Origin of the sequence: Rhizobium anhuiense bv. trifolii, from assembly GCF_024346605.1 — a bacterium.
GTDB lineage: Bacteria > Pseudomonadota > Alphaproteobacteria > Rhizobiales > Rhizobiaceae > Rhizobium > Rhizobium anhuiense.
In genome coordinates, this window is sequence record NZ_CP098803.1 from 4,260,057 (window position 1) to 4,375,399 (window position 115,343).

At 60.4% G+C, this 115,343-nt stretch carries 94 protein-coding genes, 1 tRNA gene and 3 pseudogenes (2 of these 98 cut by a window edge); 54 read left to right on the forward strand and 44 right to left on the reverse strand.

The annotated features are described in order from the left end of the window. On the reverse strand, positions 1 to 4,718 hold the 5' portion of the coding sequence (gltB, locus tag NE851_RS29625) for a glutamate synthase large subunit (protein WP_174824463.1). Its footprint begins 7 nt before the window's first position; 4,718 of the gene's 4,725 nt are visible here — the first part of the coding sequence; the start codon lies at positions 4,716 to 4,718; its stop codon lies beyond the left edge, outside the window. 539 nt (positions 4,719 to 5,257) lie between these two features. Here gltB and NE851_RS29630 point away from each other — a divergent pair. Next, positions 5,258 to 6,310, forward strand: coding sequence for a threonine aldolase family protein (locus NE851_RS29630; RefSeq protein WP_028755888.1), 1,053 nt, complete (start codon positions 5,258 to 5,260; stop codon positions 6,308 to 6,310). 20 nt (positions 6,311 to 6,330) lie between these two features. Here the strand turns inward: NE851_RS29630 and NE851_RS29635 are convergent, their stop codons facing one another. Beyond that, positions 6,331 to 7,185 (reverse strand): LysR substrate-binding domain-containing protein, encoded by an 855-nt coding sequence (locus NE851_RS29635; protein WP_028755889.1) that lies wholly within the window; start codon positions 7,183 to 7,185, stop codon positions 6,331 to 6,333. Between the two features lie 91 nt (positions 7,186 to 7,276). On the opposite strand from NE851_RS29635, the gene NE851_RS29640 reads away from it, so the two are divergent. Further along, positions 7,277 to 8,281 (forward strand): bile acid:sodium symporter family protein, encoded by a 1,005-nt coding sequence (locus NE851_RS29640; protein WP_127430748.1) that lies wholly within the window; start codon positions 7,277 to 7,279, stop codon positions 8,279 to 8,281. Between the two features lie 129 nt (positions 8,282 to 8,410). On the opposite strand, the gene NE851_RS29645 is transcribed toward NE851_RS29640, so the two are convergent. Then, entirely contained in the window at positions 8,411 to 8,881 is a 471-nt protein-coding gene (locus NE851_RS29645) for an Hsp20 family protein (RefSeq protein WP_028755891.1), read from the reverse strand. Positions 8,882 to 9,301: 420 nt separating this feature from the next. On the opposite strand from NE851_RS29645, the gene NE851_RS29650 reads away from it, so the two are divergent. After that, the gene (locus NE851_RS29650) at positions 9,302 to 10,276 is read left to right on the forward strand and encodes an alpha/beta fold hydrolase (RefSeq protein ID WP_127430747.1); all 975 of its coding nucleotides are present in this window, start codon (positions 9,302 to 9,304) and stop codon (positions 10,274 to 10,276) included. A gap of 65 nt (positions 10,277 to 10,341) precedes the next feature. Here the strand turns inward: NE851_RS29650 and hisN are convergent, their stop codons facing one another. Further along, entirely contained in the window at positions 10,342 to 11,115 is a 774-nt protein-coding gene (gene hisN, locus NE851_RS29655) for a histidinol-phosphatase (protein ID WP_127430746.1), read from the reverse strand. 277 nt (positions 11,116 to 11,392) lie between these two features. After that, a complete protein-coding gene (locus NE851_RS29660) occupies positions 11,393 to 12,274 on the reverse strand; it encodes an N-formylglutamate amidohydrolase (RefSeq protein ID WP_025570459.1) in 882 nt (293 codons plus the stop codon). Positions 12,275 to 12,461: 187 nt separating this feature from the next. Here NE851_RS29660 and cpdR1 point away from each other — a divergent pair, with 187 nt between their 5' ends. Then, entirely contained in the window at positions 12,462 to 12,824 is a 363-nt protein-coding gene (gene cpdR1 / locus NE851_RS29665; RefSeq protein ID WP_003542883.1) for a response regulator CpdR1, read from the forward strand. Between the two features lie 84 nt (positions 12,825 to 12,908). Continuing rightward, positions 12,909 to 12,983, forward strand: a tRNA-Val gene (locus NE851_RS29670). Between the two features lie 206 nt (positions 12,984 to 13,189). Here NE851_RS29670 and NE851_RS29675 read toward each other — a convergent pair. After that, the gene (locus NE851_RS29675) at positions 13,190 to 14,386 is read right to left on the reverse strand and encodes a tyrosine-type recombinase/integrase (protein ID WP_254959538.1); all 1,197 of its coding nucleotides are present in this window, start codon (positions 14,384 to 14,386) and stop codon (positions 13,190 to 13,192) included. A 626-nt stretch (positions 14,387 to 15,012) separates the two neighbouring features. Here NE851_RS29675 and NE851_RS29680 point away from each other — a divergent pair. The 4 genes and pseudogenes from NE851_RS29680 to NE851_RS29695 all read left to right on the forward strand — a co-directional run. Then, positions 15,013 to 16,413, forward strand: a complete 1,401-nt coding sequence (locus NE851_RS29680) for a hypothetical protein (RefSeq protein WP_254959539.1) — start codon at positions 15,013 to 15,015, stop codon at positions 16,411 to 16,413. 615 nt (positions 16,414 to 17,028) lie between these two features. Further along, positions 17,029 to 17,808 carry a lysozyme gene (locus NE851_RS29685; RefSeq protein ID WP_303632605.1) on the forward strand — a complete coding sequence of 260 codons (780 nt, stop codon included), beginning with the start codon at positions 17,029 to 17,031 and terminating at the stop codon, positions 17,806 to 17,808. After that, positions 17,805 to 19,154 (forward strand): M48 family metalloprotease, encoded by a 1,350-nt coding sequence (locus tag NE851_RS29690; RefSeq protein ID WP_254959540.1) that lies wholly within the window; start codon positions 17,805 to 17,807, stop codon positions 19,152 to 19,154. The genes NE851_RS29685 and NE851_RS29690 overlap by 4 nt, the downstream gene beginning before the upstream one ends. 48 nt (positions 19,155 to 19,202) lie before the next feature. Then, positions 19,203 to 19,345 (forward strand): annotated as a pseudogene (locus tag NE851_RS29695) (non-homologous end-joining DNA ligase); the annotation flags it as partial. On the opposite strand, the gene NE851_RS29700 reads toward NE851_RS29695, so the two are convergent. Then, complete coding sequence (locus tag NE851_RS29700; RefSeq protein ID WP_254959541.1) at positions 19,304 to 19,756, reverse strand: hypothetical protein; 453 nt, start codon at positions 19,754 to 19,756, stop codon at positions 19,304 to 19,306. The pseudogene NE851_RS29695 and the gene NE851_RS29700 sit on opposite strands and share 42 nt — an antisense overlap. 174 nt (positions 19,757 to 19,930) lie before the next feature. Further along, positions 19,931 to 20,602 carry a hypothetical protein gene (locus NE851_RS29705; protein ID WP_254959542.1) on the reverse strand — a complete coding sequence of 224 codons (672 nt, stop codon included), beginning with the start codon at positions 20,600 to 20,602 and terminating at the stop codon, positions 19,931 to 19,933. Positions 20,603 to 20,943: 341 nt separating this feature from the next. Here NE851_RS29705 and NE851_RS29710 point away from each other — a divergent pair, with 341 nt between their 5' ends. Next, the gene (locus NE851_RS29710; RefSeq protein ID WP_166480814.1) at positions 20,944 to 22,305 is read left to right on the forward strand and encodes a KAP family P-loop NTPase fold protein; all 1,362 of its coding nucleotides are present in this window, start codon (positions 20,944 to 20,946) and stop codon (positions 22,303 to 22,305) included. Positions 22,306 to 22,356: 51 nt separating this feature from the next. On the opposite strand, the gene NE851_RS29715 is transcribed toward NE851_RS29710, so the two are convergent. Beyond that, positions 22,357 to 25,989 (reverse strand): class I SAM-dependent DNA methyltransferase, encoded by a 3,633-nt coding sequence (locus tag NE851_RS29715; RefSeq protein ID WP_254959543.1) that lies wholly within the window; start codon positions 25,987 to 25,989, stop codon positions 22,357 to 22,359. A gap of 206 nt (positions 25,990 to 26,195) precedes the next feature. Here NE851_RS29715 and NE851_RS29720 point away from each other — a divergent pair, with 206 nt between their 5' ends. Both NE851_RS29720 and NE851_RS29725 read left to right on the forward strand, forming a co-directional pair. Beyond that, positions 26,196 to 27,857, forward strand: a complete 1,662-nt coding sequence (locus NE851_RS29720) for an RNA-directed DNA polymerase (RefSeq protein WP_254959544.1) — start codon at positions 26,196 to 26,198, stop codon at positions 27,855 to 27,857. After that, on the forward strand, positions 27,850 to 29,442 hold the full coding sequence (locus NE851_RS29725; RefSeq protein WP_254959545.1) for a DNA polymerase: 1,593 nt from the start codon (positions 27,850 to 27,852) through the stop codon (positions 29,440 to 29,442). Before NE851_RS29720 ends, NE851_RS29725 begins: the two co-directional genes overlap by 8 nt. A 137-nt stretch (positions 29,443 to 29,579) precedes the next feature. On the opposite strand, the pseudogene NE851_RS29730 reads toward NE851_RS29725, so the two are convergent. Continuing rightward, a pseudogene (locus NE851_RS29730) lies at positions 29,580 to 29,975 on the reverse strand (recombinase family protein); the annotation flags it as partial. A gap of 79 nt (positions 29,976 to 30,054) precedes the next feature. On the opposite strand from NE851_RS29730, the gene tnpA reads away from it, so the two are divergent. From tnpA to tnpC, 3 genes are read left to right on the forward strand one after another with little or no spacing between them, the layout of a single operon-like run. Further along, positions 30,055 to 30,465 carry an IS66-like element accessory protein TnpA gene (gene tnpA / locus NE851_RS29735; protein WP_018241647.1) on the forward strand — a complete coding sequence of 137 codons (411 nt, stop codon included), beginning with the start codon at positions 30,055 to 30,057 and terminating at the stop codon, positions 30,463 to 30,465. 50 nt (positions 30,466 to 30,515) lie between these two features. Then, complete coding sequence (gene tnpB, locus NE851_RS29740; RefSeq protein WP_085744740.1) at positions 30,516 to 30,809, forward strand: IS66 family insertion sequence element accessory protein TnpB; 294 nt, start codon at positions 30,516 to 30,518, stop codon at positions 30,807 to 30,809. Positions 30,810 to 30,854: 45 nt separating this feature from the next. Then, positions 30,855 to 32,510 (forward strand): IS66 family transposase, encoded by a 1,656-nt coding sequence (gene tnpC, locus NE851_RS29745; RefSeq protein ID WP_018241645.1) that lies wholly within the window; start codon positions 30,855 to 30,857, stop codon positions 32,508 to 32,510. Positions 32,511 to 32,536: 26 nt separating this feature from the next. Here tnpC and NE851_RS29750 read toward each other — a convergent pair. After that, positions 32,537 to 32,770 (reverse strand): annotated as a pseudogene (locus NE851_RS29750) (recombinase family protein); the annotation flags it as partial. Between the two features lie 208 nt (positions 32,771 to 32,978). On the opposite strand from NE851_RS29750, the gene NE851_RS29755 reads away from it, so the two are divergent. The 4 genes from NE851_RS29755 (at position 32,979) to NE851_RS29765 (ending at position 36,709) form a co-directional block, all read left to right on the forward strand. Then, the gene (locus NE851_RS29755) at positions 32,979 to 33,224 is read left to right on the forward strand and encodes a hypothetical protein (protein ID WP_130800454.1); all 246 of its coding nucleotides are present in this window, start codon (positions 32,979 to 32,981) and stop codon (positions 33,222 to 33,224) included. A 261-nt stretch (positions 33,225 to 33,485) separates the two neighbouring features. Further along, positions 33,486 to 35,402: a DUF262 domain-containing protein gene (locus tag NE851_RS29760; protein ID WP_254959546.1), complete on the forward strand. Its 1,917-nt coding sequence runs from the start codon at positions 33,486 to 33,488 to the stop codon at positions 35,400 to 35,402. Positions 35,403 to 35,900: 498 nt separating this feature from the next. Next, positions 35,901 to 36,095 (forward strand): hypothetical protein, encoded by a 195-nt coding sequence (locus tag NE851_RS35395; protein ID WP_127430745.1) that lies wholly within the window; start codon positions 35,901 to 35,903, stop codon positions 36,093 to 36,095. A gap of 122 nt (positions 36,096 to 36,217) precedes the next feature. Next, a complete protein-coding gene (locus tag NE851_RS29765; protein ID WP_244604806.1) occupies positions 36,218 to 36,709 on the forward strand; it encodes a hypothetical protein in 492 nt (163 codons plus the stop codon). Between the two features lie 129 nt (positions 36,710 to 36,838). Here the strand turns inward: NE851_RS29765 and NE851_RS29770 are convergent, their stop codons facing one another. Then, positions 36,839 to 37,564 (reverse strand): hypothetical protein, encoded by a 726-nt coding sequence (locus tag NE851_RS29770; protein ID WP_127430743.1) that lies wholly within the window; start codon positions 37,562 to 37,564, stop codon positions 36,839 to 36,841. Positions 37,565 to 37,795: 231 nt separating this feature from the next. Between NE851_RS29770 and NE851_RS29775 the strand changes: the two genes are divergently transcribed. Further along, the gene (locus NE851_RS29775) at positions 37,796 to 38,308 is read left to right on the forward strand and encodes an MgtC/SapB family protein (RefSeq protein WP_025570447.1); all 513 of its coding nucleotides are present in this window, start codon (positions 37,796 to 37,798) and stop codon (positions 38,306 to 38,308) included. 53 nt (positions 38,309 to 38,361) lie between these two features. On the opposite strand, the gene NE851_RS29780 is transcribed toward NE851_RS29775, so the two are convergent. Together NE851_RS29780 and NE851_RS29785 are read right to left on the reverse strand one after the other, a co-directional pair. Beyond that, on the reverse strand, positions 38,362 to 38,541 hold the full coding sequence (locus tag NE851_RS29780) for a hypothetical protein (protein WP_029868306.1): 180 nt from the start codon (positions 38,539 to 38,541) through the stop codon (positions 38,362 to 38,364). Positions 38,542 to 38,599: 58 nt separating this feature from the next. After that, positions 38,600 to 38,830: a hypothetical protein gene (locus tag NE851_RS29785; RefSeq protein WP_025570441.1), complete on the reverse strand. Its 231-nt coding sequence runs from the start codon at positions 38,828 to 38,830 to the stop codon at positions 38,600 to 38,602. A 353-nt stretch (positions 38,831 to 39,183) separates the two neighbouring features. On the opposite strand from NE851_RS29785, the gene NE851_RS29790 reads away from it, so the two are divergent. Next, a complete protein-coding gene (locus NE851_RS29790) occupies positions 39,184 to 40,275 on the forward strand; it encodes a DUF475 domain-containing protein (RefSeq protein WP_254959547.1) in 1,092 nt (363 codons plus the stop codon). Positions 40,276 to 40,373: 98 nt separating this feature from the next. Here the strand turns inward: NE851_RS29790 and NE851_RS29795 are convergent, their stop codons facing one another. The 6 genes from NE851_RS29795 to NE851_RS29820 form a co-directional block, all read right to left on the reverse strand. Further along, positions 40,374 to 40,544, reverse strand: coding sequence for a hypothetical protein (locus NE851_RS29795; protein WP_088930351.1), 171 nt, complete (start codon positions 40,542 to 40,544; stop codon positions 40,374 to 40,376). A gap of 258 nt (positions 40,545 to 40,802) precedes the next feature. Further along, positions 40,803 to 42,320: a tripartite tricarboxylate transporter permease gene (locus NE851_RS29800; protein ID WP_025570437.1), complete on the reverse strand. Its 1,518-nt coding sequence runs from the start codon at positions 42,318 to 42,320 to the stop codon at positions 40,803 to 40,805. Positions 42,321 to 42,407: 87 nt separating this feature from the next. Further along, positions 42,408 to 42,899, reverse strand: a complete 492-nt coding sequence (locus NE851_RS29805) for a tripartite tricarboxylate transporter TctB family protein (protein WP_025570435.1) — start codon at positions 42,897 to 42,899, stop codon at positions 42,408 to 42,410. Then, complete coding sequence (locus NE851_RS29810) at positions 42,896 to 43,840, reverse strand: Bug family tripartite tricarboxylate transporter substrate binding protein (protein ID WP_127430741.1); 945 nt, start codon at positions 43,838 to 43,840, stop codon at positions 42,896 to 42,898. Before NE851_RS29810 ends, NE851_RS29805 begins: the two co-directional genes overlap by 4 nt. Positions 43,841 to 44,126: 286 nt before the next feature. Further along, positions 44,127 to 45,173 carry an ABC transporter substrate-binding protein gene (locus tag NE851_RS29815; RefSeq protein WP_127430740.1) on the reverse strand — a complete coding sequence of 349 codons (1,047 nt, stop codon included), beginning with the start codon at positions 45,171 to 45,173 and terminating at the stop codon, positions 44,127 to 44,129. 62 nt (positions 45,174 to 45,235) lie between these two features. Next, positions 45,236 to 46,105 (reverse strand): ornithine carbamoyltransferase, encoded by an 870-nt coding sequence (locus NE851_RS29820; protein WP_254959548.1) that lies wholly within the window; start codon positions 46,103 to 46,105, stop codon positions 45,236 to 45,238. 427 nt (positions 46,106 to 46,532) lie between these two features. Between NE851_RS29820 and NE851_RS29825 the strand changes: the two genes are divergently transcribed. The 14 genes from NE851_RS29825 (at position 46,533) to NE851_RS29890 (ending at position 70,643) form a co-directional block, all read left to right on the forward strand. Next, positions 46,533 to 48,401 (forward strand): adenylate/guanylate cyclase domain-containing protein, encoded by a 1,869-nt coding sequence (locus tag NE851_RS29825; protein WP_127430739.1) that lies wholly within the window; start codon positions 46,533 to 46,535, stop codon positions 48,399 to 48,401. A 193-nt stretch (positions 48,402 to 48,594) separates the two neighbouring features. Then, positions 48,595 to 49,272 carry a response regulator gene (locus tag NE851_RS29830; protein WP_025570656.1) on the forward strand — a complete coding sequence of 226 codons (678 nt, stop codon included), beginning with the start codon at positions 48,595 to 48,597 and terminating at the stop codon, positions 49,270 to 49,272. Beyond that, positions 49,269 to 50,651, forward strand: a complete 1,383-nt coding sequence (locus NE851_RS29835; RefSeq protein ID WP_063475324.1) for a sensor histidine kinase — start codon at positions 49,269 to 49,271, stop codon at positions 50,649 to 50,651. The genes NE851_RS29830 and NE851_RS29835 overlap by 4 nt, the downstream gene beginning before the upstream one ends. A 112-nt stretch (positions 50,652 to 50,763) precedes the next feature. Further along, positions 50,764 to 54,090 carry a transglutaminase family protein gene (locus tag NE851_RS29840; RefSeq protein WP_127430738.1) on the forward strand — a complete coding sequence of 1,109 codons (3,327 nt, stop codon included), beginning with the start codon at positions 50,764 to 50,766 and terminating at the stop codon, positions 54,088 to 54,090. Between the two features lie 39 nt (positions 54,091 to 54,129). Continuing rightward, entirely contained in the window at positions 54,130 to 56,544 is a 2,415-nt protein-coding gene (locus NE851_RS29845) for a circularly permuted type 2 ATP-grasp protein (RefSeq protein WP_047616384.1), read from the forward strand. Between the two features lie 5 nt (positions 56,545 to 56,549). Further along, on the forward strand, positions 56,550 to 57,428 hold the full coding sequence (locus NE851_RS29850; protein WP_047616613.1) for a transglutaminase family protein: 879 nt from the start codon (positions 56,550 to 56,552) through the stop codon (positions 57,426 to 57,428). A gap of 115 nt (positions 57,429 to 57,543) precedes the next feature. After that, positions 57,544 to 58,764, forward strand: a complete 1,221-nt coding sequence (locus NE851_RS29855; protein WP_127430737.1) for a TadE/TadG family type IV pilus assembly protein — start codon at positions 57,544 to 57,546, stop codon at positions 58,762 to 58,764. Between the two features lie 275 nt (positions 58,765 to 59,039). After that, positions 59,040 to 61,502 carry a glycogen/starch/alpha-glucan phosphorylase gene (locus NE851_RS29860; protein WP_063475320.1) on the forward strand — a complete coding sequence of 821 codons (2,463 nt, stop codon included), beginning with the start codon at positions 59,040 to 59,042 and terminating at the stop codon, positions 61,500 to 61,502. Beyond that, complete coding sequence (glgB, locus tag NE851_RS29865) at positions 61,499 to 63,706, forward strand: 1,4-alpha-glucan branching protein GlgB (protein WP_127430736.1); 2,208 nt, start codon at positions 61,499 to 61,501, stop codon at positions 63,704 to 63,706. Before NE851_RS29860 ends, glgB begins: the two co-directional genes overlap by 4 nt. Before the next feature lie 19 nt (positions 63,707 to 63,725). Continuing rightward, a complete protein-coding gene (glgC, locus tag NE851_RS29870; RefSeq protein ID WP_028756864.1) occupies positions 63,726 to 64,988 on the forward strand; it encodes a glucose-1-phosphate adenylyltransferase in 1,263 nt (420 codons plus the stop codon). A gap of 3 nt (positions 64,989 to 64,991) precedes the next feature. Continuing rightward, on the forward strand, positions 64,992 to 66,434 hold the full coding sequence (gene glgA / locus NE851_RS29875; protein ID WP_127430735.1) for a glycogen synthase GlgA: 1,443 nt from the start codon (positions 64,992 to 64,994) through the stop codon (positions 66,432 to 66,434). A gap of 6 nt (positions 66,435 to 66,440) precedes the next feature. Next, the gene (locus tag NE851_RS29880) at positions 66,441 to 68,072 is read left to right on the forward strand and encodes an alpha-D-glucose phosphate-specific phosphoglucomutase (protein ID WP_028756866.1); all 1,632 of its coding nucleotides are present in this window, start codon (positions 66,441 to 66,443) and stop codon (positions 68,070 to 68,072) included. 12 nt (positions 68,073 to 68,084) lie between these two features. Then, positions 68,085 to 70,064: a glycogen debranching protein GlgX gene (gene glgX / locus NE851_RS29885; RefSeq protein WP_127430734.1), complete on the forward strand. Its 1,980-nt coding sequence runs from the start codon at positions 68,085 to 68,087 to the stop codon at positions 70,062 to 70,064. Positions 70,065 to 70,154: 90 nt separating this feature from the next. Beyond that, complete coding sequence (locus NE851_RS29890; protein WP_127430733.1) at positions 70,155 to 70,643, forward strand: MaoC family dehydratase; 489 nt, start codon at positions 70,155 to 70,157, stop codon at positions 70,641 to 70,643. A gap of 15 nt (positions 70,644 to 70,658) precedes the next feature. Here the strand turns inward: NE851_RS29890 and NE851_RS29895 are convergent, their stop codons facing one another. The 5 genes from NE851_RS29895 to NE851_RS29915 form a co-directional block, all read right to left on the reverse strand. After that, positions 70,659 to 71,057 (reverse strand): VOC family protein, encoded by a 399-nt coding sequence (locus NE851_RS29895; RefSeq protein WP_097543084.1) that lies wholly within the window; start codon positions 71,055 to 71,057, stop codon positions 70,659 to 70,661. Between the two features lie 48 nt (positions 71,058 to 71,105). Then, a complete protein-coding gene (gene soxG, locus NE851_RS29900; protein WP_097543083.1) occupies positions 71,106 to 71,654 on the reverse strand; it encodes a sarcosine oxidase subunit gamma family protein in 549 nt (182 codons plus the stop codon). Further along, complete coding sequence (locus tag NE851_RS29905) at positions 71,647 to 74,640, reverse strand: sarcosine oxidase subunit alpha (RefSeq protein WP_254959549.1); 2,994 nt, start codon at positions 74,638 to 74,640, stop codon at positions 71,647 to 71,649. Before NE851_RS29905 ends, soxG begins: the two co-directional genes overlap by 8 nt. Continuing rightward, positions 74,637 to 74,978 (reverse strand): sarcosine oxidase subunit delta, encoded by a 342-nt coding sequence (locus tag NE851_RS29910; protein WP_028756872.1) that lies wholly within the window; start codon positions 74,976 to 74,978, stop codon positions 74,637 to 74,639. The genes NE851_RS29905 and NE851_RS29910 overlap by 4 nt, the downstream gene beginning before the upstream one ends. A 115-nt stretch (positions 74,979 to 75,093) precedes the next feature. Then, entirely contained in the window at positions 75,094 to 76,347 is a 1,254-nt protein-coding gene (locus tag NE851_RS29915; RefSeq protein ID WP_028756873.1) for a sarcosine oxidase subunit beta family protein, read from the reverse strand. A 247-nt stretch (positions 76,348 to 76,594) separates the two neighbouring features. Here NE851_RS29915 and NE851_RS29920 point away from each other — a divergent pair, with 247 nt between their 5' ends. Beyond that, on the forward strand, positions 76,595 to 77,614 hold the full coding sequence (locus tag NE851_RS29920) for a FecR family protein (protein WP_127430731.1): 1,020 nt from the start codon (positions 76,595 to 76,597) through the stop codon (positions 77,612 to 77,614). 5 nt (positions 77,615 to 77,619) lie between these two features. On the opposite strand, the gene NE851_RS29925 is transcribed toward NE851_RS29920, so the two are convergent. Continuing rightward, positions 77,620 to 79,791 (reverse strand): CHASE2 domain-containing protein, encoded by a 2,172-nt coding sequence (locus NE851_RS29925; protein WP_047616792.1) that lies wholly within the window; start codon positions 79,789 to 79,791, stop codon positions 77,620 to 77,622. A gap of 288 nt (positions 79,792 to 80,079) precedes the next feature. Here NE851_RS29925 and NE851_RS29930 point away from each other — a divergent pair, with 288 nt between their 5' ends. The 5 genes from NE851_RS29930 to NE851_RS29950 all read left to right on the forward strand — a co-directional run bounded on the left by NE851_RS29930 (position 80,080) and on the right by NE851_RS29950 (position 85,841). Continuing rightward, on the forward strand, positions 80,080 to 81,681 hold the full coding sequence (locus tag NE851_RS29930) for an adenylate/guanylate cyclase domain-containing protein (protein ID WP_127430774.1): 1,602 nt from the start codon (positions 80,080 to 80,082) through the stop codon (positions 81,679 to 81,681). A 177-nt stretch (positions 81,682 to 81,858) separates the two neighbouring features. Beyond that, a complete protein-coding gene (rpsU, locus tag NE851_RS29935) occupies positions 81,859 to 82,071 on the forward strand; it encodes a 30S ribosomal protein S21 (protein WP_003585885.1) in 213 nt (70 codons plus the stop codon). Between the two features lie 134 nt (positions 82,072 to 82,205). Further along, a complete protein-coding gene (locus tag NE851_RS29940) occupies positions 82,206 to 83,075 on the forward strand; it encodes a tetratricopeptide repeat protein (RefSeq protein WP_047616361.1) in 870 nt (289 codons plus the stop codon). 528 nt (positions 83,076 to 83,603) lie between these two features. After that, a complete protein-coding gene (locus tag NE851_RS29945) occupies positions 83,604 to 85,256 on the forward strand; it encodes a sensor histidine kinase (RefSeq protein ID WP_097543080.1) in 1,653 nt (550 codons plus the stop codon). A 102-nt stretch (positions 85,257 to 85,358) separates the two neighbouring features. Then, positions 85,359 to 85,841 carry a DUF992 domain-containing protein gene (locus NE851_RS29950; RefSeq protein ID WP_254959550.1) on the forward strand — a complete coding sequence of 161 codons (483 nt, stop codon included), beginning with the start codon at positions 85,359 to 85,361 and terminating at the stop codon, positions 85,839 to 85,841. Positions 85,842 to 85,904: 63 nt separating this feature from the next. On the opposite strand, the gene NE851_RS29955 is transcribed toward NE851_RS29950, so the two are convergent. The 6 genes from NE851_RS29955 to NE851_RS29980 form a co-directional block, all read right to left on the reverse strand. Next, positions 85,905 to 87,299: an NAD(P)(+) transhydrogenase (Re/Si-specific) subunit beta gene (locus tag NE851_RS29955; protein WP_127430730.1), complete on the reverse strand. Its 1,395-nt coding sequence runs from the start codon at positions 87,297 to 87,299 to the stop codon at positions 85,905 to 85,907. 7 nt (positions 87,300 to 87,306) lie between these two features. Further along, positions 87,307 to 87,705, reverse strand: a complete 399-nt coding sequence (locus NE851_RS29960; RefSeq protein WP_003542949.1) for a proton-translocating transhydrogenase family protein — start codon at positions 87,703 to 87,705, stop codon at positions 87,307 to 87,309. Beyond that, positions 87,705 to 88,853 (reverse strand): Re/Si-specific NAD(P)(+) transhydrogenase subunit alpha, encoded by a 1,149-nt coding sequence (locus NE851_RS29965; protein ID WP_047616352.1) that lies wholly within the window; start codon positions 88,851 to 88,853, stop codon positions 87,705 to 87,707. The genes NE851_RS29960 and NE851_RS29965 overlap by 1 nt, the downstream gene beginning before the upstream one ends. A gap of 154 nt (positions 88,854 to 89,007) precedes the next feature. Continuing rightward, positions 89,008 to 89,232, reverse strand: coding sequence for an aa3-type cytochrome c oxidase subunit IV (locus NE851_RS29970; RefSeq protein ID WP_047616350.1), 225 nt, complete (start codon positions 89,230 to 89,232; stop codon positions 89,008 to 89,010). Positions 89,233 to 89,475: 243 nt separating this feature from the next. Then, positions 89,476 to 90,228, reverse strand: coding sequence for an N-acyl amino acid synthase FeeM domain-containing protein (locus NE851_RS29975; protein WP_047616349.1), 753 nt, complete (start codon positions 90,226 to 90,228; stop codon positions 89,476 to 89,478). 144 nt (positions 90,229 to 90,372) lie between these two features. Further along, complete coding sequence (locus NE851_RS29980) at positions 90,373 to 92,676, reverse strand: putative bifunctional diguanylate cyclase/phosphodiesterase (RefSeq protein ID WP_047616347.1); 2,304 nt, start codon at positions 92,674 to 92,676, stop codon at positions 90,373 to 90,375. Between the two features lie 326 nt (positions 92,677 to 93,002). On the opposite strand from NE851_RS29980, the gene NE851_RS29985 reads away from it, so the two are divergent. Both NE851_RS29985 and NE851_RS29990 read left to right on the forward strand, forming a co-directional pair. After that, positions 93,003 to 93,542, forward strand: coding sequence for a TRAP transporter small permease subunit (locus tag NE851_RS29985; RefSeq protein ID WP_047616344.1), 540 nt, complete (start codon positions 93,003 to 93,005; stop codon positions 93,540 to 93,542). A 21-nt stretch (positions 93,543 to 93,563) separates the two neighbouring features. Further along, complete coding sequence (locus NE851_RS29990) at positions 93,564 to 95,054, forward strand: TRAP transporter large permease (RefSeq protein ID WP_047616343.1); 1,491 nt, start codon at positions 93,564 to 93,566, stop codon at positions 95,052 to 95,054. Between the two features lie 84 nt (positions 95,055 to 95,138). On the opposite strand, the gene NE851_RS29995 is transcribed toward NE851_RS29990, so the two are convergent. Then, complete coding sequence (locus NE851_RS29995) at positions 95,139 to 96,245, reverse strand: TRAP transporter substrate-binding protein (RefSeq protein ID WP_018243590.1); 1,107 nt, start codon at positions 96,243 to 96,245, stop codon at positions 95,139 to 95,141. Positions 96,246 to 96,537: 292 nt separating this feature from the next. On the opposite strand from NE851_RS29995, the gene NE851_RS30000 reads away from it, so the two are divergent. After that, on the forward strand, positions 96,538 to 97,317 hold the full coding sequence (locus NE851_RS30000; RefSeq protein ID WP_047616342.1) for a gamma-glutamyl-gamma-aminobutyrate hydrolase family protein: 780 nt from the start codon (positions 96,538 to 96,540) through the stop codon (positions 97,315 to 97,317). 69 nt (positions 97,318 to 97,386) lie between these two features. Here NE851_RS30000 and NE851_RS30005 read toward each other — a convergent pair whose 3' ends face one another. The 3 genes from NE851_RS30005 to NE851_RS30015 all read right to left on the reverse strand — a co-directional run bounded on the left by NE851_RS30005 (position 97,387) and on the right by NE851_RS30015 (position 100,026). After that, the gene (locus tag NE851_RS30005) at positions 97,387 to 98,343 is read right to left on the reverse strand and encodes a 2-hydroxyacid dehydrogenase (protein WP_097595176.1); all 957 of its coding nucleotides are present in this window, start codon (positions 98,341 to 98,343) and stop codon (positions 97,387 to 97,389) included. Positions 98,344 to 98,372: 29 nt separating this feature from the next. Further along, positions 98,373 to 99,395: a LacI family DNA-binding transcriptional regulator gene (locus tag NE851_RS30010; protein WP_003590238.1), complete on the reverse strand. Its 1,023-nt coding sequence runs from the start codon at positions 99,393 to 99,395 to the stop codon at positions 98,373 to 98,375. Between the two features lie 118 nt (positions 99,396 to 99,513). Next, positions 99,514 to 100,026, reverse strand: coding sequence for a MarR family winged helix-turn-helix transcriptional regulator (locus tag NE851_RS30015; protein ID WP_047616336.1), 513 nt, complete (start codon positions 100,024 to 100,026; stop codon positions 99,514 to 99,516). Positions 100,027 to 100,111: 85 nt separating this feature from the next. Here NE851_RS30015 and NE851_RS30020 point away from each other — a divergent pair, with 85 nt between their 5' ends. The 5 genes from NE851_RS30020 to cysE all read left to right on the forward strand — a co-directional run bounded on the left by NE851_RS30020 (position 100,112) and on the right by cysE (position 104,555). After that, positions 100,112 to 100,900, forward strand: a complete 789-nt coding sequence (locus tag NE851_RS30020; RefSeq protein ID WP_047616333.1) for a creatininase family protein — start codon at positions 100,112 to 100,114, stop codon at positions 100,898 to 100,900. A gap of 147 nt (positions 100,901 to 101,047) precedes the next feature. Next, a complete protein-coding gene (locus NE851_RS30025; protein WP_047616331.1) occupies positions 101,048 to 102,142 on the forward strand; it encodes a CobW family GTP-binding protein in 1,095 nt (364 codons plus the stop codon). Further along, on the forward strand, positions 102,142 to 103,131 hold the full coding sequence (locus NE851_RS30030; protein WP_127430729.1) for a WD40 repeat domain-containing protein: 990 nt from the start codon (positions 102,142 to 102,144) through the stop codon (positions 103,129 to 103,131). The genes NE851_RS30025 and NE851_RS30030 overlap by 1 nt, the downstream gene beginning before the upstream one ends. 17 nt (positions 103,132 to 103,148) lie before the next feature. Next, a complete protein-coding gene (locus NE851_RS30035; protein WP_127430728.1) occupies positions 103,149 to 103,646 on the forward strand; it encodes a GNAT family N-acetyltransferase in 498 nt (165 codons plus the stop codon). Between the two features lie 90 nt (positions 103,647 to 103,736). Further along, positions 103,737 to 104,555, forward strand: coding sequence for a serine O-acetyltransferase (gene cysE / locus NE851_RS30040; protein WP_047616324.1), 819 nt, complete (start codon positions 103,737 to 103,739; stop codon positions 104,553 to 104,555). Positions 104,556 to 104,586: 31 nt separating this feature from the next. Here the strand turns inward: cysE and NE851_RS30045 are convergent, their stop codons facing one another. From NE851_RS30045 to odc2, 4 genes are all read right to left on the reverse strand, one after another. Next, positions 104,587 to 105,744 carry a GGDEF domain-containing protein gene (locus tag NE851_RS30045; protein WP_097543075.1) on the reverse strand — a complete coding sequence of 386 codons (1,158 nt, stop codon included), beginning with the start codon at positions 105,742 to 105,744 and terminating at the stop codon, positions 104,587 to 104,589. Between the two features lie 123 nt (positions 105,745 to 105,867). Next, a complete protein-coding gene (locus NE851_RS30050) occupies positions 105,868 to 106,896 on the reverse strand; it encodes a serine hydrolase domain-containing protein (RefSeq protein WP_164735941.1) in 1,029 nt (342 codons plus the stop codon). Between the two features lie 228 nt (positions 106,897 to 107,124). Further along, complete coding sequence (locus NE851_RS30055; RefSeq protein ID WP_028757641.1) at positions 107,125 to 107,715, reverse strand: GNAT family N-acetyltransferase; 591 nt, start codon at positions 107,713 to 107,715, stop codon at positions 107,125 to 107,127. A gap of 94 nt (positions 107,716 to 107,809) precedes the next feature. Then, on the reverse strand, positions 107,810 to 108,943 hold the full coding sequence (gene odc2 / locus NE851_RS30060) for an ornithine/lysine decarboxylase (protein WP_016737287.1): 1,134 nt from the start codon (positions 108,941 to 108,943) through the stop codon (positions 107,810 to 107,812). Positions 108,944 to 109,472: 529 nt separating this feature from the next. On the opposite strand from odc2, the gene NE851_RS30065 reads away from it, so the two are divergent. The 3 genes from NE851_RS30065 to NE851_RS30075 all read left to right on the forward strand — a co-directional run bounded on the left by NE851_RS30065 (position 109,473) and on the right by NE851_RS30075 (position 112,185). Continuing rightward, positions 109,473 to 110,366, forward strand: coding sequence for a LysR family transcriptional regulator (locus tag NE851_RS30065; protein ID WP_047616318.1), 894 nt, complete (start codon positions 109,473 to 109,475; stop codon positions 110,364 to 110,366). Between the two features lie 107 nt (positions 110,367 to 110,473). Next, positions 110,474 to 111,115, forward strand: a complete 642-nt coding sequence (locus NE851_RS30070; RefSeq protein WP_047616317.1) for a DUF1007 family protein — start codon at positions 110,474 to 110,476, stop codon at positions 111,113 to 111,115. Beyond that, a complete protein-coding gene (locus tag NE851_RS30075) occupies positions 111,109 to 112,185 on the forward strand; it encodes a nickel/cobalt transporter (RefSeq protein WP_063475298.1) in 1,077 nt (358 codons plus the stop codon). Before NE851_RS30070 ends, NE851_RS30075 begins: the two co-directional genes overlap by 7 nt. A gap of 10 nt (positions 112,186 to 112,195) precedes the next feature. On the opposite strand, the gene NE851_RS30080 is transcribed toward NE851_RS30075, so the two are convergent. The 4 genes from NE851_RS30080 to NE851_RS30095 all read right to left on the reverse strand — a co-directional run bounded on the left by NE851_RS30080 (position 112,196) and on the right by NE851_RS30095 (position 114,628). Then, on the reverse strand, positions 112,196 to 112,402 hold the full coding sequence (locus tag NE851_RS30080) for a hypothetical protein (protein WP_047616314.1): 207 nt from the start codon (positions 112,400 to 112,402) through the stop codon (positions 112,196 to 112,198). Beyond that, on the reverse strand, positions 112,399 to 113,094 hold the full coding sequence (locus tag NE851_RS30085) for a GNAT family N-acetyltransferase (protein ID WP_063475297.1): 696 nt from the start codon (positions 113,092 to 113,094) through the stop codon (positions 112,399 to 112,401). The genes NE851_RS30080 and NE851_RS30085 overlap by 4 nt, the downstream gene beginning before the upstream one ends. Before the next feature lie 63 nt (positions 113,095 to 113,157). After that, on the reverse strand, positions 113,158 to 113,877 hold the full coding sequence (locus tag NE851_RS30090) for a tellurite resistance TerB family protein (protein ID WP_047616310.1): 720 nt from the start codon (positions 113,875 to 113,877) through the stop codon (positions 113,158 to 113,160). A gap of 112 nt (positions 113,878 to 113,989) precedes the next feature. After that, positions 113,990 to 114,628 (reverse strand): 2-dehydro-3-deoxy-phosphogluconate aldolase, encoded by a 639-nt coding sequence (locus tag NE851_RS30095; RefSeq protein WP_127430727.1) that lies wholly within the window; start codon positions 114,626 to 114,628, stop codon positions 113,990 to 113,992. 154 nt (positions 114,629 to 114,782) lie between these two features. Between NE851_RS30095 and NE851_RS30100 the strand changes: the two genes are divergently transcribed. Both NE851_RS30100 and NE851_RS30105 read left to right on the forward strand, forming a co-directional pair. Next, on the forward strand, positions 114,783 to 115,271 hold the full coding sequence (locus NE851_RS30100) for a CYTH domain-containing protein (RefSeq protein ID WP_254959551.1): 489 nt from the start codon (positions 114,783 to 114,785) through the stop codon (positions 115,269 to 115,271). Next, positions 115,249 to 115,343, forward strand: the 5' end (the start) of a protein-coding gene (locus tag NE851_RS30105; protein WP_183906207.1) for a CHAD domain-containing protein. The gene runs 817 nt beyond the window's last position; 95 of the gene's 912 nt are visible here — the first part of the coding sequence; the start codon lies at positions 115,249 to 115,251; its stop codon lies off the right edge, out of view. The genes NE851_RS30100 and NE851_RS30105 overlap by 23 nt, the downstream gene beginning before the upstream one ends.

Below are 115,343 nucleotides of genomic sequence, written 5' to 3' on the forward strand. Positions count from 1 at the left end.
GCGGCGATGCCCATCCGGCTGCGCTCCATTTCCTCGAGCGCACGGCGGTATTCGACCGGCATGACCTTGCGGAACTTCGGACGGTAGTCGGCCCAGCTGTCGAGGATCTGCTTGGCGCGGGTTGAACCCGTATAGTGCAGATGGTTGGAGATCAGCTGGTAGAGGCGCTCCTCGTCGTGGCGCGTCATGTCGCCGGAAACGTCGACACGTCCCTTGTGCATGAGATCGCCGCCGTGATGATGCAGCTTCTCCAGCATGTCGTCCTCCTCGGGCACCGGCTCGAGTTCGACCATCGCCATGTTGCAGCGGCTGGCGAAATCGCCGGTTTCATCGAGCACATAGGCAACACCGCCGGACATGCCGGCCGCGAAGTTACGGCCCGTGGCGCCAAGCACGACGACGACGCCGCCGGTCATATATTCGCAGCCATGGTCGCCGACACCCTCAACGATGGCGATCGCACCCGAATTGCGCACGGCGAAACGTTCGCCCGCCACACCCCGGAAGTAGCATTCGCCCTCGGTCGCACCGTAAAGCACGGTGTTGCCGACGATGATCGAGTTCTCGGCCACGATCCGCGAATTCTCCGGCGGCCGGATGATGATCTTGCCGCCCGAAAGCCCCTTGCCGACATAGTCGTTGCCGTCACCGATCAGGTTGAAGGTGACGCCACGCGCCAGGAAGGCGCCGAAGCTCTGCCCCGCCGTACCGCGAAGTGTGACATTGATCGTGTCTTCCTTCAGCCCGCGGTGGCGGAAGCGCTTGGCGACCTCGCCGGAGAGCATCGCGCCCGCCGAACGGTCGACGTTCTTGATCCCGACCTCGAAGGCAACGGGTGTCTTGGCGGTCAGCGCCGGCTGTGCCTGCTCGATCAGCACGCGGTCGAGAATATCGTCGATCGGGTGCTGCTGCCGGCTCGTCCAGAAGGTCTCTTCCTTGGCGGCATCGACCTTATGGAAGATGCGGCTGAAGTCGAGGCCGTTGGCCTTCCAGTGCGCCAGCATCTCGTCCTTCTCCAACAGCTCCGAAGCGCCGATGATCTCGTCGAGCCGGGTAAAGCCGAGCGAGGCGAGAATTTCGCGCACTTCGTTGGCGACGAAGAAGAAGTAGTTGATGACGTGCTCCGGCGTGCCCTTGAAGCGCTTGCGCAGCACCGGATCCTGGGTTGCCACGCCCACCGGACAGGTGTTGAGATGGCACTTGCGCATCATGATGCAGCCAGCAGCAATCAGCGGCGCGGTGGCGAAGCCGAATTCGTCAGCGCCGAGCAGCGCCCCGATGATGACGTCGCGGCCGGTCTTCAACCCGCCGTCCACCTGCAATGCGACACGCGAGCGCAAGCCGTTCAGCACCAACGTCTGCTGGGTCTCGGCAAGGCCGATTTCCCAGGGGCTGCCGGCATGCTTGAGCGAAGTCAGCGGCGATGCACCTGTGCCGCCATCGAAGCCGGCGACCGTGATATGGTCGGCGCGCGCTTTGGCGACGCCGGCGGCGACCGTGCCGACGCCGACTTCGGAGACGAGCTTGACCGAGACATCCGAGGTAGGGTTGACGTTCTTTAGATCGTAGATCAGCTGCGCCAGATCTTCGATGGAATAGATGTCGTGGTGAGGCGGCGGCGAAATCAGGCCGACACCCGGCGTCGAGTGGCGGGTCTTGGCAACCGTCGCGTCAACCTTGTGACCCGGCAGCTGGCCGCCTTCGCCAGGCTTGGCGCCTTGCGCCACCTTGATCTGCAGCACGTCGGCATTGACGAGATATTCGGTGGTGACGCCGAAGCGGCCCGAGGCAATCTGCTTGATCGCCGAACGTTCCGGGTTCATCGAACCGTCGGCCAGCGGCATGTAGCGGTCGGATTCCTCGCCGCCCTCGCCGGTGTTCGACTTGCCGCCGATCCGGTTCATGGCGATCGCCAACGTCGTATGCGCCTCCCTGGAGATCGAGCCGAAGGACATCGCTCCCGTCGAGAAACGCCTGACGATATCGGCCGCCGGCTCGACCTCGTCGATCGAAACCGGCGTGCGGCCGAGCGCCTCGGCGCTCTTCATCCTGAAGAGGCCGCGGATCGTGTTCATGCGCAGCGCTGAATTGTTCACCATCTCGGCGAATTCGCGGTAGCGATCCTCGGCATTGCCGCGCACCGCATGCTGAAGGGCAGCGACTGCATCCGGCGTCCAGGCGTGGCTTTCGCCGCGCATGCGGTAGGCATATTCGCCGCCGATGTCGAGCGTCGTCGCAAGAAGCGGATCCTTGCCGAAGGCCGCGTTATGGCGGGCGACGGTTTCGGCGGCAATCGCCTCGAGGCCGACACCTTCGATCATCGTCGCGGTCCCGAAGAAATATTTGTCGATGAGTTCCGACTGTAGGCCGATCGCATCGAAGATCTGCGCCCCGCAATAGGATTGATAGGTCGAGATACCCATCTTCGACATGACCTTGAGGATGCCTTTGCCGACCGCCTTGATGTAGCGGTAGACGATTTCGGAAGCATCCACTTCCTTCGGGAATTCGCCCTTGGCATGCATGTCGAGCAGCGTGTCGAAGGCGAGATAGGGGTTGATCGCCTCGGCGCCGTAGCCGGCGAGCAGGCAGAAATGATGCACTTCGCGCGGTTCGCCGGTCTCGACGACGAGACCGACCGAGGTGCGGAGCCCCTTGCGGATCAGGTGATGGTGTACGGCCGCCGTCGCCAGCAGCGCCGGAATGGCGATCCGGTCCGGGCCAATCTGGCGGTCGGAGAGCACGATGATGTTGTAGCCGCCCTTGACGGCCGCTTCCGCGCGCTCGCAGAGTCGGTCGAGCATCTCCGGCATGCCTTCGGCGCCACGCTCGATATCATAGGTGAAATCAAGCGTCTTAGTGTCGAAACGATCTTCCGTATGGCCGATCGAGCGGATCTTCTCGAGATCGCCGTTGGTCAGGATCGGCTGACGCACTTCAAGCCGCTTGGCGTTCGCCGCGCCCTCGTGGTCGAGAATGTTCGGCCGCGGCCCGATGAAGGACACCAGGCTCATGACCAGTTCCTCGCGGATCGGGTCGATCGGCGGGTTGGTCACCTGCGCGAAGTTCTGCTTGAAATAAGTGTAGAGCAGCTTCGGCTTTTCCGACATCGCCGAGATCGGCGTATCCGTGCCCATCGAGCCGATCGCCTCCTGGCCCGTCGTCGCCATCGGCGACATCAGGATGCGAGTATCCTCGAGCGTGTAGCCGAAGGCCTGCTGGCGATCGAGCAACGACACGTCGCGGCGCAGCGCCCGTGGCTCCACCGGCTTCAGATCTTCGAGGATGAGCTGGGTGCGGTTCAGCCAGCTGCGATAGGGATGCGCCGTCGCCAGCTGCGACTTCACCTCGTCGTCGGAGATGATGCGGCCTTCCTCCATGTCAATCAGCAGCATCTTGCCCGGCTGCAGGCGCCACTTCTGGATGATCTTCTCTTCCGGAACCGGCAGCACGCCGGCTTCGGACGCCATGATGACGCGGTCGTCATCGGTGACGAGGTAGCGCGCCGGCCGCAGGCCGTTGCGGTCGAGCGTAGCACCGATCTGCTTGCCATCGGTGAAGGCCACGGCAGCCGGACCGTCCCAGGGCTCCATCAGAGCGGCATGATATTCGTAGAACGCCTTGCGGTCGGCCGCCATCGATTGGTTGCCGGCCCAGGCTTCCGGGATCAGCATCATCACCGCATGTGCCATCGAATAACCGCCGCGCACCAGGAATTCGAGCGCGTTGTCGAAACAGGCCGTATCCGACTGACCCTCATAGGAAATCGGCCAGAGCTTGGAAATGTCCTCACCGAACAGCGGCGAGGAGACCGACGCCTGGCGCGCCGCCATCCAGTTGACGTTGCCGCGCAGCGTGTTGATCTCGCCGTTATGGGCGACCATGCGGTAGGGATGCGCGAGCTTCCACGACGGGAAGGTGTTGGTCGAGAAACGCTGGTGCACCAGGGCGACCGCGCTTTCGAAGCGCGGATCCGACAGGTCCTTGTAATAGACGCCGACCTGATAGGCCAGGAACATGCCCTTGTAGACCACCGTCGCCGACGACAGCGACACCGGATAGAAATTGCTCTCCTCGCCGTCGAACTCATCATAGATACGGTTGGAGATCACCTTGCGCAGCGTGAACAGCCGGCGCTCGAACTCGTCGTTGTTTTCGGCATCCTCGCCGGCGCCGATGAAGACCTGCACATGATGCGGCTCGGTTGCGGCAATCGCCGGCGCCTTGGAGAGCGAGGAATTGTCGACCGGCACGTCGCGAAAGCCGATGAAGACCTGGCCTTCCTCGGTGATGACGTCTTGGATCACCTTCTTGAAGTGCTCGATCTGCTTTTCATCGCGCGGCATGAAGATATGGCCGACGCCATATTCGCCGATCGGCGGCAGGGTGATGCCCTGCTCGGCCATCTCCTCGCGGAAGAAACGGTCGGGGATCTGCACCAGGATGCCGGCGCCGTCACCCATCAGCGGATCGGCGCCGACGGCGCCGCGATGCGTCAGGTTCTCGAGGATGAACAGGCCGTCCTTGACGATCTGGTGCGACTTCTGGCCCTTCATATGCGCGACGAAGCCGACGCCGCAGGCATCGTGTTCGTTGCGCGGATCGTAGAGGCCCTGTTTCTTCGGCAGGCCGGAGGCGGATGTGGAGATATTGGCCGTCGCGCGCACCTCGGCAGCAGCAAACCGGTCAAATTCCATGGATGGCGTCTTCGTCATCATCTTTCCTCCTGTCGAAGCCCGCGGGGCCGCGGGCGGCTTTTCGTCATGCGCCGCAACCCGAAGATAGGTTCGGCGCGTGACAGCGCTGTTGCAGTGTGAAGATCGGCCGCAGACATCTGCTTCAAAGGAAAGCAAACCGTCGCGTTCCGCGCCTGCCATTCGCCTCCGCGCGCCGCCGGCAAGGCTTTGACGCTCGGAAGAACTATAGCGTGAAAGCCGGTCTGTTCCAGGGCTTTCGGCGCCTCTTCGGCCACAAAGGCCAAAATAGGACAGCAACACTGTCCTAATTCATCAGTTCTATGCCAGAAAGCATTCGGCTCCGCAAGAGCGCTCTGTCAAAAAACATCAATTTGCGACTGAAGATTGCCGGATCAGTCGGCATGGCGAAATAAAATTACGCAAAGCCACGCTATTTTGTTTATTGATTGCGTAGTTCAATTTCTGTGATGTGTCACGGGCGACAACCTTGATCCTGTGAAGCTTTGGCGTAATGTCCGCTGCGGACTTGCCAACCTTATCCTTCCCCAACGGTTTCCCCCATGTTCTTTGCTTCCGATAACTGGGCCGGCGCCCATCAATCCATTGCCGAACGTCTGCTGACGGAATCGGCCGGTTTTGCCGCCGCCTATGGCGCCGGCGACCTCGACAGGAAGGTCGAAGCCCGCTTTTCCGAGATTTTCGAACGCGAGGTTTCGGTCTTTTTCGTCGCCACCGGCACGGCCGCCAACTCGCTGTCGCTGGCAAGCGTCCAGCGCCCCGGCGGCATCACCTTCTGCCATTCGGAAGCCCATGTGATCGAGGATGAATGCGGCGCGCCGGAATTCTTCTCCGGCTCCGCCCGCCTCGTTGCCGTCGACGGCGAAGCCGGCAAGATCGATCCGGCCGGGCTCTCGGCAAAGATCGCGCATTATCCCGAAGACGCCCTCCGTCATGGCCGCGCCAGCGCGGTGACGATCACCCAGGCAACCGAGATCGGCACCGTCTATTCGCTGCCGGAGATCGGCGAGATCGCCGCCATATCAAAAAAACGCAATCTGCCGCTCCATATGGATGGCGCCCGCTTCGCCAATGCGCTGATCGCGCTCGGCGCCACCCCGGCCGAAATGACCTGGAAGCGCGGCGTCGACATGCTCTCCTTCGGCGGCACCAAGAATGGTTGCTGGTGTGCGGAAGCGATCGTCTTCTTCAATCCGGATCAGGCCCGGGAAATGCCCTTCATCCGCAAGCGCGCCGCCCAACTCTTTTCCAAGTCGCGCTTCATCGCCGCCCAGTTCGATGCCTATTTCGAAAACGGTCTCTGGCTCGATCTCGCCCGCCATTCGAACGGCATGGCCGACGGGCTGCGCGCCGGCATCAGAGACAGCAACGCCGCCCGCCTCGCCTGGCCGACCGCCTCCAACGAAGTCTTTGCCGTTATCAGCAAAAGCGCTGCAAAAACCGCGGAGGAAAAGGGCGCGAAATTCTACGAATGGCCGGTTCCGGCGGCAACGCCCGAGCTCGTTTCCGAAAGCGAAATCCTGATCCGTCTCGTCACCAGCTTCGCGACGACGGAAGCGGATGTGGATGGTTTCCTGAAGTGCCTGGTTGCCTGATTGCCCCGATTGGCAATGCTTCACGCCGATTTCAGTCCCCTCACCTTTTGCAGAATATCGTCGGAAAGTGCTGAGACCAGCGCCTGATCCGCTCCCTTGCGCGGCACCAGCACGAATTCGACGTCCTCTAGCGCCGGAAGTTTTCCCGCAGCAATCTCCTTCAGGCCTGATGGTGCCATGCTGCGCGGCTGCACCAGCACGCCCATCCCGGCCCGCGCCGCCGCCGTCAACCCACTCAGGCTGCCGCAGGTGCAGACGATCCGCCACGGCACGCCGTTTCGCCCGAGCGCTTCCAGGGCAATCACCCGTGTGACGCTCGGCGGCGGAAAGGCGATCAGAGGCAGAGGGCCGGAGGCGAGCACACGCTCGGGATCGCGCGCCAGCCAGACGAGCGGCTCGCGATAGACGAGTTTTCCGCGTGCATCGCCGAGCCGGCGCTTGGCGAGCACCAAATCGATCTCACCATTATCCTGCATCTCGTAGAGAACGCCTGATAGCGCCACCGTCAGTTCCAGATCGACGGAGGGATGCGAACGAACGAAATCTTCCAGCACCGCCGGCAACTGGCTGGTGACAAAGTCCTCCGACACGCCGAGCCGCAGGCTGCCGCGCAGGCTGTGGCTCTTAAACAATGACTGCACCTGCCCCTCGATCGAAAGCATGGCGCGCGCATGCGAGAGCAACGCCTCGCCATCGCCGGTCAGCATCACCTTATGCGTGTCGCGCGCCAGCAGCTTGCGCCCCAGGGCCGTCTCCAGCCGCTGGATATGCTGGCTGACCGTCGATTGCCCCAGGCCAAGCCTCTCCGCAGCAAGGGTGAAACTGCCCATCTGTTCGACGGCGACGAAACTGCGCAATTGCGAAAGGTCCAGCATGATCCAGATTCTCGATAACTGTTATTTCTTGCATCCTGGATCATAATGGACGACAGAACAACGACTGTTTTTATCACGCCGCGAGACCGCCATGCGCCGCTTTCTGCCCGATACATTCACCATCCTGCTCGTCTGCACCGTCATCCTCGCCTCCTTGTTTCCGGCGAGCGGCACATTCGCGGATTATTTCGGCATCGCCACCGATCTTGCCATCGCCCTGCTGTTCTTCCTGCATGGCGCCCGCCTCTCGCGCGACGTCGTCATAGCAGGCCTGCTGCACTGGCGGCTGCATCTCGTCATCCTGCTGACGACCTTCGGCATCTTCCCGCTGCTCGGGATGGCGCTCGGACTGATCCCGGACACGATCCTGCCGCAGCCGCTTTATCTCGGCATTCTCTTCCTCTGCGTGCTGCCATCGACGGTGCAGTCGTCGATCGCCTTCACCTCGATGGCCGGCGGCAATGTGCCTGCCGCCATCTGCTCGGCCTCGGCGTCCAACATCTTCGGCATGTTCCTGACACCGCTGCTCGTCGGCTTGCTGTTTTCCGTCGGCGGCCATGGCGGCTTCTCTTTCGACGCCTTGGAGCAGATCCTGCTGCAGCTGCTTGCCCCCTTCATCGTCGGCCAGATCCTGCAGCCCTGGATCGGCGACTGGATCCGCGCCAAGAAGAAGATCCTGATGCCTGTCGACCGCGGCTCGATCCTGATGGTCGTCTATCTCGCCTTCAGCACGGCGGTGGTCGAAGGCCTGTGGCACACTTTCTCGATCGCCGATATCGCCGTCGTCATCGCAGCCGACATCGTGCTGTTGGCACTTGTTCTTGTTTTGACGATGTTCGGCAGCCGCTGGCTCGGTTTCAACAAGCCCGACCAGATTACCATCACCTTCTGCGGCTCGAAGAAGAGCCTTGCCAGCGGCGTGCCGATGGCAAATGTCATCTTCGCCGGCCAGTCGATCGGCGTGATCGTGCTGCCGCTGATGCTCTTCCACCAGATCCAGCTGATGGTCTGCGCCGTCATCGCCCAGAAATACGCCGCCGCCGCGGCCCGCCGCGCAACGGAAAAGGAAATGGACGAGGCAGCCAGCCCGGCATAGAGCAGGTCGCGCAAAAATAAGGAGCTAAAGCGCGAGGAGCGAATCTGAAGGATCGCGGCGCGCTTTGGGCGACAAATAAAAAACGGCGCCCCGATGGGAGCGCCGTCCGTTTTACCCGTAAGGGATCGATCAGCCGTTGATGATCTGCGCTTCGATGGCCCTCGGAGCCTCAACCGGTTCTGCGGCAATCGCGATCTTGCGGGGCTTCATGGCCTCGGGAATATTGCGCAGAAGGTCGATGTGCAGCAGGCCGTTCTTCAGCGAAGCGGCAGTCACCTCGACATGGTCGGCAAGCTGGAAGCGGCGCTCGAAGGCGCGCTTGGCAATGCCGCGATAGAGGAATTCGCCACCTTCGGCAGGTTCCTCGTTCTTTTCGCCCTTCACGGACAGAACATGGGCATGGGCTTCGATCGAAAGTTCGGTCTCGTCGAAACCGGCGACCGCCATGGTGATGCGATAGGTGTTTTCACCGGTGCGCTCGATATTATAGGGCGGATAGGTCTGCGCCTGCTCCGGCTGGGCAAGGCTGTCGAGCATGGTGAAGAGCCGGTCGAAACCGACGGTCGAACGATAAAGGGGAGAGAAGTCTACGTGACGCATGATGTCCTCCTGTGGAAGCGACGTGTTGCGATGAAATGCCCCTGAAACCCCATCTTTGGCGGCCTCGGGACGGTTGCGCGGGCCCTTTCCGGCGCCCGCAGGAAGGAGATGGTGATGGGATTTGACGAGTTCAAGACCTTTTGGGAATCGCCTTGATCGGCCAGTGAACCCCGCATGAACGACCGGTTCGGCACGCGTTCAGGCGCATTCGCTTAGGAATTTCAGCGTCGGGTGAATCTGGTCCCGATGGCTGAAGTGCATCGTCCCTTCTTCTTCAGTCTCAACTTCGGCCGGCCGCGAGCACCCTCATGCTCCTGCCGGCCCTTTTCCCGCGCCTTGCGGGCGCACCGCTTTCCAAGGCGGATACCATGCGCTATCCCTGATAGGCGAAGCAGTCAGCAGCGGCGCATTGGCAAGGTCATGGATCAGGTTCTCTATTCGACGCCCGACAATCCCGCCCCGGAAAACCGCACCGAGGGGTTCTTCGAAACCCATGACGGCCACCGGCTGCGTTACGCCGTCTTCCGCTCGAGCGCCCAGATGGCCAGGGGCACGGTCGTCATCCTTCATGGCCGCAACGAATATATCGAGAAATATTTCGAGACGATCCGCGACCTGACGGCCAAAGGCCTCTGGGTGGCGACTTTCGACATGCGCGGCCAGGGCGGTTCGTCAAGGCTGCTGAAGCACCGCAACCACGGCCACATCCGCCGCTTTGCCGATTACGAGCGTGATCTCGACATCTTCCTTGAAAAGGTGGTGCTGCCGGATACCCGCCTGCCCTTCTACCTGCTCGCCCATTCCACAGGCGGGCTGATCGCGCTCTCGGCCGCGCCCTATCTCACCACCCGTATCGACCGGATGGTGCTGTCGGCGCCCTTCATCGGCCTGACCGGCCAAGCGGCTTCGCCCCGTGTCATCCGCGCTGTGGCCGGCACGCTGAACGCCATCGGCCTGGGCTTTCTGCCGCTGACCTCGAAACTGAAGGAGCCGGATTTCCGCGACAATCCGCTGACCTCCGACGAACTCCGCTTCGAGCGCAACGTCGCGATGATGAAGGACCATCCGGAACTGACGCTCGGGCCGCCGACAGCCCGCTGGCTGATCGAGGCTTTTCGCACGATGGACCGGGTCACCTCGCCCGACCATCTCTTCTCGATCACCATCCCGACCATCGTCATCGCCCCGACGCGGGACGGTGTCGTGCCCTACACGGCGCAGGAGCGGCTCTCGCGTTATTTCCGCGCCGGCCAGTTGGTGCCAATCAACGGCGCCCGTCACGAGATCTTCCAGGAACGGGATACCTACCGCGCCGCCGCTCTTGCCGCCTTCCACGCCTTCATTCCCGGCAGCGACGCCGAAGAAAACCAGGACGTCGCCGCCCTCGGCACGTGACCCGACCGCTGTTGCTGACCGGGCGATTAGCAAGGCTGATCAAGGATCAGCAGGGCTGATCCGGATTAGCGCTGCAGGATGGCGATCGCCTGCTCGTAGACCGCCCGGCTGCCGGCGGCGATGATCGAGCCGCCATTTTCCGGCCGTCCGCCGTCCCAGGTGGTGATGATGCCGCCCGCCCCTTCGATGACGGGAATGATGCCGCCGACGTCATAGGGCTTCAGGCTGTTTTCGACGACGAGATCGATATGGCCGGCGGCAAGCAGCGCATAGGCGTAGCAGTCGCAGCCGTAGCGGAAGAGCCGTACTTGGCTCTCGATCTCGCGGTATTTTTCCATCTCCTCGCCGGCAAAGAGATGCGGCGAGGTTGTGAACAGGATGGCGTTCGACAGCGCGTCGCACTGGCGCGTCATCAGCCGCCGTTCGCCCTCCGGTCCTGTATAGATCGAGCCGTTCTGGTCGGCGAAATAACGCTCACCGGTAAAGGGCTGTTCGATCATGCCCATGATCGCCCGGCCCTCTCTCTGCAGACCGATCAGCGTTCCCCACACCGGCACGCCGGAGATGAAGGCGCGCGTACCGTCGATCGGATCGATCACCCAGACATATTCGCGGTCGAGCCCGACATTGCCGTGTTCCTCGCCGAGAATGCCGTGGCCGGGAAAACTCTCCTCGATCAGCGCCCGGATGGCGAGTTCGGCCGCCTGGTCGCCCTCCGTCACCGGATCGAAACCGGAGGAGAGCTTGTTGGTGACATCGAGACCGGAGCGGAATCGCGGCAGCGTCTCGGCTCGGGCGGCTTCCGCCAGGCGGTTGAAGAACGAACGGTCAGGAAGCATGATTTATCCGTTTGGCTGGCGGGAGTGGCGCTTTTCATAGCGAAAAGCAACGGGAATGCAAACGTAGCAGGCAATTTCAATCTAACTGCCCAAAGATGTCGCAGCGCAATATATTGCTTGACATTTGTGCAATGCAATAGTAGCTTCTTCCGTACAGTCTTCTGACTGTAAATACCCTCCTTGGGTGTTTCCTCCCTAGACTTAGCCGCGCTCACAAGCGCGGTTTTTTTTGGCCAGGGAGGACTAGGCCTGACAGCAGCGAAATCGAAAAAGAGATTTATTCGGCGGCCAGCGCCCGATCGCCGGCGAATTTCTCGACGTAATCCGCCATCTGCCGCATGAAGGCGGTGACGGCATCGGCAACTGCGGCGAAATCCTCGCGTTTCTCCAGCGTCACTTCATCGACATAGATCGCCCGGTTCACCTCGATCTGCAGTGCATGCAGGCCCCGCGACGGCCGGCCGTAATGTTCGGTGATGAAGCCGCCGGCATAGGGTTTGTTGCGGATTGCCGCAAAGCCCATTTCCTCGAGAATGGCGATGGCCGCCCGCGAAAGCTCGGCCGAAGCACTGGTGCCGTAACGATCGCCGATGATGAAATCAGGCCGCCCAACGTTGCCGGCGACGCGCACATTGCCGGGCATCGAGTGGCAGTCGATCAGCACGCCGAAGCCGAACTGCACATGCGTCCGCGCGATCAGCCGGCGCAGCGCCGCATGATAGGGTTTATAGACCGCTTCGACCCGGTCGAGCCCCTCCTGCACAGGAAGACGACGTGCATAGATTTCCATATTTTCGGCGACGATGCGCGGAATGGTGCCGAGCCCGCCGGCGACGCGCAGCGAATTGACATTGGCATAGGGCGGCAACAGCCCGTCGAACATCCGCGGATCGAGCTCGTAGGGCTCGCGATTGACGTCGAGATAGGCGCGGGGGAAGTTGGCTGCGAGCAGCGGCGCGCCGAGTGCGACGGCAGAGCCGAAGAGCTCGTCGACATAGTGATCCTCGGAACGGCGGATGGCGATGCCCTCGAGCCGCGACTGGGCAATAAATTCCGGTGGATAAATGCGGCCGCTATGGGGGGAGTTGTAGACGAAGGGAATGGTCTGCGACACGGGCTCATGAACCTCAAAAAGCTCGTATTCGCGTATTTCCGGCACTTTCGGCCCTCTTTACCATGTCATGAACTGGCTGCTGCGCCCATGTTGCCAGTTGCCCGGCCTCAAGTCCATACTATGTAGAAGGGATGGCAATCACGCACAGGCAATTCACCGGTTGTTTACCGGCTCAAGACTAGTGTAAACGGCTGGCAGCCCACCAAAACTTATTGATCAGCGGTCTGGATTAATGACTCAGAAGATACTTCTCGCAGAAGACGACAATGACATGCGCCGCTTCCTGGTGAAAGCGCTCGAAAAGGCCGGCTACAAGGTCCTTTCCTATGACAACGGCGCCAGCGCCTATGACCGGCTGCGCGAGGAGCCGTTTTCCCTGCTGCTGACCGATATCGTCATGCCCGAAATGGACGGTATCGAACTGGCGCGCCGCGCTACCGAGCTCGACCCCGACCTGAAGGTGATGTTCATCACCGGTTTTGCCGCCGTGGCGCTGAACCCCGATTCGAAGGCGCCGAAGGATGCCAAGGTCCTTTCCAAGCCCTTCCACCTGCGCGACCTCGTCGACGAGGTCAACAAAATGCTTGCCGCGTAAGGCTTGCCGGGCGGCGCGTCACAAAACTGAAAAAAGCCTATTGACGGCTCCAAAGGTTTTGTGATCTATGCGCCGCCATCGGATGGGCGTGTAGCTCAGCGGGAGAGCACTACGTTGACATCGTAGGGGTCACAGGTTCAATCCCTGTCACGCCCACCATCCTTTTCAAGGCCTTAGCGGTAACCCGCTGAGGCCTTCGTCATTTCGGGTGCCAAATGGTGCCAACTTCGGTCCCTGAGACGAAGCCAACCGGCGCGCGATTGGTGTAAATTCACCCCCACCAAACTTTTGCCGACCCCTTTCATTGGGACGGGCATTTTGCTGCCGCTGTCAGCGCGCCACGTTTGAGCACCCGCATTCGGTGACTAAGCGGTCTTCACCGGCCCTCCAACACTCAAGCGAGAATGGCGCTCCTCTTCAAGGTCGATCACTGAGGCACGCATGTCATCGGTGGTGACCTGCACATAGACTGACTTGGTAACTCTGCTTCCCGGCGCATGGCCGAGACGCGGCTGGAGAAGAGCGTCAGGCACCCCGCGCACGTGAAGCCATGTCGCCATCGCCTTGCGTAGAATATGCGGTGTGAGCTTTAGTGGCTGCCCAAGCCGCTTCACCCCAGCCTTCTTAACGGCAGTCGTTAACGCTCGCCGAACGTTTACAAGCTTTCCACCAAATCGGCCCGGAAATACCAGGACGGGCGGCGTTACCCCTGCCTTCAGGGCCTCTATCCGTCTCACCTTTTTTGCTGCCGATAGAGCCTGCGCGAGAGAAGCGCTAATTGGAATATCTCTGTCGGAATGACGCGTTTTCGGCGTGAACCCATCTTTGCGCCGGATGGAGACCAACTGATTGGTAACGTCGACGTCAGCCCATTCAAGCGTATAGGCCTCGTTTTTGCGGACACCAGTCTCAGCGAGAAAGCGTACCAGCAGCGCCCTTTCCTCGCCAAGAGCATCAAGGATAAGAGACATCTCTTCGGGTGTGGGAACGTCCACTCGCTTCACGGGCACCGGAATGCGTTCAACCTTCGGAAGTTTCTCCACGAACCCTTTTTCCTGTGCCCAGCGGAGAAGCTGAAGAAAGAGCGATGTCTCCCCGTTTATGGTTGCAGCTACGCATCCGGCTTCAACGCGATGCTTCTGGTAGTCTGCTATCTCTTTGCTACCGATGCTGGAAACGTCTGCTTCAGAGAATTTACCAAGAATTGCTTTGAGTTTGAACGCGTCGGCTTCCAGAGACGTTTGTCGCTTCTTTCCAGTAAACACGCGGTCGGCCTGCTCCGCCAGCCAGCGTTTCGAAACCTCGGTGACGGTGACGCCGCTTATTTTCTTTGCAAAGCCGCGTCCTGATAGCGCCCCATCTAGTTGAAGCTCTCTGAGCAGTCGCTTTGCATCTGTCAGCGCATCGGTCTTTGTCAAAAACGTGGGACGGGTGCGCTTTCCGCTTGGTGACAGGTGCGGCGGGACATCAACAATCCACATGCCAGTGTGAGAGCCATTGCGAATACGTGGAGCAACTCGAAATGGTCCGATTTTCTCTACAACCACCTTTGGCTTTGTCATTTGTCGACCTTTTGCGTACTCAAGCTGCGCGCGTAGGCCACAGGATCGAGGGGCTCCTTCAACTTTCCAGCAACTGGTTGAATTTGATGACCCGAAGTAACCCCACGGCCCTTTCGAGCAGAAACAATACGGGGCTCAAACCCGATATCACGGCGAGACCGTATGAAAGCCTCTACGTCTGACCGCTGGTAAACCACACGAGCGCCAACCTTCGAGGCAGGTAACTCGCTTCGAGGTATTCGACGCACAAGATCTATGTTGCATCCAAGCAAGTGCGCGACATTTTCAGCGAAAAGAAAGTGTGGGCCAGCACCATCTGGACTGCTTATAAAGCGATATGGGTGACGAACGCGATCATGCGCTTCCCATGCCACTATACTTTTACAGAGCGACGCTAATACCCCCACTCGTTTCTCGTTCTCTTGACGCTTCATTTGCCACCTCCGACACAGGCAGCATCGTACCAAATGATCGATGAAAAAGCAATAAAAACATATACTTGACGGCAATTTAACGGCTAATTTGCGCCCGCAATCAACCGCTACCTCCGAAGGAAACGGCCTGTTCATCTACATAGAAGATATTGGCCAACACCATTTCGGAAATCCTGTCTGCGAGAAGAGATCATGGGGTTCATAGACGAGCTGCTCTCAGGTGTTCAGGTAAGCATTGAAACAGCGAAACAGGACCGAATACAGTTCTCTGCTCGAAGATGGACTTTCGTTGGAACACTTGCGGAGTTTCGAACCTTCAGTGAGCGGTTGAGCGACATGTTCGTCGTAGCAGGAGAACCCCGCAAGGTATTCAACGTCCAAAGTGGCACCGAGGAGTACGCACCGCGTTGGCTAATAGCCAAAGGCCGCGGCGGTGCTGGGTACATCACGCCGGTAGGATATCCGCTCTTTTCGGGAACACTTAAGGGATGGCAGTCGCGGGAGCGTTGGGGCAACGACGACGAATATAGCTGGACATTCCAAGCCGACCTTTCGTTGAACCCGACACGCGCCATGCTCCACCAGCCGATTGTTGAAGGCGCGCCGGACGATCATGATGCAGCGGAAAACGACTTTAATCTCTTCGCCATCAGCCCAACCCCGACTATCGGGACCATACCAATCGTGCGGGGCAACAACCTCTTGCCGTGGACAGCTTATGACGACCCGAATGTAGGTATCAACGAAGTTCATGTTCCGTTTCTGCCCGGTCAATGGAGTGAGAACGTCCAGCGCTACATCGACCGCACGCTAACCTTCATTGACGAGTGTATCGGCGCAGCTGCATTCGCTGCCTTGGGCTATGAAGCCGATGTCGTTCGACGAGAGCAGCGTTATGTCTTGCAAGCATTGGAAACGTACTGGGAGTTTCAGGACCACAATCCCGTTGCAACAATTGCACGGATCGAACAGGCGATGCGCTCTCTCGCAGGGAAATCGACGGTTGCTTGGGAGCATATAGACGAACAAGCTCGCACGATCTTCCGGCACCGCAACGTTGAACTGGGTACGGAAGACAACTCCCCTATCGTGAAGATCTATCCGGCGAAGGGCGTCATGATCAAAGCTTATGCCAAAGCCACCGACCGTGTCCGGTTCGAAGTCGAACAGTCCAAGGCATCCTCGGATTTCCATGGGTTTGGAATAAGCAGCGATCAGGACAATGGCATACTTCGGTGGATCGACGCCGCGAGATTAGGAAGCGCACTTCGCCTAAACAGGATCTTGTGGGGCTTGCGACAGATCATGCAGCCATGGCCGGGGAGCAACTGGGAAGCCGCCTACCTAGTGAATACGATCAAATCCAAGGTGCACGACGAGGCGATAGCGATCACGTTGGCTCAAAGCCTCCTCCAACAGGGCAGCATTGAAAAGCAACATCGTTCACCCTTTGCAGATGCTATCGATGCCCTTGAAAGAGCGCAGGTAATCTATCGGGTGACGGGCGCTGGTCGAAGCGGCATCTATCACGTTACCGGGGTCTACCGGGATGCCCTAAGATTGCTTTCGAAGGTGTTGCGAGGCAACGAATAAGCTCGTCAGTTTGTAGAAATTGCAACAAGTTGCACGGACATCTCCACTTGCTCTGAGGAGCATTGTTGGCAACCAACCACAACCACACCCACTGAGTAGCCACACGAATGGCGCTTGCGCCGTTCGTGCACGGGCGGACGTAAGGACGCCCGTGTGAGCTTCTCCGCACTCTCCACAGAGGGGCGGCGCTTGCGTCGCCCCGTGATGTTTGGGGCGGGAGGGTGCCACATACTCCTCCCCGGCCGTCCGGCCGAGGTATGATCGGATGCTAACAGTTTAGCGTTGCTGGAAAACTAGTCGCTTCCCGCCAGGCCGCAGCTGTGAAAGCAGGAAGAACAGATGAAGCGGCTGCAAATATGGATCAAACTTCTTAGCAATGATGAATAGCTGAGGCTGTGAACTAAGTATGCGTCCATATCATTGAGCCGAGCCGAACAGACAGAATAGTAGATCGTTGGCCCGCGGCGCGGATCGTGATGATCCATGAAAACACACGCCTGTTTCTTTCATAATAAACTTACGGTATAGTATTCTTGGGGACGGACGCGGGTAATAATCCACGCTAGAAGCATTAATGAGTTTCACAAACATCGCCGTTCTCCGTTGAGGGAGGAAATGATGAAAGCGTTTCAACTGGCTTTCACCGTGCTCTTGTTTCTCTTGAGCCAAGAGTTCGTCGCGATCGCCCAAGAGGCAGCAGAACCCGATTTTAGAAAAGCTATAATACCCGAAGGCTGGTTTCCAGCGGGCATTCAAGTTGAGGCACAACGAGGTACCTTGCCAGCGGCTGCGGCCGATAATGGAAGGGTCCCTCGCAGAATACTCTTCGTTTCGCTGGGTCTCATTAAGAGATTTGAGGGTTGGTTCCCGGACTTTTACGATGATCCCGTGGGCTACTGCACCATAGGTTGGGGTCACCTCATCGAGAAGCGAGAGTGCGCCAGCGTTTCTGGCGTGAAGCGAAACAAATTCTCGCCACGACCTCTCGATGTCAGTGCAGGGCAAGAGCTTCTAATCAAAGATATCATTCCTTCGAGGCGAGCGGTCGACCGACTGGTCGTTGTGCGACTGACCGACCGCCAGTTTGGTGCGTTGACCTCATTCGTCTACAACGTCGGGGCCGATAATTTTAGAAAATCGACACTGCTTAAAATGATCAATGCCGGAGATATCGAGGGGGCGAAAGGACAATTTGCCCGATGGAACAGAGCAAACGGGGTTCCCTTGAACGGGCTTAAAAAGCGACGCGCTTGCGAGCTGGCACTATTCAATGGCTACGGGAGAAATTTGCAAAATGGCTTGTTCGATGTCAGTTTTTGCGCACTCCTTCCCGGCGTGGCCGCAGAAGACCCGGCAAATTCAGTTGATATAATTGCGGGGGAGGTCGGCCAATGAGCAGATTTTCACCGAAATTGAAATGTCAAATGCTCGCGGTCGTAATCTTGTTCTGTGCGACTGATGCGAAAGCGGACTTTAGCAGAGTAGATGCCGTAAACTGCGTCAAGACTTTCTATAAGATCGTAGATATTGCTCAGCAAGAAGGCGACGCCTTTGTGCCGGGATTTTCACAAGATAAGGCTGATCAAATTGTCAATGATATTGCCCTGACGTCTATGTATTTAACTAAGGTGCGCGTTATCACATGCGATTTGGATAATCTAAACGCTGCAGCGTTTTATTCAAAGAAAGAAGATCAGTTGCCTGCAGATTTTACTAATCAAAATTACATTCTTTACAATAAAACCTGGGTAAATAATCACGCAAACTCAGAGGAGTTTTACTTCGTACTCGGACACGAATTTGCGCACATCATCAACAATCATGATAGCTTAAGAGGATACAGTACAGCAGATCCGGAAAGGCGTCGCGCCATGGAGTTGGAAGCGGACTATGCGGGCGGTTGTTTCGTGGCAAAAAAACAGGGTAGTCAGAATGCAATGGAAATCTTTATAAAGGATGCTCGTTCCATCCCGAACGAAAATTATCCACCCGTTGAAAAAAGTTTAGAGAAGGCAACAGCTGGCTTCGCCAGATGTAGACAAGGTACAGTCCCTTCTCCTCTGGCAGGTATTGACGTCGTCTATTTCAAAAAAGACGGCGATGGAGGTAAAGTAGAGAACACGCTTGGACGCAACAATATTGAATTCGACCCCCGAGAGGGTGAATACGGAGAGGTCAGCGACTACATAACGTGCACCTCTGATGTTGAGGCTAAGGATATCAAGCTTCTAGCGCTGCTTCTCTATGATGCTGGGATACCGTTGAAGGGAATCTCCCGTCACTCGAATACCAACTTATCCCACAGATTGCAGATCGAGTCCGGGTGGGACGCCGAACAGGCAAAAGACTATCGACCGCTAACAAAGCAAGAAATTGAAGGCCTGACTGATTGCCCGGAGATCCTTAAAAGGCGCAATGCTCGGGAAATAACCTTCAGAAACGAATGCAGTGTAGCAGATCCCTTTGTCGTGGTTCGATTTTTCGACTCCGATGCTCAGGAGTGGAGGATGAGGAGGTTGCCACCTATTCATTATGACAGGGAAAGAACAGTGACCAATAATGATGGAGAGAAGTACAAGACCGATCGCTCTTTTTATTTCTATGCCGAGGCCGAACCTTTGAAATGGCCGAATGCAGAAGGGGTCGACGCGGAATTCGAGCTTAGCGACGGGAGCATGAAGGGGTTTGCTTTGGTAAGTCACTCCAGGACACGCAATCTACGCTGTACACAATACGAATAGAATATCCCAGGCGGACCTTCCGGCGCGTTGAGCTTCACCCTCCTCTAACGGGATCGGAACAGCACCTATCGCGGCGGCCGCCTTGGCGACTGGCCGAAGATCAAATGCATCCAGAGCGACGGCTGCCTGTCGGCTACGAGATGTCCAAATCAGCATTTGGGGGCATCCGGAGGCTTTTGCTCGCGGCGCGTGATGTCCGCCGGGATGCCTGCGCGGGCGAAAATGTCAGCGATCTCAGGTCCGTTTTGGGCCCGTAGCTCGCCGGCAAGGTCAACCGGGACCAGAGACAGCCGGGCAAACCATTCCTCGCCTGTGACGGCATATTTCCCGACAATGCGCTGCCACCCATCCGGCTCTTTGAAACGTTTGTGTAGGGCCATATGACAGGCGTGGGTGAGCGTATATGGCCGCCAGTCGTAGTAATTTTCGCTGTGGAGACGCAGCTGCTCGGTCTGACCAGAGATGCAACAGGTTGCACCGCGCTCGGCCCAGCCATTGTCGATCAAGAAATGAATTAACTGCCAGCCCCGCACACGCTCTTCGAAAACGAAGCCATTGTAGGATGGCGTGACGCCCCATCGCCATGTCCTAAGACCTTTCATCGCGGAATGCCTCCCCTTGCCTCGACGTTGGCCGCTGGCGCGGACCGACAGGAGATAGCGGAAACACAACGCAGGCAAACGGTGCCTGAGTTGCTACGACGATTTCCGGCGCGACGGCCAACGGCAACAGTGCCCGGCACAGACTATCCAGGACCATCGTTGAGCATGTTTCGCTCATTGCGACGGAGCCGTCTTCTTGTCGGCCTCGGCCTTTAGCTTGGCCTGATGTTCTACCCATTTGATGTCACGTACATACCAGTCGCATTCAGGCGAGTTCGCCATCAGTGCAGCCTTCAGACCTCGGGTATCGAACACAGCAGTCAGCGGATTTTGCTGATAAGGCTCGACACGAAGGACAAGCTTCTCAGCGTCCCGGACATTCATGATGAACTCTGGCGCATGGTCGATCCGTGATGTCGTACGGTCACTTAGAACGGGCCATTCTTCTATTCTCGGCTGGCCGTCTCCGATACGGTACGTGACTGGCTTAAGTTCGAGGTCTGCAGATTTCGTACCGCCGAGAAATTCACTCCAACGGACGACGGCCCATGCATTCCGCTTGCTGCAATAGAGACTGAGTGTCACGCCACGCGTGCTTTGCGCCTGATCCGAGGCGAGTTCAATGGCGACAATCTTCTCATCTGTTAGCGGATCGGTCTTTGTGTAAATGCTCCACTCGCCGAAGTCTGGCGTGGCAACGTCGGAAGCGGCCATGGTTTCACTGGTAGGCTGATCGCTAACCGGATCGCAAGCTGCCAGCCCAATTGTCAGAGCTACGGTCAAGAGCGTCTGGCCGAACGGATGACGATGGCCCTCATTCTTATCTGCTAATATTTTCGAAAACATTTCTGCGCCCCCTTGGGGCGGTCATCGCGGGTACGTCCCCCGCGAAAGTGCCCCTTCGATCTCTGGTGATCGGGGAGTTGGAAAACCGTGTACACACGATCCCTACGGCCTTTAGTTCGGAGAACCTGTTGCATACGCCGCAGGCTCCCCGACCATAGGTCGAAGAGTGGTACCGTTCAGGTCGGCGCCCTTACCTGTGTACAAGGGGTTTCCACGCCCCGAAGCGGCACGTACCGCTCTGCATTCTTATTCGCGTGGATAGGCCAGTTTGTCAAAGGAGAAACTATTGCGGCCTTCACCTTTAGGTGGCAGCCTAGGGAGGATAGCATCAGGAGATTGATATGAGGGTCTACCCAAAGCCTCTGGAAATTGGTGACGAAGAAGGCTTCTCCACTGGCAAAGACCTCTTCGGTAAGTCGGAGCTTGCGAAGGGCATGTCTAATCTTGTCGCAATGGTCGAGGACCCATTGGTAATTGCATTCGATGGTCAATGGGGCTCCGGGAAAACCACGTTTCTGAAGATGTGGGCCGGTGAATTGCGCAAAAGCGGACATCCGGTCATCTTCTTTGACGCTTTCGAAAACGACTACGTTGAAGATGCCTTCGCTGCGCTGGCGCGTGAAATCGTAGAATTGGCCGAAAACCAAGCGCCGGCAAAGAGCCAAGTCGCTCAAACCATAAAAGAGAAAGCAACTCATCTGGGCGCGCTCTTGTTTAGAGGCACAGCCAAGGTGGGAATGAAAGTTGCCGTCCGCGCCGCCACTGCTGGCTTAGCCAGTTCCGACGATTTTAAGGACATCGGAGAAGACATTGGCAAAGAGGTGGAAGACGCTGCGCAGGCATACATGGAGCAATTGCTCGATCAACCTCGAAAGCAAAAGGAGATAGCTGAGAGCTTCCGCACCGCTTTGGAAAATCTTCCGAGTTTGTTGGCCCCACCCGCCGAAGGAGAAAAACAGAAACCCCTTATATTCATCATAGACGAGCTTGATCGCTGCAAACCGCATTTTGCGTTGGCACTCCTGGAGCGCATCAAACATTTTATGGCGGTGCCAAATGTCCATTTTGTGCTCGGTGTCCACCTCACCCACCTTCAAAGTTCAGTCCGATATGCCTATGGCAACGATATTAATGCAGCGGCGTATCTGCAAAAGTTCATCAGCCTTACAATTCTCAACATAGAAGGGGCTGAAGAACGAAGGCAGACCGATCTTCACAAATATGCTGATCATCTGGCGAGGACCCTCGCATTCAGCAACAATCGCGAAAGGCAACTAGAAGCGTCTGTAGAGACGATCATACGTCTGATACAATGCGAGCAGATGAGCTATCGGACTTTGGAGCGCGCCTTTACTGTGCTTGCACTGGCGATCGGCATGACCTCGGAGAACCGGCTTCAACTCGGCGCGATCATGGGAGGCCTGGTCATGATGAAACTGTTGCGTCCCGATCTGTTCAAGAAAGCGAAACAAGGCTCGCTGAAGCTGGAAGAAGTACGGGAATTTCTCCATTTTTCTCCCGATGAAGACCGGGGAGGCGGAATGGGATGGGAGGAACAATGGTGGACTTATCTCCTAGCAGACCCTCTCCCGGAAGAGCTTCGGGAATTTGGCAAATCACTTGTCTCCTATAGCTTTCGCAGCAGACCAGATGTCGTTAAGCACACAGCGAACTATGTAATCGACCGCCTTTCACCTGCTTAAAGGACTTGCGAGACAGGGCGTCATGGTCGCGTGAGATAACCGACAAAGTGCCTATCTTGGCAAGAAATAGCGTCGCTGGCCGTCAACTTCGCCAGTGCGTGCCAAACCTGTTGCTACCAATGTTTCCAACACTTCGGTAACGCGGTCTCGGCGTTTGTGTGTGTTCCTGCCGTCGAACACGCTAGCAATCGCATCGGGCGGCGTAGGTGCCGGCGCTTTCGCAAGAAGGTCTCGCACAAATTTTATCTGTTCCAGGCCGTCAGAGGGCCATTTGGGTCGTTCAGCCAGATCAGGAAGCTCAATGTCGAGAGCGCCGATGTGCTCACCATCTTGCTTTGGCGCTTTCATGCCTAGCTTTGCTATCTGATAGTCAGGACGTAGCCAACGGACTGTCCCACTCTTTTCCTCCGCTGCTCGCTCCCGGTTCAATGCGACTAGACGGGCGAGCAACTCTTCCTCCGCCTGTTCTTGTTCCGTCGATTTGAACGTCGAAGGTATGGTCGCGCCGGGCTTCCCCATCAGCGGTTGGATTACGTCTTCCCAGCCGTAGGCCGCTAGCACGGCACGGTCGATATTGTCGTGGATGTCTTTTAGCACTGAGATTAACCCGGCCTGATGTACGTCGCGTTCGGCATCCGTCAAGGGCAGTACGTCACAGCCACTTTCCAATTCTCGTAGGCGCTCCAGTGCATTGTAGAGACTAGTCATATTAAGAAAGGGATGCTCGGCCAACCGTTTCTTGCGGAAGTCGTCAAGCTGGTTCCCGAGTTCACGCAATCGCTCTCGTTGAGCATAGAGCGGATCACCAGGCATGGCCCCCCTCTGAACAACTGCGAGTGGGAAAGGGAAGGGATCGAAGGTCTCACTTTTGGCATAAACAGGGTCGTTGCCTACTCCCATCCATCCCCCTTTTGCGATGGACCATATGACATGAAGGCGAGACGAGAGCACGGCTAAATGTTCGCCCGTGCTGAGACCAATGGCAACGATCTTGTTGTCGGGCCGGATGCTTGCGTCGAGAAATTGAAAAAAACGATGTCTTGTGGTTTCCACAGTAGCAATGAAGCGCTGCATGCCACCTAAAAATTCGCGCAGTTCGGGTCTCGTGCGACCGAACTGCCACCAGCGTTCCCGAATGACAACGTCTCGATTTTGATCGCGCTCAGGCTTCACACGCTCAAGCACATGCTGAAACAGCACAGGAAAATCTCGTTTGATAACTTCGATATCGTGGGGGTATAAATCGATCACCATCAAGTCACGTGACCTTCCCGCCATGTCCCGTCCGTTTAGATAAGGCCTTAACAGTTCTTCCATACCGGCAACCTGCCCTAGACCGAGCCTCGCTGCCTCGGCTTTCGAAACGATAAAACCTCCGCCGAACAGCATCACACCACGGCTTGACAAGTCCGCCGTTGAAAGGAGTGACTTAGTCAACGCCAGATCAGCGCCAAAGGTAAGGCGTGCGCTAATCTTCCCCTCACCCTTATACAAACCAATTTGAGGTGTATCAGTGTTTAGCTCAGCTTCAGAAGTAACCTCAGCCAAGACACCGATGTGATTACCTTTTTCGGCTACGGTCATAGCGATGCGCACCGCAGCTTTGTCCGAAGCCTTCATCCACGGGTGGTTCGGTATGGCAAAGACGAGCGACAACGGTTCCTTGACGGCCATATGGCGCTCGATAACACGCCGGGAAAAGGTCTGTACGATTGAATTAGTTGTGATGAAGCCAAAGCGCCGCAGCGGGTTCGGCTGATCCATTATCGACTTCCGCAGCAAACGTTCCGCCGCCTCGTCCCAGAAGTGCATAACAAAGTCAGCACCACCCGGCATATTCGGTCGGGCAGCCCAACAAGCCTCCGTATAACCATCGCCCAGCTCGGCACGCATGTCCTTGCCACCTATGAAAGGTGGATTTCCAACAATAAACTCGACTTCTGGCCAAGGCGCTCGTCTTGGGTTCACGTATCTGTAAAGCGGAAGCTGTGCGTCTGGGTCGGGTATCTCCTCACCCGTTATCGGGTGAAGCTTTTTCGTTAGACCATCCCAGCGCGACACCGGTTTGCCGCTCGCATCCTGCACCAATGTCTGCCTGTCATATGCAATGACTGCGTCTTGCTGTTTGATCGTACCATAAGCGTGCAGGATAGGTTCGGTGATCGACGCAAGCCCGGCAGTTTTAAGCTGCCATTTGAGGTAGCCAATCCAAAGTACAAGGTCGGCAATGGGCACTGCTCGCGGGTTCAGCTCCAAGCCATAGAACTGGCGCGGGCTCACTGTTTCACCCTCCATCGCAAAGCGACCCTGATCTTCCCCGAGGTCTTCCAGTGCCTCTAACACCTCTCCTTCTAGCCGCTTCATCAATTCAAGGCTGACATATAGAAAGTTTCCGGTTCCGCAGGCGGGGTCGAGTACCCGTGTCGTGCAAAGCTTGTGGTGATATGCCTTTACGGCTGCCAACGCTCCAACGTCATCGCCCTTGTCACGCAGTTCCTTTACCTGTCCTTGAACGAGGTCCCAATCGGCGCGTAGTGGCTCGATAATCGTAGGCACAATAAGCCGCTCGACATAGGTGCGAGGCGTGTAATGTGCACCGAGTTTCGACCGTTCACGCACGTCAAGCGCGCGCTCCAGCAACGTCCCAAAGATTGCAGGCTCGACATTCGACCAGTCCTTGCCAGCTGCGATCCAGAGCTCGTTGATGTCGTCCTGGTCGAGCGGCAACGCGGCGCGCTTCCTGAACAACCCTCCATTGAACTTTCTCATTACGGCGTTCAAGCTCGGCGCATATTCGCCGACGTCCATCGCCGCCCACAGGCTTTCGAGTGCACGAACGAAATGCTCCGGCGTGTCCTTCATCTGTCCGAGCAACTTGTGAAAGCCCTTTTCGGGAATGAGCTTCACATCCTCTGCGAACATCGTAAACAAGCAGCGCATCAAGAACTCGGCCACGTCCTTCGCATCATGCTTTCCTTCCAACCGTTTGGCGATCCTTGCCAATCGCTCTGCGATGTCTCGCGTGACCTCCGCCGATATACGGGTTGGATCAAGTGAGAGCGGATCGGTCCAGATCGCCCTGAGCCGCGCCTGAACCTCTACGTTACGAAGATCGTCCATGCCGATGCGGTAGGATTGCCGGTCCGGGAAGTGGGCGTAGTTCTTTCCTTGCCCGGAGAAATCGGCATAGACCTCGATTACATGGCCGACGTCAACCACCAGGAGAAAGGGCGGATAGCCGTGCTCGATGGGGAGTGCGCGAGCGTAGTCCTCGGCCTGCTTGCGAGCAGCGAGCATCACCTGATCCCAACCACGGGTTCCACGTTTTGCTTGGCCCATTTTTCGTTGAATAGCATCCTCAGAGAGTAAAGGCACCTGATGGAGATCAGCCCTGACAGATAAGCGTTTCCCCGACTGTTTGGCTTCAAGGATGAAACAACCCCGTCGGTAACAATCTATCCTACCCGCCGTCCGCGAACCGTCGGGATGCTTGAAATCAACGCGACGCTCGAACACGTAGTCGTTAAGGGAGTTAAGCTCCTGCGCCATGTGAGGACGCGCGAGCTCAAGAGCTTCACAAAGCCCAACTACAAATAGCTGATAGTTGGCGAGTTCCGACCCCCCAGAAGACGTGCTGTTTGAAATAAGCTCTTCCAGCCTCTGGGTATCGACTTTGCTAATCATCAATAATGCTGCCCAACCGCAAAACACGATTTTTCAGCGTATTGTCAACGCAAGAAGCTCACATCACGTTAACGATGCGTCATGTTGCGGTGCATTAGCAGTGAGTGAATAAGTCAGTGGGTAATCGAGTAAAGGCGAGTGAGGGCGCTTGACCGCTCGCGAAAGTAGGCCAACAATATTGAAACTGATTTGGGCGCGATACAACTATGACCATACAATGTGGGAACTTTGTCTTAGACGCCGCGTCTATCGCAAGGCAGCTAAAACAAGACTTCCGAGACGATTGGTTCCCTGATCCCGTTGGCTATTCCGATCTCTTCGAAAGCGAACTCCTGGGGAAGGTGATTTCAACAAATTTTGAAGAAAACCACGGCGAGTATCGGCCATCAAAAGCCCAACTACTGAATGTTCCAAAATCTAATTTTACGTTGCGGTACGCGCTTGAAACAAGTCTCGCAGATCGAGCTGTCTATCAAGCTTTGTCCAACGAGTTGCTCCCGTTCTTTGACCCTCTGATCGCATGGCAGGTATTTAGCCATCGCCTACCGACCTCGGACCAGAAAGGGGAGCGCGCCGGAACAAAGTACATGTTTCGTAACGGCATAGCTGCGTGGGCTGATTTTCTTGGGTGCGTAGAAGCTCATATTACGGATAGCTCGGTGCTTCTCTCAACCGATTTGGCAAACTACTTCGAGAACATCAGCATTCCCAAGCTGCGATCACGCTTCCTTGAGTTCGTTCCTGAGATCAGGGCTAGTGGTGAAGAGAAGGCGTCCATACGGGGAAAAATAGATCAGCTTTTTAAATACATGACGGAATGGTGCTTTCAAGAAGATCGGGGACTACCACAGAACCGAGACGCGTCCTCATTTTTAGCAAACATCTACATGAGCGAAGTTGATACGAAAATGATCAGCGAAGGATATGTGTATTTTCGCTACATGGACGACATAAAGATTGTCTGTGAAAGTCGAGCAGCAGCCCACAAAGCATTGAAAGAGTTGGTGCTTGCTCTCCGTCCCATTGGTCAGTTTGTAAACTCCGGTAAGACCAAAATTGTCAGCGGATCGGATCATGAGCAAATTAGAGGGTGTTTGGCTGCCGGCTCTGTGGAAATGAAGCGTATCGCGACTGCCTGGAACACAAAGTCGCTAAAGCCGATTTCTCGTACTTTCATTCCGCTAAGAAATCTAATGCTCAAAACACTGGACGTTGATGCGTTCGATAGTCGCGAATTCCGCTTCTGCATTGGCAGGTTGGAGACGCTCGCTAGATGCAAGGAATTCAAGGTACCTGCTGATTATTTCAGACCCATAACAAAGCGCATCATCAATGGCTTAGACATTGCCCCGGTCGCAACTGATCAGATGACGCGCTATCTACGGAGCGTGCCTCTTGAGGCCGATGATTTCACCGCACTTGAGCGGCACGTTGAAGACCCGGAGAGGACAATCTACAATTGGAAAAATTATCGGATTTGGCTCTTGCTTGCCCAACGGGCTTATTGCACTGACAACCTACGTTCGGCAGCCCGCGACCTCCTCGAAAGGAAGAGCGATAATCCGACAAGAGCAGGAGCAACCCTCTACCTTGGTGCTCTTGGAAACAAGGCCGATAGAGAACTGATTGCCTCGCGCTTTTCCGAACTCGGCTCGTTCCTTGGTCAACGCACTGCAATTCTTGCTGTTCAGGAACTTCATTTCGGCTCTAAAAGCGGCGGGATCAGCATTAAAGACTGCGTTGCGCCTTTCATACGTTCTGATCTTCGCGGCACCTATCAGAACCTGAAGAGGGCGGGCCGCTATGTCGCGGATTTAGAGCCAATTTCTGTGTCCAATTACTTAGACATGGAACGCGATTATGCCTGAGAACATGCTCTTGTATGCGCCCGACCCCTATGGCGTTGGCGCGTCGCGTTTCGCTGTTGTTGAGGGCGGTTCGACCCAGGAAATCAGTATCCAGCATCTCGGCGAGTTAGAAGGAACATGGATAACGTATGATGTGGCGACGTTGATCGATGAGCTCCGCCGGTGCGGTGTTCGTCCACCACGCGGGCTGATAGACATTTCGGAAGCCATTAGACTGGTAACCGGAAGATCGCGAGCAGAAGGCGGGGAACGTCAATGGGATTTCTGGCGTCGATTGAAATCGCATTTCGACGATGAAACAAAGTGGCGTCTGGCTCGTGAGCTGCATGAAGGACGAGGTCCCTCTTGGCAGGAGATTGACGCATCAAATTACTTTGCGTCGTTAGCAGGAGCACTCACAACTTTGTGGGCCGCGACGACGAAGAGCTTAGAGGAAAGTGGAGAGTTACAACGTTTTTTTGAAATCGAGGTCCCAACCGCCGCTATCTACCATAGTCGTCAATGGGAAGGTATCGGAGTGGCTACTGACAAAGTTAGAGCTGCCTTGGAAACCGCAGCTCACAGGAAGTACCTCGCATATCAGCATGTAGCCAGTATTATCAACGCTAGTCCGACTGGCCTAAATTACTGGAATGTGAGGCCATACCTCGCAGGCACTGACATAGGTGACGCGCTGTCATCCTTTGACGGCTATACGCTGCGAGATCAGCTAAGGCTCGCACGATCGGCGTCTAAATTCGCGGCAAGTTTCACTGAATATATGGACGCTAGCCGCGACGTCGAAATTTTAAATCGCCTAAACGACAGCGGAGGTCGCGTTTATCCAACTTTCCACCCGATAGGAACAATATCGTCACGAACCCTCGTCTCTGATCCTTATTTGCAGGAGCTTCGCAGGGCTTTTCGTCATGTCGTGAGCCCAGACGAAGGTAAGAGATTAGTATACTTCGACTATTCTCAATTCGAGCCCGGCGTGATGGCATCGTTGTCAGGCGACGAGGAACTAATAAGTCTCTACAACAACGGCGATGTCTACAAGGCCCTGAGCGCCGAACTGTTTGGCAGCTCCGAGCAACGCGATCTCTGCAAGCGTATCTTCTTGGCATTTAGCTACGGAATGTCGGTCGACGGCATCACGCGACTACTTTCGAACGACGAGGCAGAGCGCGAGAGCATGGGCTCACGGGTTAGAGATTTCTTTAATCGCTTTCCGCGCCTGCACGAATTTAGGATGGGAGCAGAACGTGAACTGTGGAAACTCGGGCGAGTTCGCACGTTGCTCGGCAATAGAAGGGTGCGATCCGGCCAAGGGGTGCTCACGGCAAAAGAGCGTCGTTGGTCTACTAGCCAAATCATTCAAGGAAACGCGTCGCTCATCTTTAAGCATGCTCTTGTAAGGATCGCTGATAAGTTCGATTTGCCTTCAATCCTTCTTCCAGTGCATGACGCTGTCTTGATGCAGTGTTTTGAACATGACTATGAAGACCTCGCCGCCGATGTCAGTGAAATTATGCGCTCTTCGTTCGCATTCTGGTGTCCCGGCATTGAGGCCCGTGTCACGGTGGGCCAGTTTGGCACCCACTGATCTTGCTCGGTAGCATTGATCAGACTGCGCCACGTCAAAGTCAGGACGATAGATTTCGCTCGTCGAGATGCGACCAGACGTGCGCGGCCCGGCACGGCTGTGCAACGCTTTCATGGTGTTAAGTGCAGGCGTAGCCGTCACGCGGGCGTTAGAATGACAGCGCGTTTCGCAATTTTTGCAACAGTTGCACGGGACGCTCCGGTAGCGTGCTGGATTTGAGACCATGACATTCCTGCCTTCAGCATTGATGCAATCCCCGCATTTCGCTTCACATCTTCGGCACGACCGCGGTAACGTCCTTCAGCTTTTGCTTTGGCCTGACCTTGTGCCTGTCGGCGGCGGCGGTCCTCGTAGTCCTTCCGGGCAACGGCGGCGAGCACATCCAGCATCATCGAATTGACCGCGCTAAACATCCTAGCGGTGAAATCATCGGTGGACGAAGCGAGCATCCAAGATGTTGGCAAATCAAGGGCTACGACCCGTATCTGCCGGGCATCAAGTTCGCTTCTCAATTTCTGCCAGTCACCAGCAGTCGTAAGCCCACGGTGAAAGCCGTCTTGCGATGACGGGCTACTGACTGGCAGTCCTAGTGGTAACGCTAGGAGTAGTCATATGACGAAGCATCCAATTGAGGTGATCACGTCCGTAGAGCGCCGTCGGCGCTGGTCACGCGAGGACAAAGAGCGCCTCGTCGCTGCCTGCTTTGAGCCGGACGCGGTTATCTCTGAGATTGCTCGCGCGGCCGGTATCCATGTCAGCCAGTTGTTCCGTTGGCGCAAGGAGCTGTGCCGGATCGAGGAGCTGAAGACCGAGACGGCAACCACGTTGGTGCCGGTGATCGTGTCCGAGACCGCGCCGGCAGTCTCTCCCGTTCAAACGGAACCGCCCACCACATCCCATCCTCGTCGCAAACGCAGCGATGTAACGATTGAGCTGGGTCGGGGCAGACGCGTACGCGTGGATAGCGATATCGACACGGAAGCGCTTGGGCGCATTCTCGATTGCGTGCTGGGTCGTCGATGATCCCGGTCCCTACTGGTGTAAAGGTCTGGCTGGCGACAGGCCATACGGACATGCGAAAGGGCTTTCCGGGTCTATCGTTGATGGTGCAGGAGGCGCTGAAGCGTGACCCGATGTGTGGGCACCTGTTCGTATTCCGCGGCCGCGGTGGCGGTCTGATCAAGGTGATCTGGCATGACGGCCAGGGAGCCTGTCTGTTTACAAAGAAGTTAGAACGGGGACGCTTCATCTGGCCCTCGGCAGCCGATGGCACGGTGGTGATCACGCCCGCGCAGCTCGGTTATTTACTGGAAGGCATCGACTGGCGGATGCCGCAAAAGACCTGGCGGCCGACGTCGGCCGGATAAGCAAAAACACTGGAATGACAGGGTCGAATATGATTCCATCCTGTCATGAGCAATGCGACCGAAGAGCTTCCGGACGACCTTACCAGTGCGCTTGCACTGCTGGCCAAGGAACGTGCTCGGCGTGTTGCAGCCGAGGCTGAAGCAGCAACTGCCAAGGCAGAAGCCGCCAGTGCAAAGGCACTCGTATCACATTCCGAGGCGCTGATCGCGCGGCTGAAGCTGGAGATCGACAAGGTTCGCCGCGAACTCTACGGCAGCCGGTCCGAGCGTAAGGCGCGGCTCCTTGAGCAGATGGAGCTGCAGCTCGAGGAGCTAGAAGCAAATGCCGGTGAAGATGAACTGGTCGCGGAGATCGCAGCCAAAGCTTCAGCCGTCAAAGCCTTTGAGCGCAAGCGTCCTTCACGCAAACCCTTTCCAGAACACCTGCCGCGCGAGCGCATCGTCATCGCTGCTCCCACGAATTGCGCCTGCTGCGGGTCGACCAAACTGTCGAAACTCGGTGAGGATATCACCGAGACCCTGGAGGTCGTCCCGCGCCAGTGGAAGGTTATCCAGACGGTGCGGGAGAAGTTTACCTGCCGCGAGTGTGAGAAGATCACCCAGACACCAGCACCCTTCCATGTGACGCCCCGCGGTTTTGCCGGGCCGAACCTGCTGGCGATGATCCTGTTTGAGAAGTTCGCCCAGCACCAGCCGCTCAATCGCCAAAGCGAACGCTATGCCCGCGAGGGCATCGACCTCAGCTTATCGACATTGGCCGACCAGGTCGGAGCATGCGCCGCGGCTTTGAAGCCTATCCATTCACTGATCGAAGCGCACGTTCTGGCCGCCGGGCGGCTTCATGGCGACGACACGACAGTGCCGATCTTGGCGAGGGGAAAGACCGATACCGGTCGCATATGGACCTATGTCCGGGATGACCGACCATTCGGCGGGCTCTCACCGCCGGCCGCGCTGTATTATGCATCGCGGGACCGGCGACAGGAGCATCCGGAACGCCATCTGAAGACCTTCACCGGCATTCTGCAGGCGGATGCCTATGGCGGCTATAATCCGCTGTTCAAGGTTGATCGCGATCCAAATCCGCTAAGGCAGGCGTTTTGCTGGTCACATTCGAGACGTAAGTTCTTCGTGCTCGCCGACATCGCGGCGAATGCCAAGCGTGGAAAGAACGCTGCGCCGATCTCGCCCATGGCGCTGGAAGCCGTCAAACGGATCGACGCCCTGTTCGATATCGAGCGGGATATAAACGGGCTTGCCGCCGGTCAACGCCTGGACCGACGCCGCAGAGACAGCCTGCCGCTCGTCGACGATCTCCAGGCTTGGCTTCAAACCGAGCGTGCAAAACTGTCGCGCAGTTCTCCGGTCGCAGAGGCGATCGACTACATGCTCAAGCGTTGGGATGGCTTCACGTCATTCCTGGACGACGGCAGGATTTGCCTGACCAACAATGCCGCCGAGCGCGCGCTCAGAGGCTTCGCACTTGGCAGGAAATCATGGCTATTCGCCGGATCGGATCGTGGCGCTGACCGTGCCGCCTTCATGGCTACGCTGATCATGACGGCAAAGCTCAACGACATTGATCCGCAGGCGTGGCTTGCCGACATCCTCGCCCGCATAGCCGACACTCCGATCACCAGGTTGGAGCAACTGCTTCCATGGAACTGGACACCGCCGACCATCGACGCTCAAGCGGCGTGACCAGCGGCCTTCACCGTATGCTTACCAGCAGTCAGACGTGAAAGCCGATCAACCTGCTCGATCAAAAGAATATCACCGGGCCGAGCATCGGCGAGCAGGCGGAACAATTCCGGTCGGGCCAGCTTCGCGCCGCTTTCGTTCTCCACGTAAGTCCCCGCTACTATCAGACCTCGTTCTTCGGCGAAGGCTTCAAGCTGCACACGGGCACGGCTGGCATCTTGCTCATTTGTGGAGGCGCGAAGGTAAGCACGTACAAGCATAGTTTGGCCCATTGGTTCACTTTACATGGTCTACACAATGGCGGTTTATTTTGAATAGTCAAACGATCATAATGAACCAGCGCTGCGGCGGTTCAGTTGCGGCACACCTCAAGTAAACCATTGAATGTCTGCCGATTTTACGGTTGTCAAAGGCAGCCATGAAAGGCAAATAGTCGATATGTAATGCAAGCGAAAAGGTCGCCACGAAATGAAAATCTATTGCCACCACGGAGAAGTCAGAGAAGCGCTCAAGGTCGATAAATCAGGCTATCGATGCTATTCTCCTGAAGATGCCGAAGTAAGTGACGTGAAGAAATTCCGTACCATCGAAGCTGCCGCAGTATTTTTGATCCGTAACCCTGATTGGGGTATCCTTGTCGAGGCTGGCAGTACGTTCGCTGAATTTGAAAAGCCTGTGGTGGCTTATCACTCGCTCGGCATTGATCTGAAATAGCCTGAGGTCGTTGCACTGCCTTACATCAGTGTTGCATCATCAGATTACCGTTTCGAGCCGTATTTCCGAGCCGCGAGAGCGTTTACCAATACAACATTTGAGATAAGCCTCGTTTAACGCTGGGAAAGTTGCAGCGGGTCGGCGCCCGTGGTGCCGGAGCGGCCTGTAGACAACTTCCAAGGGCGTGTGGATATGCGTGAATTCCACCTTGCCTTGCTCAAAAAATGCGGGCACGACGAGGCTCTATTCGGGGAGGAACACATGCAGGCAGATGATTATTCCATAGAGACCATCCTTAAAGAAGGACGGCGCTTTCTAGTCCCTCTCTATCAGCGGAAATACCAATGGGGAGATAATCGTTTGGTGCCATTTTGGCAGGATGTGGAGGCCAAGGCGGCTGAGGTTCTGGAGGGATCTAACAAATTCCAGCACTACATGGGGGCACTAATTTTGGCTCCCCTCAGCGAAGCTACTCAAATTGGTATCACGCCGCGCGTACAGGTCGTGGATGGCCAGCAACGTCTCACGACTTTTCAGTTGTTTCTCGCCGCACTTCGAGAAGTTGCACGGCATCATGACGCGGGACATCTCGTGCAGCATATCGAGGGCTATCTATATAATCAGCCTCGTTCAAAGGATACGGACCCTTTGACGAAATTCAAACTAACTCCCACGCCATCCGACCGCGATATCTTCCACCGCATTATCGAAGGCCAATATACAGAGGTTCGATGGGGGCTCTCAAAATACTTCTACGGGGACAAGGTCCCCAAGAACACTGCCTTCCCCGCTCTTCGAGCCTATTACCTATTCAGACAGTGGATGCTCGACTTCGTCGCGAATGGCCCGAGTGATTGGGAGCCAGAAACTGAAGATGCTAGCGGCGACGACCTTTCCGATGAAGCCGCCGCGCGTGAAATTATGGAAGGCCGTATAGAGGCTTTACTTCGAGCTGCCCTTGAGCAGATGAAGCTCGTTGTTATCACCCTTGACGAAGGGGATGATGCGCAGGTGATTTTCGAGACGCTCAACTCGAAGGGCGAGCCGCTTCTTGCGATGGACCTTGTTCGAAACAACATTTTTCAGCGAGCGGAACGACAGTCTCTTGGAACGGAGCAACTATATAACGAGTTATGGGCATCGTTTGATGCGCCGTGGTGGAAAAATGACGCGCCATTCGCTCGACCAAAAAGGCCCCGTATTGATCATTTCCTAGCCCATGTCCTGGCTGCGGAGACCGGTGCGAGCATCGCAATGCGAGAACTGTATGCCGAGTACCGTGACTTTGCAGTTCCGAAAGGGAAGCCTCGTTTCCCTAACGTAAGAGATGAACTTAATTTGCTTCAAAAATATGCTCCAATCTATCGAGCGCTCGAAGGGGAAAACGATGAGAACGCCACGATGCATTGGTTTGGCCGAAAGCTCGCCGCTTGGCAGGTTACAACCGTCTACCCAATCGCTCTTCAAATTGCGGCATCGGGGCTGACGCAGGATGAACAGAATAGCGTTGCGACCTTACTCTACTCGTACCTGGTCCGACGTGCAGTAAGTGGTCTTACCGGCAAAAATTTGAACAAACTATTCAACGCGATCGCTCAACACTTCCACGAGAAGGGTCCGTCCTATGACAACCTTGTCGCATTCTTTTTAACCCGTTCCGGTGAAAGTTCGCGGTTTCCATCGAACAAGGAGTTTCATCAAGCGATCCTTTCAAAACCTGTATATGTTCTCGCTCCCGGCGAGCGCACAAAGGACATTCTATGGGAACTCGAACTCGCTAGTCGGTCAAAGTTCAGCGAAAACATTGAGCGTCCTGACGGCCTGTGGACAGAGCACGTTCTGCCTGTCTCGTGGAATGAAAATTGGCCCTTCTCCGAAGAACCGTTTGTAGCCCGCTACTCCGGGGACCATCGGGCCATCGCCCGTAATACGCTTTTGCATACCGTGGGAAATCTGACACTTATGACTGGAGGGCTGAACATCTCTTCGGGAAACAGCAGCTTCGCGGACAAGCGAAATAAATATGACGCGCACACCACCCTGTTCATGAATAAGTGGTTCTCGAAAAAGACTAAGTGGGATGAGACCGATATTGGTGAGCGGGGAGAATATCTGGCAAAATTGGCGCTTCAGCGATGGGGTGGCCTTCCTAACGACCCACCTGACACGGCGTCTTAATACTTGTTTTGCGCTCCACCTGAGTAGCAAACACCTCGACTAGTGGGGAGATTTAACGCAGGCTTGCAACACGTTGCAAAATCGTGGTTGCCGCCTGAACGCTCTGATGGTGCCAATTGGTGCCAAATCACATCACAAGTCTGATACAAACCATCCCCAAACCGGATACAACGAGACGATTTGACCAACGCCGTTAGAAAACTGAATTCTACCCAATGTCTTGAATTAAATGTCTTTTTTCATTCTCGAATAAGATGGCTTGGACTAAATCTCTAAATTGACATCGTAGGGGTCACAGGTTCAATCCCTGTCACGCCCACCATCCGATCCCCCTGACATCGTTGACAAATCCCCGCTTCGGGGATTTTTCGTTCTTCGCTGGCATGCGCTCCCAATCCGACACTTTACGGGCGCAAGGGCTTTTTAACTCGGATTATGTCCGGGCGGATTTCAGTCGGCTGTGCGGTCACCCGCACACGTGGGAAATTGGGGGGATGTATGGCGCAAAGAACGCGGACACGGAAAGCGATATCGATAATACTCGGCCTCGCCCTGGTTGGGATTGGCCTCTTCGGTTTCGGTTACATGCAGTTTCATGTCGTCGAACCGATCAGCATCACGTTTTGGCTGATTCCGACCACGATATTCGCGGCTGGGGTGGCGATCCTCTGGGATGATTTCAAAAATCCCTAACGCCCCGTTCGACGCCGAGCAGCGCCGGACAAGACCAAAATAAGTCACAGAACGGTGCCAATGCCTGATTATCCAACGCATGGCCGATTCGCCGTCGCAGACAGATGGGGTTGAGACAGAGAATGAGATTTTTCGCACCGGCAGCCGCCGCCATTTTTTCCGCCGCCTTCACCTTGCCGGTCTCTGCAGCACCAGCTGCTCCCGAGACGTTTCCGGGCGCACCCGGCGTCATTACCCTTTCCGGCAAATGCGCCAAGCTTGTTGTCGCCAAATTCGACGCCACCAAAGGCTGCAAGAACGAGCTTGCCAGCGTCACGCTGGCCAATGGCCTGGTGACCTTCATCTTCACCTCTGACGGCAAGGCGCTCGGCTTCCAGGGCGACGGCGCCGGCATCAAACCCGCATCCAACGGCAATGCCCGCCTGCCGCTCAGCCTTGTCACCACGGGTGTCGGCAACAAGATGACCGGGGAGGTCAAGGTCGCTGGCTTCTGCACCTTCGGCAATCCCTATTCCGGCAAGCCGATCGCAATCGAATGCACCGCCGAAAGCAAGGATTCCTCCTTTACCGGCAGCTTCCGCACCGGCGGCAAGCTGGTGAAGAAGGGCAAATAGTCCCCGTCAGAGCAGTTCCAGGAAAAGTGCGAAGCGGTTTTCCAAGGCAAAGCGCGAAGCGCTTTTGCCGGGAATGCGAAAAACAAAAGGATCGCGCGGTTCGGCGCTTCCGTTAAAAGCTGAACCGGTCTAGGCGCACCAGGCGGCGCCGGCAGCCCCCGGCTTGCGTGCCAGCCCCTCATTGATCAGCTGTGCGCCGAAAGAGCGCCCGTCGCGCGAGACGACGCGCGGCGCCCCTGAAGGCTCGGCTTTGCCCGCGGCATTCATCGTGAACGGTCCGGCGTTCAGAAGCGCCAGCAGCCGCGACTTGGCGGCAAAGGCCACCCGGCGTTCGCCGTCGCAACGCGCCTGGTCGACGACAGGGCTTGCCATGTCGGCTATCACGATCTTCTCGCCCTTGTACCAGAAGACACCGCCATCGCCGACGCAATTGATATGGGCGCCCTGCCCGCAATAGCCGAAGGCCACCGTCCCAGTTTCCGACACGGCCGGGTAGGCAGGCGACGGCACCGCCTTTATCGGCTGGATCGCCGGCGTCGGGATCGCGGCTGGCGGTAACGGTTGCGACTGTTGCACCGGCGGTGCAGCTTTCGGCGTCGGTGTGGCCAGCGCCACCTGCTTCGCCGGCACGTCCTTCCTGACTGAAGGTTTCAGCTCCGCCGTTTCCCGCGTGACCGGCGTTGCCTGCCTTGCAAGCATCGGCTGGATGCTCTTCCAATTGTCGTGGGCGACGATGCCGCCGATCGCGGCAATGCCGATCACCGCCCAGGGCAGCAATCCGCCACCGCTGCTGCGTGCTCTGCTCTTTCCTCTCGCCGGCGCCTTGCGGCGGCCGCGTGTCGCTGTCTTGGCCATCTGTCCGATTCCTGTGAGGCCGCAATTATCGCCGCCCAATCCTTTCTGAAAGGTTGGCGCGGCGGCAGGATGATGCTTGATCCGCCGATCTTTCCCTCGAATGGCATGCAAGCGTCGGCGCCTATCGGAGAGGCCAGCGTGGCGGCCGAAACGCGTGAGGGGAAAAAGCTGAACAAATCCCGCGCTCATACGTTAGCCAGCGAAAAATTCCGTATGTTCTGGGGAAAATCCATGGATCTCATCATCGCCGACATGATACCGGCGTCACGCATCCACTATCCTGTCATCTTCGCCCGCCTGATCGGCGCCATCCTCTTCGGCGGACTGATCGGTTTCGAACGCGAGGCCCGCGACCGCCCGGCAGGCTTCCGCACCCATATCCTGATCAGTCTTGCCGCTGCCCTCTTCGCCATCATCTCGATCGAGGCCGTGCACATGCCGGGTTTCGCCGATGATGAGCAGGTGCGCATCGATCCGCTGCGCGTCATCGAAGCGGTGACCGCCGGCGTCGCCTTCCTTGCCGCCGGCATGATCGTCTTTGCAAGAGGCCGGGTGCACGGGCTGACTACCGGCGCCGGCATGTGGCTCTCCGGCGCGATCGGCCTCGCCATGGGCTTCGGCTATTGGCCGATCGCCTTCTTCACGACGATTGCCGCCATCTGCGTGCTCTTCGCCTTCGGCAAACTCGAACAACGCTTCGGCTATAATTCCGGACAGCGGGTCGACCGGGATGAACATCGATAGAAAAAACGCCCGGCATCATGCCGGGCGTTTGTGTCAGCGTGACTGTCTGTCGGTTATTCGGAGCATGCGGCCGAAAGATCGTTTTTCTCAACCGGCGTCGCGTCGCCGATGGACGAGGCAAGCGGCTTCTGCCGTTTGCCGATCTGGATGCGCTCGTCCGCCGCCTCGCGTATGGCCTGCCATTCTTTTTCGTGCCGGATGAAGATCTCGCGGGGCACAAAGTTGATCGTCATATGTTTTTCACCCTGTTTCAAATCGACCGTCAGCGCGCCAAAGAGGCGGGAATGCTGGTTATTTCTTGGTCTCTGCATTGCTCTTGATGTCCGGGCCACCCTTGGAAAGATCCGCACCGGTAACATGGGCCGGCACATGAATGTCGTGATAGACACCGGGCGTCAGCGTCAGGTCGACATGATGCGGCGGCAGCACCTGCGCCTTCTGCATGCGGTTCGGCTTCGCCCGCTTCATGCGGTCGGATGCCTCCGTGCGTTTGTCGGGAATATGGGTCGAAGTGTGCATCATCGGCCTCCTTTTTTAAGCTCAACCAGAGCCTAACGGGCGGGCATCGGGATGGTTCCAAAAAAATTGCCTGATCTCCGGTGTGCCCGGAGCCTTGACTGGCCGGGGAAGTTCATTAACTAGAGCCTATCCCGCAGCCTTCCAGACATCGGCTGACGGGGAACTTTGGTGCCGGGCCCCTCTGGCGAGAGTTTTTACGGCGCTCTCGTGATGTCGGTACCGCCTGCAGCTTAGCCGGCGGATTTTTCATCGATGAACAAACTCACCATGCCTGACCCGCATGCCCGTTGTGGCGTGCCGCGTCTTTCCAATATATCCACCCTCTTCAACACGATTTGCGGCCACGAGGTGCGGCCATGAATCAGCCCGTAGTCCCTCAATCCTCGCTCGGCTATTTCCGCTGGGCTTTAATCGTCACTGCCCTCGGCCTCGTTCTCGGCGCCGTGCTCGGCTGGCAGACGACCGGCACGATCGGCGGCATGGCAACAGTCTTCTTCATCTGCACGGTGCTTGCCGTGCTGGAGATCTCGCTCTCCTTCGACAATGCCATCGTCAATGCCAACAAGCTGAAGGAGATGACGCCCGTCTGGCAGAAGCGCTTCCTCACCTGGGGCATCATCATCGCCGTCTTCGGCATGCGCATCGTCTTTCCGCTGGCGATCGTCGCGATCGCGGCGCGGATCGGCCCTTGGGACGCGCTGGTGCTGGCTGCCCGCGAACCCGAGGAATATGCCCGCATCATGAACGACGCGCATCTGCCGATCGCAGCCTTCGGTGGTACCTTCCTGATGATGGTCGGCCTCAGCTATTTCTTCGACCATGAAAAGAAGATCCATTGGTTTCGCGGCCTGGAAAAGGTGATGGCACGCTCGGCTACCATCCGAGGTATCGAGATCGCTTTCGTGCTGGCGCTGATGCTGGTTTTCTCCTGGTTGATCGGCGGCGAGGAGGCTAGCGTCTTCGTTCATTGCGCCATTTACGGCCTGCTCACCTTCCTCGCGGTCGAGGTCGTTGGCGAGTTGCTCGATGCTTCGCAGCAGACGATGAGCGCTGCCGCCAAGGGTGGTCTTGGCGCTTTCATCTATCTGGAGGTGCTGGATGCGAGCTTTTCCTTCGACGGCGTCATCGGCGCCTTTGCCCTGACGCAGAACCTATTCGTCATCGCGATCGGCCTCGGCATCGGCGCCATGTATGTGCGCTCGATGACGATCATGCTGGTGGAGAAGGGAACGCTTGCCGAATACCGCTATCTCGAGCATGGCGCCTTCTACGCCATCCTGATCCTGTCGGTGATCATGTATGCGCAGACCCTGATGCACATCCCCGAGGTTATCACCGGGCTCGGCGGCGCGGCCCTGATCGGCCTGTCGCTCTGGTCGTCCATCCGCCACAACAGGCGCGAACGAGTGGAGGAGCACGGCGCCGAGCGGGAGGAGCTTCACGCCTGACGATGCAGGAAGCGCAGTGCGCAACAGCCTTGCGGTTAAAAACAAAGCCCGCGACCATCCGGTTGCGGGCTAATTCATTCATGCATGGCTTGAAGGCCTTAGCGGGAAGCCGGACCGAAGGAGGCCGGGTCGATGCCGAGTTCCTTGAGGTCGCTGGCACGCGGGCGGCGGCCGGCTTCAACGGCGGCGCTGACGGCGTTTGCGGCGCCCAGCACCGCAAAGGCGCGGCCAAAGAAACCTGTACGGACTGAATTGCGGATGGCGGACATTGTCCTTTTCCTCTTGCTCTATGATTGACTACCTATAGATGGCATCGCGCCCATACCTCCACAATGCTCAGAAAATCACCTCAGCCATGCAAAAACGAGAGGCCGGCGCATGTCTCCATGGCCGGCCTCGAGGGAGGGGTAAGGTCGTCTTTTTCTTCTTAGAGCGCCGCGTCTCTTCGGACCACAAAGGACGCTCTAACACTTTCAATCCCCGCATCGTGTTTTCCGAAAATCGATTCCGATTTTCGGGCCGATGCGCTAGTCTTCGTTTGCCGCCAGTTGCGACAGCACCTGGCCCCTGCCGCGCAGCCGCAGGATCAGCGGGATGAGGAAGGCGGCCGCCGCAACGATGAGCAGACCGGCCGCGATCGGCGACATCACCAGCGTCGTGACGTCGCCCTGGCTGATCGCCAGCGCACGGCGCAGCTGCTGTTCGGCCAGCGGCCCGAGGATCAGGCCGACGACGGCAGGCGCAATCGGATAGCCGAAGAGCCGCATCACATAGCCGAGCAAGCCGAAGGCGAGCAGCATGCCGAGCTCGAACACCGACGGATTGGCGCCGATCGTCCCAAGCGTTGCAAACAGCAGGATGCCGGCGTAGAGCCACGGTTTCGGAATGGTCAGCAGCCGCACCCAGAGCCCGATCATCGGCAGGTTCAGCACCAGGAGCATCGCATTGGCGATGAGCAGGCTGGCGATCAGGCCCCAGACGAGTTGCGGATTGGTGGCAAACAGCAGCGGTCCGGGCTGCAGCCCGTATTGCTGGAAGCCGGCAAGCATGATCGCCGCCGTCGCCGTCGTCGGCAGGCCGAGCGTCAGAAGCGGCACCAGCGTACCGGCGGCCGACGCGTTGTTGGCCGCCTCGGGACCGGCCACGCCTTCGATTGCGCCATGGCCGAACTCTTCCGGGTTCTTTGCCAGCCGCTTTTCAGTGGCATAGGAGAGGAAGGTGCCGATTTCGGCGCCGCCCGCCGGCATCGCGCCGATCGGGAACCCGATCAGCGTGCCGCGCAGCCACGGTTTCCACGAGCGCGACCAATCCTGCGCGTTCATCCACAGCGAACCCTTGACCGCCTCGACCTTCTCCGCGATCCGGTTGCCCTGCGCGGCGATGTAGAGCGTCTCGCCGATGGCAAACATGGCCACCGCCAGCGTCGTGACCTCGACTCCGTCGAGCAGGTCGGGGATGCCGAAGGAAAGCCGTGCCTGGCCCGTCTGCTGGTCGATGCCGACCATGGCAAGCGCAAAACCGATGAACAGAGAGGTCAGACCCCTCAATGCCGAATCGCCGAAGGCCGAGGAGACGGTGACGAAGGCAAGCACCATCAGCGCGAAATATTCGCGTGGTCCGAAGACCAGCGCCAGCTTGACGATATAGGGCGCGATGAAGGCAAGCCCGAGCGTGGCGAGCAGGCCGGCGACGAAGGAGCCGATCGCCGCCGTCGCCAGCGCCGGTCCGCCGCGGCCGGCGCGCGCCATCTTGTTACCCTCGAGCGCGGTGACGATCGAGGCGCTTTCACCCGGCGTGTTGAGCAGGATCGAGGTCGTCGAGCCGCCATACATGCCGCCGTAGTAGATGCCGGCGAACATGATCAGCGAACCGCCGGGATCGAGCTTGTAGGTGGCGGGCAACAGCAGCGCCACGGTAAGGGCCGGGCCGATACCGGGAAGCACGCCGACGGCGGTGCCGAGTGTGACGCCGACCAGCGCATAAACCAGGTTCATCGGCTGCATCGCAACCAGGATACCCTGCCATAGGAATTCGAATGTGCTCATCTTGGTGTCCCAAGCGGCATTCCCGACCCTGCGGTTTCGGGGTCAGGCGCCGCGCAAAATCAAAAGAGCTGACAGCGCCTCGCGCGGTCAGAAGAACAGATGTTCGAGCGGGCCGGCCGGCAGCGTCAGCTGCAGCAACTGCGAGAAGATCGCCCAGACGACGAAGCTGAAAACGATGCCGAACGGCAGCGAGATCCAGAGCTTGCGCTTGCCGAAGCCGCGCGCCGTCAGTGCGAACAGCACACCGGTGGCAATCGAGAAGCCGGCGGTGCGCAGAAGCAGCATCTGGGCGGCAAGACCGGCGACGATCCAGATGACCGGCGCCACTTCCTGCCGGTCGCGTTCCGGAAACTCGCCGCGCCAGGCTTCGGCGACGGTCCAGACCCCAAGACAGAAGAGCCCGAACGCCACCACTTCAGGCACCGTTGCCGGGCCAATGCGGTCGTATTGCGCGATCGTTTTCAGATGCGAGGCATCCCAGGCCATCACGCCGGCGACGACGAAGAGGAAAACGGCAATGATGAACGCCGCCCAATCAGGGCGGCGCTCGGTTGCCGAGGAGGTGTTATCCTCGCTCATTGAACAAGTCCGATCTCTTTGAGAATGCCTTCGGTGGCGGAGACGTCCTTTTCGAGCTGCGCCTTGAAGGCGTCGCCGGACAGATAGGTGTCGGCCCAGCCCTTGGTCTTCAGGGTTTCCTGCCAGGTGGCCGAGCTATGCAGCTTCTCGAAATCGGCGGTGACGGCGGCGACCTGTTCAGCCGACAGGCCGGGGGCAGCCGCAACCATGCGCCAGTTCTGGATGGTGACGTCGGTGCCGGCTTCCTTCAGCGTCGGGGCATCGACGCCGTCGATACGCTTGTCGCTGGAAACGGCGAGAAGGCGGAGCGTGCCGGATTTCACTTGCGATTGGAACTCGCTGTAGCTCGAGACGCCGGCCGTGACCTGGCCGCCGAGAATGGCGGCGAGTGCTTCACCGCCGCCGGAGAAGGCGACATAGTTGATCTTGGTCGGATCAACGCCGGACGCCTTAGCGATCAGGCCGACGGTGATGTGATCGGTACCGCCGGCCGAACCGCCGCCCCAGGAAACCGAACCCGGATCCTTCTTCAGCGCCGCAACCAGATCGGCCATGGTCTTGATCTCGGATGCGGCGGGAACGACGACGGCTTCGTACTCGCCGGTCAGCCGGGCAATCGGCGTAACGTCCTTGAGCGTCACCGGCGACTTGTTGGTGAGGATCGCGCCGACCATCACATAGCCGCCGACGATCAGCGAATTCGGGTTGCCTGCAGCCTGGCTGCTGAACTGCGCAAGCCCGATGGTGCCGCCGGCGCCCGGAACGTTCTGGACCTGCACGTTGCCGGAGATCTTCTCCTGCTGCAGCGCGGTCTGCAGCGAACGAGCCGTCTGGTCCCAGCCGCCGCCGGGAGCGGCCGGCGCGATGATGGTGTAGTCGGCCGCATAGGCCGGCAGCGCGATAACAGCTGCAAAAAGGGTTGCGATGAACGTATGCTTCACGATGTGTCCTCCGTCGGCGGCTGAGCAAACCGCCCGTTATTCTCCAGGGAATCGGGAGGATGGCTGATCAGCGGACACAAGTGTCCTGAATGACGAGCGGAATACCTCCCAAGGCTTCAGCTCTCCGCCTCCACGGAGAAGAAGTAGCCAAAGGCACCACAACAAGCTGTCATTTAGCTGACATCGGCAAGATATCCAGCAGCAGCGGACACTTTTTTGCCGTAATTGGCGGACGGCAGTCCGATTTCCAGCTTCAAAGGACGAAGCAGCTGGAAGCGGAACACCTTCACTGCGCGCGCAAGACCTCATTCCAATGCGCGATGAGCCGTGCCCGCTTCACCTGGTCGAGATAGACCATCAGCCCGGGGCTGACCGGCACCGGCCGAAGCTGGGCGCCCAGCAGCTCCTGCAGCGTATTGGCGGTATTCTCCCCCGCCACCTCAGGACTGACGGCCGGGATCTGCAGCTCCCGCGCCATGATCGTCTGACCCGCCTTCGACATGAAGAAGGCGAGATACCGCCGCCCGAGCTCCGGCTCGGCGGCCGCCTGCGGCACCAGCCCGATCCGCGACATCACCACCGTGTAATCCTTCGGCAGAACGATGCCGACATCGGGATAGCGCGAGGCCCAGTCCGCCGCATAGGAGCCGAGAATGTTGTAGCCGAGCACGAAGCGCCCGTCGGCGACGCGCTCGAGGATTGCCGAGCTCGTCGAATAGAGCTTGACGCCGGCAGCCCCCATCGCCCCGATCACCGACCAGATGTCGCCGAATTGCTCCTGGTCGCGCGCCATGAACAGAAAGCCGACCCCGGAGCGTTCGATATCGTAGGTGCTGATCCGGCCATAGACCTTGTTGCCCTTGCGTTTCAGATAGTCGACGAATTCCGCCCGCGAACTCGGCACCGGCTCATGTACAAAGCTCGGCTTGTGATAGACGAACACCGCCGGCTCGAAGGTGAGCGCATAGGCGGTGTTGCGCCAGTTCGCCCATTTCGGCCATGCTGCACTCATCGGCAGGTTGCTGACCTGCGCATATCCGTCGTTGGAAAGCTTCACCTGCAGATCCATCGCCGAGGAAAAAGCGAAATCCGCCGTCTTCTCGCCGGCATCCGTCTCCTTGACGATCCGGTCGTAGATGTCGCCGGTCAGCATATCCTCGTATTTGACCGCAACGTCGGGATTGGCATCCTGGAAACCGCGGATCATCGGCCGCGCCAGCGGCTCGTCGAGCGAGGAGTAAACCGTCAGCACCGCCGCATCGGCCTGACCCGACTTCGCCGGATAGAAGGCCTGATCGGCGAGCGCGACGCCCGGCCAGAAGGCCAGCAGCAAAATGAAAACTCTCCTCATGCCGCAACAATGCCTGAGCGCGCCGGGAGGAGCAAGGCCGCCGACTAGGCGGCGACCCACTCCATCAGCGCATTCTGCGCATGCAGCAGAAAGGCTTTGGCGGCACGGCTCTGGCAGCGCGGATGTTCCATCGCTTCGGCCGTCACCTCCTGGCCACGCCTGACTGGCGGGCACGGCAGGAAGATCGCATCCTCCGACAAACGATCGAGCAGGTCGGCGCCGATCCGGTAGCCGGCGAGCGTCTCCGAGGCGGCATCGCCCGGCCATGAATCGGTGATGACGACGTCGGCGTCCGATAGCTCGCCCATATCGGCGCTCACACGGAAACGCCCGTTGAGCAGTGCAGCGTCACGGATGTGCCAGCGTTCGGGAAAGACCTGCACAACCTCTATCGGCAGCGCAATCGAGGCTTCGGCCCAGGAGCGGAGGATATTTGCGTCCGCCGCCACGCCAACGACCTTCAACCCGTCGATCGAGCCGCGCCGGCTCCTAATATAGGCAAGGTCACCGAGCGTCTCGCAAGGGTGGTTGGAGCCTGTGCGCGCATTGATGACAGGCACCGGCGAGACTGCCGCCGTCGCCTTCAATGTCGCAAGCGCCTTGGTGCGGATCACCAGCATATCGAACCAGTTGCCGAGATAACCAGCGAGATCGCCGGTCTCCTCCCTAACATCGAAACCGATCGGCACATGCGCGCAAATACCGCCCATTGCCTGAATGCCGAGATCAAAGGCAGTGGTATTACGCCAGCCACTATCGTCGGCAATCAGCGCGACACGTTTGCCCGCAAGGCTCTGCGGCACGGTGCGCTCATCCCAGCTTTTGGCGAGTTCGCCGGCGCGAGCGACAATCGATCGGAGCCCGGCCTCCGGAATATCGTGAAACTCCAGAAAATTCCGGGCCGAACCTGTCATCCAAAATCTCCGCCGCGCATGAAACATCGCCACAATAGCCGGCGCCGGCCTCATCGCAACCACCGAAGCAGCCGCGAATCACAATCATACGGCGGATACCCCTCGCAATTGTCTTCCGGCCCAACCCCTGGCTCCGCTTCAAGCCCCAAACCGCTCGACGGCCACTTTTATAGTGCCGCCCCCGAAGTATCGACCGATGAAATAAACCCGAATTTCTTCGATTAGAATTACCTTTTCATCACAAAGGATTAGCGCCGCGCACCATCCTTCACCCATTCAGAGTATTGATGAAGATCGGCGACCTTATATGGTCGCGCTGCCGCGTCAAAACGTCGAAACCGCCCGAATTTCTTATTCGGGGGACGACTCCGCGCAACAAAAACTCTATAAAAAGCTAGACTAAACTGGGAAGATCCTGGGAGGGGTCATGGAACGACGACTGAGCGCTATTCTCGCTGCGGATGTCGTCGGCTACAGCCGACTGATGGGCATCGATGAATCCGGCACGTTGCAGGCGCTGAACCGCCATCGCTGCGAACTGGTCGATATTCGTATTGCCGACTACAAGGGCCGGATCGTCAAACTCACCGGCGACGGCATCCTTGCCGAATTCCAGAGCGTGGTGAATGCGGTCGCCTGCGCCGCCGAGATCCAGCGCAGCATGGCGGCCCGCAACGAGAGCGTGCCCAAGGACGAGCGCGTCGAATTCCGCATCGGCATCAATCTCGGCGACGTCGTCGTCGAGAATGGCGACATATTCGGCGATGGCGTCAATCTCGCCGCCAGGCTCGAGCGTATCGCAGCGCCCGGCGGCATCGCCGTGTCCGCCTCGGTGCGCGATCAGGTCGGCTCGCGCCTCAATCTTGGCTTCGAGTTCATCGGCGAACATACGCTGAAGAACATCAGGCAGCCCGTTCAGGTCTATACTGTCAGCTTGGCGCCGCCCTCCTCGGCGAAATTGGTCGCGCAGAACCGCAACACGTGCTTCATTGCGGTGCTGCCCTTCACCAATATGAGCGGCGATGCCGACCAGGACTATTTCTCCGACGGCATCACCGAAGACATCATCACCGATCTCTCCAAGATCTCCAGCCTGCACGTCGTGCCGCGCAACACCATCTTCACCTACAAGGGCATATCGGTGAAAGTGAAGCGGCTCGCCCAGGAACTCGGCGTGCGCTACGTGCTCGAGGGAAGCGTGCGCATCTTCGGCAATCGCGTGCGCATCTCCGGTCAGCTGATCGACACCGCCAATGGCGACCATCTCTGGGCCGAGCGTTACGACCGCGACCTGACCGACATCTTCGCCATTCAGGACGAGATCACTCACGCGATCGTCGGCCAGTTGAAGGTGCGTCTGCTGCCGGAAGAGAAGAAAGCGATCGCCAATGAGCCGACCGCCAATGTCGAGGCCTATACCTATTACCTCAGAGGCCGCCAGCTCTCCCACACCTGGACCAAATCCTATCTGCAGCTTGCAAGGCGGATGTTCTGCAAGGCTGTCGAGCTCGACCCGGACTATGCCCGCGCCTATGCCGGCATCGCCGATTGCGATGCGGCGATCCGTGATTGGGCACCAGACGACGTGCCGCTGAGGCGCATTCTCGAGATGAGCGCCCGCGCCCTGGAACTTGATCCCGACCTTCCCGAGGCTCACGCCTCCCATGGTCTCGCCTTGCATCAGAGCGGCTATGACGACAGGGCGGCGGCGGCCTTCGAACGGGCTTTGGCGCTCGACCCCAACCTCTTCGAGGCGAATTTCCACTATGCCCGGTTCTTCTTCATGCACGGCAACTTTGCCGAATCGGTTCAATACTTCACCCGCGCCGCCGAGATCCGCCCTGACGACTATGTTTCGCCGATCCACCTGATGTCCGCCTACCGCTCGCTCGGCCGTGTGCTGGACACGGAAAACTGGGCGCGCCTCGGCCTGCTGCGCGCCGAACGCGCGCTGAACCTCAATCCGGAAAATTCCGGCCCCGCCCATCGTGGCGCGCTGGCGCTTGCCCATATGGGCGATGTGACGAGAGCCCGCGACTGGGCGGCCCGCGCGATCGCCATCGATCCCGACGACATCGTCGCCCAGTATAATCTCGCCTGTGTCTATTCCGTCCTCGGCGACGCCGACCAGGCGATCGACCTTCTCGAGAAGCTGCTGCCGAACAGCTCCGTCTACCATATCAAATGGTTCGACAATGATTCTGATCTCGACAACATCCGCGACGATCCCCGCTTCCGAAGACTCCTCAACGCCGCAATGACGCAGCGCGAACGAATCGAAATGACCGGGAGCTGACGCCAGTCTTTCCCGGCATTCGGTGGCGCATCGGCCGGAAATCGGAATCGATTTTCGCAAAGCTCGATGCGAGGATTAAAGTGCCACAGCGTATTTTGCGCGTCTGAAGGACCCGCTGCGCTGTAAGCTGCAAAATCGCTGTGACATCGCTCCGCCACCTCTGTAATCTCCTTTGAAAAACAGGGGGACATTCGTGCGCATCCTGCTCACCGAAGACAATATCGCGCTGGCCGACGGCCTGTCGGCGATCTTGCGCGGCACGGGCCACGCCGTCGATGTCGTCCATGACGGCGCATCCGCCAATGCGGTCATTGCTGCGGAAAATTTCGATCTGGTGATTCTCGACCTCAACCTGCCCGAGATGGACGGGCTCGACGTGCTGCGTGCCATGCGCGCCCGCCAGAACCAGGCTGCCGTCCTCATCCTGACGGCGCGCGGCACGCCGGAAGAAAGGGTGAAGGGCCTCGACCTCGGCGCTGACGATTACCTGATCAAACCCTTCGACATCGCCGAATTCGAGGCGCGTGTGCGGGTATTGCTGCGCCGCCAGGCGGGGCTGCGTTCGGCGACCGTCGGTTTCGGCGGCATTTCTTTCGATCTCAATTCCCGCACCTTTTCATCAGGCGCCGCACCCCTCGATATTCCCGCCCGCGAGCTCGGCCTGCTCGAAATCCTCTTCATGCGGGCCGGCAAGGTCGTCGCCAAGGAAGCGATCATCCAGTCGCTGACGGCCTTCGACGACGACATTTCCGCAAACGCCATCGAGCAATATGTCAGCCGCTTGAGAAAGCGTCTCTCGCCGCACGGCCTGACCGTCAAGACTGCCCGCGGCATCGGCTATTATCTCGACAAGCTGCCCGAGGCCTCATGAAAGCCGCCTATTCCCTCCGGCGCCGGCTGCTCTTCTGGCTGCTCGTCTCCACCGCCGTGATCGGCACGCTGGCGCTTGCCGATACCTATCGCGAGGCGGTCCAGACCTCGAACATCGTCTCCGACCGCGTGCTCGCCGGTTCGGCGCTGGCGATCGCCGAACGCGTCGTCGTCGCCGAGGACGGCACGCTGCAGGTCGATATCCCCTATGTCGCGCTTGAAATGCTGACCTCTGCCGCGCAGGATCGCGTCTTCTATCGCGTCGACGGCCCGCCGGGCCAATTCATCACTGGCTACCAGTCGTTGCCGGTCCTGAAGAAGACGCCGCCCAATGCTGCCGCCTTCGCCGACGACACCTTCCGCGGCGAGCCGATCCGTGTCGCCACACTCGAACGCTCAGCCTCGACGGGCATCCGCTCCGTGCCCTTCGTGGTAACGGTCGCCGAAACCACCATCGCCCGCCGCCAGCTGGCGCGGGCAATCCTCGTCCGCTCGGCATTGCGCCTCGCCTTCATGATTGCGGGCGCGGCCGTCATCGTCTGGATTTCGGTGACGGTGGCGCTCCGCCCGCTCTATAAGCTCGGCGACGCCATCGGCGAACGCAGCCCCGATGACCTGCATCCAATCAAGCAGACTGTGCCAAGCGAGGTCGAGCCGCTGGTCGATACGGTCAATTCCTTCATGGTCCGCCTGCAATCGGCGCTCGATGCGCTGCGCCATTTCACCGGCAATGCCAGCCATCAGCTGCGCACACCGCTGGCGATCATCCGCACCCAGCTTGCTCTTTCCGCCCGCGCCGGCTCGCTGGATGAGGCGCAGGCGGCGGCGCTGAAGGGCGATCAGGCGGTGGCGCATGCCGAGCGCATCCTCGCTCAGTTGCTCCTGATGGCCAAGATCGACGCCGCCACAGCCAAGGAAGCGCTGACCGCCTCCGCCATCGATCTTGCCGCAATCGCCCAGGAAATCACCGGCGAGCAGATCCCGACGGCGGCCGTCGCCGGCATCGATCTCGGCTTCGAGGGCGAGAGCCCGGCGATGATCCGCGCCGAGCCGCTGCTGATCGGCGAAATGCTGCGCAACCTCGCCGGCAATGCCATCGCCTATGCCGGCAACGGGGCTGAGGTCACCGTCCGCATTATCGCTGCGTCAGAGACGATCCGCCTCGAAGTCGAGGATAATGGCCCCGGCATTCCGCGCGAGAAGCTGGAGGCGGTACGCCAGCGTTTTTCGCGCGGCCATGATTCCGGCGCGCCCGGCGCCGGCCTCGGCCTGCCGATCGTCGAAGAAATCGCCAATCTTTTCAATGCCGACCTGACGCTGGAGCCGGGTACGGACGGCAAGGGCCTGAAGGCGGCCGTCACCTTCGCCAAGGCAGCGTAAAAGCCTTCGGCTCGTTTGACCTTTCCACCTTGCTTTCTTTCGCTGCATTGCACACACTGATTTTCGGGAACAGCAAGCCGCACGACGATGCGAGCCGGAAAAAAAGAGAAATATGTCGATCAAAGCCAGCATCTATCATCTGACGCATTACACCTATGACAAGCCGGTCCGCCTCGGCCCACAGATCATCCGGCTGAAACCTGCCTCGCATTCGAAGACACGAGTGCTCAGCCACTCGCTGAAGATCACGCCCTCCAACCATTTCGTCAACCTGCAGCAGGATCCCTACGGCAATTACCTTGCCCGCTACGTCTTTCCGGATCCGGTGACGGAGTTCAAGATCGAGGTCGATCTCGTCGCCGACATGACGGTTTATAATCCCTTCGACTTCTTCGTCGAGGAAGAGGCGACCAAGTGGCCCTTCGGATATCCGGAAACGATCCAGGAGGATCTGTCGATCTACATGACGCCGGAGCCGGCCGGCCCGCGCCTGAAGGCGCTGCTGCCGACGCTCGACTGGTCGCCCGGTCAGCCGACGGTCGATATGATCGTCGGCCTGAATGCCCGTCTGCAGCGGCAGATCGGCTATGTCATCCGCATGGAAACCGGCGTGCAGACGCCGGAGGAGACGCTGGAAAGCGCCAAAGGCTCCTGCCGCGACACCAGCTGGCTGCTCGTTCAGATCCTTCGCCATCTCGGCCTGGCCGCCCGCTTCGTTTCCGGTTACCTCATTCAGCTGACACCGGACCTGAAGGCGCTCGACGGGCCCTCCGGCACCGAAGTCGATTTCACCGACCTGCATGCCTGGGCGGAAGTCTATCTGCCCGGCGCAGGCTGGGTCGGCCTCGATCCGACCTCCGGCCTCTTGACCGGCGAAAGCCATATCCCGCTTGCCGCCACGCCGCATTACCGCAACGCCGCTCCTATCTCCGGTGGTTATTTCGGCGAGGCCGAAACCGAATTCGCCTTCGACATGAAGGTCTCGCGCGTTGCCGAACATCCGCGCATCACCAAGCCCTTCTCCGATGAAAGCTGGGACGAACTCAACGAACTCGGCGAGAAGGTCGATCGCGTCCTCGAAGCCGAGGACGTGCATCTGACGATGGGCGGCGAGCCGACCTTCGTTTCGATCGACGATTTCCAGTCCGAGGAATGGAACACCGCCGCCGTCGGCCCGACCAAGCGCGAAAAGGCCGACAGCCTGATCCGCCGGCTGCACGAACGCTTTGCCCCCGGCGGCTTCCTGCATTACGGCCAGGGCAAATGGTATCCGGGCGAAAGCCTGCCGCGCTGGACCTTCTCGCTCTACTGGCGCCGCGACGGCAAGCCGATCTGGCAGAACCTCGATCTGGTGGCCGCCGAAGGCAAGGATACTGGTGTTGCGGCCGAGGATGCCGAGAAGCTTCTGACGGCGATCGCCAAGGAACTGGCGATCAAGCCTGACATGGTGCAGCCGGCCTATGAGGATACTGCCGACTGGATCATCAAGGAAGGTAATCTTCCCGAAAACGTCGATCCCGCGAATTCGAAACTGAAAGATCCCGAGGAGCGCAACCGCATCGCGCGCGTCTTCGCCCGTGGCCTCACCGTCCCCACAGGTTACCTCCTTCCGGTTCAGGCATGGAACGCCAAGGCGGCCGAAACACGCGTCTGGATCAGCGAGAAATGGCGCACCCGCCGTGGCAAGATCTTCCTCGTTCCAGGCGACAGCCCGATCGGTTACCGCCTGCCGCTCGGCACGCTGCCCTATGTTCCCCCGGCGCGTTATCCCTATATCCACCCTGCCGATCCGACCATCCCGCGCGAACCGCTGCCTGATGTTTTCGTACCGGCCGGCCGAGCCATGCCGGAAGCCTCCTTCCACGCCGACGAGAGCAATCGCGGCCGGATCGAACAGACGCTCGGTGAAATTGGCGGCGCCGTGCGCACCGCCATGTCGGTCGAGCCGCGCGACGGCAGGCTCTGCGTCTTCATGCCGCCGGTCGAACGCATCGAGGATTATCTCGAGCTGATTGCCGCGGCCGAAAACGCCGCCGCCGAACTCAAGCTTCCCGTCCATATCGAAGGTTATCCGCCGCCGCAGGATGAGCGCATCAACGTCATCCGCGTCGCCCCGGATCCCGGCGTCATCGAGGTCAACATCCATCCGGCCTCGAACTGGAAGGAATGCGTCGATATCACCACGGCGATCTATGAAGAGGCGCGCGCCACCCGGCTCGGCGCCGACAAGTTCATGATCGACGGCCGCCATACCGGCACCGGCGGCGGCAACCACGTCGTCGTCGGCAGCGCCAATCCGAACAACAGTCCCTTCCTGCGCCGTCCCGATCTCTTGAAGAGCGTCGTCCTCCACTGGCAGCGCCATCCCTCGCTCTCCTACCTCTTCTCCGGCATGTTCATCGGCCCGACCAGCCAGGCGCCGCGCATCGACGAGGCCCGTCACGACGGCCTCTACGAGCTGGAGATCGCCATGGCGCAGATCGCTGCCCCCGGCCGCGGCCAGCAGCCGTTGCCCTGGCTCGTCGATCGCCTGTTCCGCAACCTGTTAACCGACGTCACCGGCAACACCCATCGCGCCGAGATCTGCATCGACAAGCTGTTCTCGCCCGACGGCCCGACCGGACGGCTCGGCCTCATCGAGTTCCGCGGCTTCGAGATGCCGCCGAACGCCCGCATGTCGCTTGCCCAGCAACTGCTGGTGCGCGCACTGATCGCCCGCTTCTGGGTCAATCCCGTCGACGGCAAATTCGTCCGCTGGGGCACGACCCTGCACGACCGTTTCATGCTGCCGCATTTCGTCTGGACCGATTTCCTCGACGTGCTCGCCGACCTTCGCGAAAACGGCTTCGACGTCAGCCCGGAATGGTTCAAGGCCCAGCTTGAATTCCGCTTCCCCTTCTGCGGCGAAGTCGAATATGAGGGCTCGAAGCTGGAACTGCGCCAGGCGCTGGAGCCCTGGCACGTCATGGGTGAGGAAGGCGCGCCGGGCGGCACCGTGCGCTACGTCGACAGCTCTGTCGAACGCCTTCAGGTGCGGCTCGAAACCAGCAATACGGCGCGCTATACCGTCACCTGCAATGGCCGCACCCTGCCGCTGACACCGACCGGCACGTCGGGCGTGTCGGTCGCCGGCGTCCGTTACAAGGCGTGGCAGCCGGCCTCCGGCCTGCATCCCGTCCTGCCGATCAACACACCTTTGACTTTTGACATTTATGATACATGGTCGAAGCGTTCGATCGGTGGCTGCATCTATCATGTTGCCCATCCGGGCGGCCGGACCTATGACACCTTCCCGGTCAACGGCAACGAGGCGGAAGCAAGGCGGCTCGCCCGCTTCGAGCCGTGGGGACATACGGCGGGCGGCTATATCCCGCGTGCCGAGACGGGTTCGCTTGAATTCCCGCTGACGCTGGATCTGCGGCGGCCCGCCGGAATTTAAGGCTGAGGTGAGGGCCGGGGGTTTAGGGCTTGGGTTTTGATGGGTAAGAGGCCGGCAGTGGAACGCAGGGGAGAGGCAGAGGACCGCATCAAGGATGCGGCCTTCGACTATGCGCCGCTTCCTGGTACCGCTGACGAGATGGTCGACAACAAAGGCGTAGTCCGCCCCGTCTGGCAGCGTTTCCTCTCGCATCTGAGCGCAATGCCGGAAAAGGATCTCGCCGAGCGCTTCGCCCGCGCCGACCGCTACCTGCGCGATGCCGGCGTCTTCTACCGCGCCTATGGCAGCAAGGGCACCGGCGAACGCGCCTGGCCGATTTCGCACATCCCCGTGCTGATCGATGAGCGCGAATGGCAGACGCTGTCGGCGGGCCTCGTCCAGCGCGCCGACCTGCTGGAGGCGATCGTTGCCGATATCTACGGCGACAACCGGCTGGTGGAGGAAGGCGTCCTGCCACCGGCGCTGATCGCCGCCAATCCCGAATTCCAGCGCCCGCTCGCCGGCATCCGGCCGGGTTCCGGCCACTATCTGCATTTCTGCGCCTTCGAGATCGGCCGCGGACCTGACGGCAACTGGTGGGTGCTGGCCGACAGGACGCAGGCGCCGTCAGGCGCCGGCTTCGCGCTGGAAAGCCGCGTTGCGACGACCCGGGCCTTCTCGGATATCTACGCCGAAACTCCGGTTCACCGCCTCGCCTCCTTCTTCGGCGCCTTCCGCGACGCGCTGCAGGGCATGAAACATTCGGGCGACGACCGCATCGCCGTGCTGACGCCCGGCCCCGCCAACGAGACCTATTACGAGCACGCCTACATCGCCCGCTACCTCGGCTTCATGCTGCTCGAGGGCGAGGACCTCACCGTCGTCAAGGGCCGCGTCATGGTGCGCACCGTCGCCGGCCTGAAGCCGATCGGCGTGCTCTGGCGTCGTCTCGATTCGGCCTTTGCCGACCCGCTTGAGCTGAACCAGAATTCGCATATCGGCACGCCCGGCCTCGTGGAAGCGCTGCGCGCCGAAAGCGTCACCATCGTCAATGCGCTCGGCACCGGGGTTCTCGAAACCCGGGCGCTGCTGGCCTTCATGCCGACCATCTGTCGCCGCCTGCTGGGCGAGGATCTGCACCTCCCTTCGATCGCCACCTGGTGGTGCGGTCAGAAGGAAGAGCGCGAGCACGTCGCAAAAAACATCGAGAAGATGGTGATCGGCCCAGCCTATTCCCGGGCACCCTTCTTCGACGACAACGGCGAATCCGTGCTCGGCTCGTCGCTGCGTGCGACGGCCAAGGATTCCATCACCGACTGGCTGAGTTCGGACGGCCCGAAACTGGTCGGCCAGGAAGTCGTCACGCTTTCGACGACGCCCGCCTGGGTGGACGGCAAGCTCGTGCCGCGGCCGATGTCGCTGCGCGTTTTCGCCGCCCGCACGGCAAACGGTTGGCAGATCATGCCCGGCGGTTTTGCCCGTATCGGCTCCGGAGCCGATGTCGCGGCGATCGCCATGCAGTCGGGCGGCGCGGCCGCCGACGTCTGGATCGTCAGCGACAAGCCGGTCGAGCGCCACACGCTACTGCCGGCCGAGGGCAGCTTCACCCGCAACATGCCGGGCAGCCTGCCGAGCCGGGCAGCCGACAATCTGTTCTGGCTCGGCCGCTACATCGAACGCGCCGAAGGGGCGCTGCGCATCCTGCGCGCCTGGCATGCACGTTTCGCCGAAGCGGCCGATCCAAGCCAGCCGCTGCTTGCCGATGTCTCCGAATATCTGACGGCCGTCGATATCGATACCGCCGAACCCGTGCCGGAAACGCTCCTGCGCAACATCGACAGCGCCGTTTATTCGGCAAGCAACATCCGCGACCGTTTCTCTCCGGACGGCTGGCTGGCGCTCAACGATCTCGCCAAGACCGCCCGCCGCTTTCACGTCACCGTCTCTGCCGGCGATGACGCCAGCCATGCGATGACGATCCTTCTGCGCAAGCTTGCGGGCTTCGCCGGCCTCGTCCACGAGAACATGTACCGCTTCACCGGCTGGCGCTTCCTTTCGCTCGGCCGTTATATCGAGCGCGGCCTGCACATGACGCGCCTGCTTGGCCACATGTCCGGCCCGGAAGCGCCGGACGGCGCGCTCGACATGCTGCTCGAGATCGGCGACAGCGTCATGACTCACCGCCGCCGCTACAACGTCAACACGGCGCGGCTGACCGTCACCGATCTCTTGGCGCTCGACCCCCTCAACCCCCGCTCGGTCCTCTTCCAGGTGAACGAGATCCACCACGAGGTCGAGCAACTGCCGAATGCCCTGATCAACGGCCAGATGTCACCCTTCTACCGCGAAGCGATGCGGCTCCATTCCGGCCTGGCGGTGATGACCCCGGAGGGCATGGGCGTCGAGGTCTATCAGCGGCTCGAACGCGAACTGGAGCAGCTTTCCGATCTGCTCGCCCAGACCTATCTCGGGTGACGTCAATGCTCTACGATCTCACTCTCCGCATGGGTTACAGCTACGACGTGCCGGCCTCCGGCGCCCGCCACGTCATGCGGCTGATGCCGCTGTCGCTGGCGAACCGCCAGCGCCTGGTCGCCGGCTCGATCACCGTCTCGCCGACGCCGGATGAGCAGGCGCATTTCGTCGATTTCTTCCATCATCCCGCCACCTCCTTCATGCTGCGTGCGCCGCACGAAACACTCGACATTCGCATGCAGGCCCGCGTGCAGGTGGAAAGCCAGCCGATCGCCGCCGATTTCTCGCCGCTGCTTGCCGACCTGCCGGAGGAGATATCAGGCATCTGGTCGTTGGCACCGGATTCGCCGCACCACTTCCTTGGCGACAGCCCGCGCCTCACCCAGGCACGCGAGATCAGCGACTATGCGCGAGGCTGTGCCCTGCCGACGCTGACGGCGATGCAGATCGCCCATGCGCTCTGCGCTCGCATCAACAAGGATTTCACCTACGATCCCGATGCGACGACGGTGGACACGACGCCGCTCGAGGCGTTCCGATTGAAGCGCGGCGTCTGCCAGGATTTCACCCACATCATGATCCTGGCGCTTCGAAGCCTCGGCATTCCGGCCGGCTACGTCTCCGGCTTCCTGCGCACCATCCCGCCGCCCGGCAAGGAGCGGCTGGAAGGGGCCGACGCCATGCATGCCTGGGTGCGGATCTGGTGCGGCGAGACGATCGGCTGGATCGAACTCGACCCGACCAACAACATCCCCGCCGGCATGGACCACATCGTCGTCGCCTATGGCCGGGACTATTCCGACGTCGTTCCCGTCATCGGCGTGCTAAAAAGCTATGGCGGCCAGCGCGCTGTCCAGGCGGTCGACGTCATCCCGCTGAAATAATCCCAAAACTGGAAAAATCCGCCGATTCGTTAAAATTCTATTGACGCCGTAAGGACCGCGGAAAGGAGAGACGTGCCTAATATCACCTCACAGGGTTTCCAGTTGGGTGAACATGATGAGCACCTCCTTTTTGCATCCCTGCCTGCGTCGCATGTTGAGCGACCGTGGCGGTAATTTCGGTATGATGACGGCTATCCTGCTGCCCGTCCTTTTCGGAGCAGCCGGCATGGCGATCCAGGTGGGCGATATGCTGCTCTCGAAGCAGCAGTTGCAGGAGGCCGCTGATTCGGCGGCGCTCGCGACCGCCACCGCCCTGGCAAACGGCACGATCCAAACGTCGCAGGCCGAGGCCTTTGCGCAGAATTTCGTTGCCGGGCAAATGGCGAATTACCTGCAGAGCGGCACCGATATCAAGAACACGACGAGCGTCAGTGTCCTGACGACGACATCGGGCAAGTCGACATCCTATCAGGTGACGGTTTCACCGAGTTACGACCTCACGGTCAACCCGCTGATGCAGGCGGTCGGCTTCAGCACGCAGCATCTCTCGACGTCAGGCACGACGGTCGGTGGTCACTCACAGACCCAGGGCTCGATCTCTATGTTCCTCGCACTCGATAAGTCGGGGTCGATGGGAGAGGATACCGCGACCCTCACGACGGAATCATACACCTACAAATGCAACCCTCACCCCAACAAAAACGGTAAGACAATTTACGACACCTGCACCGGCACGCGTACGCGTTATTACACAAAGATAGAAGCGCTGAAGCTCGCCGCCGACAAACTCTTTGGTCAGCTCGATAGCGCGGATCCCAATGCCGAATATGTCCGCACAGGCGCGGTATCCTATGATATTGTTGAATACCCCGCCAGCAGCCTCGCCTGGGGAACTGCCGCTGTCACGAGCTATGTCAACGCGCTTCAGTCGGGAGGTGGCACGAATTCCAGCGGCGCAGTGAACACGGCTTACACGTCTCTCACCGCCAAGAACGCCGCGGGCAATGACGCCGAAGACGCCGCCCACCGGCAGAAGACCGGGCAAGTGCCCAAGAAGTACATCGTCTTTATGACGGACGGCGACAATAACAATGATAGCGGCGGCGGCCGTTCCTACGACACCGCGACGAAAAAGACATGCGACGACGCGAAATCTAAAGGCATCGAAATCTATACGATTGCCTTTATGGCACCCGCAGGCGGACAGGCGCTGTTGCATTATTGCGCCTCCGACGACTCCCATTATTTCCAGGCTGAAAAAATGGAAGACCTCCTTGCGGCCTTTCAGGCGATCGGTGCGAAAGCCTCCGCTCAGCTGACACGTCTGACGAACTGAGCATACCGCTACGAAAAAGGGCAAAGGAAAAGCCGCTCCGGAACAAACCGGCGCGGCTTTTCGTTATTCTCGTCCAACCCATCTGATCGGGAAAAGCGATTGAAATCAATACCCTCAAGCCCCGTGAATATGAAGGTTTCGCAAATTTTTCGTTTGTCCAAATCCTTTGTTGCAAGTGCTTCCTAACGATGCATAAACTGTCGGAGCACAGGCGACAAATCGATTAAATCAGGCATAACATCCTGAAACCAAATTAAAATTGGCGAGATCTGACCATGAATACCGTTTCCAAGCCGGTTATCCCCTCTCCCGCTCCCCGCAGTTCAAGGCCGGAAATTCTCGCCGAAGAAATCATCGAACGCCTGACCTACCGCATCGGCAAGGACGCCAAGGTGGCAAAGCCGCATGACTGGCTGACGGCGACGATCCTGGTGGTCCGCGACCGCATCATCGATCGGTGGATGGCCTCCACCCGCGAGGTTTATGCGACCGGCGCCAAGCGCGTCTATTATCTCTCCCTCGAATTCCTGATCGGCCGCCTGATGCGCGACGCCGTCTCGAACCTCGGCCTGATGGAGGAGGTGCGCGATGCCCTCGCCTCGCTCGGCGTCGACGTCAACGTCATCGCCGGGCTGGAGCCGGATGCCGCACTCGGCAACGGCGGCCTCGGTCGTCTGGCGGCCTGTTTCATGGAAAGCATGGCAACCGTCGACGTGCCCGCCTATGGTTACGGCATCCGCTATGTCCACGGCCTGTTTCGCCAGCAGATGGCCGACGGCTGGCAGGTGGAACTGCCGGAAAACTGGCTCGCCCACGGCAATCCCTGGGAGTTCGAGCGCCGCGAAAGCTCCTATGAAATCGGCTTCGGCGGCGCCGTCGAATTCATCACCACCCATGACGACCAGCCGCGCTACGTCTGGAAACCCGCCGAGCGCGTCATCGCCGCCGCCTTCGACACGCCGGCCGTCGGCTGGCGCGGCAAGCGCGTCAACACGCTGCGCCTCTGGTCGGCGCAGCCGATCGATCCGATCCTGCTCGATGCCTTCAACGCCGGCGACCACATCGGAGCGCTGCGTGAAAGCAACAAGGCCGAAAGCCTGACCCGGGTTCTCTATCCCGCCGACGCCACCCCGGCCGGTCAGGAACTGCGCCTGCGCCAGGAATTCTTCTTCTCGTCGGCCTCGCTGCAGGACATCCTGCGCCGCCATCTGCAGCAATATGACGATTTCACCTCGCTGCCGGACAAGGTGGCAATCCAGCTGAACGACACCCATCCCGCCGTCTCGGTCGCCGAACTCATGCGCCTGCTCTGTGACGTCCACGGAATGGATTTCGACCAGGCCTGGGAAATCACCCGCCATACCTTCTCCTACACCAACCACACACTTCTGCCCGAAGCGCTGGAAAGTTGGTCGGTGCCGCTGTTCGAGCGTCTGCTGCCGCGCCACATGCAGATCATCTATGCGATCAATGCCAAGATCCTGATCGACGCGCGCAAGGGCAAGAATTTCACCGATGGGGAAATCCGCTCGATCTCGCTGATCGATGAAAGCGGCGACCGCCGCGTGCGCATGGGCAACCTCGCTTTCGTCGGCTCGCATTCGATCAACGGCGTCTCGGCCCTGCACACCGACCTGATGAAGGTCACGGTCTTTGCCGACCTGCACAAGCTCTATCCCGACCGTATCAACAACAAGACCAACGGCATCACGCCGCGCCGCTGGCTGCAGCAGTGCAATCCGGGTCTCACCAGCCTGATTCGCGAGGCGATCGGCGACGAATTCCTTGACGATGCCGAGAAGCTGACGCCGCTCGACAAGTTCGCCTCCGACCCGACCTTCCAGCAGAAGTTCGCCGCGGTGAAGCGGGCCAACAAGGTAGCGCTCTCCAATCTCGTTGCCAGCCGCATGGGCGTGAAGCTTGATCCCTCGGCGATGTTCGACATCCAGATCAAGCGCATCCACGAATACAAGCGCCAGCTGCTGAACATCATCGAGGCCGTCGCGCTCTACGACCAGATCCGCTCGCATCCGGAGCTGGATTGGGTGCCGCGTGTAAAACTCTTCGCCGGCAAGGCAGCGCCGAGTTATTACAATGCCAAGCTGATCATCAAGCTGATCAACGACGTCGCCCGCACGATCAACAACGACCCGTCGGTCCGCGGCCTCCTGAAGGTCGTCTTCGTACCGAACTACAATGTTTCGCTCGCCGAAGTCATGGTTCCGGCCGCCGACCTGTCCGAGCAGATTTCGACCGCCGGCATGGAAGCATCCGGCACCGGCAACATGAAGTTCGGCCTCAACGGCGCACTGACGATCGGCACGCTCGATGGCGCCAATGTCGAGATGCGCGACAATGTCGGCGAGGACAACATCGTCATCTTCGGCCTCAAGGCCGACGAGGTGTCGAAGGTCCGCAGTGATGGCCACAATCCCCGCGCCATCATCGAGGGGTCGCGCGAGCTCGCCCAGGCGCTCGCCGCCATCGGCTCCGGCGTCTTCTCGCCTGATGACCGCAATCGCTACACCGCACTGATCGACGGCATCTATTCGCACGACTGGTTCATGGTCGCCGCCGATTTCGACGCCTATGCCCAGGCACAGCGCGAAGTCGACCAGATCTGGACCAACCAGTCCGCCTGGTACACAAAGACGATCAACAATACGGCGCGGATGGGCTGGTTTTCTTCCGACCGTACGATCAGGCAATATGCAGACGAAATCTGGAGAGCCGGATGAAAACGCCGAAAACCGTCCCTGAAGTAAAGCTTTCCTGGGAAATTTCGGCAGATGAAATCGCGGCGATCCTTGCCGGCTCGCATTCCAATCCCTTTGCCGTCCTCGGTGTGCACCAGGCCGGCGACGTTTTCGTCGCCCGGTGTTTCATCCCGGGCGCCGAGGAAGTGACCGCCATGACGCTCGATGGCAGCGTCATCGGCGAGTTGAAACAGCTCCATGCCGACGGCGTCTTCGCCGGCCCGGTTTCCCTGACCAAGCTCCAGCCGGTGCGCTATCGCGCCCGGCGCGGCGATGCCGAATGGGCTGTCACCGATCCTTACAGTTTCGGTCCGGTGCTCGGGCCGATGGACGATTATTTTGCCCGCCAGGGCTCGCACCTGCGCCTGTTCGACAAGATGGGCGCCCATCTCATCAAGCATGATGGCGCCCAGGGTATCCATTTCGCCGTCTGGGCCCCGAATGCGCAGCGCGTCTCCGTCGTCGGTGATTTCAACAATTGGGACGGCCGTCGCCACGTCATGCGCTTCCGTTCCGATAGCGGCATCTGGGAAATATTCGCCCCCGACGTCCCGATCGGCGTTGCCTACAAGTTCGAGATCCGCGGCCAGGACGGCGTATTGCTGCCGCTGAAGGCCGATCCCTTCGCTCGCCGCAGCGAGCTCCGGCCGAAAACCGCCTCCATCACCGCCGCCGAGCTGGAGCAGGAGTGGGAAGACGAAGCCCATCTGAAGCACTGGCGCGAGACCGACAAGCGCCGCCAGCCGATCTCGATCTACGAGGTGCATGCCGCCTCCTGGCAGCGCCGGCAGGACGGCACGATGCTGTCCTGGGACGAGCTCGCCTCCAGCCTCATCCCCTATTGCGCCGATATGGGCTTCACCCATATCGAGTTCCTGCCGATCACCGAGCACCCCTATGACCCCTCCTGGGGTTACCAGACGACCGGCCTCTACGCGCCGACCGCTCGTTTCGGCGAACCGGAAGGTTTCGCCCGTTTCGTCAACGGCTGCCACAAGGTCGGCATCGGCGTCATCCTCGACTGGGTGCCGGCGCATTTCCCGACCGACGAACACGGCCTCGGCTGGTTCGACGGTACCGCACTCTACGAGCACGAAGACCCGCGCAAGGGCTTCCATCCCGACTGGAGCACGGCGATCTACAATTTCGGCCGCACCGAGGTCGTTTCCTATCTCGTCAACAATGCGCTTTACTGGGCCGAGAAATTCCATCTCGACGGCCTGCGCGTCGATGCCGTCGCCTCGATGCTCTATCTCGATTATTCGCGCAAACACGGCGAATGGATCCCCAACGAATATGGCGGCAACGAGAACCTCGAGGCGGTCCGCTTTCTGCAGGATCTCAACATCCGCATCTACGGCCAGCATCCCAACGTCATGACCATCGCCGAGGAATCGACCTCCTGGCCGAAGGTCTCGCAGCCCGTACATGAAGGCGGCCTGGGCTTCGGCTTCAAGTGGAACATGGGCTTCATGCATGACACGCTGAGCTACATGAGCCGCGATCCCATCTACCGCGGGCACCATCACAACGAGCTGACCTTCGGCCTGCTCTACGCCTATTCGGAAAATTTCGTCCTGCCGCTCTCGCATGACGAGGTCGTCCATGGAAAAGGTTCGCTGATCGCCAAGATGCCGGGCGACGACTGGCAGAAATTCGCCAATCTGCGCGCCTACTACGCCTATATGTGGGGCTATCCCGGCAAGAAGCTCCTGTTCATGGGCCAGGAATTCGCCCAGTGGAGCGAGTGGAGCGAGGAGAGGTCGCTCGACTGGAACCTCCTTCAGTATCGTATGCACGAGGGCATGCGGCGCCTGGTGCGCGACCTCAATTTCACCTATCGCAGCAAGCCGGCTCTGCATGAGCGTGACTGCGAAGGCGAAGGCTTCGAATGGCTGGTCGCCGACGACCATCAGAATTCCGTCTTTGCCTGGCTGCGCAAGGCGCCGGGCCAGAAGCCGGTCGCCGTCATCACCAATTTCACCCCTGTCTACCGCGAGAACTACTCGATCCGCCTGCCGTCCGCAGGCCGCTGGCGGGAAATCCTGAACACCGATGCCGACATCTATGGCGGCAGCGGCAAGGGCAATGGCGGGCGCGTGCAGGCCGTCGATGCCGGCGGCAACATCACCTGCTCGATCACCTTGCCGCCCTTGGCGACAATCATGCTTGAACCTGAAAATTAGTGACTGGTGGGAGGAGAAAATGGTAGAAAAACGCGTTCAGCCACTTGCCCGCGATGCAATGGCTTATGTTCTGGCGGGCGGTAGGGGAAGCCGTCTCAAGGAACTCACCGACCGGCGTGCCAAGCCGGCCGTCTATTTCGGCGGCAAGGCTCGCATCATCGATTTCGCCCTGTCGAACGCCCTGAATTCCGGTATCCGCCGCATCGGCGTCGCCACGCAATACAAGGCGCATTCGCTGATCCGCCACATGCAGCGTGGCTGGAACTTCTTCCGCCCCGAGCGCAACGAGAGCTTCGACATCCTGCCCGCCAGCCAGCGCGTCTCCGAGACGCAATGGTACGAGGGCACCGCCGACGCCGTCTATCAGAACATCGACATCATCCAGGATTACGGCGTCGAATACATGGTGGTGCTTGCCGGCGACCACGTCTACAAGATGGACTATGAATGGATGCTGCAGCAGCACGTCGATTCCGGCGCCGACGTCACCATCGGCTGCCTGGAAGTGCCGCGCATGGAAGCGACCGGCTTCGGTGTCATGCACGTCAACGCGAAGGACGAGATCATCGCCTTCGTCGAGAAGCCGGCCGATCCGCCGCCCATTCCCGACAAGCCGGATTTCGCCCTCGCCTCGATGGGCATCTACGTCTTCCACACCAAGTTCCTGCTCGATGCGCTGCGCCGCGACGCCGCCGATCCGAACTCGAGCCGCGACTTCGGCAAGGACATCATCCCCTATATCGTCAAGAACGGTAAGGCGGTCGCCCACCGCTTCGCCAAGTCCTGCGTCCGGTCCGATTTCGAGCACGAGCCTTACTGGCGCGACGTCGGCACGATCGACGCCTATTGGCAGGCCAATATCGACCTGACGGCGATCGTTCCGGAGCTCGACATCTACGACAAGTCCTGGCCGATCTGGACCTATGCCGAGATCACCCCGCCGGCGAAATTCGTCCATGACGACGAGGATCGCCGCGGCTCGGCCACCTCCTCCGTCGTGTCGGGCGACTGCATCATCTCCGGCGCCAGCCTGAACAACAGCCTGCTCTTCACCGGTGTCAGGGCCAACTCCTTCTCCAAGATGGAAGGCGCCGTCATCCTGCCGAACGTGAAGATCGGACGGCGCGCGCAGCTCAAGAATGTGGTGATCGACCATGGTGTCGTCATTCCGGAAGGCTTGGTCGTCGGCGAGGATCCCGAGCTCGACGCCAAGCGTTTCCGGCGGACGGAAAGCGGCATCTGCCTGATCACGCAACCGATGATCGACAAGCTGGATATCTGACTTATGAAAGTTCTTTCGGTTTCGTCCGAAGTCTTCCCTTTGATCAAGACAGGGGGCCTGGCCGATGTGTCAGGCGCCCTGCCGATTACTCTCAAAGCCTTCGGGGTCGAGACCAAGACCCTTCTGCCCGGCTATCCCGCCGTCATGAAGGTCATTCGCAACCCGGTCGCCAGGCTCGAATTCGCCGACCTGCTCGGCGAGCGGGCGACGGTGCTCGAGGTTGAACACGAAGGCCTCGATCTGCTCATCCTCGATGCGCCGGCCTATTACGACAGGCCGGGCGGCCCCTATCTCGATCCGCTCGGCAAGGACTATCCGGACAACTGGCGCCGGTTTGCCGCTCTGTCGCTTGCCGCCTCCGAGATTGCCGCCGGCCTGATGCCCGGCTGGCGGCCGGATCTCGTCCACACCCACGACTGGCAGGCGGCGCTGACGTCGGTCTATATGCGCTATTACCCGACGCCGGAACTGCCGAGCGTGCTGACCATCCACAATATCGCCTTCCAGGGCCAGTTCGGTTCCGAGATCTTTCCCGGCCTGCGCCTGCCCGCCCATGCCTTCGCCACCGAAAGCATCGAATATTACGGCACTGTCGGCTTCCTCAAGGGCGGCCTCAAGACCGCTCATGCGATCACGACGGTCAGCCCGACCTATGCCGATGAGATCCTGACCTCGGAATTCGGCATGGGGCTCGAGGGCGTCATCGCCAGCCGCATCGACAATCTGTACGGCATCGTCAACGGCATCGACACCGATGTCTGGAACCCGGCGACCGATCCCGTCGTCCACACCCATTACGGCCCGGCGACGCTCAAGAACCGCGAGGAGAACCGTCGCTCGATCGCCGAATTCTTCCATCTCGACAATGACGACGCCCCGATCTTCTGCGTCATCAGCCGTCTCACTTGGCAGAAGGGCATGGATATCGTCGCCAACGTCGCCGATGAGATCGTCGCCATGGGCGGCAAGCTCGTCGTGCTCGGCTCCGGTGAAGCGGCGCTTGAAGGCGCGCTGCTCGCCTCCGCCAGCCGCCATCCCGGCCGCATCGGCGTCTCGATCGGTTATAACGAGCCAATGTCGCACCTAATGCAGGCCGGCTGCGATGCGATCATCATCCCCTCGCGCTTCGAACCCTGCGGCCTGACCCAGCTTTACGGACTGCGTTACGGCTGCGTGCCGATCGTCGCCCGCACCGGCGGATTGAATGACACGGTGATCGACGCCAATCACGCCGCACTTGCAGCGAAAGTCGCAACCGGCATACAATTTGCCCCCGTGACAGAAACAGGCATGCTACAGGCAATCCGCCGTGCGATGCATTTTTACCAGGACCGAAAACTCTGGACCCAATTGCAAAAGCAGGGCATGAAATCGGATGTCTCCTGGGAGAAGAGCGCCGAACGCTACGCTGCCCTCTATTCAAGCCTCGTCTCGAAAGGCATGTGACCTAAAATGATCAAGTCCGTACCCACCACGCCCTATCTGGACCAGAAACCCGGCACGTCTGGCCTGCGCAAGAAGGTTCCAGTCTTCCAGCAACCGAATTATGCGGAGAACTTCATCCAGTCGATCTTCGATTCGCTGGAAGGCTATCAGGGCAAGTGCCTCGTCATCGGCGGCGACGGACGCTACTACAATCGCGAAGTCATCCAGAAGGCCGTCAAGATGGCCGCTGCCAATGGCTTCGGCAAGGTCATGGTCGGCAAGGGCGGCATCCTGTCGACGCCGGCCGCCTCCCACATCATCCGCAAATACAAGGCTTTCGGCGGCATCATCCTCTCCGCCAGCCACAATCCCGGCGGCCCGACCGAAGACTTCGGCATCAAATACAACATCAACAATGGCGGTCCGGCGCCGGAAAAGATCACCGACGCGATCTATGCGCGTTCCAAGACGATCGACAGCTACAAGATCGCCGATTTCGCCGACGTCAATCTCGACCGCATCGGCAAGGACGAGCTTCCCGGCGGCACGATCCTCTCGGTCATCGACCCGGTCGAGGACTATGCCGCGCTGATGGAAGAGCTGTTCGATTTCGGCGCCATCCGCAACCTGATCAGCCTCGGCTTCCGCATTGCCTTCGATGGGATGAGCGCCGTCACCGGCCCCTATGCCAAGGAAATCTTCGAAAATCGTCTCGGCGCTCCGTCGGGCTCCGTGCGCAACTTCATGCCGCTGCCGGATTTCGGCGGCCATCATCCCGACCCGAACCCGGTTCACTGCAAGGAACTCTTCGACGAGATGATGGGCGATGATGCGCCCGATTTCGGCGCCGCTTCCGACGGCGACGGCGACCGCAATCTGATCATCGGCCGCGGCATCTTCGTCACGCCGTCCGACAGCCTGGCGATCCTTGCCGCCAACGCCAATCTCGCCCCCGGCTATTCCGGCGGCCTCGCCGGCATCGCCCGCTCGATGCCGACATCGGGTGCTGCCGACCGCGTCGCCGAAAAGCGCGGCATCGGTATGTACGAGACGCCAACCGGCTGGAAATTCTTCGGCAACCTGCTCGATGCCGGCATGGCGACGATCTGCGGTGAGGAAAGCTCCGGTACCGGCTCCAATCATGTCCGCGAAAAGGATGGCCTCTGGGCCGTGCTGCTGTGGCTGAACATTCTTGCCGTGCGCGGCGAGAGTGTCGCCGATATCGTCACCCAGCACTGGCAGACCTACGGCCGCAACTATTATTCGCGCCATGACTATGAAGGCCTCGACACCGATGCGGCAAACGGCTTGGTCGACAATCTCCGCAGCCAGCTTTCCACCCTGGCCGGCAAGAGCTTCGGCAGCCTGAAGGTCGAGAAGGCAGACGACTTCGCCTATCACGATCCGATCGACAAATCGGTCAGCGAACATCAGGGTATCCGCGTGCTCTTCGAGGGCGGCTCCCGCGTCGTCTTCCGCCTGTCCGGCACTGGCACGTCTGGCGCAACCTTGCGTGTCTATATCGAGCGTTACGAGCCGGATTCGACTCGCCACAACATCGAAACGCAGGAAGCGCTCGCCGATCTGATCGCGGCCGCCGAAAGCATTGCCAGCATTCGGGAACGCACGGGACGCGACGCGCCAACCGTGATCACCTGATCCGGGGGGAACATGCGGGGAAGCAGTGCGGCGCAAGCCGGCGCGATCGTTTTCGAGACCGGCGTCGAATTTGCGGTGTGGTCGCATGATGCCGCACAGATCGAACTCTGCCTCTTCGAAGATGACGGCAACAGGGAATTCGCGCGCCTGCCGATGGCGCGCGACAGCAATCACATCCATCGTCTCTTTGTCGACGGGCTGAAGGCCGGCGCGCGCTATGGTTATCGCGCCGATGGTATCTACGCGCCCGATAACGGTCTCTGGTATGACCCCTCCAAACTGTTGCTCGATCCCTATGCCAAGGAGATCGACAGGCCGTTCCGCTACGATCCCCGTCTCGGCATCTATGGCGAAGACAGCCAGGATCTGATGCCGAAGGCGATCGTCACTGCCGATATACCCGCCTTGGTCAGCAAGCCGCTCTTCAATCCGGGCGGCTTTATCTATGAGGTGGCGGTGCGGCCCTTCACCATTCTCCATCCCGACGTGCCGGAGGCAGAGCGCGGCACGGTTGCAGCCCTTGCTCATCCCTCCGTCATCGCACACCTGAAGCGGATCGGTGTCGACGCCGTCGAACTGATGCCGATCACCGCCTGGATCGACGAGCGCCACCTGCCGCCGCTCGGCCTCACCAACGGCTGGGGCTACAATCCCGTCGCCTTCATGGCGCTCGATCCGCGGCTTGTCCCCGGCGGCATGACGGAGCTGCGCGAGACGGTCGCGGCCCTCCATGCCGAAGGCATCGCCGTCATCCTCGACCTCGTCTTCAACCATACCGGCGAGAGCGACCGTTACGGCGCGACGCTGTCGCTGCGCGGCCTCGACAATCTGCATTATTATCGCCACGCCCAGAATTGGCCGGGCGAGCTCATCAACGACACAGGCACTGGCAACACGCTTGCCTGCGATCATCTCGAGGTCCGCCGCCTCGTCATCGACAGCCTGCGCCATTTCGTGCTCAACGCCGGCGTCGACGGTTTTCGCTTCGATCTCGCCCCCGTGCTCGGCCGCACCGCAACGGGCTTCGAGCGCGACGGCGGAACGCTTGCCGCGATCCTCGCCGACGATGTGCTTGCCGACCGGATCATGATCGCCGAACCTTGGGATATCGGCCCGGGCGGCTATCAGCTCGGCAATTTCCCGGCGTCCTTCCTGGAATGGAACGACCGGGTCCGCGACGACCTGCGCTGTTACTGGCGCGGCGACGATTGGAAGACCGGCGCGCTGGCAACCGCACTCGCCGGCTCCTCCGACATCTTCTCCCGCAACGACGGCAGGCAAACGCGCAGCGTCAACTTCCTCGCCGCCCATGACGGCTTCACGCTGATCGATCTCGTCTCCTACGCCGGAAAGCATAACGATGCCAACGGCGAACACAATCGCGACGGCCACAACGAAAACCACTCCTGGAACAACGGCGTCGAGGGGGAAACCCTCTATCCCACCATCCGCAAGCGTCGCCGTGACGACGTGATGGCGCTGATATCAACCCTCTTTGCCACCCGCGGCAGCATTATGCTGACGGCAGGCGACGAGGGCGGCCGCAGCCAGCACGGCAACAACAACGCCTATTGCCAGGACAACGAGATCACCTGGCTGGACTGGAACGCGTTGGACGGGAATCTCATCGCCCACACCGCCTTCGTTGCGGAACTGCGCCGCCGCTTCACCGTCTTCTCCGAAACGGGTTTCCTGTCAGGAAATGGCGACGTCGAATGGATTTCGCTCTCCGGCGAGCCGATGACCGTTGCCGAATGGGAGACGCCGTCGCTTTCCACCCTCGGCATGCTTCTGTCGACCGAGGACCGCTCCGCCGGCGGCAGGCAGACCCGGCTTGCCGTGCTTTTCAACCGCTCGGGGAGCCGCCAATTTTTCACGCTCCCTTCCCGGGGCGAACCGGGCTGGCGCCAGTTGACGCCTGAAGGAGCGCAGAAAGCCGGCAAGAGTGCAGCCGTCGAGCCGCGCTCCGTCGCCTTTTTCGTAGAAAATTGACCGCCTGCCTTCGCTTGCGCAAATCCTTGTCGCAATCGTCACAAATGCGCGATAAGGCTTTGCCGCGACGGCTTGTTTCACGAGGAATTTATGGTCACGGAAATTTCACTCTCCGACGTGCGGGGATTGATCGGCATGGAAACGGGCCTATCGGATTGGATCACGGTCGACCAGTCGATGATCGACGCCTTCGCGGCGGCGACCGACGATCATCAGTTCATTCACGTTGATCTTGCACGCGCGGCAGCCGAGAGCCCCTTCGGTGGTACCATCGCCCACGGCTTCCTGACACTGTCTCTGCTGTCGACGATGAACTACAACTGCCTGCCGAAAGTGCGCGAGCAGACCATGGGCATCAACTACGGCTTCGAGCGCGTCCGCTTCATGACGCCGGTGAAGAGCGGCGCCCGCGTCCGCGGCCGCTTCCTGCTCTCCGAGGCCCGCTTCCGCGGCGCCGGCATGCTGATGACCACCTATGACGTCTCGATCGAGATTGAAAACGAGAAGAAGCCGGCGCTGACGGCAAAATGGATCACCATCATCCAATTCGACCCGAAGGACCGTCCCGAGGACGTCTAAGCAAAACTGCTTTTGCTACTCGGCCGAATTGAACACAGCTTCGAGAGCATGTCCGTCGGGATCCGTGACGAACGCCGCGTAATAGTGCTCACCGTAATGGGGCCGCAGGCCGGGCCGGCCATTGTCACCGCCGCCATGCGCTATGGCCGCCGCATGAAACCGATCGACCGCCTGGCGGTTCGGGGCGGCAAAGGCCAGATGAAAACCCGGGCCGGCTGGACGCTGGCCATCCGGGCGATGCTTGATCGCCAGTTTGTCCCCGCCGCCGGCAAGGCCATAGCCGATTGCCTGCCCCGTTTGCCCCGGCCGGATATCGTCCCAGACCCTGACGTAACCGAGCGCGGCCAGCGTGGTATCGTAAAATGCCGCCGACCGTTCAATATCGGAAACGCCGAGAGAAGCATGGTGCAGCATTGGCCTACCCCTTGAATGAAGGCTGACCCAGCCGGGATTGGCGCGGGTTCAATGCCCGGCGTCGTGAGCCGCCTCGTTCAGCAGCCCGAAGACGTAGTCCGAGAACGACCGCCAGCATTCCACCCGGAACGTGTCTTCTTCCGTGCGGAAAAGCACGATCTCCGCCTTGCCCAGGATCGTGCGCGATGCGGCTCCGACCGGAAAGCCAGCAAGCGACAGATCCTGCGGGCAGCCGGCCGAAAGCGTTGCCTCCGCACCCGGTCCCGAGACGATGATCGCGACATTGCGGTGGGACACGTCGGTCGCCGAATGCAGCGCGCCGGCACCGGAAAATGCCGCCATCAGGTCGGCGCCGTCCTCATCGATGACAAGCCATTCGTCCGGCCCGATCCACAGCGCCGAGCGGGCGCCAGCCCGGCCGGATGTTTTCGGGGCGGCCGGCACAGACAGGCCGAGAGCAGCGGAAAGTGCTGCGAGCGATTCTGCGGGCGCCCGCAGCGCCACCCGGCTGGCAGCGGGTGCGGTCGTCAGCCGCACCGTTGCGGAGCCGCCGAGACGGCCGGCAAGCGCCGGTTTGCGAATTGCGACTTCAGCCATGGATCCGGCCTCCTTCCTTGTCAAAGAATACGAGATCCGTCACTTCGACGGCGATCGTCCGATCCGGCATCGGCACATAGAGCGTTTCGCCCATCCGCGCCCGGCCGCCGGCGACGAGTGCAAAGGCGATCGACCTGTCGCAATTGTCCGACCAGTAAGCTGATGTGACGTGGCCGAGCATGGTCATCGGCTTCGGCTCGTTCGGGCTCGCGACGATCTGCGCGCCTTCTTCGAGCACCAGCTTCGGGTCCTTGGTGACGAGGCCGACAAGCTGCTTGCGCCCGTCCTTGACGAGATCCGGCCGCTTCAATCCGCGAATGCCGACGAAATCCGTCTTTTTCTTCGAAACCGCCCAGGAAAGTCCGGCGTCATCGGGGGTCACGGTTCCATCGGTGTCCTGCCCGACGATGATGTAACCCTTCTCGGCGCGAAGCACGTGCATCGTCTCCGTGCCGTAGACGCAGGCGCCGAGCGGTTCGGCATTGGCCCAGACCACTTCGAGCACCGACTGGCCGTAGTCGGCCGGCACGTTGATTTCGAAGCCGGTTTCGCCGGTGAACGAGACGCGGAAGAGCCGCGCCGGCACCCCGCAGACCGTGCACTCGGCAACGCTCATATGCGGGAAGGCCTCGTTCGAAAGATCGAGCCCTTCGACCAGCGGCGCGACGATCTCGCGCGCCTTCGGCCCCTGCACGGCGATGACAGCCCATTGCTCGGTCACCGAGGTCAGCCATACCTTCAGATCCGGGAATTCCGTCTGCAGGTAATCTTCCATGTGGTGCAGGACGCGCGGCGCGCCGCCGGTCGTCGTCGTGACATGGAAACGGTCGTCCGCCAGGCGTCCGACGACACCGTCGTCATAAACGAAGCCGTCCTCGCGGGTCATGATGCCGTAGCGGGCCTTACCGGGCTTCAACGTATCCCAGGCATTGGTGTAGATGAGGTTGAGGAACTTCGCCGCATCCGGACCGACCACCTCGATCTTGCCGAGCGTCGAGGCGTCGAAGATACCGGCCGACTCGCGCGCCGTCCGGCATTCGCGTGCAACCGCCTGATGCATGGTCTCGCCAGCCCGCGGATAGAACCAGGCGCGCTTCCAGTTGCCGACATCTTCGAAGACCGCGCCATGGGCCTCCTCCCAATCGTGCAGCGGCGTCTTGCGTGTCGGGTCGAACAGCTCACCACGCGAATGGCCGATCAGCGTACCGTAGGTGACCGGCGTATAGGGCGCACGGAACGTGGTGAGCCCCACCTGCGGGATTTCCTTGCCGAGCATTTCGGCGGCAATCGCCAGGCCATGCATGTTGGAGAGCTTGCCCTGGTCCGAGGCCATGCCGTTGGTCGTGAAGCGCTTGATATGCTCGATCGAATGCATGCCTTCGCGCACGGCAAGGCGGATATCCTTGGCGCAGACGTCGTGCTGGAAATCGATGAAGGCCTTGGCGTTGGTCTTCGGACCGGCGCCTTCGGCAGCGCCGATCATGCCGCCCGTCCAGTCATAGGCCTGCTCGGCCGAAATTGCGATCTTCTCGCCGCTGCTTTTGCCGGTGGCCTGCGCCATCAGCTCGCCGGCGGCAAGCGATTCCTCGATCGTCCGCTGCAGGTCGTCGGTGCCGTTGCAGGCACCGACCGAAAGGCAATCCTGCGCGTAAGAGCCTGGCAGGAAACGCTGGCTTTCGGCATCGAAGGCCACCTTGCCGCGCGACTGCGAGAAGAGATGGACGGACGGCGTCCAGCCAGCCGAAACCAGGAGCGCATCGACCGCGATCTTGCGCGATGAACCGCCGCCGTTGCGCGCCACCGTCATCGATGAGATACGCAGCCGTCCCGCGGTGTTGATAACAGACTGGCCTGTGAGAACATCGATGCCGAGCGCACGCGCCTCTTCCAGCACCGCCGCGCCCGGCGCTTGCCTGCTGTCGACGATGGCGGCGATCGAAACACCGGCCCGTTTCAGATCGAAAGCCGCTTCATAGGCTGAATCGTGCGCCGTGTAGATGCCGACCTTGGTGCCGACGGCGACGCCGTAATGATTGAGATACATCCGCCCCGCCGAGGCGAGCATGATGCCCGGCCGGTCGTTGTTCGGAAATACCATGTGCCGCTCGATCGCGCCGGTGGCGAGGATGACCCGCTTGGCCCGGACCTGCCAGAGCCGCTCGCGCGGCAGATCGTGGGAGGGCTTGGCGATATGGTCGGTGACGCGCTCGGCAAGACCGACGAAATTGTGGTTGTAGTAGCCGAAGGCGGTCGTGCGGGTGAGCACTTCGACATTGTCCATCGCCTTCAGCCGCGCCACGGCCTTCTGGGCCCAGGCATAGCCGTCCTGTCCGTCGATCGTCACGCCGGCATCGTAGCGCAACGCACCGCCGGCTTCCGCCTGCTCGTCGCAAAGGATCACCCGGGCACCGGTCTCAGCCGCAGCCAACGCAGCCGAAAGCCCGGCAACGCCGGCGCCGACCACCAGCACGTCGCAATGGGCATAGCGGCTGGCATAATGGTCCGGATCCTCCTCCGTCGGCGCGACCCCGAGGCCGGCGGCGCGACGGATGAGCGGTTCGTAGACGTGTTTCCAGGCGGCGCGCGGCCACATGAAGGTCTTGTAGTAGAAACCGGCGGCGAAGAACGGCGACATCAGATTGTTGACGGCGCCGACATCGAAGGCGAGCGAGGGCCAGCGGTTCTGGGAGTTGACGATCATGCCGTCAAAAACTTCCTGCACGGTGGCGCGCACGTTCGGCTGCTTGCGCGCCGTATCACGGGCGACGTCGATCAGCGCGTTCGGCTCCTCGGCCCCTGCAGACAGAATACCGCGGGCCCGGTGATATTTGAACGAACGTCCCAGAAGATGCACATCGTTAGCGATCAGCGCCGAGGCGACGGTATCACCTTCGAGCGCCGTATAGCTCTTTCCGTCGAAGCTGAAGCGTGCGGTCTTGGCCGGTGTCAGGCGCCCCTTGCCGGCGATACGGTTCACGCCGCTCATTGCGCCTCTCCTTCCACGGCTTCATATGTCTCGACAGGCCCATGCTGCTTGGCCGCAGCCCCGATCTCAGGCTTCGGCTCGCCCGCCTTGTAGGTCACGATGAACTTGTCGGTCACCGTATCTCGCGCCGCGTTGAAGAAACGCCCGCAGCCGTGAATGTGTCGCCAACGTTCGAAGATCAGCCCCTTCGGATTGTCGCGCAGAAAGAAATAGGCCTCGAATTCCTCGTCCGAGATCGAGGCGATCTCGGCGGGCCGCGCGATATGCGCGTCACCCGCGCCGCGGAATTCGAGCTCGGAACGCTCTTCCTGACAGTAAGGGCAATGGATCAGCAGCATGTGGGATTTCCTTCTCCTCCCCTTCTCCCCAGCAGAGAGAAGGTGCCTGAAAGGCGGATGAGGGGGTAAGCGACGAAAGGAGTGAGCGTCCGAGGCTCAGCCATAACATTTGTCATCAGTGCGCCACCGCCGCCGCCGCTGCTTCGTCGATCAGCCGGCCGCTGCGAAAACGCTCCAGCGTCAGCCCGGCATTGAATTTATGCGGCTCGTCGCGGGCAATCAGATGCGCGAAGAGATTGGCCGAGCCTGGCGTCGCCTTGAAACCGCCGGTGCCCCAGCCGCAATTGACGTAGAGCCCGGGAACCGGCGTCTTCGACTGGATCGCCGAACGATCCGGCGTATTGTCGACGATGCCGCCCCATTGCCGCATCATCTTGACGCGCCGGAACATCGGGAAGAGCTCGCAGATGGCATCGAGCGTGTGGGTGATGATCTGCAGCCCGCCGGTCTGGGAATAGGAATTATACTGGTCGGTGCCGGCGCCGATGACCAGCTCTCCCTTGTCGGACTGGGAGATATAGGCATGCACCGTGTTCGACATGACGACGCAGGGAAAGATCGGCTTCAACGGCTCGGAGACCAGCGCCTGCAGCGGGCTCGATTGCAGCGGCACACGCACGCCGGCCATCTGCATGACCGTTGTCGTATGGCCGGCCGCCGACACGGCGACCTTCTTGGCGCCGATGAAACCGCGCGAGGTCTCGACCCCGGTCACCCGTCCGTCCGCACCGCGCCGGATCCCGGTCACTTCACAATTCTGGATGATGTGCACGCCGCGGTCCGAGGCCGCTCGCGCATAACCCCAGGCGACCGCGTCGTGCCGCGCCGTGCCGCCGCGGCGCTGCAGTGCTGCGCCGTTGATCGGGTAGCGCGCGCTGGCCGAGATATCGAGCGGCGGACAATAGGCCTTCGCCTGCTCCGGCGTCAGCCATTCATTGTCGATGCCGTAGAGCCGGTTGGCATGGATATGCCGCTTGAAGGACTGCTGGTCGTGAATATTGTGCGAAAGCATCATCACGCCGCGCGGCGAATACATCACATTGTAGTTGAGCTCCTGGGAAAGCCCTTCCCAGAGCTTCATCGAATGCTCGTAGATGTGCATGCTCTCTTCATAGAGATAGTTCGAGCGGATGATGGTGGTGTTGCGCCCGGTATTGCCGCCGCCGAGCCAGCCCTTCTCGATCACCGCAACATTGGTGATGCCGTGTTCCTTGGCGAGGTAGTAGGCGGCACCCAGCCCGTGGCCGCCGGCGCCGATGATGACGACGTCGTATTCAGCGCGCGGCTCAGGCGAAGTCCACTGCTTCTCCCAGCCCTTGTGGCCACGAAGGGCCTCCCGCGCCACGGCAAAAACCGAATATTTCCGCATCCGCCTTCTTCTCCTTCGGGCAAGGGGCTGTTCTCCGCGCCCATACAAATCGCAAATCCAAATGCGGCACAACGGTTCTTTTGCGACGCGCGAGAGCTTTGCTTTTGACACTAAACGACATGATGGCGAAAAACTGCGCGGTTTTCGGTCGACGCCATGCTCTGCCTCCTCCGTCCTAGCCCAACAGGGTGAGAAGACAAGCAATTGCTAAAATGCTAATCATCGCATGTTCTGGGGTATGTGTATCATGTGGGGTTGGCGCTCAGTATCAGTCGCGACGCTTTGCGTCGCGTTAAGCAGCGCATGGCCGGCACCCGCCGCCGAGCCGGTCGGCCAGGCTGTCGTCATCAAGACCGAGGTGACGGGACAAAGCGGCCCGATCGAGGTCGACACCAAAGTTCATCGCAACGAGCGCATCAAGACATCGCAATCGGGGCTCGGCCAGTTCCTGTTTCGTGACGGCACGAAGCTCGCGGTCGGCTGGGGTTCGTCGGTTGTCATCGACAAATATGTCTTCGATGATTCCCAATCGGTCAAGAAACTGACCATCAGAGCGGCAAAAGGGACGTTCCGCTGGGTCAGCGGCAGTTCCAACTCCTCGGCCTACCAGATCCTGACGCCGGCCGGCACGATCGGCGTACGCGGCACCGCTTTCGATTTCTACGTCGGCCCTGACGGCACGACCGCCGTCGTGCTGCTGAACGGCGCGGCCCAGTTTTGCGGCCCGGGCGGCTGCCGGCAGTTGCAGCAGCGCTGCGATTGCGTGGTGGCCAAGCCGAACGGCAATATGTCGGCGGCACGCCGGGTCGATCCCAGTGTTCTCGAGACGCTCGGAAATCCGCGCGCCCTCCCCTTCCTCTCCGGCAATCAGCGACTTTCGGGCGGCATCGGCATGCTCGGCGGCTGCAATGTGGCCTCCGTCGCGCCGGACAGAAAAGAGAGAAACCGGCCCTCGCCTCCGTCTTCAACCGAGCCGGCGCCCAATCCGCAGCGACAAGATCCGCCGCAGCGGCAGGCCGAGCCGCAGAAAGAGCGGCCGGCCACGCCCGACAAGCCCGACAAGCCTGACAAGCCGCATCACGACAAACCGGATAAACCCGATAAGCATGATGGCCGTGGCCGGCATGAACATCACGATCAGCACGATGATCACGACTATCACGATCGAGGGGATCATCGGGATCGTGACCGCGATCACGATAAAGATCGGGATCACAACAGGGATCGGAACCATGGCAAGGGCTGGGGTCTCAATCGCAACCGCTGACGCCCTCAGTCGGCCGCACTCTTCTCCAATCCATCGGGCGCCTCGCGAAAATGATCCGTCCTGCCGGATATTCGTTGATAGAATTCCGCCAGGCCGTCGATCACCTGCACCGCCCTGAGCTTTGCCGTGCCGATAAGCTTGCGGGTGTTCTTCGAATGCGAAAGCAGGGCCTGCATCAGTTGCTGATGAACGCCAACAAGTGCTGCAAACTCGGCAGATGCGGCAACACGTTCGTCGCCGACGACGGCAAGGATCTGCGTTCGGCTGCTCTTGCCTTTGAGCGGAATGGCGCCAGCCTCGATCAGCGCCATCCCCTGCACCGACTTTGCCGTGCTGTCGGATATCAGAATATCGAAGCCAACCTCCTTGCAGCATGATTCCAGCCGCGCCGCGACGTTGACGGCGTCGCCGACCGCCGAATAGTTGAAGCGGGTCTTGGCGCCCATATTGCCGACGCAGGCAAGGCCGGTATGAATGCCGATGCCGATCCCGACCTTTTGTTCAGGCCCGAAGCCGAAGGCGTCGCCGGCATTCAATTCGGCCAGCGTCTCGCGCATGGCAAGTGCAGCGCGAACCGCCTTGGTCTCATGATCGGCCACATCGACGGGCGCATTCCAGAATGCCATGATCGAATCGCCGATGAACTTGTCGAGCGTGCCTTCATTGGCCACCACATGGCGGCTCAGCGCATCGAGCAACGTGTTCAGGAACGCGACGACATCCGTCGGCGCCAGCCGCTCGCTGATCTCGGTAAAGCTCCTGACATCGACGAACATCACCGTCAGCTCGCGGTCGTCGCCGCCGAGGCGCAACGCGTCGCGGGTATGCTCGATGCGATGCAGCAGCGACGGAGAAAGATAATGGCCGAAGGCCCGCCGCACCGCCCGCCGCTCCCGGTCGATCACCAGGATCCGGAAGGAGGTCGCGGCAAAATGGATGATCGATCCGCTGACGATTGGAGCCAGCGGATCGAAGAGAAGTCCTGCATACAGAAACGAGAGCCAGGACGCCACCAACCCCATTGCCGTGATCAGCAGGCCGCAGATCAGCGCGACCGCCGGGCTGACGAAGGTCGTCACCACGACGAGCAGGCATCCGAGCACGGCAATCATCAGGATTTCCAGGCCGTCCGCCCAGTCGGGCCGCGACAGGTAATGACCGGAGAGGATCTGCTCCACAGCCTGCGCATGCAGCGAAACGCCGGGAACGTTCTCGCCGAGCGCGGTGACGCGAATGTCCTGCAGGCCGGCCGCCGACGTGCCGACGAAGACGATGCTGCCGTCGATGGCGGCCGCGACCTCGGGAGCGGCCCCTTCGGCGGCGAGCACCTGCCGGGCGGATATGTACCGCTCGGCCCGGTCGGGACTGACATAAAGCCAGAGTTCGCCCGCCGCCGTCAGCGGCACGACGAAATCCCCGATCTTTGCCGATGTCATGATGCCGGCGCGATCGGGCGCGCCTGACAGCACATAGGTCGACACTCCCTGCGCCACGCGCAGGGCCTCGATCGCCAGATTCGGATAGAGCTGCGTGCCGTCGGTCAGAAACAGCGGCACCGCCCGCACCACCGGCGAGGGATTGCCGGGGTTGAGGCTGATATGACCCAGGCCCGCCGCCTTGGCCTCCAATTGCGGCCTGAGTGGTGTCGAGGCGCGGAGATAGGGTGGAGCCGAGACGGGGCTTTCGCCGGTGAAGGCAAAGCCCGCCTTGACAGGCGGCCGGTAATTGCCCTCGTTGGAAAGACCGAAGCCGAGGACGACGGGTTTCTCGGCAATTGCGCTGGCGAATATCTCGTCATTGTCAGGCAGCTTCTCGGCAAGGGAAGGATCGACGCCGGCAACCTCGCGGACAACGTTGCGCGGCGACAGCCGGTCCGGCTCGGCGAACAGAATATCGAAGGCGATGGCCGCAGCCCCCATCTGCGAAAGCCGGTCCACCAGCAGGGCGATCCGGTCCCGCGGCCATGGCCATTGGCCGAATTCGCGCAACGATGCCTCGTCGATGTCGATCACGCGGACCGGCATCGGCTCGAAGGTTCTGGGAACCAGCCGCTGATACTCGTCGAACGTCACGCCGCGGATCAGCTTGAAAATCCCGGGATCGCCGGCCCGGAGGATCGTCAGCGCAGCCACGATCGCCAGGCCGATAACGACACCGATTTGCTGCACGCGCGTCATCATCTCACCGGGCGTCCCCTCCCACGGCAGACAGGGTAGGGCGGACCGAACCTGCCGTCAGACAGGCTACGCCGCTTTCAGTCCAAACGCCATTCGCACATGCATCCCGAGCAGTGTCTTTTCCGCCTCCCGCATTTCGTTTTCCGGCCGGCGGCCTGCAAACCTCTTCAATACCAACACACCTCCAATTTTGGCCGTGCTTTTGCTTGGATGACAAGGCTTCGACCTTGCTCGGCGCGCGGCGAAATGTTCTTGTAGCGACCGAAAAATCGGATGCTTTCGAGAGCGATGGAGGTCGCCGTGATTTCCGAAACCGCCGCGCGTCGCAGCGGCCACTGGCTGATTGTCGTCGTGCTGGCAATGCTCGCAGGGCTGCCGCTGGCCGTCTGGCTCGATATCAGCGATCTCTCCGGAAACACCCTGCGGCGTCAGGCGCGCGACATGAGCTCGCTGATATCGAGCATCCGCTCCTACTATTCCGCCAATGTCGTGGGGCGCGTGCTGGCCGCCCATGCCAGCGGCGCGACCGAAGGCACGATCGTCTCTCACAACTACGCGAATATACCAGGCGCCATTCCGCTGCCGGCCACATTGTCCCTGGAACTCGGCGACGTCATCAAGGAACAGCAGGCCAATATCACCTACCGTTTCGTCTCCGACCTGCCGTTCAAGAGCCGAGCCTCTCACGAGCTCGACGACTTCGAGAAGAAATCGCTCGCCGCGTTGCGCGCCAATCCGCAGCAGACGCTGAACGATCTCACCCGCGTCGGATTGACCGACACCTTGCGGTTCATCACCCCCGTCGTCATGGGCCAGGCCTGTGTTGCCTGCCACAATAGCCATCCCGAAAGCCCGAAGACCGATTGGAAGGTGGGCGATGTGCGCGGCATTCAGGAGGTCATCATCCGGCAGCCTTATGCGAGCAACGTCTTCGCCTTCAAATATCTGCTCTGCTATTTTCTTTTCGTCGCCATCATCGGCATCAGCTTCATTCTGCTCCAGCGGCAGCAGGCGCGCGCGATCCATAGCGCCAACCAGGATCTGGAAGCGGCGAACGAGTTTCTCGCCAGCGTTTCCCTGAAGATATCGCGCTATCTCTCGCCGCAGATCTACAAGAGCATCTTCTCCGGGCAGAAGGACGTGGTCGTGCATACCGAGCGCAAGCGCCTGACGATCTTCTTCTCCGACATCAAGGATTTCACGGCGACGACCGAGCGCCTGCAGCCGGAAGCGCTGACGGAGATGCTCAACGAATATCTGACCGAAATGTCGAATATTGCCCTGGAGCATGGCGGCACGGTGGACAAGTTCATCGGCGACGCGATGCTGGTCTTCTTCGGCGATCCCGAAACCAAGGGACCGGAGGAGGACGCCAAAGCCTGTCTGCGCATGGCCGTCGCCATGCAGCACCGTCTCGGCGAACTCAAGGACAGATGGCGCAGAAACGGCACCGAAGAGCCCTTCGTCGTCCGCATGGGCATCAACAGCGGCTATTGCAATGTCGGCAATTTCGGCAGCAATGACCGTATGGACTATACGATTATCGGGGCGGAGGCCAATCTCGCGGCCCGGCTGCAATCGATCGCCCAGGGAGGAGAGATCGTCATCAGCTACGAAACCTATGCGCTGGTGAACGAAATCGTCGACGCCCATCCCCTGCCGCCGATCACGATGAAGGGCATCCAGCGCGAAATCGTGCCCTATGCGGTGGATGGGCTGACGCTCGGCGCGGATCACAAGAGCCGTGTTCTCAGCGAGCATCTCTCCGGCCTTGACCTGCATCTGGATATGAGCCGGCTGGAGCCGGCCGACCGCCTCCGGGTCAGGACGGCTCTCAAGGAGGCCATTGCCGCGCTGGATGAAGCCGCGCCCGAAACGGCCGGATCGTGAGCGGATTCGGGGCAGGCGTGATTTTTCCACCTGCCTCCCATATCCATCTGGACTTCCCATACCCGATCTGCTATTTCGCATCACCAATCGCAAGGCTGCGGCCGCGCGAACGTTATTGTTTTGCCTCTGGCCGCTGCGCCGCCTCCGGCATCAACCAACCAAAGGAACGTGATTCTCGTGCAGGTACTTGTCCGCGATAACAATGTTGATCAGGCTCTCCGCGCTCTCAAGAAGAAGATGCAGCGCGAAGGCATTTTCCGCGAAATGAAGATGCGCGACTACTACGAGAAGCCGTCGCAGAAGCGTGCTCGCGAGAAGGCCGAGGCTGTTCGTCGCGTTCGCAAGCTGGCCCGCAAGCGCGCCCAGCGCGAAGGTCTGGTCGCACGCTGAGCGTTGCCGTCGTTTTTTCGACGTTTTCAGATGCATTGTGGCGGGGGCGATGGGTTCGCCGCCGCCTTTTTAGTTTGCCGCTGAAGATCGCATATCCGCGCACCGGATATGCCGCATGGGGAAAGCGAGCCCGAATGGCTGTCAACACCTTCAATCCGTCCCGCGCTTTGCGCTTGCAGAAAACCGCATTCCTGCCCGCCTTGGCGCTGGCGGCGATGTTCGGCCTCGCCGGCTGCGAGACGACCAACACCTCGGATGCCGTGATCCGCATCGACAAGGCGCAAGGTTCGGAAGAGAACATCGCTTCGCTGACGGCTGTTATCAATGCCAATCCGAGAGATCCAGAAGGTTACAACGTCCGCGGCTCCGCCTATGGCCGCGCCGGCGAGTTCCGCCAGGCGTTGAACGATTTCAACACGGCGCTGCAGATCAATCCGCGGTTTTTCCAGGCCTACGCCAACCGCGCCCTTGTCTATCGCAACATGGGCCAGCAGGCTCAGGCGATTGGCGATTACAATGCCGCCCTGCAGATCAATCCGAGCTACGACGTCGCCTATATCGGCCGCGGCAATGTCTATCGCATGGCTGGCCAGGACGATCAGGCTTTCAACGATTTCGACAAGGCGATCCAGCTCGGCACCACCGATGGCCGCGCCTATCACAATCGTGGCCTGATCTATCAGAAGCGCAATCAGCAGGACAAGGCGATCGACGATTTCTCGAAAGCCATCTCGCTCGCGCCGAATTCTGCCGAACCCTATAATGGCCGCGGCATTTCCTATATCGCGCTGAACGACGACGACAACGCCTTTGCCGATTTCAACCATGCGATCGAGCTCAACGGCAACCTCGCCGAATCCTGGGCCAACCAAGCGCTCGTCTACGAACGTCGTGGCGATAAGGCGAAGGCCGCCCGCTCTTATCGCCACGCGATCGGCCTCGATCCCAAATACCAGCCGGCACGCGACGGTCTTGCCCGAGTCGGCGTTGCCCCAGCCGGCTAAGGATATGAATCGGGCGGCCCGAAAACATCGGCCGCCCGTAGCAGCCCCTGCCGATCGCACCGCCCATCGGGGCGCCGGCCAAAGCCCTGAAGATTCAAACGAATCTTGCGGAAGCACCCTGCCTATATCGTCAATGTGAGATTGTGTCGCGCCGGGCGGCGGAAGCGATCCCCGCCAAAAAAAGCAGCCGCGCGCCTCCTTCAGAAGAGACGCCGGAAAAAGCGTCCGTCACGGTCGATCGCGTGTCATACCATGTTGCAACCTGCTCTTGCTCCCCCTAACATGGCGCTGCTTCGATAGCCCGCTATCGGGCGTTCGAACACGTGTTGGGGGCGGTTTGCGAGAGATGCGGATCTTTGCTTTCCTGGCCGCAAGCGAAAACCGTTGCGGGCCACGCGCATTCCGGCGCCGCGCGTCTTTTCAGGCGCGTAAAGGATGCAGTCACCCTGTGAATGGCTGCATAATTGTACCGTTAGATCGATCCGATTTAAGGAATTATGCCGTAGCCCACGTCATGTGGCGCGGCAGATGAAGATCGTCGCACTGTTCTTTCCCAAAGCCTCGATCGGCACCTACCTCGTCGCCATGGCGGTGGCGATCGCACTGCCGATCTTCGCCTTTGTGACGTTGCTTCTGCTACAGCTGGAAGACAACCAGCGCTCGGCGCTGAGGCGCGAGACGGCCCAGGATGCGCTCGCCCTTTCGCGCATCATTGATCGCCAGCTTCAGGATATGGCAACGACGCTGCGGCTGCTTTCCAGCTCGCCGGAGCTGGAAAATGGCAATCTCGCCGCCTTCCACGAACGCACCGAAACGGCCCTTCGAGACAATACGCTTTTCGTCATCGCCGTCGATCGCAGCGGCCAGCAGTTGTTGAACACACGCCGGGCATTCGGCACACCGCTCGACAAGACGGCGAACATGCCTGCCCTCGAGGCGGTCATGGCTTCCGGTCGCATCGAAGCATCGGACGTCTTTCGCGGCCGGACCAGCGGCGATTGGGTCTATAACGTTACCCTGCCGCGGAAGAACGATCCCGTTGCTGCCCTCATCATTACCCAGGATGCCAAGGATCTGCGCAAGCTCGTGACCACCGAGGGTCTTGCAACCGGCTGGTCGGCTGCCGTCATCGATGACAGCGGCCATGTCGTCGCGGCCACCGGCCCCGCCAATCTAGAACCCGGCACGGCTTTCGATCCGCGCATCCTGCCGGCACTCACCGCGCCGCGTGGCGTCTTCCGGGACGAGACGATCCTGCCGCACATGCTCCTCGGTTATGCCCAAATCCCAGGTTGGTCGTGGAAGACAGTGATCTGGGGACCGATCGCCCAGGCTTCGATCCTTAGCACCTGGCGTTTCCTCATCATCGGCGGCGTCGCCCTGGTGCTCGTCGCCGTGCTGGGCGCCTATGCCGTCGCAAGGCAGGTGCGTACCACCATCCGCGATATCGCCGAAATGGCGAACCGCATGGGCGAAGGCCATATCGTCTCGCCGGTCGAGACCAGCGTCATCGAGGCGAACCAGGTGGCGATTGCTCTTTCGAATGCCTCTTTCGATCGCAGCCAGACCGAGGACCGACTGCGTTTCGTCATGCATGAGCTCGTCCACCGCACCAAGAATCTTCTGACGCTAGCCCAGGCAATGATGCGCCAGCTCGCCAAGCAGTCCGACAGCGTCGAGACCTTCCGCGCCGCCGTCGCCGACCGCCTCGAGGGGTTGGTGCGTTCGATCGAGCTCCTGACCAGCGAGCAATGGGGCGGGGTGTCGCTGCGACGGGTGGTCGACATTCATCTGCAGGCCTTCCCGCAATCGCGCGAGCAGATCGACATCAGCGGGCAAGACTTCGTGCTGAAGCCGGATGCCGTGCAGAATCTCGGCCTCGCTTTGCATGAACTTGCCACCAATTCGGTGAAATACGGCGCGCTCTCGGTGCCGCAAGGCCGCGTCCGCTTCGAATGGCGCGATATCAGGGAGGAAGACAAGCCGGATGCCCTGCTCCGCTTCACCTGGGAGGAGCAAGGCGGCCCGACGGTCACCGAGCCATCACGCTCGGGCTTCGGCACGACCGTGATCAAAGCCCATGCCGCCTCCGCCTTCCGCGGCACGGTTGAGATCGATTTCCGCCCCGAAGGTCTGCTGTGGGTGCTGACGGCGCAACGCGCCACGCTGGAGCGGGAATAGAGCGCTGCGCGTCTCTGCAGACGCGCTGTCACTTTGAATCTGCGCCCGGAACAATCGCTATTTCCACCCGTTTCGGACAGGTCGTTCCAAAGGAGAAAGGCCATGTTCAAGCAAATCATGGTCGCAGCCGCGGCACTGACGGCCGCTGCCTGGGCGAGCCCGGCGGGCGCGGAAAACTATGTCACGCTTGGCCGTCTGGTCTGCGGATCGGATGGCGGCCAGGGTCTGATCGTCACCTCGCAGAAGAACCTCATCTGCACCTACACACCGGCATCCGGCGGCGCCAAGGCGGTCTATGCCGGAAAGATCGAGAAATTCGGGCTCGATATCGGCCAGACCGGCAAGAGCGTCATGATCTGGCAGGTGCTGGCAAAGACCGGCACGGATATCCCGCAATTCGCCCTCGCCGGCGAATATTACGGGATCGGCGCCGATGCGAGCATCGGTGCAGGCGCCGGCGCCAAGGTCATCGCCGGCGGCACCGACAAGGCCTTCATGCTGCAGCCGTTGAACGTTCAGGCGCAGGAAGGTTTGAATCTGGCGATCGGCGTCGAGAAGATGACGCTGGTGCCGGGCGAGACCTGAGGAAACTAGCCAGGTCTGCCGCAAATCGAACAGCCGCCCCGAGGGCGGCTGCATCTTTGTCGATCAATGCGCGATCGCCTTGTTGATATCCTCGGTCATCTTCTTCGCGTCACCGAGCAGCATCATCGTGCCGTCCTTATAGAACAGCGTATTGTCGATACCCGCATAGCCCGAGCCGAGCGAGCGCTTGACGAAGAGGCAGGTCTTTGCCCGGTCGACATCGAGGATCGGCATGCCGTAGATCGGCGAGGTCTTGTCGTCGCGCGCCGCCGGATTGGTGACGTCATTGGCGCCGATGACATAGGCGACATCGGCCTGAGCGAATTCCGAATTGATGTCCTCGAGCTCGAAGACTTCGTCATAAGGAACGTTGGCTTCGGCGAGCAGCACGTTCATGTGGCCGGGCATGCGGCCTGCGACCGGATGGATCGCATATTTCACCTCGACGCCGTTTTTCTTCAGATTGTCGGCGAGCTCACGCAATGCATGCTGGGCCTGGGCGACCGCCATGCCGTATCCCGGCACGATGATGACCTTTGAAGCATTCGCCATCAGATAGGCTGCATCCTCGGCCGAGCCGAGCTTCACCGTCCTGTCGGATGTGTCCGGCCCGCCGATGGCCGTCTCACCCCCGAAACCGCCGAGGATGACGGAGACGAAGGAGCGGTTCATGCCCTTGCACATGATGTAGGAGAGGATCGCGCCGGAGGAGCCGACAAGCGCGCCGGTGATGATCAGCGCCAGATTGCCGAGCGTGAAGCCGATCCCGGCCGCAGCCCAGCCCGAGTAGGAATTCAGCATCGAGACGACGACGGGCATATCGGCCCCGCCGATCGGCACGATCAGCAGAACGCCGAGCGCCAGCGACAGCGCCACGACGGCCCAGAAGTCGAAATGGCTTTCGGTGGCGGCAAGCCCGATGATGAAGAGCACGATCAGCATCAGCAGGCTGGCATTGATCACATGCCGGTAGGGCAGCAGGATCGGCTTGCCGGACATGCGTCCGTCGAGCTTCAGAAAGGCGATGATCGAGCCGGTAAAGGTCAGCGCTCCGATCGCCACGCCGAGCGCCATTTCGACACGCGCCTCGGTGTGAATGTGGCCGATCTCACCGATGCCGAAGGAGGCAGGCGTATAGAGTGCGGAGGCCGCTACCAGTACGGCCGCAAGGCCGACCAGCGAATGGAAACCGGCGACGAGCTGCGGCATCGAGGTCATGGCGATGGTGCGGGCGACATAGGCGCCGACGCTGCCGCCGATGGCGAGGCCGAGGACGATCAGCACGAAGCCGCCAAAATTCGGCGTGGCCAGCACGAGCGTCGTCAGGATTGCGATCCCCATGCCGATCATGCCGTAGAGATTACCCTTGCGGCTGGTGGCCGGATGCGACAGGCCGCGCAGCGCCAGGATGAAGAGAACGCCGGAGACGAGGTAGAGAAAGGCTGCGATATTGGTCATCGGTCCCTTACCTGTCCTTCTTGCGGTACATCGAAAGCATCCGCTGCGTGACGAGGAAGCCGCCGAAGATGTTCACCGAGACGAGCACGAGGGCGACGAAACCGAAGCCGGTCGCAAGCCCGCTTGTGGAGATGCCGACCGCCAGAAGCGCGCCGACGACGATGACGGAGGAGATCGCATTGGTGACGGCCATCAGCGGCGTATGCAGTGCCGGCGTCACCGACCACACGACGTAATAGCCGACGAAGATCGACAATACGAAGATGGCGAGCTGGAAGACGAAAGGATCGATCGCCCCGCCGGTCGCAGCACTTGCCGCTTCCGGTGCCTGGGCCGCCGCCGTGATGACGGCGGTCACCGCCTGGTCGAGCTGCTCCAGCGCTCTGTCCATTGCTTCACTGGCCATCAGATGTCTCCCTTCTTCGCGCCGCCGAAGGCGGGATGAACCACGTCGCCGGCATAGGTCAGCATCGTCGCCTTGACCAGCTCGTCGTCGAGATTGACGACGACGCGGCTGGTTTCCTTGTTGACCATGGTCTCGAGGAAAGTGACGAGATTCTTGGCGTAAAGCGCCGAGGCACTGGCCGCAACCCGGCCCGGCATATTGGCGAAACCGATCACCCTGACGCCTTCGACATCGGCGATCTCGCCGGCGACGACGCCCTCGATATTACCGCCGCGCTCGACCGCAAGGTCGACGGCGACCGCCCCTGATTTCATCCCGGCAAGCATGGCGCGCGAAACGAGCCGCGGCGCCGCACGACCGGGAATCAGCGCGGTGGTGATGACGATATCCTGCTTGGCGATGTGTTCGGCTACCAGAGCCGCCTGTTTCGCCTGATAGTCGGCGGACATTTCCTTGGCGTAGCCACCGGCCGTTTCCGCCGCCTTGAATTCCTCGTCCTCGACGGCGATGAACTTGGCGCCGAGCGAAGCGACCTGCTCCTTGGCAGCGGGGCGAACGTCGGTGGCTGAGACCGCCGCGCCGAGACGACGCGCGGTCGCGATCGCCTGGAGACCGGCGACGCCGGCGCCCATGACGAAGACCTTGGCGGCCGGGACGGTGCCGGCCGCCGTCATCATCATCGGCATGGCGCGGTCATAGACACCAGCCGCCTCGATGACGGCCTGGTAGCCGGCGAGATTGGCTTGGGACGAAAGCACATCCATGGACTGGGCGCGGGTAATGCGCGGCATCAGCTCCATTGCGAAAGCCGAAAGCCCGGCACTTGCCAGAGCCGCGATCGCTTCGTCATTGCCGTAGGGATCCATGATGGCGATGACCACAGCACCGCTTTTATAGCCTGAGATTTCCGATCCGCTGGGACGGCGCACCTTCAGCACCACGTCGGCGGAGGCCGCATCGGCAAAACTGCCGATCCTGGCCCCAGCAGCCTCGAACTCCCCGTCCGGAATGCGGGAAGCCGCACCGGCGCCGGCTTCGACGACAACGTCGAAGCCGAAACTCTTCATTTTCTTCACGGTCTCGGCGGAGGCGGCGACACGCGTCTCCTCGCCCTCAGTTTCTCTCGCAACGAAAACAATATTGCCCAACTGCCCCCTCCTCCGGGTCAGCCGGACCGCCACAGGCTAGCCTGCGCGGGCCAAGCACCTAGTTCACAAAGCTTCGGAGAAGCTCTCCTCCCCTCAGAGCGCCGTGCACCTTTCGGACGCACAAAGGACGCTCTGACCCTCCGAATCTACGCGATTAGCGGAGCAGGACGATGCCGATGGCGAGAAGAATGATGAAGACGAAAAGACCGCCCAAAAGACCGGCGCCGCCGAAGAAACCGGCTGTCATTGCAAGCAGGAGGACGATGAGGAGCATCGAGCCGTATTTCGCGCCGGCGATGAACATGTCGTAGGTCTTTTCATGTTCCTTGTAATCCATCGGCGCGCCGGTCTCGACCGGTCCGGTATGATGTTCGGCCATAAATATCGTCTCCCTGAAATGCCTCTGCGCTGCCTGATTCCCCCGCTCTTGCGAGGGAAGTCCCTACGTGCAGGGATTACACAATGACAGGCGAAAGCGCAATGCATGAGAATGCCGCAGGCGCGGGTGACAACCACTATGTCAGAGGCCCGGAAAGAGCCTGAAGAGCGGCTGATATCTCTGCATTCGTCGCCCAATTCATCGGCCCCGCGGACATCGTCCCTCCGTCGGGGCAAGGACAAATCACAGCGGCAGGTCGGTGCCGAGTTCGCCTTGCGGCACGAAGCGTGCCGTCGGAATGATGGTGAGCGGCGGCAAGGTGTCGTTGGGATTGCGCGAAAACATCATGCGCTGCTCGCTGGCGCTGGAGATGAAGAAGGGATAACGCGTCAACAGCTTGCGCCCCACCTCGATCACATTCGTCGCCATCAGCGTCATGTCGATCCCGTAATTCTTCGCCAGCCGGCCGGGCACGACCGTATCGGCGTAGAAGACCCGCTTGTAGAAAGCCGCATGCGGCGGCCGAACGAACTGAAGAACGCGGTCCGCACGGAAATACGCTGCCGCCACGATGGTCGGCCTCAGCGTCAGATAAGGGATCCAGGGCAGATCGGCGGTGAGCTCGGGGTCGGCCGCAAAACGCGCCGGATCGATCAGGGTCAGTCCTGCATCCAGAAGCTCGTCCATCGCCTCGGGGAAGGCGCCGCCGGACTGGCTGAGGCGATGCTCGGGTGTCACATAATGAACCCGGATCGTGCTGACCAGCTCACCATAATAATACAGTCCGAAAATATAGGCGTGGCTGTCGAAATCGCTATCGTCCAGCAGCCCTTTCGGGGCGAGCGCCAGCACGTCATGGGCCTTGTAGGCCTTGTAGCGCAACCGTTCCACCTCTTCCATGTCTTCGCTGCTTTCGACGCGGCGATACTCGACATGATCCAAAATTTCCAAAATTTTTGTGCTGAAATCGCTACGCTTGAACAGTGTTTCTGACATTTCTCGATCCGCTCGTTAACGGATCATTAATCATACGCCAGTGAAATTTAGGCAAGGAAATCCGATAATTTCGGCCGTTTTTAAATTGTTAAGGTTAACGCGGCGCGTGACTTTCAGTGGAGAAAATCGGCCGATGAAGAGCGCTCAGGCGACTTTGTTGCGACGGCGTTGAACGACGCGGCGGCCGATGCCCTGCTGCAGCAGCGGGATATTTTGGGAAGGCACCGGCTGCGAGAAAACGTAGCCCTGCACAAGATCGGCGCTGCGGTGCTTGTTGAGCAGTGCGAGCTGCTCCTCGGTCTCGACGCCTTCGATGACGATCTTCAGGCCCAGTTCGCGGGCGAGATGGACGGTGCCGCGCAACAGCTTGAGCCGGCGGGTATCCTCGACGATGTTGCGCACGAAGGAGCGATCGATCTTGACGATATCGAGCGGCAGCGTGTCGAGATAGCTGAGGCTGGAGAAGCCGGTACCGAAATCGTCGATGGCGATGGTGATGCCGCGAGCCCTGAGCTCCGCCAGGATGGCGCGTACCGCCGCCGGCTCGTCGATCAGGCAGCTTTCGGTGACTTCGAGATGCAGCCGCGCCGCATCGAGGCCGGAATGGGCAAGCGCATCGGCAACCACCGCAAGGATGTCGGCATCGCGCAGGTCCCGCGCCGAGAGGTTGACCGAGACGGCGATATGGTCCGGCCAGTTCATGCATTCGCTGCACGCCTTGAACAGGACGAAACGGGTGATGTCGGAGATGATGCCCATATCTTCGGCGAGCCGGATGAAGACGTCGGGCGGGATCGAGCCCTTCTCCGGATGCACCCAGCGCGCCAATGCCTCGGCGCATTCGATGCGCGAGCCGTCGGCCCGGAACATCGGCTGGAAGACCAGATGCAGCGCCTGCGCCGACACTGCGTCGCGCAGATCCGCCTTCAGCTTCTGCTGCTCGATATAACGGCCGTCCATCTCCCGCTCGAAGCCTGATATGCCGCCCCTGAAGCGCGACTTGCTTTCAAACAGCGCCAGATCCGCCTTGACGCTCCATTCATCCATCGCAAAAGCGGTGCTTTCAAGGATCGCGTAGCCGGCGCTGAGCGAAACGAGGAAGGTCAGCTCGTCGACCTCATAATGACCCTGGATCGCGGCGTGCACGCGACGAATCTCGATGTCGAGCGAAGCCGGCTCCTTGGCATGCGGGAAGAACAGGATGAACTGGTCTCCCATCAGCCGGCCGAGGATGGCGTTGCCGGAGGCCTGCTTGATGCGGGCGGCGATGGCACAGAGCAGATGGTCGCCGGTGACGTGGCCGCGCATGTCGTTGACATGTTTGAACTCGTCGATATCGAGGACCATGAAGCCGAGCGGCCCGGACTTCCTCTGATGTTTGCCGAGATACTCCTGCACAAGCTGCCCGAAATATTCGCGGTTCGGCAGGCCGGTCAGCGCATCGAAGCGGACCATGTGCATGATCTTCTGCTCTGCCTTCACCCGGCTCGACACGTCCTCGAAGATCAGCACGGCGCCGCCATCGGCCCTACGGCTGGCGGAAAATTCGAGCGACAGGCCCTCGGGGAAATGAATGAGCGTGCGCGACAGGTTACCTTCGGCAACCTGGGTGAGCTGGCGCAGGATCAGCTCCGGCTGCGAGGCGTCCATGAAGCTGTAGCGCGCGCCATAGCGCAGCACGGCGCCGAGGTCGCGGTCCTTCAACCGCTCCGGCGCACCGATCTTCAGAAGCTCGCAGGCCTTGCGATTGACGACCTGGATACGGTTTTCGGCATCGACCATGACCAGGCCATGCGGCATGTTGTTGAGCGCCGTATCGAAGCGGTCGGCGATGATGGTGATTTCCCGGCGCGCGATGACATTCTCATAGAGGAACTCGCGCACACCGTTTGCCATCGCCCGCGTCGTCAGCCAGAAGGGAATGAGGAAGATCGACAGCAGGCCGCGATAAAAATCCAGCGCCAACAGGCTGCAGACGATCATCGGCAGACAGCAGGAGAAGGTCTGGAGGTCGACCGCCAGGCGTGAACCGTAATTGCGGCCGACGACGGAGACCATCGTCGCCATCGTGACGGCAATGCAGGCAAGCTCCGCAAAGGAATCGTGCACGACGAAGATGGCATAGCCGCTGGCGATGCCAAGCAAGGCGGTGGTGCAGGCCGCACCGGCAACCAGGATCCGCTCCCAACGCTCTATTCCGGCGCGCGACAGGCTTTCCTTGTCGACGCAATCGAACTGCCGGAAGATGACCATGCGAACGCAGAAGACCAGAAGGAAGGCGGCCGCCAGCGGGATATAGACGAAGAACTGCGTCTTGGCGGCAACGGCAAGGCACGTGGCGACATGCACGATCACGCCAGCAAGAAGCGTCATGCGATTCCCGGAAAGGGAACTCACAAACGACAGATACACATCTATAGGGACCCTGTTCGGGTTATCTGGCTTCATCCACACTTTCCCTGTGCGCGGGAATTCTAAGCCCAACCCTTTAAAAATTGATTTCAATGGAATCAAACATTTGGTCAAATTTTCTAAAACCAGAGGATGAACAGCACAGCCTACGCGAGATAATGCATCCTTCTCGCGAGTTTATTGAAATAATTTATCCACGCCTGGGTTGTCGAAATATTCGACGGCGCTAAAGCACGACCGGCGCGGATAAGACTATACTCCAAGGCCAGGCATTTATCCTTTCAATTTCAAAGGCCGTAGTCTACATCGGTTGCAAAGGGAAAACTGCCGGAAAACCGGCAGGATAAGAACAAGGGGAGAAAATGTCGGTACTTCTGGCCGCCAGTCGGCTGATCGACTCGATCAGCCAGTTCATGGGCAAAATTTCCGAATATATGGTGCTGTTCTGCTGTCTGATAAGCGCCGGAAACGCCATCGTCCGCTATGCCTTCAACTACAGTTCGAACGGTTGGCTTGAGATCCAGTGGTATCTCTTCGCCTTCGTCGTCCTGCTCGGCGCCTCGCATGCGCTGCGCAACAATGAGCATGTCCGCGTCGATCTGATCTATGGCTCGGTTTCCGACAGGGCGAAGATCTGGATCGACATTGTCGGCCTTATCGTTTTCCTCCTTCCCGCATGCATCTTCCTCACCTGGATTTGCTGGCCGTTCTTCGCGCTTTCCTACCAGCAGGGGGAAATATCGGGCAATGCCGGCGGGCTGATCCGCTGGCCCGTCAAGCTGGTCCTCGTCGCCGGTTTCGGGTTGCTTTCCCTTCAGGGCGTTTCCGAACTGATCAAGCGGATCGCAGCCCTTACCGGCCATATCAGCATCGATATGAAATACGAAAAGCCGCTGCAGTAGCGCGGGCTGGGAGAAACGGATTTGTTTGATTTCGGCATCATCCCGCCGGCCATGTTCCTGGGCATGGTCATCTTCATGCTCTACGGCTTTCCGGTCGCCTTTTCGCTCGCCGCCGTCGGGCTGTTCTTCGGCATTATCGGCATCGTCACCGGCCATTTCGGCGAGGTCTTCCTGCAGGCTCTGCCGCTGCGCTTCTTCGGCATCGTCTCCAACGACCTGCTGCTCGCCATCCCCTTCTTCACCTTCATGGGCGCGGTGCTGGAGCGCTGCGGGCTGGCCGAGGATCTGCTCGAAGGCACCGGCAAGCTCTTCGGTGGCATCCCCGGCGGCCTCGCCTATGCCGTCATCCTCGTCGGCGCCGTGCTCGGCGCCATCACCGGCACGGTGGCCGCCTCCGTCATCACAATGGGGGTGATCTCGCTGCCGATCATGCTGCGCTACGGCTACAGTCCCCGCCTTGCCACCGGCGTCATCGCCGCCTCGGGCACGATCACCCAGGTGATCCCGCCCTCGCTCGTGCTCGTCGTTCTCGCCGACCAGCTCGGCAGGTCGGTCGGCGACATGTATCTCGGCGCGATCGGTCCCTCGATCCTGCAGGTGACGATCTTCGTGCTCTTCATCCTGGTGATGTCGATCATTCGGCCGAAGTCGATGCCGCCGCTGCCGAAGGAGGTGCGCGGCGACTTCAACTGGGCGCTGCTCGTGAAAGTGCTGATGGGCATGGTGCCCTCGATCGTGCTGATCTTCCTGGTGCTCGGCACGATCTTCATGGGCCTTGCGACACCGACCGAAGCCGGCGCGCTCGGCGTTGTCGGCGCCATGCTGCTCGCCGCCATGAATCGTCGCCTCACCTGGCCGCTGATCCGCGAGGCGATGACATCGACCACGCATATCACCTCGATGGTGGTGATGATCCTCATCGGCTCCACCTGTTTCAGCCTTGTGTTCCAGGGCATGGACGGCTCGCGCTGGATCGAGCATATGCTGTCGGGCATACCAGGCGGCCCGGTCGGCTTCCTGATCTTCGTCAACATCTTCATCTTCGTGCTCGCCTTCTTCCTCGATTTCTTCGAGATCGCCTTCATCGTCATCCCGATGCTCGCCCCCGTCGCCTCCAGTCTCGGCATCGACCTGATCTGGTTCGGCGTGCTGATCTGCGTCAACATGCAGACGAGCTTCATGCACCCGCCCTTCGGCTTCGCGCTCTTCTACCTGCGCTCGATCGCCAGCAAAGACGTCAAGACCTCGGATATCTACATGGGCGCACTCCCCTGGGTCGGCATGCAGCTGATCCTGGTGGCGATCGTGATTTTCTGGCCGCAATCGGTAACCTATTGGCTGGATCGCGGCCCGAAGGTCGATCCGAACTCGATCAAGATCGAAGTCCCGGGCTTCGGCGGCCAGCTCGGCCTGCCGCCGCTGGGCGGCGGCAACGGCTCACCGCAGATCCCCGGCCTGACCCTGCCGCCACTGAACGGCCTGCCCGGAGCACCGCCGCCACCTGCCAAATAGCAGCCCAGAAAAACAAAACCCCGGACGGAATCCGGGGTTCTGCCATTGCGTTCATCTCAACTGCCGAGCTTGCCGGCGGAAAGCTTAAAGCTTCCCAGCCCGCTGCTGGATCATCATGAACGTGTCGAAGGTGTATTCCGAAAGCTGCATCCAGAGATAGGCATCCCGCTTGAAGGCGGTCTGATCGTCGTAGATCTTCTTGAAATACTGGTTGGTGCCCGAGATTTCGCTGTAGATGCCGGTCGCAGCCTGGAAGCATGCTTCCATGATCTCCTGGCTGAACGGGCGCAGCGTCGCGCCTTCCGCAACGAGCTGCTTCAGCGCCGTCGGGTTCTTCGTGTCGTACTTCGCCAGCATATTGGTGTTGGCGAAGGCGCAGGCATCGGTCAGGGCTGCCTGATAATGCTTGGGCAGGCTGCTCCATTTTTCGAGATTGAAGAATCCGTGCACCGTCGGGCCACCTTCCCACCAGCCCGGATAATAGTAGTACTTCGCCACCTTGTGGAAGCCGAGCTTCAGGTCGTCATAGGGACCGACGAATTCGGCCGCATCGATCGTGCCTTTTTCCAGTGCCGGATAGATGTCGCCGCCGGCGATCTGCTGCGGGATCACGCCGACCTTTTCCATGACACGGCCGGCAAGGCCGGCAATGCGCATCTTGACGCCCTTGAGGTCGTCGAGCGTATTGATTTCCTTGCGGAACCAGCCGCCCATCTGCGCACCGGTATTGCCAGCAGGCAGCGCATACATGCCTTGTGTGGCATAGAATTCGTTCATCAGCTTGTTGCCGTTGCCTTCGTAATACCAGGCATTGGTCAGGCGGCTGTTCAGGCCGAACGGAATGGCCGTTCCGATGGCATAGGTCGGGTCCTTGCCGACGAAATAATAGGAGGTGGTGTGGGCTGCCTCGACCGTACCGGCGGCGACGGCATCGACGGCCTGCAGGCCCGGCACGATTTCACCGGCCGCAAAGGGCTGGATCGTGAAATTGCCGTCGGTGGCGGCGGCAACATGCTTGGCGATATCCTCGGCTCCGCCATAGATCGTATCCAAGCTCTTCGGAAACGACGATGTCATGCGCCACGCGATCTTCGGATTCTCCTGCGCGATCGCAGGCGCTGCCAATGCCGTTGCGGCGACCGCACCGGCGCTGGCGGTTCCCGCCTTCTTGAAAAACGAACGACGATCCATCAAAAACCTCCCATATAGATGGCACTGCGCGGTCAGTCTTCACCCCTACCCGCAGCGAGGGCAAAGCTAAGCATGGCAGTGGCCGCGATTCAAGCTTTAGTCTATTAGCCTTTGGCATCAAGATGGCAATAGGACGGCGCACACGTACCCATCAGAATCAGCGGCTTAGCGGCAAACGCCAGCGGCGGCACCGCCTCCGCCGCAATTTGCCTGGCTGATACAGCCAAACGTTGACTTGACGGCTGTTCTGGCGGCAGAAATGACCAGCATAAGATTTTTGACCGGGGCTGATATGACGAAACCGATCGTTGCCATTCCTGCCGATATCCGTAGCTTCGACGGCGCCACCTGGCACGCCGCGCAGCATCAGTATCTGCGTGCTGCATTGAATGCGGCGGGCGTCATGGCCTTCATCATCCCCGCTTTCGAGGAAGGCTACGATACCGACGCGATTCTCGACCGCGTCGACGGCCTGCTGGTTTCCGGCTCGGCCAGCAATGTTCATCCCTCGCTCTACGGCGCGGAGGCGAGTGACAAGGACGGCCCTTTCGACCCTGCCCGCGACGCCACCAGCCTGCCGCTCATCCGCCGCGCCATCGACCGCGCCATCCCGATGCTCGCCATCTGCCGCGGCATCCAGGAGCTGAATGTCGCCCTCGGCGGCTCGCTGGCAAGCGAGATCCAGGAGCAGCCCGGCATCTGGGACCATCGCCGGCCGGAAGGCGTCGACCGGGACGGCATGTACGCCGTTCGCCAGAGCGTCCATGTCAAGGAAGGATCCTGCATCGCCGGCATTCTCGGCCCGGGCGAGGTCCGCGTGAATTCCCTGCATCGCCAGGCGATTGCCAGGACCGCCCCGCGCCTGCAGGTGGAAGCGACCGCCGAGGACGGCACGGTGGAAGCCGTTTCCGTCATCGACGCCAAGGCCTTCGCCGTCGGCGTGCAATGGCATCCGGAATATTGGGCTGAAACCGACAAGCCTTCGAACAAGCTGTTCGCCGCTTTCGGCGACGCCGTCCGCGCCTATGCCGCCGGCAAGCTGCCAGCCATCCCCGCGCAGGCAATCGCCTGATGCTGCGGCGCCGACGCGCCGTGCGTTAGACAGCGCGCTTGAGCCGGCCGCAGAGTCGGTGCGACACGCCTAAGCCTTCTGCGGCGTCTCCGGCACCGGCGTCAGCGCCGCACCGTTCTCGAACCAGGCGATGAGATTGTCAGCGACGAGATCGGCCATCGCATTGCGCGTCGGCACCGACGCGGAGGCGACGTGCGGCAGCAGCACGGCATTGGCCGGCTCCAGCAAGTCGGCCGGCACGGTCGGCTCTTCATAGAAAACGTCGAGGCCGGCCGCTCCGAGCGCGCCGGAAGCGAGGGCAGCACTCAGCGCCTGCTCGTCCACCGTCCAGCCGCGACCGACATTGACGAGAATGCCGTTCGGGCCGAGTGCGGCCAGAATATCGGCATCGATCGTCTTGTGCGTTTGCGGCGTCTTCGGAACGATCGCGATCAGCGTATCCACCGCTTCCGCCAGCCCCTTCAATGTCGGGTGATAATCGTAGGCCACATCGGCATGGCGCGACCGCGTGTGATAACTGATCTTCACCTTGAACGGCTCGAGCCGCTTGGCGATTTCGAGCCCGATGCGGCCAAGACCATAAAGCCCGACATGGCGGCCCTTGAGCGAGAAGCGCGACAGCGGATAGGCAGTGCCCGGCTTCCAGTTGCCCGCCCGCAGCCAGGCTTCGGCCCGCGGCAACTCGCGGACCGTATTCAGCAGCAGGCCGATCGCCGTATCGGCGACCTCGTCGTTCAGGACATCAGGCGTATTGGTGACGACGATGCCTTTCTCGGCAGCATGTTTCACATCGACGCCGTCATAACCGACACCGAAATTGGCGACCACCTCGACTCCAGGCAGTTGGTCCATCCAGGCGCCCGGAAACGGGCCGGAAACGGCGACGCCGCGGATACGGCCGGCGGTCTCGCCCTCAAGCGCAAGCCTTTCCTCGCGTGCGACGGCGATGATATCAAAACGATCCTTCAGCCTTTCGAGAACACGCTCGTGTATCTTCCCAGGGACGAGAATGGCAATGCGGGACATGGCTTTTCCTCTTGGATGACGGTCTTGGTTCAGGCGCGGGGCCGATGGGGACTGGTGGATTGGCGAATGCGCATTTCCGGTTTGATCAGATGCATGCCGTCAGGCTCGTGGCTGCCGGCAAGGCGATCGAGCAGCGCCCGGGCGGCCAGGCGCCCGACTTCGGTCTGGCCGTTCCAGACAGTCGTCAGCGCCGGAGTGGCGATCGAGGCTTCCTCGAGATCGTCGTAACCGGTGACGGAAATATCGCGTCCGGGCACCAGGCCGGCGCGCGCAATGCCGTTCATCAGACCGATCGCCACGAGATCGTTCCAGCAGACGGCCGCCGTCGGCTTCTGCGGCAGCGACAGGAAATGTACGGCGGCCTCGAAGCCGCCCTGCTTCGAGCGCGGGCCGGGAATGCGCAGGTTCGGATCGACCTCGATGCCGGCCTTGCGCAGCGCATTGACATAACCCTGGTAACGATCGCGGCCGGTGGATGTCTGGTCCGTGCCGCCGATCATGGCAATCGAGCGGTGGCCAAGGCCGATCAGGTGATTGGTGGCAAGCGAGATGCCGTAGCTGTCGTCACCCCGATAGGTCGGCAGGTCCTGCCCTTCCATCGAGCGGGCGACCAGGATCGCCGGCATGCCGTTTTCTTCCGCCAGTTGCACGTCCTCAGGCGGCGTACCGATCGCCGGCGACATGATGACGCCGTCGCCGCCGAGCTGCAGGAGCGTCTCGATGAAGGTGCGCTGCTTCTCGACATTGTCGTAATGGTTGGACAGGATGAAGGTGTGGCGGCTGCGGTCGAGCTCGCTTTCGATCGCCTTCAGGATCTCCCCATAGAAGGGGTTCATGATGTCGTGGACGACGACGCCGATGATGCCGGAGCGCGAGGTGCGAAGGCTGGCGGCGCGGCGATTGTAGATATAGCCGAGCGCGCGCGCCTGTTCCTTGATTTTCTCCCGGGTATTGCCGGCGACGAGCGGGCTGTCGCGTAAGGCAAGCGATACGGTCGCCGTTGAAATGCCGAGTGTTTCGGCGATTGTCGAAAGCTTGATTTTCTGGACCACGTGTCCTCCTCCAGGCAGCACGCAAGACAGGCAAGACCCCGCCGGAAACCGGCGCGGCCCTTAAAATGTTTAATTAAAAGATTTAATCGGCGGAAGCAATTCGTCTTTCAGGGAAATTTCAGTCTTCGTCCGGTTCTTCGATATGAATGGCTTCGGCCTGCAGATTGGCATCGATCGCCTTCAGCAGGCGGACGAGATTGCGGATTTCCTTTTCGGAAAACTCCTGCGTCGCCAGCTTGTCGCAGGCCGAAGCCGCCATCTCGATCCCCTGCACGCTGCCGCGGCCGAGTTCAGTGAGATAGACCTTGGTGAGGCGGGCATCCTCGGCATCGGGCTTGCGCTCGAGGAAGCCCTGCGCCTCCATGCGGCCGATCGTGCGCGTCATCGTCGGCGCCTTGACGCCGAGCTTCTGGGCAAGGCCGCCAGCCGTCATGCCGTCGCTCTCGGCAAGCGCGAGAATGACGCCGTCCTGGCCGGCATAGAGGCCGCTTTCAAGCAGGTTGCGCGACAGCACCGTACGCATGGAACGCGCCGCCTGGGTGAGCGCCGGAGAGAGATCGACGAGCGTATACTCGGTCTGGTCCTTCTTCTTGGACTTGTTCTTTTTGCCGTCCTTGTGCTTCTTTCCCATAGCCATCCCTTTGATCTTTAAGCCCCGGCGCCGCTGCGATATGACATTGCCCAGGATCTCGTCATAAACAAGAGGCTACGACCGGATGATGACGCCTTCGCCGCGCTTCGAGGACAGCAACCCGGCCTTTGCCCCGGACGGAGGCCGTCTGATCGCCGTGCTGCCGCTCGGCGCCCATGAACAGCACGGCCCTCACCTGCCCTTTGAAACCGACACGCTGATTGCCGAAGGTATCGCCGGACGATTGAAGATGGCCTTGCCTGCCGGCCGGCCGGTCACCTTTCTGCCCGCCGAATCCGTCGGCTATTCCGTAGAGCATATGGATGTCGAAGGAACGAAGTCGCTGGCTTTCGACGAAGCGGTGAACCGCTGGCTCGGCATCGCTGAAGGCGTGGCGAAGCAGGGCATCCGCAAATTCGTGATGCTGAACGCCCATGGCGGCAATTCGCCCTTGATATCAATCGTCGCGACCGAGGCGCGGATCCGCTTTGCCATGCTGGCGGTGGCGACGAGCTGGACCCGCTTCGGCGTGCCCGACGGCGTGGTCGCGCCGGAGGAAAAGGCGATCGGCATCCATGGCGGCGATATCGAGACCTCGGTGATGCTGGCGCTTCATCCCGACAAGGTTGATATGGCGAAGGCGGCGGACTTTTCCTCGCGGCAAACGGAGTTTGCCGCGCGTTTCAAACATCTGCGCGCCTACGGGCCGCACGCCTTCGGCTGGAAGATGTCGGATCTCAATACCGCAGGCGCAGCAGGAAACGCCGCGGCCGCCACGGCAGAAAAGGGTGAGGCGCTGATTGCCCACGCGGTGAAGGGACTGGCGGAATTGCTCGAAGATGTCGATGCATTCGACGTCACGCAACTCCGGTGAAGATGCGTCACCTGCACCGGCCAGACGATGTGATCTTATAACATTATAAAACCCTTTGAACTGCCACGCCCAAGCCATTATATGAGACCAACCGTTCAAGCAGCCGATCCCAGCCGCTCGGCCGCACGCCTAATCCTAGAGGTTCTCATGACCGACGCGATCTCCACCCAGAAGCCTATTCCCGTTACCGTGCTCACCGGTTATCTCGGCGCCGGCAAGACGACCTTGCTCAACCGCATCCTGTCCGAAAATCACGGCAAGAAATATGCGGTCATCGTCAACGAGTTCGGCGAAATCGGCATCGACAACGACCTGATCGTCGAGTCGGACGAGGAAATCTACGAGATGAACAATGGCTGCGTCTGTTGCACGGTGCGCGGCGACCTGATCCGCGTCGTCGAAGGCCTGATGCGCCGCCCCGGCCGCTTCGACGGAATCATCGTCGAGACGACGGGCCTTGCCGATCCGGTCCCGGTCGCCCAGACCTTCTTCATGGATGACGATGTGCGCGCCAAGACCGAGCTCGACGCCGTCGTCGCCCTCGTCGACGCCAAGCACCTGCCGTTGCGCCTGAAGGACAGCCGCGAAGCCGAAGACCAGATCGCCTTCGCCGACGTCGTCATCATCAACAAGAGCGACCTCGTAACCCCGGAAGAACTTGATGTGATCGAGGACATCGTCCGCGCCATCAACCCGGCCGCCCGCGTCTACAAGACCAGCCGCTCCGGCGTCGATCTCGCCCGCGTGCTCGACCAGGGCGCCTTCAACCTGGAGCGCGCGCTCGAAAACGATCCGCATTTCCTGGAGCACGGCCATGACGACCATGTCTGCGGCCCCGATTGTGATCACGACCACCACCATCATGACCACGATCATCATGATCACCATGGTCATGACCATCACCACGATCATCATCATGGTGCGATGTCGGCGATCCACGATATCACCGTGCAGTCGGTGTCGCTGCGCGGCGGCCAGATGAACCCGGAGCGTTTCTTCCCCTGGATCCAGAAGATTACCCAGACACAGGGACCGAATATTCTGCGTCTCAAGGGCATCATCGCCTTCAAGGACGATCCTGAGCGCTACGTCGTTCAGGGCGTGCACATGATCATCGAGGGGGATCACCAGCGGCCGTGGAAAGAAGGCGAGAAGCACGAGAGCCGTCTCGTCTTCATCGGCCGCGATCTTGATCGCGCAAAGCTTGAAGCCTCCTTCAAGGCCTGTGAGGCAGCCGCCTGATGCCGACAGTTGCACCGCTTGATCTCGACGGCCACGTTCTGGCCGTCGAATTTTTAGGTGAAGTTCCCTTCTTCGCAACCGCAAACGGTACATTCCACCGGCTGGACGGCGGCGACAGGGTGTCCGAAGCCCATCAGGGCATGCTCACCGTCATCCGCGATCCCTATAGCGAGAGTCTGATCTCGGGCGGCGAGGACGGTAAGGTGCTGCGCATTGCCGCCGACGGTAGCGTCAGCGAGATCGCCACCGCGCCGCGCAAGTGGATTTCGCAGGTCGCAGCCGGCCCGCAGGGTGCCGTTGCCTATTCCTACGGCAAGAGTTCGCTCCTCCGCCTTGCCGACGGCACGACCAAGGAATTCCCCGAAGAGCGCACGGTCGAAGGCCTGGCCTTTGCGCCGAAAGGCCTGCGGATTGCGGCCGCGCGCTACAACGGTGTGTCGCTGCATTGGATCGGCATGAACGCCAAGCCGGTCGATCTCGAATGGAAGGGTGCGCATACCGGCGTCACCTTCTCGCCGGATGGTAATTTCCTCGTCACCTCGATGCAGGAAAACGCGCTGCACGGCTGGAAGCTCGACATCAAGCCCGGCGCTGAGGCCCGCCACATGCGCATGACCGGTTACCCCGCCAAGGTCAAATCGCTCTCCTGGTCGGTCAAGGGCAAATGGCTCGCCTCTTCGGGCGCGCCGGCGGCAATCGTCTGGCCCTTCCAGGGCAAGGACGGGCCGATGGGCAAGGCGCCGCTGGAACTCGGCACCCGCGCCAATATCATGGCGACCGCCGTAAAATTCCATCCGCTCGAAGACATCCTCGCCATCGGCTTCATCGACGGCATGATCCTGGCCGTGCGCATTGCCGACAGCAAGGAGGCGCTGCTGCGCCGCCCCGGCAAGGGGGCGATCACGGCGATGAGCTGGAGCAAAAACGGCAAGCTGCTTGCCTTCGCCTCCGAAGCCGGCGATTGCGGCGTCATCGATATTTCGGCTTGAGGCCACATTAGCCGGCGATGAATGACATTTCGATCGAGCCGGACATCGTGGCGCTCGCGGCCGACCACATGCAGGCGGCCGCCGGTATCAGACGTGTCTCCTTGTGGCAGCGGCTGCCCTGGCTGCCGGACCTGCATACGCCGGCCGAAGAAGAGCAGTATTGGCGCATGCATCTGTTGCCGAACTGCACCATCTTAGGTGCTGCCATGGCCAACCGGCTGGTCGGCGTCATCGCCTATGGCGACAGCTGGATAGAGCGGCTCTACATCCTCCCCGGCTTTCAGGGCATGGGCATCGGCTCTCTGCTTCTCGGCCGCGCCAAGGAGGAGATGTACGAGATCAGGCTCTGGACGTTCCGGCGCAATATCGGTGCACGCGCTTTCTACGAGAAACACGGCTTTACCGCCGAGGAGGAGACCGACGGTGCCGATAACGAGGAAAGAGAGCCGGATGTGCTCTATCATTGGCGCCGGCGTCCGACGCTGACACCGGCCCTGCAACCGTCCAGCAACTAGAATAAAGCTTGCCAAATGCCTTGCCCGGGCGAAACATGAACCACGCAGCAAGCGCTTGCGCCGGCGCCCTGGCTGACAGAGGAAACGGAAATGCCGAAATCGACCGGCCTCGGTTTGGCCGAGCAACAGCCGCAGGCTTTGGGCGGTGCATCCGTCTGGGCGGTGATCCGCGCCGAAGCGGCCGAGCTTGCCGCACGCGAACCGATATTGCAGCGGCTGCTGGCCGCGCAGGTGACGGACACCGCCGGCAACGAGGATATCATCGCCCGCGTGCTGGCCGCCCGGCTTTCGGTGGCGCAGGTGGAAACGGGGGATATCTTCGATCTCATCCGATCCACATTGAACGACGATATCATGCGGCAGGTCGAGGCCGATCTCATCGCCGTGCGCGAACGCGATCCGGCCTGCACGACATTTCTGCACGCACTTCTCAATCTCAAGGGCTTTCATGCGTTGCAGACGCACCGCATCGCCCATGCGCTGTGGATCTCCGGCCGGCCGGAGATCGCCAGCTGGCTCGCCAATCTGGTTTCGCTGGTCTTCGGCCCGGATATCCATCCGGCAGCAAAGATCGGCGCGTCGATCATGCTCGACCATGGTTCGGGCATCGTCATCGGCGAAACGGCTGTTATCGAGGACGAAGTGTCGATCCTGCAGAACGTCACGCTCGGCGGCACCGGCAAGGAGACCGGCGATCGCCACCCGAAGATCCGCCACGGCGTGATGATCGGCGCGGGCGCCAAGATCCTCGGCAATATCGAAATCGGCGCCTTCAGCAAGATCGCCGCCGGCAGCGTCGTGCTGAAGCCGGTGCCCACCCATTGCACGGTCGCCGGCGTGCCGGCAACGCTCGTGCGCGTCCACCGCGCCGACGAAATCCCGGCCGAGACGATGGATCAGAATATCTAGGGTCGCTCTGAGATGGGGAATTCGCCCGATCCTACGCGGCCTGCTGATTCTCTCCGAAGGCTTCGACCCGGTTGCGGCCTTCGCGCTTCGAACGATAGAGCGCCTCATCCGCCTTCTGCATCAGCCGTTCAAAATCTCCGTCGTTTTCCCGACGCGCGGCAACGCCGATGCTGAGCGTCGGAAAGATCGCCAGATCCGGCCGCTGCATGACGGCGGCGGCGAAGGTGAGACGGATGCGCTCGGCAATCGCCACCGCATCTTCGCAGGAAATATTTTTCAGCACCGCCAGGAACTCATCCCCGCCTTGACGGGCGAGCAGATCGCCGGACCCCATGATCCCTCTCGCAACACGGGCGAAAAGCCGCAGGATATCGTCGCCGGCGGCGTGGCCATGCCGGTCGTTCAGTTGCTTGAAATGATCGATATCGATGATGAGCAGCGATGCCGGCTGAGAACCGAGAGCGGGCAGATGCTGCGCGAGGCCGCCGCGATTGAGCGCGCCGGTCAGCGGATCGTGGTGAGCGAGTTCCATCAGCTGATTTCGGCTGCGCTCGGCGGCCATCAGCACCATCGCCATGCTGCGGAGCATGATGAACGCGACCGCCGATACCGCCATCCAGCTATGGACCACATTGGCGCCGAAAGGATCCGGCCCGCCGATCTCGCCGGTCGCCGCGAGAATGCTGCGAGCCGCAAAGATCGCGGCAGTGCAGACATAGAGGCCGACAAGCAGGGCTGCCGAATAAAGCCTCTCGCGCCGGACAATGCTGATTGCCTCCCTTGCGACGGCAAGATCACAGAGGCAGCAGATGACCGAGACGTAGAGGAGCCTCGCCGATACCGCCGAGGGATCGCTGACGATGAGCACGACAGGCACGCTGACGAGCAAGATGGCCAACCAGAAAGAACGCTGGTCGAGCGCTCGCCCCGAAAACACGCGTACGGCAAAGAACATCAGCATGTAGCCGGCGATGGTGACGATATTGCCGCCGTCGATCGAGACCGAATAGGGAACGAGATTGCGCAACGCGACGAGGAAAGACCCGATGCCGACAAGAAGGTTGCTCAAGCCCCACCAGAGCGGCCACCGCTCAAAGCGACCGGTCGCATAGGCTGCAAGCTGGAGAATGCCCAGCACGAAGCAACTCACGGCAACAATGAAATAGATTGTCCTGAGATCCAGCAACATGGCGCTTTCCCGAAGTTCTGGCGGGGAAGCTACAGCAAGCGCTTTGCGGTTTGATTGGAGGCTTCGCTAAGACTTTAACGATCGCGGTTTTTCCGCTGCAGCACAATTCAAGGGATGCTGCCGTCAGGCGGCCCGCACCGTGCCGATGATATCAGCCAACAGACCATGCAACAGATCCCGGTAGCCGTTTCGGGCAGACGGACCGCTCTCTTCTGAAGTCATGACGACGGTGAGATCGAGCGACGGGACGATGTAGAGCATCTGCCCGCCGTAACCCCAGGCGAAATGCACCTCTTCGCCGCCGATCTGCCGCGTGAACCAGCCGTAGCCATATTCATCGCCGGAGAAGCGCGAGTTGGTGCGAGGCTGCCACGACTGGGAGATCCAGTCGGCAGATACGATCTGGCGGCCGTCGGCAGTCTTGCCGCCGTTGCGATAGAGTTCACCGAAGGCAAGCAGGGACCGGGCGCTCATCGCCATCTGATTGCCGCCGAGATAGATGCCCTGCGGATCGCGCTCCCATGCGCCGATGCGGAAACCATCGACCGGACCGAGCCATTCCTGCGCCAAGGCCAGCGTCGACCGCCGGCTGACCTTCGTGAGAATGGCCGAGAGCAGATGCGTGGACGCGGTGGAATAGAGCATCTCGCCACCGGGCTGATCGACGAAAGGCTGCGAGAGCGCAAAACGTACCCAGTTGCGCGAGGAAACCCAGCGGCCGTAGTTCGCCCCCGACATGCGATCGAGCCCGGCTTGCATGGAGAGAAGATTGCCGATGGTGATGTCGTTGAGGCGCGGATCCGGCGTTAGCGGGAGATCGACCTTCAGGATCGGCGCGATCTTCTGATCCGGCCCCGAAAGCAGGCCTTTGTCGATGGCGATACCGACCAGCGCCGAAATGATCGATTTCGAAGCGGATTTGATATTGGTCGATTCCGCCGGCGAATGACCATGAAATCCGCGTTCGGTAAGCACACGCCCATCGCGAGCAACAATCACCGTCTTTAGAGGCCGCATCGCAGGATCGGTCGCCACTCGATCGAGACGCGGCCCAAGCCCACCGGCGGTGGAAGCCGTGCTCTGGGCAACCGCCGATTCCGCCGCTGCAAGCGGCATGCAGAAGAGAAGCAGAAGGGAGAGAAGACGGATCATCTGGCGCAAGATAGGATATCGCCGCGCCATGTTCGCGTGACTGCGGCACTTTTCACGCGATTGTGTTTCCGCGCGCGATGCTTACCCAGGTGACCGCAGCTGGGCTCGCGCCCAAAAGAATAATCCGCGCCGCAACCACGACAGGCCCGTCTGCCTCCATGGTCAAGCGGCGCGGATATTGCCGGACGGCGAAAGGACGTCCAACCCCGACCGACCCATCGACACAGCTCAGGCCGCGCGGCGAACCGGCGCGCTGGCCAGCATGCGCCCCGAGGGGACGATCATGCCGGCCGCGCCGTCAAGCCAGCCTTCCGTGAGCTCGAGCGCAAGAAAGCGCGAGCGTTCGAACGGACCCGGCATGACAAGATGGCGAGCCTTTTCGGCAAAAAAGCCGAAACGCTCGTAATAGGCAGCATCGCCGACGAGCAGGACGGCGCCATGCCCGCGGTTCTTCGCTTCAAGGATCGCAGCCCGCATCAGCGCCGCACCGATGCCCTTGCCGCCATGTTGCGAGGCAACGGCAAGCGGCCCGAGCAGCAGCGCATTGATCGGCGTGCCTTCGTCATTGACGCCGGCCTCGATGTTCCAGAGCCGCACCGTACCGATGATCCGGCCGTCGCGGTCACGCGCGACGAGCGCAAGACCCTCGGCCGGGACGCGGTTGCGGCGGATCTTCTCCGACGATTTCTTGCGGCGATCCGCGCCCATGACGCGGTCGAGCAGGTTTTCGCGAGCAACGACATCCGAGGGATTCTCGGCGTCGATGGTGAAAGTGGTGGGCGCAAAGAATGCGCGGACAGAATCAAGAACAGCGGCCATCTTGGCCTCCCGTACCCAATACCGTTATCAGCGGCGATGAAGGAAAATTGTGAAGTTGCCGCCCCGGCTGGTTACGGGGCCGGCGGAAACGACCTCAGATGACGTAGGCCTTCAGCGGTTCGAAACCATTGAAAGCGACCGCCGAATAGGTCGTCGTATAGGCGCCGGTGCCTTCGATCAGGACCTCGTCGCCGATCGAAAGGGAGATCGGCAGCGGATAGAGGTTCTTCTCGTAGAGCACGTCGGCCGAATCGCAGGTCGGGCCGGCGATGACGCAGGGCTCCATCTCGTCGCCGTCGTGCTCCGTGCGGATCGGATAGCGGATGGCTTCGTCCATCGTCTCGGCGAGACCGCCGAACTTGCCGATGTCGAGGAAGACCCAGCGGGCATCGTCATTGTCCGACTTCTTCGAAATCAGAACGACTTCCGCCTTGATGACACCGGCATTGCCGACCATGCCGCGGCCCGGCTCGATGATCGTCTGCGGGATCTGGTTGCCGAAATGCGTGCGCAGCGCCTGGTAGATCGACTTGCCGTAAGCTTCTGCGGACGGAACGTCGCGCAGGTACTTGGTCGGGAAGCCGCCGCCCATGTTGACCATCTGCAGGTGGATGCCCTGCTTGGCAAGCGATACGAAGACACGCTTGGCATCGGCGAGCGCCGAATCCCAGGCATCGACCTTGGTCATCTGGGAACCGACATGGAACGAGACGCCGTAGGACTGCAGGCCAAGCTGATGGGCGTAGACGAGAACGTCGACGGCCATCTGCGGAACGCAGCCGAACTTGCGCGACAGCGGCCATTCAGCGCCTTCGCCATCGGTCAGCACGCGGCAGAAGACGCGGGCGCCGGGAGCGGCGCGCGAGATCTTCTCGACTTCCTCGTGGCTGTCGACCGCAAAGAGGCTGACGCCGAGCGCATGCGCGCGGGCAACGTCACGTTCCTTCTTGATCGTGTTGCCGTAGGAGATGCGGGCGGCGGTCGCACCGGCTTCGAGCGCCATTTCGATTTCGGCTACGGATGCGCAATCGAAATTGGAGCCGAGGCCTGCAAGCAGCTTCAGCACTTCCGGGGCCGGGTTGGCCTTGACGGCGTAGTAGATGGCGCTGTCCGGCATGGCGTGACGGAAGGCGTGGAAATTGTCGCGAACGACGTCGAGGTCAACCACGAGGCAGGGACCGTCGGGACGTCGGGTTGCGAGAAAGTCGCGGATGCGCTGGGTGGTCATATCGATTCCCTCTTCCAATTCCAGAGCTCCGGCATGAACCGGAGGACAAAGGGCATACGATAGCTCGCATTGGAACCAGCCGGTGGAGACCCCGGAACCATAGCAAGCGCTCGATGCGCAGATAGTGAACCAACGCCGCGGACGCGGTGTAAGTTCGGCTTTGTCTGCCATGGATTGGAGGGAGAATCCCAACCGCACTTCCGGCAATGATGGTGTGCCTCTTCAGTAACCCCCGCTGATGGAAAGCAGGGAGAGAACAAAAAGGCCCGCACCGTCGTTGCTTCAGGCGTCCTCGCATTTTCCGGTTGGCCGGAATAGCGACTGGAGGGGTTAATTCCAGGTACCTTACCGATTTCCTCACCAATTCGAGGGTTCGGCGGACACCCATGGGCACGTGCGACTTTGGGCTGAGTGGGAAATAAGAATATTCGCCTTCATAATCAAGCGATTTTTTAATCTGGGGCCAAAAAAATAATTGAACAAAATCGCCCAATTTGTTCAACATTCCGAAACAGCTTCGGGAACAGCCATGGACACCTTGACACGCATACGGGCCTTCATCGATGTCGTCGAGGCCGAAGGCTTTTCCGCCGCGGCGCGGCGCACCGGCCGCTCGAAGGCGCTGCTCTCCAAATATGTGCGCGAACTGGAGGATGAGCTCGGCGCCCTGCTGCTCAACCGCACCACCCGGCAGTTCTCAATGACCGAGGCTGGCCATACCTACTACCGCACCGCCTCCGATATCCTGAAGGAGATCGACAACCTCGCCGATCTCGTGCGTGAAAACAATGCACAGCTCAAAGGGCGGCTTCGCATCTCGGTGCCGCGCACCTTCGTCGATGCCGATGTCGGCCAGTCGCTGATCGATTTCGCCAAGGAGAACCCGGACCTTTCGCTGGAGATCGCCGCCGACGACCGGTTCGTCGACCTGATCGAGGAAGGTTTCGACGTGGCGATCCGCGTCACCAAACTCGAGGATTCCGGCATGATCGCCCGCAAGATCTCGGATTTCCGCGTCCATCTCTGCGCCACCCCGGAATTTCTCGAACGCCATCCCGATCTCGAGCACCCCAGCGACATTTCCAACGTCCCCTTCATCGTCGACACCAATGCGCGCACCCAGGCAAGCATCCGCTTCCACAATCCCGACAACACCTCGTTCGCCGTCGCCGTCAGCGGACCGATCGAGGTCAACAGCCCGCATGCGACATTGCGCGCAGCGCTCGCCGGCATCGGCATCGCCCTCATCCCGGATTTCATCGCCCGCAAGCCGATCGAGAGCGGCGCACTGGTGACGCTGTTCAACGACTACCTCCCGACCGACCGCGGCATCTACGCCGTCTATCCGCATCGGCGCTATCTGCCGGCCAAAGTGAGGATCTTCGTCGACTACCTGCACAACTGGTTCAAGAAACATCCATAATGGGGCGGATGCGACATTCCGTCCGCGCCAGCCACCACTAACCCGGTCCCAATTCCGTCCCAATTTCTGGCAAGAAGTCAGGGTCACCGAACAGGGCAGCGGAACAGATGAAACATTCGACGATATTGATGGCCGCGCTTCTTTCGCTGGCGCCGGCCGCCGCCTTTGCCCATCCGCACATCTTTGTGGAGGCGCGTCTCGAAGTTGTGGCCGGCAAGGACGGCAGCGTCGAGGAACTGCGCAATGTCTGGCGCTTCGACGAGGTCTTCTCCTCCTCCGTCGTCATGGATTTCGACAAGAACACCGATCTGAAGCTGGAGCCGAACGAACTCGCCGAGGTCGGAAAGACGGTGAAGCAATCGCTCGCCGATTACGACTACTACATGAACCTGACGATCAACGGGAAGAACATCACCGTCCAGAAGCCCGACATCATCCATGTCGACTACAAGGACGGCCAGCTCTTGATGTTCTTTGCGGTGAAGCCGGTGGAGAAGATGCCACTCAAGGGCAGGCTCACCTTCGGCGTCTACGACCCGACGCTCTATACCTCGATCGATTTTCCCACAGACGGTGAACTGGCAACGGTCGGCGACGGTTTCAAGGCCTGCAAGCATCAGGTGGTAAGGCCTGATGCCGACCAGGTGATCTCGGAAAACAAGCAGTCACTGACGGACGCCTTCTTCAACGATCCCACCGGCACCAACATGTCCAAACTCTTCGCCACCCGGCTGGAGGTCACATGCTGACGAAACGGTTACCCCTCACCCTTTCCGCTGCAGCTCTCGCGCTGCTGACGGCGGCAAGCCTCGCCCATGCGCAATCGCCGCTCGGCATCGGCACGGCGGAGCCGAGCTTCCAGCCGACCGGCGGGCCGCTCGCACCGCTTCTGCTCTACGTGAACTATGAGCAGCAGGCCTTTTACCGGGCGCTGACCGGTGCCTTGAAGGCCATGCGCCAGGACCCGTGGCAGCTGGCATCGCTGATCGGCCTCTCCTTTGCCTACGGCGTCTTCCATGCCGCTGGCCCCGGCCACGGCAAGGCGGTCATCTCCTCCTACATGATCGCCAACGAGGTCGAGTTGAAACGCGGCGTCGTGATTTCCTTCATTTCGGCCTTCGTCCAGGGCGTGATGGCGGTAGCGCTGGTCGGCGGCGCCTGGCTGGTGCTGCGCGGCACCGGTATCACGCTGACGGCGGCGACCCATGCGATGGAAATCGCAAGCTTCGTCATGGTCATCCTCTTCGGCGGCTGGCTGCTGTTCCGCAAACTGCGCTCGATGGTGGGCAACATGCCGCGCCGCCGGCTGATGGCGACGTCCGCCGGCCCGGTCAGCATGATGCTCGACTGGAAGGATAATGCGGCCGAGCGCCAGGTCTATGCCTTCAACGGCAAGGCACAGGCCATCGACGCCGGCCATACCTTCGTTCCCGGCATGGCCTGCGAGACCTGCGGCAATGCCCATGTGCCTGATCCGGCCCTGCTCGCCGGCGACAGGTTCAGCGCCCGCGAGGCCTGGTCGGCGATCGTTGCCGTCGGTCTGCGCCCCTGCTCGGGCGCACTGCTGGTCATGACCTTCTCGCTGCTGAACGGGCTCTATCTCGGCGGCGTGCTTTCCGTCGCCGCCATGTCGCTCGGCACGGCGATCACCGTTTCCCTGCTTGCCACACTTGCCGTCACGGCCAAGGGGGCGGCCGTCCGACTCTCCGGACGCGGCTCGACCGCCTCGATCTGGGTCGGCAACGCCATCGAAATCCTCGGCGCCGTGCTCGTCATGCTGATGGGCGCCCTGCTGCTCGGGGCCTCGCTGCAGGGGTAGAGCTGTAGCCCTATTTCTCTCTGCCGCGCTGATAGCGCGCCCGCAGCCAGAACACCGCGAAGAACGCCATGATCAGGCAGACGCCGACGGCAATCGCCAGTGTCGGCGAGAAATTGCCGATCCACAGCACGATGGTCGGCAGGAAATAGATGACCAAGGCGGCACCAAGCAGGATGATGCCGGCGGCTGTCGCCTGCGAGCGGCTCTCCGGACTCATACGAGCCTTTCCTTTTCGAGATCGGCGCGGATATCCTGCAGGCGGCGGATCTGGTTGCCGGCGGCGTCGAAATTCTCAGGCGAAAGCCAGGCCTCGAAGGCATCGTTGATCATCGGCCATTCGACATCGATCATCGAGAACCAGGCGGTATCGCGGTTGCGATGCTTGGAAATCATGTGCTGGCGGAAGACGCCTTCGAAGCTGAAGCCGTAACGCGCGGCCGTCGTCTTGCTCGCCTCGTTCTTATTGTCGCATTTCCATTCGTAGCGGCGGTAGCCGAGATCCTCGAACACGTGCTTGGCCATCAGATAATGCGCCTCGGTCGAAAGCGGCGACCGCTTCATCTCGGCGCCGTGCGCCACTCCGCCGATCTCGACGACGCCGTTTGCCGGGTCGGCGCGCATGTAATTCGCCATGCCGACAATCTTGCCGGTGGCGTTGTCACGGAAGATATGGGTGAGCCAGCCGGACTTGGTGTGGACGGCTTCCAGCCAGTTGGCGAAATCGTCGATACCGGAGAAATCGTCCTGCGCGAAATAGAGAAGCAGCGGGTTGATGCCCATACCGCCGAGCCCGTCCCACAGCGCCTCGAGATGTTCCGCGCGCCGATAGGGCTCGACGGTGACGAAACGACCCTTGAGCGTGACCGGCGTCGGCGCCGGACAACCGTTGAAATTTGCTAGATCGCGCATGTTCACTCCCCTTGTCTAGGAGTGGATAGGCCAGCCGCCCGACAAAGGCAACCGGCCTGCTTGTCACTGTGACAAGGTCACCTTGGCGGAGGACACCGTCGCCTCGATATGGTCGACCAACTGGTCGGCAAGACCGAGGCGGCCGGCGAGCAGATCGAGATAACCGCGCTCGGCGCGCGAATCCGGCTCGATGGTGAGCCGCGAGGCGGTGTAAAGTTCGACGCGCTGTTCTTCGGTCCTCGCCGCGGCCACCAGCGCATCGATATCCGTCGGCGAAGCGAGTTCGTGCTCGATGAAGGCCGCGGCCTCACCACTGACGTCGGCGGCCTTGACCTTGTCCATGATGAGGGCGCGTTCGGCATCGTCGATATGGCCGTCGGCCTTGGCGGCGGCGATCATCGCGCGGATCAGCACCAGCACGAATTCATTGCTGCCGGCAGGCGACGTCGGTCCGAAACCGGATTCGGCGGGCGGCGGCAAGAGAACCGGATTGTTGGCCGAGGGCGCATCCGAGGGGGCTGCGGGCGCCTGCCCCGCCTGGTAATTCTTGTAGGCCTGGTAGCCGAGGCCGGCAATGGCGGCAAGACCGCCGATCGCCAATGCATTGCCGGCAATACCCCGGCCGGTCTTGGTGCCGAGAAGCGCGGCTGCAATCGCGCCTGTCGCCAGCGGGTTGTTTTTAGCCGTCTGAACGGCGTCGCCCGCCCTGTCGCGGACCGAACCGCCGAGACCCGGCACCTGCGAACCCAAGAACTGGTCGAGAAGCTTCTTTGCGTCGAACATTCCTCGTCATCTCCCTGTTTGAAGCTGGAGAGGTACATAGGTTTGCGACGGGTGAAATACAAATTGAGGAGTGGGGATTATGCCCGAAGGCCGACCCCACCCCTACCGAAACTCAGGCCTTCAGTGCCGCCGCTTCTGCCGCGAGCCTGGTAATGCCAGCCCAGTCGCCGGCCGCGATCAGTTCCTTCGGCGCTACCCAGGAGCCGCCGACGCAGATGACGTTCGGCAGCGAGAGATAATCATTGGCGTTCCTCAGCGAAATGCCGCCGGTCGGGCAAAACAGCGTGCCGGCGAGCGGTGAAGAGAGCGCCTTCAGCAAGGCCGCGCCACCGGCCTGCTCCGCCGGGAAGAATTTCAACACTTGGTAGCCTTCTTCGCGCAAAGCCATCACTTCGCTGGCGGTCGCAGCCCCCGGAAGCAACGGCACATCGGAGTCGGCAGCGGCATCGAGCAGTTCCTGTGTCGTACCCGGGCTGACGATGAACTTCGAACCGGCCTCGACGGCGGCTTGCCAATGGGCGGCATTCAGGATCGTGCCGGCGCCGACTTCGGCGCCCTCGACCTCGGCTGCGACGGCGCGCACGGCATCGAGTGCCGCCGGCGTGCGCATGGTGATCTCGATCGCCTTCAGGCCGCCCGCGACGAGCGCCCGGGCCAGCGATACCGCCGACTTGGCATCGTCGACGATCAAGACCGGAACGACCGGCTGGAGTTTCAGGATGGAAAGGAGCTTTTCTGTTTTCTCGCCCATGGTCGTGCGACTTCCTTGAAACGATTGAATTCGGATCCCGAATAACGCCCCCGCCGACCCTTGTCGAGATAAAACCAGACCATATGACAAGATGGGTAGGAAATGCGTGGAAATTGGTCTACCGTGCCGCAATCGTCACAAAAGGTTCACCGATATGGCGAAAGAGATCGAGCGGAAGTTTCTTGTACGCAGCGATGGATGGCGTTCCGCCGTCGAGACGAAGTCTGTTCTCCGGCAGGGTTACATCGCTTCGATGGACGACCGTTCCGTCCGGGTGCGCATCCTCGACTACAGGAAAGCGAAGCTGACGATCAAGATCGGCCGCAGCACGATTACCCGCGACGAATTCGAATACGACATCCCGATCGCCGATGCCAAAGAGCTGCTGCAGAATGCGATCGGCATCGTCATCGAGAAGACGCGCTACCGCGTTCCACATCAGGGTTTCGTCTGGGAGGTCGACGTCTTTACTGGCGAGCATCGTGGCCTTGTCATCGCCGAGGTGGAGATGACGGCGGAAACCGACAATCCGGCCCTACCCAGCTGGCTTGGCCGCGAGGTGACCGGCGATTTCCGCTATTCCAACCAGGCCCTTGCCACAGAATATGAGCACGACAGGCATGGCCTATCGCATTCGGCCTGACGCCGATTTCACGAACGCGTTCCGCAGCGTCGCGACACAGCAGCTGGAACGTGCCATTACGCTTGTCGAGGA

What these genes read in the sequence shown, in the direction of transcription:
- tnpB (WP_085744740.1), top strand. Translation starts at nt 30,516, where the DNA reads ATGCGAAAGGGCTTTCCGGGTCTATCGTTGATGGTGCAGGAGGCGCTG.
- NE851_RS29685 (WP_303632605.1), top strand. Translation starts at nt 17,029, where the DNA reads ATGATGAAAGCGTTTCAACTGGCTTTCACCGTGCTCTTGTTTCTCTTG.
- NE851_RS30025 (WP_047616331.1), top strand. Translation starts at nt 101,048, where the DNA reads ATGACCGACGCGATCTCCACCCAGAAGCCTATTCCCGTTACCGTGCTC.
- NE851_RS29790 (WP_254959547.1), top strand. Translation starts at nt 39,184, where the DNA reads ATGAATCAGCCCGTAGTCCCTCAATCCTCGCTCGGCTATTTCCGCTGG.
- NE851_RS29975 (WP_047616349.1), bottom strand. Translation starts at nt 90,228, where the DNA reads ATGTCAGAAACACTGTTCAAGCGTAGCGATTTCAGCACAAAAATTTTG.
- NE851_RS30015 (WP_047616336.1), bottom strand. Translation starts at nt 100,026, where the DNA reads ATGGGAAAGAAGCACAAGGACGGCAAAAAGAACAAGTCCAAGAAGAAG.
- NE851_RS29960 (WP_003542949.1), bottom strand. Translation starts at nt 87,705, where the DNA reads ATGGCCAGTGAAGCAATGGACAGAGCGCTGGAGCAGCTCGACCAGGCG.
- NE851_RS30065 (WP_047616318.1), top strand. Translation starts at nt 109,473, where the DNA reads ATGGACACCTTGACACGCATACGGGCCTTCATCGATGTCGTCGAGGCC.
- NE851_RS29795 (WP_088930351.1), bottom strand. Translation starts at nt 40,544, where the DNA reads ATGTCCGCCATCCGCAATTCAGTCCGTACAGGTTTCTTTGGCCGCGCC.
- NE851_RS29785 (WP_025570441.1), bottom strand. Translation starts at nt 38,830, where the DNA reads ATGATGCACACTTCGACCCATATTCCCGACAAACGCACGGAGGCATCC.
- glgX (WP_127430734.1), top strand. Translation starts at nt 68,085, where the DNA reads ATGCGGGGAAGCAGTGCGGCGCAAGCCGGCGCGATCGTTTTCGAGACC.
- NE851_RS29780 (WP_029868306.1), bottom strand. Translation starts at nt 38,541, where the DNA reads ATGACGATCAACTTTGTGCCCCGCGAGATCTTCATCCGGCACGAAAAA.
- NE851_RS29630 (WP_028755888.1), top strand. Translation starts at nt 5,258, where the DNA reads ATGTTCTTTGCTTCCGATAACTGGGCCGGCGCCCATCAATCCATTGCC.
- NE851_RS30080 (WP_047616314.1), bottom strand. Translation starts at nt 112,402, where the DNA reads ATGAGTCCGGAGAGCCGCTCGCAGGCGACAGCCGCCGGCATCATCCTG.
- NE851_RS30045 (WP_097543075.1), bottom strand. Translation starts at nt 105,744, where the DNA reads ATGTTGCTGGATCTCAGGACAATCTATTTCATTGTTGCCGTGAGTTGC.
- tnpC (WP_018241645.1), top strand. Translation starts at nt 30,855, where the DNA reads ATGAGCAATGCGACCGAAGAGCTTCCGGACGACCTTACCAGTGCGCTT.
- NE851_RS29820 (WP_254959548.1), bottom strand. Translation starts at nt 46,105, where the DNA reads ATGACAGGTTCGGCCCGGAATTTTCTGGAGTTTCACGATATTCCGGAG.
- NE851_RS29765 (WP_244604806.1), top strand. Translation starts at nt 36,218, where the DNA reads ATGAGATTTTTCGCACCGGCAGCCGCCGCCATTTTTTCCGCCGCCTTC.
- NE851_RS29645 (WP_028755891.1), bottom strand. Translation starts at nt 8,881, where the DNA reads ATGCGTCACGTAGACTTCTCTCCCCTTTATCGTTCGACCGTCGGTTTC.
- NE851_RS30085 (WP_063475297.1), bottom strand. Translation starts at nt 113,094, where the DNA reads ATGCGCGATCTAGCAAATTTCAACGGTTGTCCGGCGCCGACGCCGGTC.
- NE851_RS29635 (WP_028755889.1), bottom strand. Translation starts at nt 7,185, where the DNA reads ATGCTGGACCTTTCGCAATTGCGCAGTTTCGTCGCCGTCGAACAGATG.
- NE851_RS29755 (WP_130800454.1), top strand. Translation starts at nt 32,979, where the DNA reads ATGAAAATCTATTGCCACCACGGAGAAGTCAGAGAAGCGCTCAAGGTC.
- NE851_RS30055 (WP_028757641.1), bottom strand. Translation starts at nt 107,715, where the DNA reads ATGGCCGCTGTTCTTGATTCTGTCCGCGCATTCTTTGCGCCCACCACT.
- NE851_RS29895 (WP_097543084.1), bottom strand. Translation starts at nt 71,057, where the DNA reads ATGCTGCACCATGCTTCTCTCGGCGTTTCCGATATTGAACGGTCGGCG.
- NE851_RS29760 (WP_254959546.1), top strand. Translation starts at nt 33,486, where the DNA reads ATGCAGGCAGATGATTATTCCATAGAGACCATCCTTAAAGAAGGACGG.
- NE851_RS30075 (WP_063475298.1), top strand. Translation starts at nt 111,109, where the DNA reads ATGCTGACGAAACGGTTACCCCTCACCCTTTCCGCTGCAGCTCTCGCG.
- tnpA (WP_018241647.1), top strand. Translation starts at nt 30,055, where the DNA reads ATGACGAAGCATCCAATTGAGGTGATCACGTCCGTAGAGCGCCGTCGG.
- NE851_RS29805 (WP_025570435.1), bottom strand. Translation starts at nt 42,899, where the DNA reads ATGAGCGAGGATAACACCTCCTCGGCAACCGAGCGCCGCCCTGATTGG.
- odc2 (WP_016737287.1), bottom strand. Translation starts at nt 108,943, where the DNA reads ATGACCACCCAGCGCATCCGCGACTTTCTCGCAACCCGACGTCCCGAC.
- NE851_RS29640 (WP_127430748.1), top strand. Translation starts at nt 7,277, where the DNA reads ATGCGCCGCTTTCTGCCCGATACATTCACCATCCTGCTCGTCTGCACC.
- NE851_RS29705 (WP_254959542.1), bottom strand. Translation starts at nt 20,602, where the DNA reads ATGTTTTCGAAAATATTAGCAGATAAGAATGAGGGCCATCGTCATCCG.
- NE851_RS29860 (WP_063475320.1), top strand. Translation starts at nt 59,040, where the DNA reads ATGAATACCGTTTCCAAGCCGGTTATCCCCTCTCCCGCTCCCCGCAGT.
- NE851_RS29855 (WP_127430737.1), top strand. Translation starts at nt 57,544, where the DNA reads ATGAGCACCTCCTTTTTGCATCCCTGCCTGCGTCGCATGTTGAGCGAC.
- soxG (WP_097543083.1), bottom strand. Translation starts at nt 71,654, where the DNA reads ATGGCTGAAGTCGCAATTCGCAAACCGGCGCTTGCCGGCCGTCTCGGC.
- NE851_RS29770 (WP_127430743.1), bottom strand. Translation starts at nt 37,564, where the DNA reads ATGGCCAAGACAGCGACACGCGGCCGCCGCAAGGCGCCGGCGAGAGGA.
- NE851_RS29955 (WP_127430730.1), bottom strand. Translation starts at nt 87,299, where the DNA reads ATGACCAATATCGCAGCCTTTCTCTACCTCGTCTCCGGCGTTCTCTTC.
- NE851_RS30005 (WP_097595176.1), bottom strand. Translation starts at nt 98,343, where the DNA reads ATGTCCCGCATTGCCATTCTCGTCCCTGGGAAGATACACGAGCGTGTT.
- NE851_RS29950 (WP_254959550.1), top strand. Translation starts at nt 85,359, where the DNA reads ATGTTCAAGCAAATCATGGTCGCAGCCGCGGCACTGACGGCCGCTGCC.
- NE851_RS29880 (WP_028756866.1), top strand. Translation starts at nt 66,441, where the DNA reads ATGATCAAGTCCGTACCCACCACGCCCTATCTGGACCAGAAACCCGGC.
- glgA (WP_127430735.1), top strand. Translation starts at nt 64,992, where the DNA reads ATGAAAGTTCTTTCGGTTTCGTCCGAAGTCTTCCCTTTGATCAAGACA.
- NE851_RS29840 (WP_127430738.1), top strand. Translation starts at nt 50,764, where the DNA reads ATGTCGATCAAAGCCAGCATCTATCATCTGACGCATTACACCTATGAC.
- NE851_RS30030 (WP_127430729.1), top strand. Translation starts at nt 102,142, where the DNA reads ATGCCGACAGTTGCACCGCTTGATCTCGACGGCCACGTTCTGGCCGTC.
- NE851_RS29720 (WP_254959544.1), top strand. Translation starts at nt 26,196, where the DNA reads ATGACCATACAATGTGGGAACTTTGTCTTAGACGCCGCGTCTATCGCA.
- NE851_RS29945 (WP_097543080.1), top strand. Translation starts at nt 83,604, where the DNA reads ATGAAGATCGTCGCACTGTTCTTTCCCAAAGCCTCGATCGGCACCTAC.
- NE851_RS29845 (WP_047616384.1), top strand. Translation starts at nt 54,130, where the DNA reads ATGGGTAAGAGGCCGGCAGTGGAACGCAGGGGAGAGGCAGAGGACCGC.
- NE851_RS29985 (WP_047616344.1), top strand. Translation starts at nt 93,003, where the DNA reads ATGTCGGTACTTCTGGCCGCCAGTCGGCTGATCGACTCGATCAGCCAG.
- NE851_RS29995 (WP_018243590.1), bottom strand. Translation starts at nt 96,245, where the DNA reads ATGGATCGTCGTTCGTTTTTCAAGAAGGCGGGAACCGCCAGCGCCGGT.
- NE851_RS29980 (WP_047616347.1), bottom strand. Translation starts at nt 92,676, where the DNA reads ATGAAGCCAGATAACCCGAACAGGGTCCCTATAGATGTGTATCTGTCG.
- NE851_RS29835 (WP_063475324.1), top strand. Translation starts at nt 49,269, where the DNA reads ATGAAAGCCGCCTATTCCCTCCGGCGCCGGCTGCTCTTCTGGCTGCTC.
- NE851_RS29680 (WP_254959539.1), top strand. Translation starts at nt 15,013, where the DNA reads ATGGGGTTCATAGACGAGCTGCTCTCAGGTGTTCAGGTAAGCATTGAA.
- NE851_RS30000 (WP_047616342.1), top strand. Translation starts at nt 96,538, where the DNA reads ATGACGAAACCGATCGTTGCCATTCCTGCCGATATCCGTAGCTTCGAC.
- NE851_RS29650 (WP_127430747.1), top strand. Translation starts at nt 9,302, where the DNA reads ATGGATCAGGTTCTCTATTCGACGCCCGACAATCCCGCCCCGGAAAAC.
- NE851_RS30050 (WP_164735941.1), bottom strand. Translation starts at nt 106,896, where the DNA reads ATGATCCGTCTTCTCTCCCTTCTGCTTCTCTTCTGCATGCCGCTTGCA.
- NE851_RS29775 (WP_025570447.1), top strand. Translation starts at nt 37,796, where the DNA reads ATGGATCTCATCATCGCCGACATGATACCGGCGTCACGCATCCACTAT.
- NE851_RS29725 (WP_254959545.1), top strand. Translation starts at nt 27,850, where the DNA reads ATGCCTGAGAACATGCTCTTGTATGCGCCCGACCCCTATGGCGTTGGC.
- NE851_RS29825 (WP_127430739.1), top strand. Translation starts at nt 46,533, where the DNA reads ATGGAACGACGACTGAGCGCTATTCTCGCTGCGGATGTCGTCGGCTAC.
- NE851_RS29920 (WP_127430731.1), top strand. Translation starts at nt 76,595, where the DNA reads ATGTGGGGTTGGCGCTCAGTATCAGTCGCGACGCTTTGCGTCGCGTTA.
- glgC (WP_028756864.1), top strand. Translation starts at nt 63,726, where the DNA reads ATGGTAGAAAAACGCGTTCAGCCACTTGCCCGCGATGCAATGGCTTAT.
- NE851_RS29890 (WP_127430733.1), top strand. Translation starts at nt 70,155, where the DNA reads ATGGTCACGGAAATTTCACTCTCCGACGTGCGGGGATTGATCGGCATG.
- NE851_RS29710 (WP_166480814.1), top strand. Translation starts at nt 20,944, where the DNA reads ATGAGGGTCTACCCAAAGCCTCTGGAAATTGGTGACGAAGAAGGCTTC.
- NE851_RS29700 (WP_254959541.1), bottom strand. Translation starts at nt 19,756, where the DNA reads ATGAAAGGTCTTAGGACATGGCGATGGGGCGTCACGCCATCCTACAAT.
- NE851_RS29850 (WP_047616613.1), top strand. Translation starts at nt 56,550, where the DNA reads ATGCTCTACGATCTCACTCTCCGCATGGGTTACAGCTACGACGTGCCG.
- NE851_RS29970 (WP_047616350.1), bottom strand. Translation starts at nt 89,232, where the DNA reads ATGGCCGAACATCATACCGGACCGGTCGAGACCGGCGCGCCGATGGAT.
- NE851_RS29800 (WP_025570437.1), bottom strand. Translation starts at nt 42,320, where the DNA reads ATGAGCACATTCGAATTCCTATGGCAGGGTATCCTGGTTGCGATGCAG.
- NE851_RS29940 (WP_047616361.1), top strand. Translation starts at nt 82,206, where the DNA reads ATGGCTGTCAACACCTTCAATCCGTCCCGCGCTTTGCGCTTGCAGAAA.
- cpdR1 (WP_003542883.1), top strand. Translation starts at nt 12,462, where the DNA reads ATGACTCAGAAGATACTTCTCGCAGAAGACGACAATGACATGCGCCGC.
- NE851_RS29905 (WP_254959549.1), bottom strand. Translation starts at nt 74,640, where the DNA reads ATGAGCGGCGTGAACCGTATCGCCGGCAAGGGGCGCCTGACACCGGCC.
- cysE (WP_047616324.1), top strand. Translation starts at nt 103,737, where the DNA reads ATGCCGAAATCGACCGGCCTCGGTTTGGCCGAGCAACAGCCGCAGGCT.
- NE851_RS30090 (WP_047616310.1), bottom strand. Translation starts at nt 113,877, where the DNA reads ATGTTCGACGCAAAGAAGCTTCTCGACCAGTTCTTGGGTTCGCAGGTG.
- NE851_RS29910 (WP_028756872.1), bottom strand. Translation starts at nt 74,978, where the DNA reads ATGCTGCTGATCCATTGCCCTTACTGTCAGGAAGAGCGTTCCGAGCTC.
- NE851_RS29915 (WP_028756873.1), bottom strand. Translation starts at nt 76,347, where the DNA reads ATGCGGAAATATTCGGTTTTTGCCGTGGCGCGGGAGGCCCTTCGTGGC.
- NE851_RS30035 (WP_127430728.1), top strand. Translation starts at nt 103,149, where the DNA reads ATGAATGACATTTCGATCGAGCCGGACATCGTGGCGCTCGCGGCCGAC.
- NE851_RS30100 (WP_254959551.1), top strand. Translation starts at nt 114,783, where the DNA reads ATGGCGAAAGAGATCGAGCGGAAGTTTCTTGTACGCAGCGATGGATGG.
- NE851_RS29675 (WP_254959538.1), bottom strand. Translation starts at nt 14,386, where the DNA reads ATGACAAAGCCAAAGGTGGTTGTAGAGAAAATCGGACCATTTCGAGTT.
- NE851_RS30020 (WP_047616333.1), top strand. Translation starts at nt 100,112, where the DNA reads ATGATGACGCCTTCGCCGCGCTTCGAGGACAGCAACCCGGCCTTTGCC.
- NE851_RS29715 (WP_254959543.1), bottom strand. Translation starts at nt 25,989, where the DNA reads ATGATTAGCAAAGTCGATACCCAGAGGCTGGAAGAGCTTATTTCAAAC.
- NE851_RS30070 (WP_047616317.1), top strand. Translation starts at nt 110,474, where the DNA reads ATGAAACATTCGACGATATTGATGGCCGCGCTTCTTTCGCTGGCGCCG.
- NE851_RS29930 (WP_127430774.1), top strand. Translation starts at nt 80,080, where the DNA reads ATGGAGGTCGCCGTGATTTCCGAAACCGCCGCGCGTCGCAGCGGCCAC.
- NE851_RS29925 (WP_047616792.1), bottom strand. Translation starts at nt 79,791, where the DNA reads ATGACGCGCGTGCAGCAAATCGGTGTCGTTATCGGCCTGGCGATCGTG.
- NE851_RS35395 (WP_127430745.1), top strand. Translation starts at nt 35,901, where the DNA reads ATGGCGCAAAGAACGCGGACACGGAAAGCGATATCGATAATACTCGGC.
- glgB (WP_127430736.1), top strand. Translation starts at nt 61,499, where the DNA reads ATGAAAACGCCGAAAACCGTCCCTGAAGTAAAGCTTTCCTGGGAAATT.
- NE851_RS29690 (WP_254959540.1), top strand. Translation starts at nt 17,805, where the DNA reads ATGAGCAGATTTTCACCGAAATTGAAATGTCAAATGCTCGCGGTCGTA.
- hisN (WP_127430746.1), bottom strand. Translation starts at nt 11,115, where the DNA reads ATGCTTCCTGACCGTTCGTTCTTCAACCGCCTGGCGGAAGCCGCCCGA.
- NE851_RS30095 (WP_127430727.1), bottom strand. Translation starts at nt 114,628, where the DNA reads ATGGGCGAGAAAACAGAAAAGCTCCTTTCCATCCTGAAACTCCAGCCG.